The sequence below is a fragment of the Rhodococcus sp. NPDC127593 genome (assembly GCF_042671975.1).
Classification (GTDB): domain Bacteria; phylum Actinomycetota; class Actinomycetes; order Mycobacteriales; family Mycobacteriaceae; genus Rhodococcus_F.
Genome location: NZ_JBHXWI010000025.1, coordinates 1 through 112327, shown reverse-complemented (window position 1 = coordinate 112327; position 112327 = coordinate 1). Strand labels below are relative to the sequence as shown.

Sequence of the window (112327 nt, the reverse complement as noted above, 5' to 3'; positions counted from 1 at the left end):
ATCAAGCCGTAGTGCTCGAGGTAGTTGACCGTCTCGAGGAGAGAGAAACCGTAGACGGCCTGAATGATCAGGAACGGGATGACGACCGGACCGAATAGGGCGATGAGCGCACCGAACAGCACCACCGACATGAGCCAGGCATTGAGCACGTCGTTGTGAATGCTCCAGGTGCTCTTGCCGAGTCGCTGCATCCGCGTCTTCTCGAGCTCCCAGGAGGACTTCAGGCTTCCCCAGACGCTGCGGGGCAGGAACGTCCAGAAGCTTTCTCCGAACCGTGAACTCGCCGGGTCCTCCGGTGTGGCGACCCGGACGTGGTGGCCCCGGTTGTGCTCGATGTAGAAGTGGCCGTAGAAGGTCTGTGCGAGAGTGATCTTGGCCAGCCACCGTTCGAGTTCGGTCTTCTTGTGACCCATCTCGTGTGCGGTGTTGATGCCGATGCCGCCCATGACGGCGACGCTGAACGCGACGCCGATCTTCGACACCAGTCCGAGGCCGCCGTCGATGCCGAGCCAGGAGAGGTTGTCCGCCGACCAGAGGTAGCACGCGAAGACCAGGCTCGCCAGCTGGAACGGGATGAACACGTAGGTGCAGTACCGGTAGTACCTGTCGTTCTCGAGCTGCTCCATCACTTCCTCGGGAGGGTTCTGGCCGTCGGGCCCGAAGAACCGGTCGAGGAGCGGAAGCAGTCCGAACAACAGCAGGGCGCCGATCCACCACCACACCGGAGCTGCCGCCGACCATCCGAGTTGGTTGAAGGCCCACACGAGCCCCGCAGCGAGGAACAGTGCGGTCGGGGGAATCAATCCCATCAACCGCAGGTAGCGCTTGCGGTCACGCCACACTTCCGGTGGTGCCTCTCCTGCCATCCTGCCGATATTCGACGTCGTCACGATCCGAACCTCCTCGTCCAGTAGCCGTGCCGGTATGAACCAGCTCACTCTTATTTGGACAGTACACGCACTTGGATCCAGGGTCTAGACAAATATGAAGATTTGTAAATCCCACGACGTGCAGCGCTCTAACGCCGGGGTCTTCGCTGCCGATAGAGAGTTCGACACCGTTTCGCCGTGCTGAGGAGGCCCTCGATGTTCCGCGACCCTGGACTTCCCGACTGGCTCGAATTCGTCCTCGGCCTGCTCGGGTATCGCTGGTAGTCGTCTACTCCGGCGTCCGCGAGCGCGCCGCGAACGTTGCTGTCGCAACGACGGCGAAGACCAGCCCCCACCATGGGCGACCGGCGAGTGCGACGAGGACGCCGGTCCCCGCGAACAGCGCGGTCTGGGCGAACAGTCGAGCTGGGTTGCGTAGTCGCCGACGCGATTTCGGTGCCATGGCGACGCCCCAGAGCATGGCCGCAGCCACCGGGAGGAGCGTCGCGAGAACCACCTGAACGACCGTCGAGTTCGCGAGCGACCAACCCGCGACGGCGAGCAGGGCCAGCATCGCGATCTCACAGGCGAAGGCCACGACGTCGAGAACACCCACTCGCTGCGCGCCGGCTTCGCTCATCGCCCCAGCTTAGATGCGTGCGGTGGAAGCGAGGCTGGTGCAGATCGGGGCCCGTGAGTACTTATTTACCGCCCGTGGTTAATAAGTACTCACGGGCGAAGCATGGCGGCGACGTGGCGGGCGGACAGTACGTTGTCGGGGTGAAGGTCCGTGCACAGTAGCCGCGACTGAGTTGCCGTCCGCGGTAGTTCGCGGAACAGTTCCATGCCGGTTCGCGCGAGGCCCGGATCCAAGTGCGGTGCGCGTGTGAGTTTCTCCTCGAAACTCGTCGGCCCACACGTCACACATGCTGGTGAGTGGGCGGAACGGGCTGTCGGCGGCTGGTTCGATCCACAGCCTGCGCAGCAACCCGGCGATCACGACGTCCTGTTCCTCGGGTGGCCGGATGTCGGACAGCGGGGTGCCGGGTTCGCAGGCTTCGAGGAGCAGCGCCGTGGTGTGGTCGAGCACGTGGTGGGCGAGCAGTCGGACGGCGCCGTCGCCGTTCCACGCCGCGAGTCCGTCCGCCTCGTGCAGCGCCTCGTCGTGTCGCCAGCCGACCTTCAGCACTACGCGTTCACCGGCGGCGGTGCGTGCGGGTGCCGTCCAGGACGTCACGCCGCCGGGCTGGAACGGGCGACCGACCTCCAGCGACCACTCCCGACTCACCGTCTCGACGACGGCGGGGAGGTCGGCCAGCCACGTTCGGCGCGGCGCGTCGAGCTCGGTCATTTCTCGCACGAGGTTCGTCGGCAGTTCCAGATCCGGCACACCCGCATTGTGCCTCGCGAACTGTTCTGCAATCGCGCACCAGCGCAAACTAGAACCTGTTACATTCGCGGGAGGGGTACTACTTCTGGAACTCGGAGAGAACTCATGAGCTACCGCGTCGTCGAATGGTCCACCGGTACGGTCGGGCGTCACGCCATCGCAGGGATCGACGCCCGCGACGACCTCGAACTGGTCGGCGTGTGGGTGTCCAACCCGGAGAAGGTCGGGAAGGACGCCGGGGAGTTGGCGGGCCTCGGAAGAGAACTCGGTGTGAAGGCCTCCGACGACAAGGCGGTACTTCTCGCCCTGAAACCGGACTGCATCGTGCACACCGCGATGACGGACGACCGCATCTTCGACGCCATCGAGGACCTGATCTCGTTCCTCGAGGCCGGCATCAACGTCGTGTCCTCGGGACCCGTTCTGTTGCAGTACCCGATCGGGGTGGTCCCGGACGAACTCGTCGACCGCATCCGCGCCGCCGGCGAACAGGGAGGCGCGAGTCTTCACGTGAACGGCATCGACCCCGGGTTCGCGAACGACGTTCTCCCGCTGGCCATGACGAGCCTGTCACAGCGGATCGACGAGGTGCGATGCTCCGAGATCGCTGACTACTCCACCTACTACCAGCCGGTGGTGATGAGCGACATCTTCGGTTTCGGCAAACCAGTCGAGGAGACGCCGATGCTGTTCCAGCCGGGCGTGCTGTCGCTGGCGTGGGGGAGCGTCGTCCGCCAGATCGCCGCGGGACTGGGCCTGACGCTCGACGAACCGTTGGTGGAGAAGTTCGAACGCATCCCCGCCGAGGAGGACCTGGACATTCTGTCGTGCCACATCGCGAAGGGAACCGCGGCGGCGGTGCGGTTCGAAGTCGTTGGCACGGTCGACGGGGTGCCGCGCGTGGTCCTCGAGCACGTCACCCGCACCCACCCCGAACAGAAACCGGACTGGCCGAAACCCACTCGCGGCGACGGGTGCTACCGCATCGACATCACGGGCGAGCCCGTGATGACCGTCGAGTTCAACCACCATGGCGAGCACGGCGACCACAACGTGTCGGGGATGATCGTCACCGCGATGCGGCTGGTGAATTCGGTGCCCGCAGTGGTCGAGGCGAAGCCCGGGCTGGTGACCGCACTCGACCTGCCCCTCGTCACCGGCCGCGCTTCGCGCCCGTGAGTACTTATTAACCGCCCGTAGTTAATAAGTACTCACAGGCCGAAGGCACTGAGCGCATTACGGAGACCGTCGGGGCGCTCGGCGAGGGGAACGGGTTCGACGAGTGCGAACGCGCAGCCCACCTTTCGTGCCGCACCGTCGGCTTCCTCGCTGTCGCCGACCATCAGAGTCCGTTCGGGTGCGGAATCGAGTGCGGCGAGGGCGTGCTCGAAGATCTTCGGGTCCGGTTTGATCGCACCCACCTCGAACGACAGCACGAACTCGTCGACCAGATGCTCGACTCCCAGATCCGCGAACGCGGGTCGGATGTCGAATGGGATGTTGCTCAGCACCGCGACCTTGATTCCACGGTCCTTCAGTGACGCAAGCACTTCCGCGGTGTCGGGGTATGCGCTCCAGCATCCCGGGTCGATCAGCCGCTCGTACAGCCCGACCGCCTGGTCCTCGTGCGCGACCCCGGACTTGCGCAGAACGTCGAGGTACGCCTGCCGGTGGAACCGAGGGTCGAGGTCGCGGTTGGTCCACGCGTGGTGCTCGGCGGCGTCCATCTCGACGGTCTGACCGACCGGTGCCGTCATGCGCCGCATCAGCTCGGCCTGCTGGTGGAGGTCGAACGGTTCACCTTCGTGGTCGGTGAGGCCGGCCATCCAGCTGTCGTCCTCCTCCAGCCGGAACAGCGTGCCGGAGAAGTCGAAGATCACTGCGTCGAGTTCGGTGAAATCGGAAGCCACGTGTTCAGGCTAACGCGCGGTGCACGCGACTTCAGGGTGGAGCCGGACGGGGTCAGTCGACTTCGAGTTCACCCATCAGCGACCACTCGGTGCCGTCGATCTTGGTGTTGATGATCCGCGGTGTCTGCGCGAGGGCGGGCTTCAGCTCGCGCAGGGCGTTCTGGAAATGCTCGCTCTGCACGTGGGCGACGGCGGCGTCGTCGTCGCGGAACGCTTCGACGAGGACGTACAGGTTCGGATCCTCCACCGCGCGCGACCAGTAGAACCACAGGTTGCCCGGTTCGTTTCGGGTCGCCTCGGTGAACGGCTGCACCAGGTCGAGCCAGCCGTCTGCGTGGTCCGGTTTCACGGTGAAGTTGACGACGATGAAGATCACGGCTGCCTCACTTCTCGAGTTGACGCATTCCGTGACGAATCCTACGCGCGCGATTCCGTCGGATCCCCGACCGCGCGGCGGAGCCGGGTGAGGATGCGGGTGAAGCTGTCGGGGTCGTCCAGGGCGCGCGCCAGGACCAGTGCGCCCTGGATCCCGGCGACGACCTCCTCGGCGAGTGGACGCGACTGCCTGCCGTGGCCGGCGTCGGAGAGGGCGCCGGCGAGGGAATCGACCCAGTCGGTGAAGTAGGCGCGGACCCGGTGGGCGAAGCGGTCACGCTCGAGGCCGAGCGCGAACGCGCCGAACAGACAGATTCGGCGACCCGACCGGAAGTACGTCTCGACGTCGTCGAACATCCGCTCGAGACGGGCGGCGGCGGGCTCGGACCCATGCAGCGGCCGGTACACGGCGGTCTGGAACCAGGTGTCGACCTCGTCGAGGACGGCCTCGGCCATCTCGTCCTTGCCGCGGGGGAAGAAGTTGTACAGGCTGCCTTTGCCGAGCCCGGTGTGCTCGGTGATGACGGCCAGGCTCGCGCCGTCGAACCCGTGGGATCGGAACACCTCGGCCAGCACGGGGACGACGTCGCCGCGCTCGGCTACCGCTCGGGGCATGACTTCTCCTAGAGTCCGAGATCGCTCAGCCCGGAATGATCCGACGGTCGCACGCCGGACATGTCCCAGAAGAACTTGCGGTCGGATTCGTCGATCGGCAGGTCGTTGATGCTGGCGTGGCGCCACCGCATCAGACCGTTCTCGTCGAACTGCCAGTTCTCGTTTCCGTACGCGCGGAACCACTGCCCGTCCGTGTTGTGGAACTCGTACGCGAACCGGACTGCGATCCGATTCCCGTCGTGCGCCCACAGCTCCTTGATCAGACGGTATGCCAGCTCGCGGTCCCACTTCCCGGCGAGGAAGTCGACGATCTCGCGGCGTCCCTGCAGAAAGGTGGACCGATTGCGCCACCAACTGTCCTCGGTGTAAGCCTGCGCGACCTTCTCCGGACACGGGAATTCCAGCCGTCCTCGGCGGCGCGAACCTTCGCGATCGCGGTGTCGAGTGTGAACGGGGGGACGGGTGGGCGAACGGACATGGTGTGCGCTCCTTCGGGGAGGGTGTTGTACCTTTCAGTACAGACTGTACCGATAGGTACAAACACTGTCCAGGGTCGCGGCGGACACACCTCACGGACGGTGCCCCCGCCGTGAAGGCGAGGGCACCGGTCGAGCGTGAAACCTAGTGCTTCTCGGCGAGTTCCGCGCCTATACCGGTCTCGGCACGCACCAGCATCTCGGCGAACTTCTCGTCTCGATCCGCCGGCCGTCCGCGAAGGCGTTCGCCGGCGAGGGAGCCGATCACGGCGGCGGCCAGCCCGAGCGGCATCGTGATGATCACCGGCAACTGAATGGTGAGCGGCGCCGGACCACTACCCAGCCAGAGCGCCTCCGTGAACATCAGGCTGACCACGGTGGAGGTCAATCCCACCGAGATGCCCCACACGGCGCCCGTGCTGTTGAACCGGCGCCAGTTGAGACTGAGCAGCAGGCTGGGCAGGTGCGCACTGCCGGCGACCATGAAGGCCATTCCCATGAAGTAGGTGATGTTCGTGGTGTCGCCAATTGCCATCGTCAGTCCGATCGCGACGACGCTGAACGCGACCGCCGCGTACCGGGCGACCTTCGCCTCGCGGGCATCCGCCGTCTCCGTGCCGGCGTCGGCGGACTTCCGGCGGGTGAGGGTGGGCCACACGTCGTGGGCGAACGTTCCCGCAGCCGAGATCACGACGCCCGCGACGACGGCGACGATGCTGGCGAATGCGACGGCCGCCACCATGGCCAGCGCGATCGATCCACCGATGGTGCCGACGCCTCCGCCGAGCTCCGTGACCAGCGTGGGTGCCGCGAGATTGCCGCCGGCGCCGACACGATCCGCCCCGTCGGGACCGAGAAGTGCTGCGGTGCCGAAGCCCATGACGATGACGATCAGGTAGAAGATGCTGCACAGCGCGACGGTCCAGCCGAGCGACTTTCGCGCCGTCGCGGCCTCGGGGACGGTGAAGAAGCGGATCAGGATGTGTGCCATACCGGCCGTGCCGAGCGCGAACGCCAGCGAGTACGAGATCAGGTTGATCGCACCGGTCTGTCCGAAGATCAGGCCCGGCGAGAGGATCGCATCGCCGGCCGACGCGTTCGAGGTTGCCGCCCCGAGCATGCCGGGGACGCTGAAGCCGAACTTCGCGAGGATCCCGAGGCACACCACGATCGCCAGGATCGACAGAATGGACGACTTGATCACCTGAACCCACGTGGTCGCCAGCATTCCGCCGACGAAGACGTAGATGCCCATGAGCGAACCGGCCACCACGACGGACAGACCGAACGGGATCCCCGAGACGGACTCGAGCAGGACGCCCGCCGCCACGAGCTGGGCGAGCAGCACGAACGTGCCGGTGACGATGGTGGAGAGCGCAACCACCACCCGGACGCGCCGTGCGCCGGTCCGGAACACCAGAACATCCGCGAGAGTGAACTTTCCGACGTTTCGCATCTTCTCGGCGAGGAGGAAGAGAACCGGGAGGAAGGAGACCACGGACGTGCACAGGATGACGGCGCCGTCGACGCCCTTGTAGAAGATCAACCCCGTGGTGCCCAGGAAACTGCCGGCGGAGATGAATTCACCGGCGATCGCGAAACCGTTCTGCCAGCCGGTGATCGAGCGTCCCGCAGCGAAGAACCCGGTGGCGCTACGGCTTCGGCGCGACGCGGCGAACGTCACCCACAGCGTGAGCGAGATGACGGCGGCACAGATGCCGATGGCGAGGAAATCGGCGTCGCCGGTCATGAGGCATGCTCCTGATCACGTTGCGCGATGGCCAGGACGGCGGCATCGGCGGCGGGTTGGATGTAGGTGCGGGAGAGCCGGAAGTACGCGAATACGAGCACCCAGGTGCCGGCGAACTGGGAGAACACCACCCACAGCGACAGCGGAATGCCGAACGCCGTGTTGGCACCGAGGAATTCGGGGAAGTAGGCGAATCCGACGAGGAAGCCCGAGAACAATGCGATCGCGATCAGGCCGAGTCCGGTGGTGACGGCCCGGCGTCGTCGCCGCAGTTCGACGAACTCCGGCAACGCGAGAATCGGTGACCAGACGGCTGCGCTCGCCGCGGTGGTAGGAGAGTCGGTGGTCACGCGTTCACCGCCGCACGTCGCGCCGAGTCGAGGGCGAACTGGTTCTCGTCCCAGCCCTCCGCGAGCGGACCGAAGTAGTGGAAGCGCACTTGCTTGACGCGATAAAACCAGCGACCGTCGACTTTGACGGCCTCGTCCGTGTAGCGGCCGGCGGCGATGGAGGCATTGCCGTCGGATACGCAGGGTTGCCACAGGAACGAGCGGACGGTGGCGCGGTCGCCGTCGAGATGAATCTCCAGGTTGGTGATGAAGTGCCAGAACGCGGTGAGCCCACCGGGGGCGAGGCCGGCGAAGAACGCCCGCATCTCGCCCTTGCCCTTCGGGTTGGACAGCCCGTCGAATTCGCCGTCGTCGGTGAACAGATCCATCAGGGCGTCCCAGTTGCCGTCGTCGAGATGGCGGCAGTACTGCGCGTCGAGGTACCGGATGGCCTCCAGGTCTTCGAGGCGGCGGATTCGGTCTTCGAGGGTGCTCAAGGTGGCATACCTCCACGGTGTGATGAGCGGAATGTGCGAACCAGTCATTAACAACCGTTCACGTGATGTGGACCATAACGGACGTCATGCCGACGGTCAACACCGTGCACGGTTCACCTCGGTCGACGCGAGGGGAGGCTGGTGAACTGCATTTTCCGGTGGGTGTGTTGCCCGCGCCGCACGCGGCACCTACCCTCCGAGGGGTGAACACTCGGTCAAGTGGTGCGGTGATTGCCCCGGTTCGGCAGCGGATTCTGGACGCGGCGCTGGAGGAGTTCTACACGGCCGGGTTTCATGCGGCGACCATGCGCACCATCGCCAAGCGTGCGGGCTGCAGTGCCGCCAATGTGTACAACCATTTCGAGAACAAGGACGAACTCCTGGTCGAGATTCTGCGGTCGGCCAGTGACGAGCAGTTCACCGCCACCCGGACGGCCCTGCGGAGGGCGGGCTCCGCGCCGGCGGAGCAGTGGACGGCCGCGGTGGTCGCGCATTCGCTGTACACCGCACGCAATCAGCGCGCGTGCCTCGTGGCCAACACCGAACTGCGCTATCTCGACGAGGTCGATCGCAAACGGGTCGTGGGCTCGCGCGATGCGCAGGAGCACCTGTTCGTCACCATCGCGGAGGCGGGCGTGGCCGGCGGCGACTTCGACGTCCCCCATGTTCACCAGGCGGTGACCGCCGTGCTGACCATGTGCGCGGGAATCGCCCTGTGGTATCGGCCGGACGGGCCGCTGTCCGTGCAGGCGGTCGCGGACTCGTACGGCGTCTACGCGCTCAACCTGGTGGGATACCGTCCCGCCTGAATTGGGCGGATTCGGCATTGACGGTGTGATCCCGTCCGTGCTCTACTGGGTGAACAAGCGTTAATGTGATGCGAGGGCGGAACCGCGAGTTCTCCCGTGTCGCGCCCCGTAGTTCGAGTGGATGAGGAGTGTCCATGACTCACAGGCCGTCGCAGCCGCGTACCGATTCGCCGCGGTATCTGACCGAGGACCGAGTGGCGATCCGCGACCTGGCACGCGACTTCGCGATGACGCAGGTGCTCCCGGTCGCGAACGAACTCGACCCGGTGCGGGGCACCATCCCGGACACGTTGAAGAAGGCGATGGCCGAGGTCGGGTTCTTCGGGATCATGATCCCCGAGGAGCACGGCGGTCTCGGCCTCGGCGTGTTCGAGTACTGCCTGGTCGCGGAGGAGTTGTCCCGGGCGTGGATGAGCGTGTCGGGGCTGCTGGCCCGCGGCAACGGGATGGGCGGCGGGTTCACCCCGGAGCAGGAGGCGGCGTTGCTGCCGAAGGTCGCCCGCGGCGAGTACCTGGGTGCGTACGCGTTGTCGGAGGCCGAGGCCGGATCCGACGTCGCGAACATTTCGTGCCGTGCCACCCGGGACGGTGACGACTGGGTGATCAGCGGCACGAAGATGTGGTGCACGTACGCCGACGAGGCCGACTACCTGGTGCTGTTCGCGCGTACCGATCCGCACAAGGATCCGGCGAAGCCACACCGGGGGATCAGCGCGTTCCTGATCGACAAGCAGCGCGGCGGATTCCCCGAAGGGATCAGCGGAACGAAGATCCGCAAGATCGGGTATTTCGGGTGGAGCACGTGGGAGCTCTCGTTCGACAATTTCCGGGTACCGGCGACGGCGATGCTCGGTGAGGAGGGCAAGGGTTTCTATCTGGCGGTGTCCGGTCTGGAGGTGGGGCGGGCGCATACCGCGGCCCGGGCGATTGGTCTGGCGCGGGGCGCGTTGGAGGATTCGATCGCGTACCTGCATACCCGCCGTCAGTTCGGGCACGAGCTGGCGGACTTTCAGCATCTGCGGTTCAAAGTGGCGAAGATGGCCGCCGACATCGAGGCGGCGCGGCAGTTGATGTATTCGGTGGCCACCGATATCGATACCGGGCGGCGGTGTTCGTTGGAGGCGTCGATGTGCAAGTTGGTGGCGACGGAGATGGCCGAACGGGTGACCAGTGAGGCGGTGCAGATTCACGGCGGCGCCGGGTACACCACCGATTTTCAGGTGGAGCGGCACTGGCGGGATGCGCGGTTGACGAAGATCTTCGAGGGCACCAGCGAGATCCAGATGCGGATCATCTCCGACGAACTCCTGGGAAGGACTGCCGAATGAGCACACTCACCACAAGCATCGCCGTCGGCGATCGCACTGTGAGCGACGCCCGGCGAGTCTCCGAACTCGGACTGCCCCTGCCGGAAGCATCGTTGACGGGAATCGTCGTGGCAGGAGTACTCGCTCCGCCGACGACGTCCGGCGCCACACGCACAGGACTGCAATGGAATTCGCAGTCCGCGGTGACGGGCGACGATGTCGTCCACGTCGAGTCGGTCGTCACACGCGTCGAACAGTCCGAGGACGGAGCTGTGTTCGATCGCCACCTGCGGCTCGTCGACGAGGCCGGGTCGATACGCGAGGAGGGAATCGAGACGTGGCGTTCGCCCGAACCGTCCGATGTCCGATTCGATCCGGCTGTCGACTTCTGCACGCCCGCCTGGGGAGAGCGTCTGCGCGAATCCCTCTCCGCTGATCCGGCCTTCGCGTCCTCGTTGTCGACGTGGGACGGCACCGTGGGTCTGCGTTGCACCGACTCCTCGGGCCGGGCCCGCGAACTGCAACTGCGGATCTACCGCGGACGCATCATCGACGTCGCCCGCCGAGTCCCGGGCGGGGCCACGTTCACGCTCATCGCCCCGGCCGTCACCTGGGTCGACCTGGTGTTCGCCGAACGGAACGAATTCTTACGCCGCGCCATCAGTGGTGAATTCTCCTCCAGCGGTGACGGGTACGAGTACCTGCGACTCACCAAACCACTCGACATCATCATTGCCCATGCCCGCACCGCCGCACGTGAGTGGCAAAGCGTCGCGGGGCACACTTTGCCACTCACGTGCGGAAGGGAGGCCCGGCCATGATCGAGGCCCGATATCTGGAGATCGACGGAGCGCTCGGCTTCGTCGAGATCATCACCCCCGACAATCACCCCGACACCGGCGTGCCCACCGTTCTGTGCCTGCACACCGCAGGCCAGAGCGGAGTCCAGTGGCGGCACGTCGCGTCCGAACTGGCAGGCCGGGGCTACCGGGTGATCGTCCCCGACCTTCCGGGGCACGGACGTTCCGAGCCCGCGGTCGACGGACCCGTCACCAGTATCGTCACCTTCGGGGACTGGCTCGGGAAGGTCCTCGATGCGCTCGCAGTCGAACGGCCTTTCGTCATCGGGTGTTCCATCGGAGGCAAGCTGACACTCGAGCTCGCCACGCGGCCGTCGAGGCCGCTCGCCGGAGCGATCGCGATGGCAGCGGAGGCCGGTCCCGGCCGCGTCAACGTGAGTGGACTGCGCCGCGAACTCGAGGACGTCGCCGGACCCAGCCGCGCCGACCGCACCTACCTGGGCACGCTGGCCTCCGTCGGACATGCCGTGCCCGAGGCCAAGGCGCGCCTGATCGCCACGATGCACAAGCGTGAGGACCCGGAGATCTCGTCCTCCGACCTCATCGGCTGGGGCACCCACGACGTCCGCGACCGGATCGCCGAGATCACCTGCCCCCTCAGACTCGTCGCCGGGGCGCAGGACCCGTGGATCGACGCCGGACGCGTCGAGCAGACCGCGTCGACGCTCGACGCCGCCCGGCCGGGGCTTGCGTCGTTCACCCTGCTCGAGGGCATCGGCCACTACCCGATGGAGGAGATCGACGACTTCGCCTCGGTCGCGGACGAGTGGTTGACCGAACAGCGTGCGGCGGTGGTGCTCTCGTGACGGCGCACGACACGGCCACGCGCCGTGGCACACTCGCCTCGCTTCTCGACGAACTCGTGGCCGCCGCCCCGGATGCCGCTGCCACCCTCGACGTTGTCGACGGCGAGCCGATCGTCACCAGCCGAGCCGAACTCCGTGCCCGCGTCGACGCACTGAAGTCGGAGCTCCTGCGGGTAGGCGTCCTGCGCGGCCAGTGCGTGGCCGTCCTGCTGCCGAACTGGTCGGACGCGATCGTCTGGCAACTCGCCGCGTCCGCCGTGGGTGCACACGTCATCGGCGTCAACACCCGCTACAACACGCACGAGATCGCACACATCCTCACGTCGGCGCGTCCCGCGGTTGTGGCCGTCGCCGACCACTTCCACGGTCTCGACCTGTTCGGCCGACTCCAAGAGGCACAGCACTCCCTCGACCTCCCGGCTCCGGCTGTCGCCGTCGTGCGCGGTCCCGGAACGACGGGCGACGCTCCCGACCCGTCGCGATTCGACCTCGGCGGCGGCGCCTGGACCGCAGGCAGCGCGGACACCGGAACCGTCCAGGTGCCGGAGACACCCGACATGGCAACCACCACGGCGGCCGGCGAGCGGGCCGCCTCGGACGACGCGCTCGCAGTCGCGTTCACGACGTCCGGATCCACTGGTGTTCCCAAACTCGCGGCCCATCGCGAATCGGCGGTGGTTCGCCACGCGCGTGCCGACACTGTCGTCCTCGACATCGAACCCGGCGACGTCACACTGTGCGTGCTACCGGTCTCCGGGGTATTCGGATACAGCACCGCCTTGGCGACTCTCGCCGGCGGCGGCACCCTGCTGATGGAACCCGTCTTCGACGCCGCGGCCACGCTGGCCCGCATGGAGTCGATGAAGGTCACCCACGTGGTCGGCGGCGACGATCTCTTCACCCGGCTCTACGACACGTGGCACGGGGGCGAACGCGCCGACCTGTCGTCGTTGAAGCGCCTCGGGATCGCCGACTTCCTCGGTCGGTCGCACGAGGTGGCCGCGTGGGTGCGTGACGAGTTCGGCACCGTCACGACGGGCGTCTTCGGGTCGTCCGAGGTGTTCGCGCTGATGCTGCTGTGGGATGCCGCGGATCCGGAATCCCTGCGCTGGAACGGCGGTGGACGTCCGGTCGAACCCGGCATCGAGGTTCGCATCGCCGACCCGTTGGATGACACGGTCCTCCCGGAGGGTGAGCAGGGTGAGCTTCAGGTGCGCGGACCGAATGTCGTCGACGCCTACCTCGGCAATCCGGATGCCGCTGCACGCGCATTCACGAAGGACGGGTGGTTCCGCAGCGGCGACCTGGCCGTCGCGACCGGCGACGGAGGCTATACGTATGTATGCCGAATGGGGGACGTGCTCCGGCTACGCGGGTTCCTGGTGGACCCCGCCGAGATCGAGCACCGGCTCGCCGAACACGAGGCCGTCCACCTGACGAAGGTCGTGGGCATCACCGGCACCGGCGGATACACCGAGGCCGTGGCGTTCGTTGTTCCCGCCGAAGGCACGTCGGCCGATGCCGTCGAGCTCAAGGCTTGGTGCGCAGAGTCTTTGGCGGCGTTCAAGGTTCCGGCCGCGGTGCACGTGATCGAGGAGATGCCGACCACCGTGGGCGGTAACGGAGCCAAGATCCGAGCGGTCGAACTGCGAGAATGGGCGCAGCGCTGGACCGATCACGAAAGGGATTTCCGCACTGCGTGAGAAGCAGAGCTGACCGCTCAGCTGTCGAGAGCCCGAATCCAGTCGGTGAGCGCCCGCACAACCTGTGCGGGCGCTTCCGGCATCAGCGCGTGGCTCGCGTTCGGGACGACGGTCACGGTGACCAATTCGCCGAACCGGTCCCGCAATTCGTTCTCCGTCTCGCGTGGACGGAACGGATCGAGAGCGGACTGCAAGTCCAGGATCGGCTGGCGGGCGACCTCCCACCACTCGTCCTTGGGTGTGGCGGCCGAGGCGGCAAGCTGACGCTTCGACACCTCCGGATACCAGCCGGTCAGCCACTCGGTCGGATCGTTGCCGGGGGCGAAGAATCCGGCCTGCAGGTAGCCGATCCGCTCCGCTTCGGACAGTGAGGAATCGGAGCATTTGACGGCCAGCACTGTCAACGCGGCCGGGTAGTCGCGTGCACCCGCCGCAGCTACGACGACGCCGCGCACCAGGTCGGGCCGGTCGGCGGCCAGCATTCGTGCCACGTAGTGCCCGAAGGCATGACCGACCACGACGGCCGCGCCGTTGTCCTGTTCCTCGATCACCGCTCCGACGTCGGCGGCCAGGTCGTGCAACGTGACGTCCTCCAGCGGTCCCGTGCTCCGGCCGATGCCACGCGGCTGGGGACGGGAGACCCGGAACCCGTTCTGGGCGAGTCCAGTCGCCACGTCGTCGTAGTCGTATGACTCGCGCCCGAGCGAGGGCAGCAGGATCACCGAGGGGCCGCTGCCCTCGACCACGACCTCGATCGCGGCCGTCGTGGTGTGCACGAATTCCGTCGTCCGCGCGTGTGATGTGCTCGGCATGATAATTCCTCCACAGACGTTGAAACCCCGGGCGACACGATCTTTCGTGTCGCCCGGGGAATGATGAGTGTCTCAGTCCACGGCGGGATCGAGCGCGAAGTCGTAGCTGACAACCTTACGCCCGGTGCCGTCGAGCTGCGGATCGAGGAGGAGTTCGGGTTTCGTTGCGGTGGCGACGTCGTCGTCGATCCAGTCGCCACCCGCGAAGTACAGCTGCGTGATGATCGGCTCCTTGCCCGGGGACGTCACCCGCAGGTGCAGGTGCGCCGGACGCCACGGGTGCCAGCCGGCCCCCTCGATGAACTGTCCGGTCGGGCCGTCCGTCGGGATCTGGTACGGGGCAGGCTCGATGGTGGTGATCTCGTACCGTCCCTCCGGATCGGTGACGATGGTCCCGCGCAGGTTCCATTCCGGCAGGTGCGGAGCGAACTGCGAGTAGTAGCCCTCGTCGTCGGCGTGCCACAACTCGATGATCGCGCCGCCGAGTCCGGCACCGTCGAGGTCGGTCACCCGGCCCCGGAGGACGAGCGCGGGATGCGCCCGGTCCTCGTCGCGAATCGGCAGGGTGCACCGCGCGGGCAGTTCCGGTGCCCCGGGCACGTAGTACGGTCCCTCGATGCTGCCCTTGGTGCCCCGGAACCTGCGGGAGTTCACCTCCTCGATGTCGTGCTCGACGAACACGTCGAGCAGCAGCGGCCACTCGCCGCCCTCGCCCACGTCGATGAGCCACTGCTTGAGGACGCGGTACTCCGGGTAGGTGACGGCATGCTTGTGGATCAGCGCGCTCAACCCGGCAAGCGCCTCGGTGGCGATCGCGGACAGGCGTTGCGGGGACGTGTCGGCGGTGAATCGGGCGCCCTTGAACTTGTCGGTGGCGGCGTTGCCGGAGCCGACCGCGGTCGGGCTGTCGATGGTGGTCATGGCTTCTCCTGATCCTGGGGGCTAGCTGCGGCCGAAGTAGGACACGTCGTCGTTGCCGATCAGGTCGGGGACCGTCCACCCGTCGAGGTCGTACTCGGCCAGGCACTGCTCGGCCAACCCCTTCATGGAGCTGACCGTGCCCCGGTTCTCGGCGAACATCAGCAGTTCCGCCTTCACACCCTCGTGGTTGCCGGCGTAGTTGCGCTCGTACAGTTCGTGACGGCCACCGAACTCGCTGCCGATCGAATCCCACAGCGCCTTCATGATCTTCACCCGCTCGACCGCGGGCATCCCCTCCGAGCCGCGGACGTACTTGTCCAGGTACGGGCGGACGTCGGGGCTCTTGAAGTCGGCGGACGAGGACGGCAGGTAGATCAGCCCGGACGCGACGTCCTGCTCGATGATCTCCTTGATCCGCGGGTACCCCTGCTGCATGAACATCCGGTACGTCAGCCCGTACTCGAGCTTCGGGATGACGGTGTCGCCCACCCACGGCTCGGGGTCGCGCACCATCGATTCGGTCAACGACCAGAACAGGTTCCGCCAGCCGATGACCTCGCCGACGCGGGTCTGCACTCCGCGGAAGCCGCCCGCCCCGGTGGCGTCGAGGGCCTTCATCAGCAGGCCGGCGATGAAGTCCAGCTTCACCGCCAGGCGGGTGCAGCCCTGCAGGGTGAACCGGGGCAGGAACCCGGACTGCGGGAAGAACGCGTTGATCTTGTCGACGTCGCCGTACATGAACACGTTCTCCCACGGCACCAGCACCTTGTCGAAGACGAAGATGGTGTCGTTCTCGTCCATCCGGCTCGACAGCGGGTAGTCGAACGGGGAGCCCATTACCGCGGCCTGCTGGGTGTAGGACGTGCGGCAGATCAGCTTCACCCCAGGCGCGTCCATCGGGACGGTGCAGATCAGCGCGAATTGCTTCTTCTTGATCGGCAGCCCGTAGTGGGCGATGAAGTTGTAGTTGGTGATGGCCGAGCCGGTGGCCACCACCTTCGCGCCGGACACGATCAGGCCGGCGTCGGTCTCCTTCTCCACCTTCATGAACACGTCCCCGACCTCGTCCGGGGGCAGCTGACGGTCGACCGGCGGGTTGATGATCGCGTGGTTCCAGTACAGGACCTTCTCCTGCGATTCCTTGTACCAGCGTTCGGCGTTGGCCTGGAACGGCGAATACAGCTCCTTGTTCGCGTGCAGGGTGCCGAGGAACGAGGCCTTGTAGTCGGGGGAGCGGCCCATCCACCCGTACGTCATCCGCGCCCAGGTGGCGATCGCATCACGATCCTTCAGCAGATCGTCGGAGTTCTTCGATGCCCGGAAGAACGGCATCGTCACGCCGCCGTTGCCGGTGTCGGTGGGGGTGGTCAGGGTCTCGACATGCTCGCCGGTGTGCATCGCGTCGTAGAGGCGGGCGGTCATCCGGATCGGGTTGCGGAACGCCGGATGCGTGGTGACATCCTTGACACGTTCGCCGTGCAGGTAGATCTCCCGGTCGTCGCGCAGCGACTCTATGTACTCGTCACCGGTCATCGGGCGCGACGCGAAGTTCGCGGTGCGATTGGCCTCACAGTCTTCGGCGACGTTGACCTTGCTGCGGTCGACGGTGTTCTCGGGGGCAGCTTCTGTGGTGGTCATGGTGTTGTCCTTCCGTCAGGATTACGAGGCAGCCTGGGCGAGCTGCAAGTGGAGAGGAGTGAAGGATGCAGCGGCGTCGAACCATCCGCTGTGGGGGTCGTCGAGGCAGCCGTTCCACGCCGTGGCGCCCGATGCGGCGCCGAGATCATGAAAGGTACTGCGGTAGAACAGCAGTGGATCCTTCTTTGAGTCGACAGAGGCGTCGACGATCTCGCCGATGAAGATGACATGGTCACCACCGTCATAGGAAGCCCAGGGAGAACAGATCAGCGTCGCCGCGTTGCCGGACAGTGCGGGAGCGATTCCCGCGGAATCCCACAACGGTTCCGTCCGTTGCGGTTTGCCGGCGAAATGCATGGCCGTGTCGAGCTGATCGGCGGCCAGAATGTTCACCGCGAACGGCGCATCGCTGAGGTAGCTGCATGCCTTCGACTTCCGGGTCAACGTCACCTGGCACAGCCGCGGCTCGATCGAGACGGCGGTGAAGGCGGTGACGGTCGCGCCGTGCGGCTCGCCGGCAACATTGGCGCACGTGATCACGGTGACACCACTGGCGAACTGGCCGAAAATGTTACGCAGAGTGCGCTGGTCCATTTCTCCTGACCGCCTTTCTGCACGATTCGTGCGATAGCCCCTGCGATTGGGGACCTGCACAACGTATGACGGGCGTCACAGTCCGTCGATCCTCATTGCGAAGCCGCGATCCGGAACGCGAAACGGGTTTGCCGGACGTGGGTCGTCGGCACTTGCAGTGACGTGAGTCACAGGCGATGCTAGGGTCGGGAGTTGCTTATGCGCGGTCGTGGGGCGAGGTGAGAGGTCTGGACGTACGCATGCGAGGACAGCTGGAAGGTCCCGGGTTCACCGACTGGGACGAGGTTCACGAGGTGGTCGCGGACGCGTACTTCCCGCACGAGCTGCGTCCGCTGTCTCGGGACACCGCGGCGCGGTCGTCGCTGGAGTCCTCCGCGATGGGGGCGTCCAGGCTCGCCCGGATCGGTTTCGGGGCGCCCGTGTCGATCGAGTCCGACCATCCGGGTGCGTACGGCATCAACATCCCCCTGACCGGCCGTATCGTTTCCGTCACCGGTGGCACGGAAGTGACATCGACGCCGGGGCTGGCCACAATCTGCCCGCCCGACACTCGGACCGTCATCACCAACTGGAGCAGTTCCTGCGAGATAATCGGTTTCAAGGTGGACAGGGACTATCTGCAGCGCGAGATGGACCGGGTGCTCGCACGGCCCGGGCAGGAGTTGCCGCGGCAACTCGACTTGCGAACCGGCGCCGGCGCCGAGTGGCTCAGATTCGTCCGTTCCGTCGCCGACCAGGCGTTGCGCGACAGCGTTCTCCTGCACAGTGATCAGGTGTCGCAGCAATTGTGCGGAGCGTTGACCACCGCGCTGGTGCTCACTGCGATGCCGGACGACGACACGGGCGCCGCGGGTATCCGGCCGCGCATCGTCAAGCGGGTCATCGACGCGATCCAGCAGGACCCGGCCCGCCCGTGGAGCGCGGGGGAGATGGCCGAACTCGTCGGCGTGAGCGTCCGGCGGATGCAGCAGGGGTTCCGCGAATATGTGGGCATGACGCCGATGGAGTACCTCGTCGACGTGCGCCTCGAACGTGTCCATGCCGACCTCACCGGAAGCGGTTCCTGTGCAACCGTTTCCGAAGTCGCAACACGCTGGGGGATCATGCACACCGGCAGATTCGCCGCCGCCTACCGCCGCAAGTACGGCGTGACCCCATCCGAATCACTGCGAGATCGCCGGCGCTGATCGGTCCGGTGGAAGGTCGAGTTCGGAAGCGCGCCCAACTGGACTGCCGACGACAGCTACGCCACATCGTGGGCCCTGAATTCCAGCGCAAAGTTTCTCTTTATGCGTCTGGCTTGCAATGGTTCTGGCGACCGACTTTTGTTCTTCCTCGGCCGGGGCGTGTATGTCCCCGCGCCTGTCGGCTCTGAGCGGCTCATGTAGCTCGCCGGTGTCGACGCGATCGGCCGCCGGAGTTCGAGCTCCGAAACTTGTCGGACCCCCGCGATAGTATTCGCACATGAGTTCGACTGGGGGGTCGGTGGGTATCCGGGTGGCGGAGCATCTGTCGATGCTCGCTGCCGCGGTGGACGGGTTGCTCGATGCCGGGTTGGCCGAACTGTCGGACAGTGAGCTCATCGAGGTGATGTGCGGGGTGGAGCAGTCCCTTCGCCGCGCGGAAGCGGTCTCACACCGATTGGTGGTGGAGAGCGTGGAACGCTCGGTCTCGGCGAGCCTGGGATACTCGTCGCCGAAGAAGCTCCTGATCGAGGTGCTCCGGATCTCGGGCGCGGACGCGTCCGCCCGTGTCACCGCCGCCCGTGAACTGGGGGTGTGGCACACCCTGGCGGGCGATCCGATGCCACCCGTCTTTCCGGAAACCGCTGCGGCACAAGCCGACGGTGACATCGGCACGGATCATGTCCGGGCGATCGCGAAAGTGATGCGGAAGATTCCCCATGCCGTCGGCAACGACGCAGTGGCAGATGCAGAGGCCGTACTGGCCATGCTGGCGCGGAGCGGAACCCCGGAGGATGTGGAGCAGGCCGGACACCGGCTGCTGGCATATCTGAATCCGGACGGAAATCTCGGCGACGACCGCGACCGGAAACGCCGGCGTGGCATTTCGATCGGTCGACAGGACACCGAACTGATGTCGAGAATCTCCGGTGAACTCGACCCTGTCGCACGGGCGATGCTCGATCCGATCCTCGCCAAGTGGGCGCGACCCGGAATGAACAACCCGGACGATCCCGACTCGCCGGCCGGCGACGGCGAGAACCCGGCGATCGATCGTGACGTGCTGGCGGCCGCGGTCGCACGCGATACCCGCACCGCAGCGCAGCGCAATCACGACGCGTTCAGCGCGGTATTCCGGGCGCTGCTCGAGTCGGGGGTGCTCGGTCGGCACCGGGGCCTGCCGACGACGGTGATCGTCACGATGACCCTCGAGCAGTTGGAGAAGGCGGTCGGTGGCCTGGCCACGACGGCCACCGGAGGCCTGCTCCCGATCGAGGACGCACTGGCCCTGGCAGAGAATGCGCATCCGGTGCTCGTATTGTTCGACCATGCAGGTCGTCCGTTGCACCTGGGTCGACGGCGTCGTCTGGCCAGTGCCGACCAGCGGCTCGCCCTGATCGCCGCGGACGGGGGTTGCACCCGGCCGGGGTGTTCGGCGCCGGCGAGTCTGTGTGCGGTGCACCATGTCACGGACTGGCACAAGGGCGGAAATACCGACATCGAAGGTCTGACCCTGGTCTGCGACGCCTGCCACGCCCAGGTTAACGACGGACCGGCTGGCTGGGCGACGAGGTCCGCGCCAGCGCCTTCCACGCACGCGGGCCGGACCGAATGGATCCCACCGCCGCACATCGACCCCACCCGAGGACCGCGCATCAACCACCGGCATCACCCTGGTGAGTTGATCGGGCATGCGCGAGGAGAGGCCCGGGCGCCGTGACAACACGCTGTCAGCTACCCCGGACCCGATGCGACTGTGTTGGCTTCTCCTCGACGATCCGAGGCATCAAATCGAAATGCCTCGGATCGTCGAGGGAACCGGTCGGCGCACCGTCGCCCGGCCACCAATGACCGGCAGTAGCTGTTCGTTACAGCACACGTTCGGAACTGTGCTCGACACGAGCCGCCACATCGACGGCATTCTCGAGCAATTCTCGGGATGCCACTGTCACCCGCAGTCCACCAGCAGGTGCCGGGGGCCTCGCAGGACCGGGTTGGGCCGGTAGGCCGGCGGGTCCTCGACGAGGCGCGGATTGGGGAGGCGGCGGATGAGTTCGGCGAGCGCCATCTGCCCTTCGAGGCGGGCGAGGGGAGCGCCGAAGCAACTGTGGATGCCGCTGCCCAGACCCACATGCTGGTTGTCCGCGCGGTCGGGGACGAACTTGTCGGCGTCGACGAAGCGTTCGGGATCGCGATTCGCCGATGCCAATGCCAGGACGAGGGGCGAACCCTTCGGGACGGTGACACCGTCGATCTCGATGTCCACGATCGGCGTTCGCTGGCCCAGGAGATGCACGGGCGGTTCGAAGCGGAGCAGTTCCTCCACAGCCTGCGGCATCAACTCCGGTTCGGCGCGAAGTCGTTCGAGAACGTCGGGATTGCGCAGCAACGTCAGCATGCCGTTGGTGATGAGGTTGACGGTGGTCTCGTGCCCGGCGATGAACAGCAGGATGGAGTTGGTGACCAACTCGACGGTGTTCAACTGACCGTCGGGCCCCGAATCGTTGGCGAGCCCCGACAGCATGTCGTCCCCGGGATCGCGGCGACGGTCCTCGATGAGACCGGCCATGAACATGGCCATCTCCATCTGGGCCTTCTGCGCCACCTTGACCTGCTCGTTGTCGGCGCTGGTGCGCCGCGGGTCGATGGCTGCCACCAGCGCGTCGGCCCAGACGTGGAACCTGGGTTCCTCCTCGTGGGGCACCCCGAGCAGTCGGCAGATGACGGTGACGGGGAAGGGGTAGGCGAAGTCGTCGACGATGTCGATGCGCTCCTTGCCGTCCAGTCCGTCGACCAGTTTCGTGACGAGTGTGGAGAGTTCGCCACGCATGGAGTCGATGCGGTCGGGGCTGTGCGGCGGACCGAACTGTCGCGTCGTCAGTCTGCGCAACCGATCATGCTCGGGCGGATCGAGTTTGAGGAACGACTCCGGCCCGTCGCCGGCGCGATCCGCTCCGGGGAGTCCGGGCCCACGGTTGTGCAGGTCGGAGCTGATCCTCGGGTCGTGCAGGAGTGCCATCACGTCGTAATACCGTCCGACGAGGTAGGAACCGTTGTCCTGCGGCGCCACCCGCGTCTCACGAAGTTCCTCGTACAGCGGATACGGATTCGGCCGGCTCGCCTGGTCGGTGATCCGCTGGAACAGCTGCGCACGCGACATGGACACTCTCCCTGTTACTTCGGTAGCGAGACGAACTCGACACGACGTTCGGTGGGCAGATGGCCGGTCACCGCGACGGTGGGTCCGTGGCTGAGAACGGCCGGGTCCGGCAACTCCGACGAGCGCACCTCGAACGGTTCCGCCCGGTCCATGACGTCGAAGTCCGGGGGGAACGCGGCGGCCGACTCGATCAGTCCCCGGTAGAAATCGAGCCACTTACCCTGATTGAACGCCACGGCGGCCGTGACGCGTCCGCGGAAGCCGTACGCCGCCACGAATCGCCGGTCGGCGACGGAACCCTGCGTGATCACTACCTGATCGGAGTAGGTGGGGATACCCACGGACTTGATGTTGACGCCGAACTGGCTGGACCAGAACGCCGGAATCTCCAGGTGCGGCCGCCGACGGAGACCGTCGTGGATCATGTTGTGCGCCGCCACCTCGGCCTGACCGATCGCGTTGCCCCAGTGCTCCAGTGCCAGCAGTTGGTAGTCGTAGAGCGGATGAGGTTGTCGCGCAACGTCGCCGGCGACGAACACGTTGTCGGTGACGATGCCGTTGATGTCGAACGCCCGGCAACCGGCGTCGCACGTGACTCCCCGGGGTCCGGCGGCGAGACCGGAGCCGAACAGCCAGTCGGTGTTGCGGATACTGCCCTGCGCGACGATCGCCACGTCGACGTCGAGTGTGGTCCCGTCCGACAGATGCGCACGGCACAGCTGCCCGTTGCCGTCCCCGTCGAGGCCGGTCACCGTGACCCCGGTGCGCAGGTCGACACCGTGGTCGCGTTGCATGTCGGCCGCGACCGCCGCCACCACTCCGCCGAGCGCACCGACCAGGGGTGCCGGCCCACGCTCGGTGACCGTCACGGACAGCCCGCGCTCCCGGCACACCGACGCGATCTCCGAGCCGGTGAACCCGGCCCCGATCACCAGGACGTGACGCGGTCCGGCCGACAGTCGCTCGTTCAGCCGGCGCGAGTCGTCGCAGGTTCGGATGGTGAAGACGCCGTCGAGCGCGGCCTCGGACGAGTTCGACCACGGCCTGGCGCGGACGCCGGTCGCGATCAGTACCTTGTCGAACTCGACGGTGTCGCCGTCGCTCAGAACCACCCGGTTGTTCTCCAGGTCGAGACTGGTGGCCCGCACGCCGAGGCGCCACTCCGCGTCGAGGTCCGGGCGGTAGGGCAGCGCCGCGTGGTCGGGCGACATGATTCCGAGGAGCACGGCCTTCGACAGCGGGGGCCTGTCGTACGGCTCGTAGGGTTCGTCGCCGATCAGGGTCAGGGAGCCGTCGAAGCCCTGCCCCCGCAGTGCCTCCGCGGCGCGCACGCCCGCGAGCGACGCACCGACGATGACGATCCGCACCTCACTGCCCATCGTGTCGGTCGGGGATGTCCGTGGTGATGGCATGCACCGGGCACGCGGCGGCGGCTTGCGACACGTGGTCGCGTTCGTCGTCGGTGGGGCCCGCGTCGTAGAGAAGAGCCTCTTCTCCGTGCAGGGTGAAGACGTCGGGTGCGAGGAACACGCACTGTGCGTAACCCTGGCACCGATTGAGGTCGACGACGAGTTTCACGTCAATCATCCCGATTCTGAACAGTTCTGGTCACACGGGTCCACAGGGGCTGCGCGGCGCACGGCCGTCCGATCGCGTCGGGCGGAGACCTCCACCCGGAACCAGTATTCCGGAATGGCCGGTCTGTTCGGTTTCGATCCGCTGTTCTGGAGCCATTCAGAAATGCGTTACCCGGTCAACGGGAAGGCGTGCGACACGTGGATCTTCCAGCTGCCGCCCGGCTGGCGGCGGAACACGTCGACGCCCGATTCGCGGACACTCTCGAGAACGGTGCCCGAAGCGTCGGTGACGGTGAGCGGCCACACCAGGCGCACCGCGGCGAGGTCGCCGTCGACGAGTACGTCGGCGATCTCGGGCGCCGCATACGTGAAGGTCCGGTCGGGGGCGGTGAGTACGCGCTGAAACTGCGCGCACGTGGCGTCGTAGTCGCGGTCCTCGGCGCCGGGGTAGATCACGACGACGTCGGGGGCGAACAGCGAGCACACCGCAGCCACATCCTTGTTCGCGAAGTCGCGTGGCCACTGATTCAGGGCGTCCACGATCGACGCCTCGTCTCGGCTGGGGTCGGGCGCGACGGCCTGCTCGTCGGCGCAGCCCGCGGCCGCCGCGAGTGCGAGAACGGCGACGACCGGCAAAACCCGCGCGTCCATGCGGCCTCCGTTCGGTGGCGCCGCCCGTCTCCTACCGACGGGTAGAACCCCGAAGTAGTAACGAGAGTTACAAGTATCTTGCCGGAGTTCGTATCCTGCTGTCGAGAAACAACTTTCGGACACGGTCTCGATTCGGCAACACGGACGTCCGGATCGTGATGTGATGTGGTGACAAGAGACCGGCAACGCCCAGTGGCGACACCTCAGAGGCGGAATATTGACGATCGAAGCTCACCGCGACACCCGCGCGACACGGCACCTGTCCGCTTTGGACGCTGCAATTCAGATCCTGACCACCGCGCGCGGAAGCTCGTACAGCGCGGATCAGGCCTTCGACGAACTACTCGATTCCTCCATGCGGCATCAGGTCGATGTCGGGGATCTGGCGGAAGCCCTCGCCGACCTGGCCGATGGCGTGCACCCTGCCGCGGACGACCATCGACGGGCACGGGACGTGGCCACCCGGGAATGGGGAGCCCTCCTGCCCGGCGACACCGACTAACCGGCGCAGTCGATACAGGTCTGAGCGGCAGGTAGCGCGTCGAGTCGCACATCGGCGATCGGCAGGCCGCACCGAATGCAGAGGCCGTACGTCCCACTGTCGAGTCGCTGTTGCGCCGCCGCCAGATCCTCGACCTCGCGCCGGGCGTCGGCCAGTAGCGCCGACACCTGGGCCCGTTCGAACGCGATGGTCGAGCCCTCAGGGTCGTGTTCGTCGTCGTCCGTGGTGAATTCCGACCCTTCCACGATCGTGGTGAAACGGCCGGTCAGCGACGCGATGCGGCGTTCGGCGTCGGCGCGTTCCTCGGCGATTCGGGTGCGGTGTTCCGGGACGGTCATATGTGGATCAACGTCGGCGACGGCCCGGTGCTTCCCCCGGTAATCCGCTCGATCGATCCGGAACTTTCTGTCAGGCTTCCCGGCATGGCACGCACATTCGAGGAGTTGGTGGCCGAGGCGGAATCCGTGTCGGTGGACGGCTGGGATTTCTCCTGGCTGGACGGCCGGGCCACCGAACGGCGGCCGTCGTGGGGGTATCAGCGCCTGATGGGTGAACGGCTCGCGCGCGCGAACGCCGCTCTGGACATCCAGACCGGGGGAGGGGAGGTCCTCGCCGGCGCCGCGAAAATGCCTCGCGTGATGGTGGCGACGGAATCGTGGCCGCCGAACGTCGCGAAGGCCACGGCGCTGCTGCATCCGCTCGGAGCGGTGGTGGTGGCCGACGCGGACGAACCGCCGCTGCCCTTCGCGGGCGGCGCCTTCGACCTGGTGACGAGCAGGCACCCCGCCACGGTGTGGTGGGACGAGATCGCCCGCGTCCTGCAACCCGGAGGCACGTACTTCTCGCAGCACGTCGGGCATGCCAGTGTCTTCGAACTCGTCGAGTACTTCCTGGGGCCGCAACCCGAGAACGTGCGGCGTGGCCGCCACTACGAGGACGAGAGTGCGGACGCGCAGGCCGCCGGTCTCGAGATCGTCGATCTCCGTTTCGAATCTCTGCGGATCGAGTTCTTCGACATCGGCGCCGTCGTCTACTTCCTGCGCAAAGTGATCTGGATGGTGCCCGGCTTCACCGTCCCCCAGTACCGCGAGCGCCTGCAGGGACTTCACGACCTGATCGAGGCGGAGGGGCCGTTCGTGGCCCACTCGACCCGCTTCCTCATAGAGGCCCGTAAACGTGGCTGACTCAGCCCATCGTCTTCGACCCGTCGAGAGCCTCCCTGATGATGTCGGCGTGCCCGGCGTGCTGGGCGGTCTCACCGATGATGTGGAGCAGGACCCGGCGCGCGGACCAGCGTGATCCCGGTTCGAACCACGGCGCCTTCGGCAGCGGATGCGAGATGTCGAGGTCGGGTAGCGAGGCCACGATCTCATCGGTCCGGTGCGCCACCTTCGCGTACCGGTCGAGTACGTCGGCCAGCGTCTCGTCGTCGCGGAGGGTGAACTCCTTCTCGCGATTGCCGGTGCCGGTGCCGTCCGCGGGACCGCCGCGCACGGCGTCGGTGCCGCGCACGATGAAGTCGGCCCACACCCGTTCGACGTCCGACACGTGTTTGACGAGTCCCCCCAGACACAGTTCGCTCGCCGTCGTGCGCTGGGCCGCCTGTTCGTCGGTGAGGTCCCGGACGGTGTAGCGGAGGAAGTAGCGGTGTTTCGCCAGCGACTCCAGCAAGTCGGCACGCTCGCCGGTAGTCGACGTTTTCGCGGTAGAGGTCACGGTGATCACCTGCTCCAGCCGGTCCGATGATGGCGCATTCGACCGTAGCGGTCAGCCGCCGTGCGCGGTGACATAACCGGTCGCGCGGCCGCGGGTGTCCAGTTCCCACCCCATCCGCTTCCGGGACCGGAGTGTCACCGACGAGTCGATGATCTCGAGGCTGGGGGCCCGGCTCTCCAGCCACTCCTGCACCCGCAACAGGTCCGGCAGCGAAGGCACCCACATGCTGACGAGGAAGTTGGCAGGGCCGGTGAGCGACATGCACAACCTCAGTTCGGGCCGGGTGTTGACGACCTCCACGACGTCCCGGTGTGCACGCACGGGCAGGCGGCACCACCACGTGACGGTGATGGGCCACCGCGTCGCGTCCTGGGCCACGTCGCAGCGCAGCACCACGGCACGGGAGCGCAGCAACCCCGCGAGCTGCCTGCGGACCGACGACGCGGGCCGATCGATGACGGAGGCGATCTCGCGCGCGGACGCCCGGCCGTTCCGGGTGAGTTCGCGGACGAGCGCGCGGGCGACCTCGTCCGTCAGGCTTTCCGGCCGAGCCGATCCGGACTGCGGAGAAGTGCTCTCCAGTGCAGCGATCGCGGCGGACTGTGCCGTGTCCAGGGAATCGAGGCGCCAGCGACTGCCCTCCGCGTGGAGTGCGGTGCACGTGTGAGTCCGGGTCGAATTGACGCTCGGGTGGCCGGGCAACTCCTCGAGCACCAGGTCCGACAACTCGTGCAGGGATCCCGTCTGCACGGTCAGGATGAGGTCCCGCCCGCGCGCCGCATGTTCGATCGACGCCACCCGCGGGTCGCGAGTGAGTGCCTCGACCAGCGCCTTCGTGCCGCTGAGATCACACGTCACCTCGATCATGGCGGTGAATGCACCGCCGCCCGTCATCGGCGCGGGATACGCGGTGATCCAGGCCAGTCCGCGTTCGGTGATCGACTCCCACCGCCTCGCCAGCGTCGCGGATGTCGTCCGCAGGATCGGGGCGAGCTCGGACCACGTCGCCCGTGGACGGATCTGCAACGCGTGAATGAGCGAAAGTTCGGATTCGGTCAGCATTTCGCGCATAGAACACTTTCTGAGTCGGCACAGATGATCGTTTTCGACGCTCTCGGAGGTCCGTCGGTCCGCGGATCACAGCATATGACCACCGACGCATTCGGTCGAGAAAGTGACCACCGACATAAGGGAGAGCAATGAATCTCTTGGACGACGCCCGCGCCCTCCAGGGCGACCTCGTGCAACTGCGTCGCGTGCTGCACCGCGAACCGGAGGTCGGACTGGACCTGCCGCGCACGCAGGAACGTGTCCTCGAGGCGTTGGACGGCCTGCCGCTCGAGATCGCGACGGGAACGAACACGACGTCGGTAACCGCGGTGCTCCGCGGCGGCAAGCGTTCGGTCGACGCCGCGCAGACGGTGCTGCTGCGCGCCGACATGGACGGACTCCCGGTCACCGAACAGACCGGACTCGACTTCGCGGCGCGGAACGGCGCCATGCACGGATGCGGGCACGATCTGCACACCGCTGCGCTGGTCGGCGCCGCGCAACTGCTCAGCCGTCATCGCGACCAGTTGGCGGGCGACGTCGTCCTGATGTTCCAGCCCGGCGAGGAGGGGTGGGACGGCGCCAAGGTGATGGTGGACGAGGGGGTGCTCGACGCCGCCGGCCGCCGCGCCGACACCGCCTACGGCATGCACGTCTTCTCCTGCCAGAAGCCGCAGGGGCGGTTCTTCTCCAAGGCGGGCACGCTGCTCGCGGCGTCGTACAAGCTGACGGTCACGGTGCGCGGGGCGGGCGGACACGGATCGTCCCCGTCGACCGCCCGGGATCCGATCACCGCGATGGCCGAGATGATCACGTCGCTGCAGACCATGATCACCCGGACGTTCGACGTGTTCGATCCCGTCGTCGTGACGGTCGCGAACGTTCAGGCCGGGTCGCGGCACAACATCATTCCCGACGATGCGCGGTTCGAGGCGACGGTCCGGTGCTATTCGCCCGCCACGTACGAGAAGGTGCCGGCGGCGCTGCGCCGGGTGCTCGAGGGCGTGGCGTCCGCGCAACGGGTCGAGGTCGACGTCACCGTGGCTCCCGAGTTTCCGATGACGATCAACGACGTCGACGAGGTCGCGTTCGGTGCCGAAGTGGTCAGCGACCTCATGGGCGAGGACCGCTACGAGACGGTCACGCATCCGATGGCCGGGTCCGAGGACTTCTCCTACGTCCTGCAGGAAGTGCCCGGTGCGTTCATCGGACTGGGCGCGTGCATGCCCGGCGCCGATCCCGCTGCCGCTCCCATGAACCATTCGCCCCGAGCACAATTCGACGACGCGGTGCTCGCCGACGCCGCCACCATCTACGCCGGACTGGCCGTTCGACGGCTGGACAAGGCCCGCCTCGACAATGCCCGACTCGACAGTGCCGCTGTGGCGGCGGGGAGTGATGCACGATGACCGAGATCGTCACCGAGAGCGGGTCCGTGAACGCCGGCCCGGCCACTACCCAGAGGTCCGAGCGCTGGGAGAAGGCGCGTGCGATCGTCGGCGTGGGCACGGGCAATGGGATCGAGTACTTCGACTGGACCGTCTACGCGACGTTCGCCGCGTTCTTCGCCCCGCAGTTCTTCCACACCGGCTCCGCGGTCTCCGACCTGCTGGCGTCGTTCGGTGTCTTCGCCGTCGGATTCGTCGCCAGGCCGTTCGGCGGTCTGCTGTTCGGCTGGATGTCGGATCGACGGGGACGCAAGCTGTCGATGACGCTCGCCGTCGGACTGGCCGCGGTCGGCAGCCTGGTCATCGGTCTGACCCCGACTCATCAGACGATCGGCGTCGCGGCGGCGGTGGTCCTCGTCGTGGCGCGCCTCGCGCAGGGCGTCGCGCACGGCGGCGAGTTGCCGTCCGCGCAGACCTACATCGTCGAATTCGCGCCGACGGCCCGGCGTGGACTGTGGTCCAGCCTCATCTACATCTCCAACACCACCGGAGTCGTCGTCGGCACGCTTCTCGGCGCACTGCTCACGACGACGCTGAGTTCGGAGCAGATGGCCGACTGGGGCTGGCGGGTGCCGTTCCTGCTGGGCGGCGTGCTCGGTCTGTTCGTGTTGTGGATGCGGTCCCGGATGAGGGAGACCGAAGTCTACGAGGAGTCGGGCGACGAGACCGCGAAGCAGTCGATGTGGCAGCTGTTCCTGGCGCACCGGCGGCAGGTGTTCCAGATCCTGTTCTTCACGGTCGGCGGCACCGTCGTCTACTACGTGTGGGCCGTGTCGGCGCCGGCGTACGCGATCGCGGTCCGGGGCATCGATCCGGCCGGCGCACTGTGGGCGGGGGTCGGCGCAAACCTCGTACTGATTGCGTCGCTGCCGTTCTGGGGTGCGCTGTCGGACCGGATCGGACGCAAACCGGTGCTGTACATCGGCAACGTCGGCATCGCTGCCCTGCTGTTTCCGCTCAACGCCATGATCGGGCACAGCGCGGTCACGCTGTTCTTCGCGATGGCGATCGCCCTGTTCGTGATGGGCGCGATCCTGTCGGTCATGCCCGCGATGATGGCGGAACTGTTCCCCACCGGGTTGCGTGCGGCCGGTGTCGGAGTGCCGTACTCGATCGGTGTGGCGGCATTCGGCGGGACGGCCGCATATGTCCAGACATTCTTCGCGGACCGTGGTTCGCCGGAACTGTTCGAGTGGTACGCGCTCGCGCTGGTCGCGGTCTCGATCGCCGCACTGATCACGATTCCCGAGACCCGGGGACGGGATCTCGCGTCCCAGACGTAGTGCACGTGAGTGGCAAAGCGTGCTCCCGTGCGCTTTGCCACTCACGTGCGGGTGAGGCTCTATCTTGAAGCGGTGAAGACACACTCGGTACGAATGGCGCGAGCCGCGGCAAGCGTCGCGATCGCATCCCTGACGGTGGGCGGCACCTGCCTCGCCTCCCCGGCCGCGTTCGCCGACGAGGCCGAACGCGCGCCGGGGGGCGTTGTGAACGTCGAGCCGCTGCCGACCGGCCTCTGGATCCCCGGCACCGCCGACGCGCAGCGAATCACCTACTGGTCGATCGGGTCCGACGGGAGCCCCGCACTCAGCAGCGGCGCCGTGTACGTGCCACCGGGGGAGGCGCCCGACGGGGGCTGGCCGGTGGTCGCGTGGGCGCACGGCACGTCCGGGCTCGCGGACGACTGCGCGCCCTCCCTCGTCGGGCCCGCGCTCCCCGAGCGTGACTACCCGTATCTCGGACACTGGCTCGAGCAGGGATATGCCGTCGTCTCCACCGACTACGTCGGCCTCGGCACACCCGGTGTGATGCCGTACCTCGACGGAAAGGTCGAGGCGCACAGCGTCGTCGACTCGGTGAAGGCCGCCCGCGCCGTCGACGAGTCCCTGTCGGACAAGTGGGTGGTGGTCGGCCAGTCGCAGGGCGGCGGCGCCGCGATCACCACCGCCCGCTACGCCACCGAGTACGGCGGGGAGACGCTGGACTACCGCGGGGCAGTGGGAATGGGCGTACCCGCGAACATCGAGCTGACACTGCTGCCGCTGGGCCCGGGAGTGCCACCCACGGCGATCCCCGCCGGCCTCACGTCGTACCTGTTCTACATCCTCGCGGGACTGCGGTCGGCGCACCCCGAGATCGACCTCGACTCGTACCTCACCCCGCTCGGCGCCCAGTACGTGAACGCCGCCGAGCAGCTGTGCGTCAACGAACTGCACGACGTCGTGGAAGGTGTGGTGGTCGGCGACCTGTTCAGCAAACCGCTGAACCAGATCCCGAACTTCCACGGGCTGCTCGTGGACTACATGGGCGTCCCGACGAGTGGGTACGACCGTCCCCTGTTCATCGGGCAGGGGCTCACCGACATCGACGTGCCCGCACCGTCGGCGTTCTCGCTGGTCGCGGCCCTGACCGCCAACGGTGAGCCGGTCACGTTCAAGACCTATCCCACCGACCACAGCGGCACGCTCATCGATTCGCAGGCCGACACCATCCCGTTCGTGCGGGGGCTGTTCGACTGAGGGAACTCGGCACTGTCCGGATTCCGGACAGTTGCTCGCCGCGTCCGCAGGCACTATGGCGTGGGTCACACTGTGTGGGTACGTTCGGGTGTGAGTCGTGCGCCGATGCACGACCGGATTCGTGCGCGGCAAGGAGTCGAGGTTGGAGTTTGGCGGCATGACCGGGGACGCGGCGATGCGGCCGGAGATTGCGTTGTCCTGGAAGCGTTCGGCGCTCAGCGGCCTGGAACCGAGTTCGACGCCGACCGGTGACCCCTGCTCCGACCTGGACAAGTCCAGTCGCCTGCTGCAGGCGGCCCGACCCGTGCTCGACGAAATGGAACAGCAGATCCAGGGCACCGGATTCTGTGTCCTGCTCGCCGACCGCGACTGCCGCATCGTCGCCCGGCTCTTCGACGGCCCCAAACTCGAGCGCCTGATCGACGGCGCCGGGGCGGTGCTGGGGTCGAGGTTCGGCGAGGACTGCGTCGGGACCACCGCGCTGGGGACGCCGATGGAAGTCCGGCGTGGTGTCGTGATCCACGGCGAGGAGCACTACCTCGAGCGGTTCAAGGACCTCAGCTGCTACGGCCACCCGATCGTCCATCCGGTGACGCGCCGCGTCGAGGGCATCCTCGACATGACGGGCGTCGCGTCGCGCGCCAACCCGCTGTTCGCCCCGTTCCTGGCCCGCGCGGCCGGGGACATCGAACGACGGCTGCTCGAAGGGTCCCGGGTGTCTCAGCAGCGGCTCGTGGACGCGTTCCAGCGGGTGTCGCCGCAGAATCAGATGGCGGTCACCGCGATCGGCGAGGACATTCTGCTCAGCAACCGGGTGGCGCTCGACCTGCTCCAGGTGTCCGATCACGCGACCCTGCGGGGGCTTGCCGCGGACCTGCGCCCGGAGCAGTCGAAGACGGTGCGGATCCAATTGTCCTCGGGCGAACCGGCGTTGGTCCGCGCCGACCACGTGGCAGGCACGGACGGCGGGGCCGTTTTCGTCGTCCGCCCGGATCGCCGGACGAGCACCCCCATCCGACGCGGAAAGTCTCCGTCGAGTTCCGTCGTCGAACGCAGCAGGGCGGAGTTGTCGCGGCTGCGCGAGACCCGGGAGCCGGTGGTGATCAGCGGCGAACCGGGAACCGGCAGGACGACGGCGGTTCGTGATCTGGCCGGCGACCAGTCGCTCGTATGTATGGACACGGCCGCCATCGCTCTCGATGGCGCCGAGGCCTGGATCGACCGGCTTCTCACGCTGGCCACGGGACCCTCCGCGGTCCTGGCGATCGAGGAAGTGCAACTGCTGCCCGAGTCGATGCTGCCGCTGGTCGTGAAGATGCCGGCGGCCGACGCGGGGCCACGAATCGTGATGACGAGTTCTCCCCTCGGTGATCTGCCACCGGGCGTTGCGGGTCTGGTCGGCCGCTGCCCGGGACAGGTGGTGCTTCCGCCGCTGCGGCAACGCAGCCGCGAATTCGCGGACATCGCGCAGGGAATTCTCGATTCCGTCGATCCCGGTCTCCGGCTCACCGCGAGCGCGCTCGACGCTCTGATCGCCCGCGACTGGCCGGGGAACATCGCGGAACTGTCCGTCGTGCTGCAGGCGGCCGCGGGCAGGCGCACCAGCGCGAACATCGCCGTCGCGGATCTACCCGACCAGTATCGGACGCCGACGCGGGTGTCCCGGCTGGCCGGCCGCGAGCGCGCCGAACGCCAGGCCATCGTCGACGCACTGCAGGAATGCGGCGGCAACAAGGTGCACGCCGCGGCCGCGCTGGGCATCAGCCGCAGCACGCTCTACGTGCGGATCAGAGCCCTGGATATCACCGTCTAGCTGCAGTTTCATCCACCGATCCGCGACCGTCCGGAGGTGTCCGAAGTCAGGACAGTTAGTGATATGGCAACCAGTGCACTATGAGCCACGTCACATTCGCAACTTCGGAGGTTTTGATGACAGCGACGATCGAACCCAGCCAAGCGGAACTCTTGCCGTCGGTACGGAACTTTCTGTCCGGCACCAAGCGATTCCTCGTCGGAGGGCAGTGGGTGGAATCGGCGAGCGGCGAGACGTTCGAGACGATCGACCCGGCCAACGGGCAGGTGCTGACCACCGTCGCGCGCGGTGGCGCCGAAGACGTCGACCGGGCGGTCCGCGCCGCACGCACGGCATTCGACGAGGGCCCGTGGTCGACGATGAAGCCCAACGAGCGGGAACGGCTGATCTGGCGGGTCGGCGACATCCTCTCCGAGCGCGCCGAAGAATTCGGTCAGCTCGAGGCGCTGGACAACGGCAAGTCGGCGGGCATCGCCGCGGCTGTCGACGTCGCCTGGTCGGCCGACATCTTCCGCTACTTCGCGGGCTGGGCCACCAAGATCGAAGGCAGCACGGTCAACGTGAGCATGCCGTTCGTTCCCGGCGGCCAGTTCCACGCGTACACGCTGCGTGAACCCGTCGGCGTCTGCGGTCTGATCGTTCCCTGGAACTTCCCGCTGCTCATGGCCGCATTCAAGTTGGCCCCCGCGCTCGCCGCCGGAAACACGGTGATCCTCAAGCCCGCGGAGCAGACCCCGCTCACCGCGATCCTGCTCGGCGAGGTGTTCGAGGAGGCCGGCTTCCCGCCGGGCGTCGTCAACATCGTCACCGGCTACGGCGATGCCGGGGCGGCACTCTCGGCGCACGACGACGTCGACAAGATCGCGTTCACCGGCTCCACCGAGGTCGGGAAGAAGATCGTCGACGCCGCCCGGGGCAACCTCAAGAAAGTGTCGCTCGAACTCGGCGGCAAGAGCGCCAATGTCGTGTTCGCGGACGCGGACTTCGACGCCGCCGTCACCGGATCGCTCAACGCCTGGCTGTTCAACCACGGCCAGTGCTGCGTCGCAGGCACCCGGATGTTCGTCGAGGACAGCATCTTCGACGACTTCACCGCAGCGGTCGCCGAGGCCGCCGGCCAGGTCAAGATCGGCCCCGGACTCGACCCCACCACCCAGCTCGGACCGCTGGTGTCGCAGGAGCAGTTCGACAAGGTCACCGGTTACCTGGCCGCCGGACTCGCCGACGGCGCCCGCGCCCTCACCGGCGGAAAGCGCTGGGGCGACACCGGCTTCTACGTCGAGCCGACGGTGTTCGTGGACGTGAAGCCCGAGTTCAGCATCGTCGAGGAGGAGATCTTCGGCCCCGTCGTCGCAGCGCTCCCGTTCAACGCCGAGGAGGGAGTCGCGAAGGCGGCGAACAGCAGCATCTACGGCCTCGCCGCCGGAATCTGGACCAAGGACCTGTCCAAGGCGCACCTCACGGCCCGTCAGCTCAAGGCCGGTTCGGTGTGGATCAACCAGTACAACGGGTTCGACACCGCCATGCCGTTCGGCGGATACAAGCAGTCCGGTTGGGGACGTGAGCTCGGGGCGACCGCCATCGACCTCTACACCCAGACCAAAGCCGTCAACATCGCACTCTGACCGTCACTCAACGAGGAGAAGACATGAAGACCAAAGCAGCGGTTCTGTTCGAAACGCACAAGCCGTTCGAGATCGTGGAACTCGAGCTGGACGGTCCGGGTCCCGGAGAAGTGCTCATCAAGTATGTCGCGGCAGGCCTGTGCCATTCGGACCTGCACCTGACCGACGGCGATCTGCCGCCGCGGTTCCCGATCGTCGGCGGGCACGAAGGTTCCGGCATCATCGAGGAAGTCGGCCCCGGTGTCACCAAGGTGAAGCCCGGCGACCACGTGGTCTGCAGCTTCATCCCGAACTGCGGCACGTGTCGCTACTGCGCCACCGGCCGCCAGAACCTGTGTGACATGGGCGCCACCATCCTCGAGGGCTCGATGCCCGACGGCTCGTTCCGGTTCCACTCGGACAAGGAGGATTTCGGTGCCATGTGCATGCTCGGCACGTTCGCGGAGCGCGCCACGATCTCGCAGCACTCGGTGGTGAAGGTGGACGACTGGCTCCCGCTGGAGACCGCCGTCCTCGTCGGCTGCGGTGTGCCGTCCGGTTGGGGCACCGCGGTGTACGCCGGCGGAGTTCGCGCCGGTGACACCGTCGTCATCTACGGCATCGGCGGACTCGGCATCAACGCCGTGCAGGGCGCGGTCAGCTCCGGCGCCAAGTACGTCGTGGTGGTGGATCCGGTGGCGATGAAGCGGGAGGCCGCGCTGAAGTTCGGCGCCAGCCACGCGTTCGCGGACGCCGCGACCGCGGCGGAGAAGGTCAACGAACTGACCTGGGGTCAGGGCGCCGATCAGGCCCTCATCCTGGTGGGCACCGTCGACGAGGAGGTGGTGCAGAACGCGACCGCCGTCATCGGCAAGGGCGGCACCGTCGTCATCACCGGGCTCGCCGACCCTGCCAAGCTCACGGTGCACATCTCGGGAACCGACCTGACCCTGAACCAGAAGACGATCAAGGGTTCGCTGTTCGGCTCGGCCAACCCGCAGTACGACATCGTCCGCCTGCTGCGCCTGTACGACGCGGGCCAGCTCAAGCTCGACGAGCTGATCACCACCAAGTACACGCTCGAGCAGGTGAACGAGGGCTACCAGGATCTGCGGGACGGAAAGAACCTGCGTGGCGTGATCGTCCACCAGCAGTAGGCGGCTTCGCCGCCCGTGCGCCTTTCTGGTTGTGCTAGCTACCAGAAAGGCGCACGGGCGCTCCGCGCCACACATCGGCGAGCAGGTCGTACGTCTTCAGCCAGGACTCGGTGTTCTCGGCATGGGAGGCGACGATCAGCTCGTCGGCCTGCGCGTGCTCGGCGAACTCGTCGAGGTACGTCTTGACCTCGGTGGGGGTGCCGACGGCCGAGTAGCGCACCATCTGCGCGACCTGCTGACCCGCCGGGGACGTCATGATGAGGTCGACCTCGTCGGGGGTGAATTTCTGCCCGCGACCGACCATCTGCACCACCCGCCGCCGCAGGGACGCTTCGAACTGTCGATGCGCGTCCTCGGTGGTGTCCGCGGCGATGGCGTTGACGCCGGCGATCACGTACGGCTCGGACAGGTCCTCGGACGGCTCGAACCGCTCCCGGTACAGCGTGACGGCGTCGACGAGCGAGTCGGGGGAGAAGTGGGACGCGTTGGCGTACGGGAGGCCGAGCTTCGCGGCGAGCTGCGCGCCGAACAGTGAGGACCCGAGGATGTAGAGGGGAACGTTCGTGCCCTTGCCGGGGATCGCGTCGACGCCGGGAACCCGTGACACACCGCGGAGGTATGCCTGGAGTTCCAGGACATCCTGCGGGAACCGGTCCGCGGACGCCGGGTCGCGGCGCAGCGCGTACATCGTCTTCTGGTCGCTGCCGGGGGCGCGTCCGAGTCCGAGGTCGATGCGACCGGGGTGCAGCGTTGCGAGGGTGCCGAACTGCTCGGCGATCGTCAGCGGCGCGTGGTTGGGCAGCATGATGCCGCCGGCGCCGAGCCGGATGTTCTCGGTGTGCGCGGCGACGTGCGCGATGAGGACGCTCGTCGCGGACGAGCCGATCGACGGCATGTTGTGGTGCTCCGCGTACCAGATGCGGCGGTACCCGCGGGTCTCCGCGAGTTGCGCGAGCTTCACGCTCGCATCGAAACTGTCCCGCGCCGTGTCGCCCTCGCGGATGTAAGCCAGATCCAGAATCGACAGAACAGCGCTCACCGGATTCGTCACCTTTCGTCACCAAAAACAGGCGCGAGAGGTTAGCCTCGCGCACTACCTCTGGGTGTAACCGCAGAGGTAGTGCGCGTATTCCGGCCTGCCGGAACGGTCAGGCGTCGACCAAGGGACGCAGCGTGCGCCCGGTGAGTTCGACGATGCCGGGTTCGTGCCCGTTGGCGACGAGATTGAGGACGATGCCGTCGATTCCCGCGTCGAGGACACGGGTCTTCAGCTGCTCGGCCACCTCGTCGGGGGCACCGCAGAACTGCCGGTCGGTGGCGGCGGCGCGTTCCTCGTCCGACGCCTTCGACAGGTCGACGCCCCGCGTGAGCAGGAAGTCGTGCTGGAGCTGCCGGGCGCGGTCGCCGTCCTCGTCGATGATGACGAAGGCCAGGTAGCTGGTTTCCAGCGTGGACCGGTCGCGACCGATCTCCGAGCACCGGGCATCGAGGGCCTCGAGCTTGCGCGGCAGTTCACCGGCATTGCAGATGATGTTCAGATGGTCCGCGAACCGGGCGGCGAGACCGAACGTCTTCTTCTCACCACCACCGCCGAGCATGATCGGCAGGTTGTCGCGGATCCGCGGCTCGTTGATCGCGTTCTCGACGTGATACCACTTGCCGTCGAATGTCGGACGTTCGCCGTGCAGCATCGGCGCGATGATCTGCAGCGCCTCGTCGAGTCGTTCGAATCGGTCGGTGAACGTGCCGAACTCGTAGCCGTACTGGTTGTGCTCGAGTTCGAACCAGCCGGCGCCGATGCCGAGGACGGCGCGTCCGCCACTGGCGACGTCCAAGGTGGTCACCGACTTGGCGAGCATCGGCGGGTTGCGGTAGGTGTTGCCGGTGACCAGCGCGGACAGCTGGATGTTGTCGGTGGCCGTGGCGAGGGCGCCGAGGGCGGTGTATGCCTCGAGCATCGGTTCGTCGGGCGCGCCGAGGCCCGGCAGCTGATAGAAGTGGTCCATCACGAATGCGGTGTCGAAACCCGCGGATTCGGCCTCACGGGCCTGCGCGATAACGGTCGGGAACAGGTCCGCGACGGGGGTGGAGTAACTGAAATTCGGCATCTGGTATCCAAGGCGAATAGTCACCCGTTCGACGCTACTCGGATGGCGGCCCGGGCACCTCTCATAATTCGAGGGTAGGCAGATGCGCACCCTGGGGTGCCTGGTGGAGGCGGTGCGGGTCGACGAGGCTGATGGTGGGTGCCGTATACGGCGCCGATCCGATATCCGCGACGACTCTGCACAGTGGGGTGATGGAGTGCAGAGCACAGCCCGAGGGGGGACGATGAACTTCGATTTCGATTCGCAGCAGTCCGGCGGCACGGCGTGCGCCTGCCCGGACAGGCCCACGTATATGCGGCCTGAAGTCGCCATCGTGGAACGCCCGCTGGGGCACCCGACGCGATCGACCGTGGGCGCCTTTCCGCTGACCGCGGCACAACGATCCATCTGGTTCGCGCAACAGCTCACGCCGGAGATCCCGTACGTCATCGCCCACTACGTCGATCTGCACGGTCCGGTCGAACTTGCCGTTCTGTGTGACGCCACCCGTCGCGCGAATCTCGAATTCGGCTGGGGAGCGGTGCGCCTGGTGGACATCGACGGACAGCCGCATCAGATCGTGGACCCGACCGTCGACGAGCGGGTACCCACCACCGACCTTCGCGGCGAGGACGATCCCGTCGACGCTGCCCACCGCTGGATGCGGAACGACCGGAGCGCACGCACCGACATGTACGACGGACCGCTCCTCGTCTCGCACATTCTGCAGCTGGGCGACGATCACTACTACTGGTACTCCCGCGCCCACCACATCGTGTCGGACGGGTACGCCGCGATGATGCTGATGAGCCGCACGGCCGAACTGTATGTCGCTGCCCTCGAGGGCAGGGAACCGCCGGACAGCCGGATCGTGGGACCGGAACGTCTCGTGCGGGAAGACGCGACCTACCGTGCCTCCACCCGGTTCGCCCAGGACCGCGACTACTGGCGCGGGCAGGGCAGCGACCTGGCTTCGGTCCCCAGCCTCAGCGGTCGCACGGCGCGACCGGACACCGACGCCCGGACGGCGACCGGGCACACGAGTCCGAGCGGGAGCTCACGGAATTCGACGGCCGTGACGATCGCCGCCTTCGCCTCCTATCTCGCCAGGATGACCGGCGTCGACGACGTGGTCCTGTCGCTGCCGGTGTCGGCGAGGACGACGGCCCGGCTCAGGTATTCGGGCGGTTCGGTCTCCAATGTGATCCCGTTGCGGCTGAAGGGAATCGGCTCTGCCACCGTCCGTCACGCGGTCGGAACCGCCGAGACGGCGTTGACGGCGGCACTGCGTCATCAACGCTACCGCCGCGAAGACATCGGCCGGGACCTCGGCACGGGCGGTGTCGAACTCCTGCATTTCGGTCCGGTGGTCAACGTCATGATGTTCACGAAGGAGATCACGCTGGGCGCCGTGAACGGGACGGTCCGGGTACTCACCACCGGTCCCGTCGCCGACCTCGCCGTCAACATCTATCCCGGGGCCGAGGGCAGTGCCGCCCGGATCGATTTCGAGGGAAATCCGGCACTGTACGACCACGCCGAACTGACCGGACATCACGCGCGTTTCCTCGCCTACCTCGACAGGTTCACCGCATCGATCGAGTCGGAACGACCGGTCGCCGACCTCGACGTCTTCCTCGCCGGCGAACGCGAAGAATTCGCTCCCGCGCAGGGACTTCCGGATGCCGACCCGATCACACTCGACCGTCTCCTCGCGGGGACCGTCGCGGACCACCCGGAGGCGATCGCGATCCGCGACCGCGGGCGTGAACTGTCCTACGGCGACCTGGACCGGCTCGCCGGGCGGCTCGCCCGGCTCCTGACCGGCCGGGGCATCGGACCCGAGAGCATCGTCGCGGTCTCCATCCCGCGGTCGATGGAGTCGGTGCTGGCGTTGTGGGCGGTCGCGAAGGCCGGCGCGGCCTACGTTCCGATCGATCCCTCGCACCCGAGCGCTCGCATCGCGTACACCCTGGACGATTGCGGCGCGACGGTCGGGCTGACCGTCCGCTCGGAGCGCGCCCGACTGCCCGGCACCGTCGCATGGCTCACCACAGATATCGACGACCTCGAAAATCTCTGTGAGGAAACCCTCCCCGATGCGGAACGGACCCGTCCGCTGCTCGTGGACCATCCCGCGTATCTGATCTACACGTCCGGGTCGACGGGAGCGCCGAAGGGCGTCGTCGTCACCCATCGCGGCCTCGCCAACCTCGCGCAGGAGATTCGGGACAAGTACGCGGTGTCCGCGCGTTCTCGTGTCCTGCATTTCGCCTCGCCGAGCTTCGACACCGCGCTCGTCGAAGTGCTCGCGGCCTGTGTCGGCGGCGCGACGCTCGTCGTGACCCCGCCCGGAGTGTTCGGCGGCGAGGAACTGTCACGACTGTTGCGCGAGGAACACGTCACCCACCTCCTGACGACGCCGTCCGCCCTGGCCGCCATCGACTCCTGCGCGACGGACGAACTGGAGTTGGTGCTGGTCGGCGGGGAGGTGTGTCCGCAGGAGCTGGCGCGGCGGTGGGCCGGCGGCCGGACCATGCGGAACGCGTACGGTCCGACCGAGACGACGTGCAGCGTCACTCTCACGGATCCGGTGTCACCCGACGAGCGGATGACGATCGGCTCGCTCATGCGCGGCGTGGACGCGGTGGTTCTGGATCACCGCCTACGTCCGCTTCCGCCCGGCGCTGTCGGTGAGCTCTACCTCGCCACCCCGGCAGTCGCCCGTGGCTACCATCGGCGGCACGGGCTGACCGCTGCCCGGTTCGTCGCCGACCCGTTCGGCCGCAGTGGATCCCGGATGTTCCGCACCGGGGACGTGGTGCGGTGGACGGCGGCAGGAACGCTCGAGTTCCTGGACAGGGCGGACGACCAGATCAAGATCCGAGGATTCCGTGTCGAGCTGGGCGAGATCAACGCCACGCTGAACACGCATCCGGGCGTCGCCTTCGCCGCGACGGTGGTGCAACGGAATTCGGCAGGCGATCCGAACCTGGTGTCCTACATCATGGCCGAGGGGGACGCGTCGATCGATCGCGAGACGTTGAAGGCGCACCTGGCACGGTTCCTGCCGGACTACATGGTTCCGAAATCGATCATGCTCGTGAACTCGATCCCGTTGACACCGACGGGAAAGCTCGACCGGGCGGCTCTTCCGCTGCCGGAGTTCGGCTCGGATTCGGTGCCCCATCGTGACCCCGAGACCCCGGCCGAGCGCCGCGTCGCGCGGGTGTTCGCCCAGGTACTCGGTGTGGATTCGGTCGGCGCCGACGATTCCTTCTTCGATCTCAGCGGCGATTCGCTGTCGGCTATCCGGGTGGTCGCGACGATCAACGCCGAGCTGGGCACCACGTTGGGCGTGCGTGAGCTCTTCGATGCACCGACGGTCGCGGCACTCGCACGGACGATCGCGGAGGCCGGCGCACACCCGCAGAACGCGGGGCGCCCGCGCGGACCGGAGTTGGGCGCCGCACCGCTGCCGGACCTCGTGCCGCTGTCCCCGTCGCAGTACTTCATCGACCGCACCGTCGTGGAACCCGCTCTCCACAACATCCCCTTCACGGTGCGAGTACGCGGCGGATTCGACGTCGACGCCCTGCGTTCGGCGATGGCGGACGTCCTGGGCAGGCACCGCTCACTGCGGACGGTGTTTCCCGACTCGCCGTCGGGGCCGTACCAGCATGTGCTCGACGTGGCGGAGGCGTTGCCCGACCTGACGCCGGTGGAGACCGGCGCCGCGGACATGGCGGCGCAGACGTCGGAGTTGCTGTCCGCGGGATTCGACGTGCGCCGCGAGCCTCCGCTGCGCGCCCGGCTGTTCCGGCTCGGCGACGGCGACCACCTTCTGGCCTGCGTCCTCCACCACATCGCCGCCGACGGCTGGTCGCTCGCACCCTTGGCACGAGATCTCGCCGACTCCTACCGTTCCCGGGCGACGGGCAGTGAGCCCACGTGGGAGCCGCCGATCGTGCACTACGCCGATTACACGGTGTGGCGTCGGGCACTGCTCGGGGACGAGAACGACCCGGACAGTGTCGCGTCCCAGCAGATCGCCCACTGGACGAAGGAACTGTCGGGACTTCGGGGGGAGCTCGCGCTGCCCACCGATCGTCCCCGGCCGCGCCGGTGGACCTATCGAGCGGGACGACTTCCGTTCTCCCTCGACGAGCATGCGCATCGAGGCCTACTGGCCACCGCGCACGAGCACCACGCCAGCCTGTTCACGGCGCTCAGGTCGGCAGTGGCGGTACTGCTCGCCCGCGTCAGCGGCGATCCCGACATCGCGATCGGAACGCCGATCGCGGGTCGGGGAGACCCCGCGCTCGACGACGTGGTGGGAATGTTCGTCAACACGCTGGTTCTGCGCACCCGGGTCGACCCGACGATGACGCTGTGCGACATCGTCGATCGATCGCGCGGCGTGGAGCTTCGGGCTCTGGCGAATGCCGACGTGCAGTTCGAGCGGCTCGTCCAGGTGCTCGACCCGCCGAGGTCGCCGTCCCTGCATCCGCTGTTCCAGGTTGCGCTGTCGCTGAACAACTTCGCTCCCGCAGCCCTGAACGTGTCCGGGCTCGACTTCGAGGTCACACCCCGTCCACTCGACATCGCCAAATGCGATCTGCACTTCCACTTCACCGAACGTCACGACGTCGACGGGAGGCCCGACGGAATCGATGCCGAACTGGTGTATTCCGCCGATCTCTACGACGCGTCCACCGCAGAGGGTTTCGTCGACACGCTGCACACCATCGTCGACCCGATCGGTAGGTGACCCGGGCGAATCGACGTGGTAGAGATAGCTTCATGAGCGGCATCCGGAGATCTGGTCGGGCAGTGGCGCTCGTCGCGGTCGTCCTCGCCCTGGCCGCCTGTTCCGACCAGGCGGGCACCGCGGTGAGCGAGCCGTCGACAACGACGACCGCGTCTGCCGCGGACACGCCCACCACCGAGGCGACCACGTCGGCGAGCCTGCCCTACAACGAGACCGAACTGCAGGTCACGGGTTCCACCGGCCGCGTCCGCTACGACGTGCTCATCCCGCAGATCGAGGGCGGAAATCCGGCCGTCACCGGCGAGTTCAACGAATCGATGCGCGCCGCACTCCAGGACCAGATCGACGGCTGGGGCACCGACGCCTTCACGCTGAGCAGCCAGGAGCACAGCGTCGCGCACATCGGCGAGCACGTGATCAGCGGGCTGCTGGTGACGTCGTGGAACGCCGATCCACCCGGTGCGCATCCCACACCGATCGTCGCGACGGTGGTGGTGAATGCCGACACGGCCACGCCGATCACGCTCGGCGATCTCTTCCCCGACCTCCCGGCCGGACTGCAGGCGCTGTCGGACGAATCCGCGCGCCTGCTCCCCGCGACGGTCGCCGGACCGGACTTCGAGCGCAGCGGCATCGAGCCGACCGAGGCGAACTTCGCGAACTGGCTGGCCACCCCGGCAGGCATGGAGATCCATTTCAACGACTACCAGGTGGGACCGCACGCCGTCGGGCTCGTCACCGTCACCGTGCCGTGGGACGCCCTGGCCGACGTGATCGACCCCGCCCTGGCTCCCGTCGTGTCGAGTTAGACGCTGCCCGACCGCTCACCGGGAACGAACCTGTGGCTGCCCCGGTGCCGCGACCTACCGTCCCAGACAGGCCTTTGCTGCCGAATGTGTCTGTCGAATGGGAGAGGAGCGCGCCCGTGAGTGCACGCACCGAAGTTGATGCTCGTGCGAATCGGATCGGCGACGTGGACGCGGTTGTCGTCGGCGCGGGATTCGCGGGTCTGTACGCCGTCCACAGGTTGCGGAGCCTGGGTCTGACCGTCCAGGGTGTGGAGGCGGCGGGAGGCGTCGGCGGAACGTGGTTCTGGAACCGCTATCCCGGCGCCCGGTGCGACGTGGAGAGCGTCGACTATTCGTACTCGTTCTCGCGGGAACTCGAGCAGGAGTGGGATTGGAGCGAGAAGTACGCCACCCAGCCCGAGATCCTGGCGTACATCAATCACGTCGCGGACCGGTTCGGCCTCCGTGACCGTTTCCTGTTCGGTACCCGCGTGACCTCCGCGGAACTGGACGAGGAGTCGCTGCGGTGGGAGGTGCGCACCGACCGCGGCGACGTCCTGTCCGCCCGGTACTGCATCTTCGCGACCGGCGCGCTGTCCACCGCGAACATGCCGAACATCGCGGGCCGCGAATCGTTCACCGGCGACACGCATCACACGGGTCAGTGGCCGCACGAGGGTGTCGACTTCACCGGCAGGCGGGTCGGGATCATCGGTACCGGTTCCTCCGGTATTCAGTCGATTCCCCTCATCGCCGAGCAGGCCGAACACCTGTACGTGTTCCAGCGCAGTGCCAACTACAGCGTCCCGGCGGGTAACCAGACATGGGACGACGAGATGCGGCGAGCGATCAAGGCCGGATACGACGAGCGCCGGAGGCTGTCCCGGGAGAGCGGTGGCGGCTCGCCGTACAACGCGCACCCGAAGTCCGCGCTGGAGGTCTCCGACGAGGAACGTCGCGATGCCTACGAGACGCGATGGAAGCTCGGCGGGGTGCTGTTCGCGAAAACCTTTCCGGATCAGACGAAGACCGAGGCCGCGAACGCGACGGCACGCGAGTTCGCGGAGGAGAAGATCCGCCTGCTCGTCGACGACCCCGCCGTCGCGGACAAGCTGATCCCGAACGATCACCCCATCGGGACCAAGCGGATCGTCACCGACACCCACTATTTCGAAACGTACAACCGTCTGAACGTCACCCTGGTGGATCTGAAGGCGGCGCCGATCGAGTCGATCACCCCGTCGGGTGTCACCACCACCGACGCCGACTTCGCCCTCGACACGCTGGTGTTCGCCACCGGATTCGACGCCATGACCGGCGCCCTCGACCGAATGCGGATCGTCGGGCGCGGCGGTGTGCCGCTGTCCGAGTGCTGGAGTGAGGGTCCGAAAACCTATCTCGGTCTTGGTGTTCCGGGGTTCCCGAACCTGTTCGTCGTGACGGGGCCGGGAAGCCCGTCGGTGCTGGCGAACATGGTGCTCGGCGCCGAGCAGCACGTCGACTGGATCGCGGACTGCATCGAGCACCTGTGGGAGAAGGACTACGACGCGATCGAGGCGTCCGTCCCCGCCACCGAGCAGTGGGTGGAGCACTGCCGCGAGCTCGCCGCGCAGACCCTGTTCCCGTTGGCGAACTCCTGGTACATGGGCGCGAACATCCCGGGCAAGCCCCGCGTGTTCATGCCGTACCTCGGGGGCTTCGGCGCGTACGGGCGGATCTGCGCGGACGTCGCGGAGGAGGGGTTCCGCGGTTTCGAGTTCAGCCGGTCCCGGGCGAGGCTGGCCGACCCGGTGGGATAGTTTCACGGACATTGGTCAGCCGCGCAGGCAATTGCCTGCGCGGCTGACTAATTCGTGGGAGAACGAGTCGAGATCAGTCGGGCAGCGCGTACGTGGCCCACGCTCGGGCGAGCACGTCACCGCCCCGCGCGCAGGTGACGGTGACGTCCGCCATGCGTGCGCCGTCCTGGACGTACGTCTGCTGCAGCGACGCGGAGAACGCCGCACCGGACGGCACGGCCCGCCGGACGCGGGTACGGAACCTGCGGAGAGTGCCGGGAAACTGCTCGGCGCAGTAGCGCTCGAGCAGGTCTGCCGACTGATCGTCGGGCGTCGGGGTTCCGGTGAAGCTGTTCGTCCAGAACTCGAAGACCAGCTGCTCGTCGCGGTTGCGGAGGCGGACGAGGAGGTCGTGGTCGCCGACCCTCCGGACGTGCGCGGACAGGGCGTCGTCCGACGTCCGGTGCGGTCGCAGCAGGAGGAAGTCCTGCTCGACGGCCGCCCCCGGCTCGGGTGCGACGACCACCCCGCTCGGGACGGCGTCGGCGCAGAGCCGGCGAATCTCTGCCGTGTACAGCTGCGAAGAGATGAGTGCGGCCATCGTTCCTCCCAATTTCCGGGTATGTGATCCGCACGGTAGTCGCCGCGGCCTGTGAACGGGGGGTGTGGTCCCTGTGATCGGGACGCGGAAGTTCCGCCGCGATGGGTGGATGCGAAAGCCTCTCGCTGAGTGGGAGAGTCGGGTACCGCAGCCGACCGCGAGCGCCGACTATGAGCTACACCACACCCCGAGGGTGTTCTTGACGTACAGCGAGGCGGAGGTAGACATGGCGCGCAACAGTGCCGTTGACGGCGACGAAGTCCGGATGATCGAAGTGGGGTCGGCACCAACGCGTTTCGCGCGCGGGTGGCATTGCCTGGGTCTGGCGAAGACCTTCAGGGACGGCGCCCCGCATCAGATCGATGCGTTCGGCACGTCGCTGGTGGTGTTCGAGACGTCCGACGGGACCCTCAGCGTGCTCGACGCCTACTGCCGCCACATGGGTGGCAACCTGGCGCACGGCACCGTGAAGGGCGACTCCATCGCCTGCCCGTTCCACGACTGGCGCTGGGGCGGCAACGGCAAGTGCACGGGAATCCCGTATGCCCGGCGTGTCCCGCCGCTGGCGCGGACCCGGGGCTGGACGACCATCGAGCGCAACGGGCAGCTCTACGTCTGGAACGACCCGCAGGGCAACCCGCCGCCCGCCGACGTGACGATCCCCGAGATCGAGGGGTTCGGTTCTTCGGAATGGACCGACTGGACTTGGAATTCGCTGCTCGTCGAGGGTTCGCACTGCCGCGAGATCGTCGACAACGTGGTCGACATGGCGCACTTCTACTACGTCCACTTCTCGTTCCCGCGCTACTTCAAGAACGTCTTCGAAGGGCACGTCGCCACCCAGTACATGCAGTCGACGCCCCGCCACGACATCTCGGTGGGCACCAGCTACGACGACCCCAATTCGACGCTGCGCTCGGACGCGTCGTACTTCGGCCCGTCCTACATGATCGACAAGCTGTGGAGCGAAGCGAACGGCATGATGATCGAGACGGTGCTGATCAACTGCCACTACCCGGTCACCGCCGATTCGTTCGTCCTGCAGTGGGGCGCCATGGTGAAGAAGCCCGAGGGGCTGTCCGACGAGGTGGCGAACGGCATGGCGGCGCAGTTCGCCGAGGGCGTGGAACTCGGGTTCAAGCAGGACGTCGACATCTGGCTGAACAAGTCGCGCATCGACAACCCGCTGCTGTCGGAGGAGGACGGGCCGGTGTACCAGCTGCGTCGCTGGTACCAGCAGTTCTACGTGGACGTCGAGGACATCACCGACGACATGACCAAGCGCTTCGAATTCGAGATCGACACCACCAGGGCGGTGCAGAGCTGGGAGGCCGAGGTTGCCGACAACCTCGCCAACGGCGTCGTGCCGCTCGACACCAACGCCTGAGCCCGCTCGCAGAAGAAGGACACGACAGATGACCCACGAGGTTCTCGACAACATCATCTCTATCGCGGATCAGCTCCGCGATCAGGCGCCCGAGGCCGAGCGGATCGGCCGGCTGCCCGACGACACGGCAAAGAAGCTCCGCGAGGCCGGCCCGATCAAGCTCCTCCAGCCCGGCAAGTACGGCGGCTACGAGGCTCATCCGCGCGAGTTCGCGGAGACGGTGATGGCCGCGGCGTCCCTCGACCCGGCCACGGGCTGGGTGTGCGGCATCGTCGGCGTGCACCCCTGGCAGCTGGCGTTCGCCGATCCGAAGGTGCAGGACGAGGTGTGGGCGGCAGACTCCGACACCTGGATGGCCTCGCCGTACGCGCCGACCGGGATCGCGACCCCGGTCGACGGCGGCTACCTCTTCAGCGGACGCTGGCAGTTCTCGTCGGGAACCGATCACTGCGACTGGATCTTCCTCGGTGCGATGCTCGGCGACAAGGACGGCGCGATGGCCCTGCCGCCGAAGATGCTGCACATGATCCTGCCGCGCAGCGACTACGAGATCGTCGAGGACTCGTGGAACGTCGTCGGGCTCAAGGGCACCGGTTCCAAGGACATCATCGTCCGGAACGCCTTCGTCCCCGACTACCGGGTGATGGACGCCGACGAGGTCATGAACGGCACCGCGGTGCAGAAGTTCGGGCGCACCGAGACGCTGTACAACATGCCGTGGTCGACGATGTTCCCGCTCGGGATCTCCTCCGCCGTGGTGGGAATCGCCGAGGGCGCCCTCGCCGCGCACCTCGACTACCAGCGCGACCGCGTCGGCGCGCAGGGCACCGCGATCAAGGACGACCCCTACGTCCTGTTCGCCGTGGGCGAGGCCGCGGCCGACATCAACGCCGCCCGCCAGGAACTGCTCGCCAACGTCGACAGGATCTGGGGCCTCGTCGAGTCGGGCAGGGAGGTCACCTTCGAGGACCGCGCGGCGGGACGCCGGACACAGGTGCGGGCCGCATGGCGTGCGGTCACCGCCGTCGACCAGATCTTCGCGCGGTCGGGTGGCAATGCGCTGCGGATGGACAAGCCCCTGCAGCGGTACTGGCGGGACGCGCACGCCGGCCTGGCACACGCCATCCATGTGCCGAGCACCGTCTACCACGCGTCGGCGCTCAGCTCGCTCGGCCTCGACCCGGCCGACAACCTCAAGTCGATGATCTGACCGGCGTCGGATCTCGAAAACAGCAGAAGGACAACACATGACAGACATCAAGGGGCTTGGCTACGTCAAGATCCAGACCAACGACCTGGAGCGGTGGCGCACGTTCGCGTTCGACGTGCTCGGATTCGCCGAGGGTTCGGGCCCGGACGAGGACGCACTGTACCTCCGCATGGACGAGCGCGCGGCCCGCATCGTGGTCGTGCCGGGCGAGACGGACGAGGTCGTCACCATCGGGTGGGAGGTTCGCGACCATGCGGGCCTGGTCCGGGTTCAGGAGGCGGTCGAGGGCGCCGGGATCGCCGTCAAACCGCTCGCGGTGGAAGAGGCCGACGCCCGCCGCGTCGAGGAGGTCGTCACGTTCCAGGACCCGACCGGTGCGACGATCGAGATCTTCCACGGCGCCGTCCTCGACCACAGCCCGGTGGTCACCCCGTTCGGCGCGAAGTTCGTCACGGGGGCGCAGGGCCTCGGCCACGTCGTGCTGCCGGTGATGGACTTCAGTGGCGCGTTCGACTTCTACACCGAGGTGCTCGGCTTCCTTCCCCGCGGCGCCTTCCGCATCCCGGCTCCGCCGGAGTTCGGTCCGATGCGGGTGCGCTTCCTGGGCGTCAACGAGCGTCATCACAGCCTGGCTCTGTGCCCCGCGCCGCACGGCGGTGCGCCGGGACTGGTGCACATCATGGTGGAGGTCGACACGCTCGACGCCGTCGGGCAGGCGCTCGACCGCGTCGTCAAGGACGGGTTCTCCGTCTCCTCGACCCTCGGCCGCCACACCAACGACAAGATGGTGTCGTTCTACGTGCGTGCCCCCGGCGGCTGGGACATCGAGTTCGGCACCGAGGGCATGAAGGTGGACGAGAAGTACTACTCCGCGGAGGAGATCACCGCCGACAGCTACTGGGGCCACGACTGGTCGGGAAGCGAGCCGCTGGCGGCCATGTAAAGGGGTGTCCGGGCCCGGTGTGCGTATCCACTCGATGCGTGCGCCGGGCCTGTGGGCTGTTCGGGGTCGTTCAGCCAGCACTATTGCAAATAGGTATATGCCTATTTATAGTAAGTGTCGCCAGTCACACACCGCGTCGCCGCATCGAGCAGCGCCGCTACGGAGGTCCCCATGACGACGACACTCAGCCCCACCCCCACCGCCGGCCTCGATCGCGCCGCCCTTCTCCTCGACGCCTTCGACGGCCCGGGCAGGCTCACGCTCGCGCAGATCGTGCGCCGCACGGGGCTTCCGCGATCCTCCGCGCACCGGATGCTCGAACGTCTCGTCCAGCTGCGGTGGCTCCGCCGGGAAGGCCGCGACTACGAACTCGGCATGCGGCTGTTCGAACTCGGGTCGCTGGCCGTGCATCAGGACCGTCTGCACCGGGCCGCGCTGCCCTTCCTGCACGAACTTCACCGGCTCACCGGGCACGCCGTGCACCTCGCAGTGCTCGAAGGAATCGACGTCGTCTACCTGGAGAAGATCGCCGGACGGTTCGGCGTCGGGTTGCCGTCCCGCGTCGGCGGCCGCCAGCCCGCGCACTGTACGAGTGTCGGCAAGGTGCTGCTGGCGCACTCGACCGAGTCCGTGGTCGACCGCGTCGTCGAGGCGGGTCTGCCCCGCAGCACACGATTCAGCATCGACTCACCTGCCGCGTTCCGCGCGGAACTGCAGAAGACCCGTGAACGTGGGGCGGCATACGACCGGGAAGAGGATCTCGTGGGCGTCAGCTGCGTCGCCGTGCCGGTGGGCACCGAGGACAACGTGGTGGCGGCCATCTCCGTGTGCGGTCCGAGCAGCCAGATCAAGCTCGATCACCGTCTGACCGCACCGATTCGCATGTCCGCCAAGGGCACCTGGCGCAATTACATGTCGACCGCGACGCCGGGCGCCGGACGCGCCGACCGATACTCCGCCTGAGGCGGGACGAAGGAGCACGAATGCCGCTCGACGAGCAGGCCGAGACCATCCTCCGGGGACTGAACGAGAACTTTCCCCGGGTGGAGACCATGACGGGCGCGCAGGCGCGGGCGGCGACGAAGGCGGGACGTAAGCCCGTCGTCGACCCCGAGTCGGTCGGTAGTGTGCGCGACCGGGAGATCCCCGGCGGGGCCGGACCGATTGCGGCACGCATCTATTCGCCGGCAGGGCATCCCGCGGAGTTCCTGCCCGTCGTCGTCTTCTTCCACGGCGGCGGGTTCGTGATCTGCGACCTCGACAGCCACGACGGCTTCTGCCGCGCGATGTGCAACGGGATCGGCGCCGTCGTCGTCTCCGTCGGCTACCGACTCGCCCCGGAATCGCAGTGGCCCGCCGCAGCGGACGACGCCTACGCTGCGACGTGCTGGGTCGCGCAGCACGCCCGCGAGTTCGGCGGCGATCCGGACCGTCTTCTCGTCGCCGGCGACAGCAGCGGAGGCAACCTCGCGGCGGTCGCGGCGCTGATGGCCCGGGACCGGGAGGCCCCCGCCGTCACCGGACAGCTACTGATCTACCCCGTCATCGAACCGGTCTTCGACACCGAGTCCTACGAGGAGTTCGCGGAAGATCACTTCCTCACCCGCTCTGCGATGCAATGGTATTGGGATCAGTACCTGCCGACCCACCGCGAGACCGTACCCGCCTACGCCGCCCCGGTCCGGGCCGAGGACCTCGGCGGGCTCCCACCCGCGATCGTGATCACCGCCGAACGCGATCCCCTCCGGTACGAGGGGGAGAAATACGCCGGGGCGCTCGCCGACGCCGGTGTTCCCGTGCAATGCCGGCGGGTCGAGGGAATGTTCCACGGATTCTTGACGATCGACGCGATGACCGCGGCGCAGACCGCGCGGCGAGAGCTGTGGCCTCAGCTCCGGAATCTGCTGGCCGAACCGGTGCGGACTCCGTCCGGCTAGTCTTCGCGCTCCGCCTCGTCGTCCGCGTCCTGTGCCGCTTTCATTGCGGCCTGGTACTCCTGCTGCGCCTCGCGGGAGCGCCGGATCGAATGTGATGCGGCCGGTTTCGGCACACCGGGATGTTCCGGCGTCCCTTCGCCGTGCATCCGCTCGACGGCGTCGTCGATGTCGGCGAGCATCTGCTTCGCGAGCTCGCTCTCGGCTGCGTAGTAACGCTCGGACCACTTGTTGACCATGTGCGCGAACGCCCACGTGGGTTCGACGTCGGAATCGCGGGCGTCGAGTGCGGCCTGCCTGCTCATCCCCTCCACGTACGAGATGTGCTCCTTCAGGGCATCTTTGAGCTGTTCCGGCTCGGTGAGGTGACCGAGCCACATGCGCAGCATCACGCCGTGCTTGAGGACGGGCGGATCGATCGGCGCCTCCCGCGCCCAGCTGCGCATGACGGCCATGCCCGCGTCCGTGATCTTGTACAGGCGCTTGGGTTTCACCCGCGCCCCGTCGTCCACGACGGTCCGCGACGTCACGTATCTCAGGTCCTCGAGCTTCTTCAGCTCCGAGTACACCTGGCTGAAGGACGGGCTCCAGTAGAAGAAACGCACGCTGTACGACGCCCACTTCTTCAGGTCGTAGCCGGACAGTTCCTCGCCGAACGACAGGATGCCGAGTACCGGCCAGCTCGTCGATCGGAGGCCGGCGAACCCGGAGCTCTGTGTGGGGTCGGACGATGGCATTTCCCGAGCCTATCAACCGTGCGCCGCCGGCTGGACAGCCCGAAACCCTGCCGCTGGGCGGGACGGGGCATTCCCCGCCGGGAGGTGCCGCGGCCAGGCTGAACGCAACCCGTCGATCCGAGGAGACACGATGACCCGAACCGAAGAACCCGTGCCGCCGGTGGCACGACGCATCGACCCCGCCGAGCTCAAGGCGGTGCTCGGGCACTTCTGCACCGGCGTCACGGTGATCACCGCACACGACGGCGAGAGTCCGCACGGCTTCACGTGCCAGTCCTTCGTGTCGCTGTCGCTGGACCCGCCGTACGTGTCGTTCAGCCCCGCACGGACGTCGACCAGCTGGCCGCGGCTGCGGGCGAGCGAACACGTCTGCGTCAACGTCCTCGCCCACGACCAGCGGGACGTGTGCGGCACGTTCGCGACCAGCGGCGCCGACAAGTTCTCCGGCGTCGGGTGGTCGCACGCCGGAAACGGTGCCCCGGCGCTGGACGGTGTGCTCGCGCAGGTGCAGGCCACCGTCGAGTTCGAGCACGACGCCGGTGACCACACCATCGTCGTTGCGCGCGTCACCGGCCTGGACGTGCTCCGAGATGCGCCGCCGCTCCTGGTGTACCGCGGCGGGCTCGGCATCTTCACCGCGGCCACGTAGCCGCGCTTTCTCCCGCTCGGCGGCGGTGCCGCTGTCTCCCGCTCCGCGGGAAGGGCTGTGGGAAAAAGCAATTGACACCGGCAGGGTGTGATCGAGACCACTTCGGAAGGTGTGCACGATGAGCGTAGACGAGCAGAACTGGGACCGGGAGGTAGATCTCCTGGTGATCGGCAGCGGTGCGGGTGGAATGACCGCCGCCCTCGCCGGGGCCGAGCGAGGACTCGACACCCTCGTCGTCGAAAAGTCGGGGGTGTACGGCGGTTCGACGGCACTGTCCGGCGGCGCCCTGTGGATTCCCAACTCTCCGATCCTCGTCCGTGAAGGTCGCGCCGACGACCCCGGCGACGTCCGGAAGTACCTGGAGTCGATCGTCGGCGACAGCGTTCCGGCCGAACGTCTCGACGCGTACATCGAGCAGGGGCCGGCCATGATGAGGTTCTTCGAACAGAACTGCCCGCATCTCCGGTTCTCCTGGTGCGAGGACTATTCCGACTACCACCCCGAGAACGTGGGCGGACGGCCGAAGGGGCGGACGGTCGAACCGTTGCCGTTCGACATGAACCAGCTCGGCGCCGACGGCGACCTGCAGCGGCCGAACTCCCTCGCGATGCCGGGTGGGCTGTACATGACGTCCACCGAGTTCCGTCACCTCAACATGTTCTTCCGCACCTGGGCCGGACGCAGGACCGCGCTGGGTGTCGGCTGGCGTTCGGTCTTGGCGATGCTGCGGCGCAGGCGGATGGAGACTCTGGGGCAGGCCCTCGTCGGCCGGCTACGGCTCACGCTCCAGGAGGCAGGGGTTCCGCTGTGGCTGAACTCCCCACTGAAGGGTCTGGTCACGGACGAATCAGGAGCTGTCACGGGCGCGGTCGTCGAGTCCGGGGGACAGGAACTGCGGATCCGCGCCCGCCGCGGCGTCATGATGGCCACCGGCGGATTCGAGCAGAGCGAGGAGATGCGGAAGCGGTTCCTCCGGGAAGGCGGCAAGGACAACTACAGCGCCGGCTCACCCGACAACACCGGAGACGGAATCGTCGCGGGGGAGCAGGTCGGCGCCGCCGTCGATCTGATGGACGACGCCTGGTGGATGCCGTCGTTCCGGCGGCCGGACGGCATCATGCACGTCCTGGTGTCGGAGCGGTCGATCCCGCCGTCGCTGATCGTCGACCAGAACGGCAAGAGGTTCACCAACGAGGCGTCCCCGTACGTGTCGTTCGTCCACGACCAGATCGCCGGTGGTCACGACCCCGTGTGGTTCGTGTTCGACTCGAAGGCCAAGAGCCGTTACCAGTTCGGTGGTGTGATGCCCGGCCAGAAGTTCCCCGCGGAGTGGTTCGAGACTGGGCTGATGCAGCGCGCCGCATCCCTCGGCGAGCTCGCGCAGAAGATGGGCGTTCCCGAGGAGTCGCTGTCCGCGGAGATCGCCCGGTTCAATGGTTTCGCGCGTGCGGGGGTCGACGCCGACTTCGGTCGCGGCGACAGCGCCTACGACCGGTACTACGGCGACCCGCGACTGCCCAACCCGACCCTGGACGAGGTCGACAGGGCCCCGTACTACGCGGTGCGGATGGAAGCCGGCGACCTCGGCACCAAGGGCGGGCTCGTGTGCAACGAGCACAGCCAGGTGTGCCGTGGCAGCGGCGAACCGATCGCCGGGCTCTATGCCACGGGCAACACGTCGGCGTCCGTGATGGGCAACGACTACGCCGGTGCAGGCGCGACCATCGGTCCCGCGATGGTGTTCGGCTGGGTCGGCGCTCGGCATGCAGCCGGGGCGGGGCCCCGCAATGTCACCGGGGCGGTGAGCTGAGTGCTTCCCGTCGAATGCCGGCGCTGCGGTAATGCGGTGCTCGTGGAGAAATACAGCGAGGCGCACACGAGCGTGCAGTGGCTGGGCGACGCCGAGCAGACCTGCCCGGAGTTCGCCCAGCGTGCGCAGGAGGGGGAGCACTCGATGTTCGTCCCCACCTGCGGCGCGCTGCGCGGATCGATCGACGATGCGGTGGAGACCGGGCGGGTGGGGCTCTCCCTGCGCAGCTACCCGACTCCGGGCCGCCTGGACTAGAAGGGACAACCGATGTCACGGATGGCAGGCAAGGTCGCCTTCATCACCGGTGCCGGAAACGGCATGGGACGCAGTCACGCGGTCCGGCTCGCGGAGGAGGGCGCCGACGTCGTCGTCGTCGATCTGCCGTCGGCCGAATCGGATCTCACCGAAACGGGAAGGCTGGTCGGCGAACTCGGCCGGCGGGCGGTCGTCGCCCACGCCGATGTGCGTGACCCGTCGGCGTTGCGCGCGGCGGTCGACGCCGGAGTCGCGGAATTGGGCCCCCTCGACGTCGTCGTCGCGAATGCCGGTGTCTGCGACAACCCCGGACCGGCGTGGACGATCGACGATTCGGTCTGGCATCGATCGCTCGACGTCAACGTCACCGGCATCTGGAACACGGCGAAGGCTGCGGTTCCGGCGATGCGGGACGGCGGCGGTTCCGTCGTGATCGTCAGTTCGACCGCCGGCATCAAGGCAGTGGCCGGGGCCGCCCACTATTCGGCGTCCAAGACCGCCGTGGTCGGGTTGGCCCGGACCCTCGCCAACGAACTCGGACCGCAGTTCATCCGGGTGAACGTGCTGCACCCCGGTGCCGTCGGTACCCGCATGACCCTGAATTCCGAGACGATGGCACGGCTGCGGCCGGACCTCGAGAATCCGACCCGGGACGACGTCGTCCCCGTCCTCGCAGCGAACCACATGCTGCCCGTTCCGTGGCTGGACTCGCGGGACGTCAGCAATGCGCTGCTGTTCCTGGCCTCGGACGAATCGCGTTACATCACCGGCACACAACTCGTGGTCGACGCCGGACTGACCCAGAAGGTGTAGAGATGACAGGTCGAGTGAACGGAAGAGTCGTCCTGGTCACCGGTGCCGCACGCGGGATCGGCCGGGCGCAGGCGTTGCGGTTCGCACAGGAGGGCGCGGACGTCGTCGCCGTCGACCTGTGCGGCCCGGTCGGCACGGTGGTGACGCCACCGGCGAGTCCGGAGGACCTCGAGGAGACCGCGAAACTGGTCCGGGACACCGGCCGCCGGATCGTGACCGCGCAGGTGGACGTGCGTGACGGGACGGCGCTCGCCGAGGCGGTCACCGCGGCGGCCGGCGAGCTGGGCGGGCTGGACTTCGTGTGCGCGACGGCAGGCATCACGTCCTCGGGTGCCGCGCTGGAGCTCGACTCCGAGACGTGGCAGACGATGCTCGACGTCAATCTGACGGGGGTGTGGCAGACGTGCAAGGCGGCGGCCCCGCACCTGATCGAGCGGGGCGGCGGGGCGATGGTCCTGACGAGCTCCATCGCCGGTCTGCGCGGGCTCGTCGGCGTCGCCCACTACACCGCGGCCAAGCACGGGGTGGTGGGACTGATGCGGTCGCTGGCCAAGGAGCTCGCGCCGCACCGGGTGCGGGTCAACAGCGTGCATCCCACGAACGTGGACACGGACATGATCCAGAACGACATGGTGCGGCGGGCGTTCCGGCCCGACCTCGTGCACCCCACCCGCGAAGAGTTCGCGGCGGCCGCCGTGACGATGAACATGCTGTCGATTCCGTGGATCGAGCCGGTCGACGTGGCCAACGCCGCGCTGTTCCTGGCCTCGGACGAGGCGCGGTACATCACGTCCGTCGCCCTGCCGGTCGACGCGGGCAGCGTCAGTCGATAATCCCCTAGTCGGTCCGTGTGGTGTGCCATCCGTGGTATGTAGAACAGGTGTCAGTTTCCGATCTCGAGGACGTCGCCGCGATCAGCAGGCTCAAGTACGCGTACCTGCGCGCGCTGGACACGAAGAGCTGGGACGAGTTCGCCGACACCCTGCTGCCGGACGCCACCGCGAATTACGGTGAGCGCCTCACCTTCGACTCCCGCGACGCGCTCGTCGAATACATGAAGTCGACCCTCGGAGCGAACACCATCACCGAACACCACTGCGGTCACCCGGAGATCGACGTCGACGGCGACACGGCGACCGGACGCTGGTACCTCTCCGACACGGTGCTGATCCCGGAACACGGCATGCTGCTGCGCGGGGCGGCGTTCTACTCCGACCGCTACTTCCGCGGACCGGACGGCCGATGGCGGATCGCGCACACCGGATACGAGCGCACCTACGAGGCGGTGATGTCGCTGTCCGACATTCCCAGCTTCCGGCTGACGTCCAACCGGTGGGCAGCGGACACGGAACCCGGCAAAGGAGACTCGTGATGGGGACACTGGACGGCAAGGTCGCACTGATCACCGGCGCCGGTCAGGGAGTGGGCGCCGGCATGGCGTTCGCGCTGGCCAAGGAGGGCGCCCGGATCGCGGTGGTCGGGCGAACGGAGGCGAAACTCGTCGACACGTGCGCCGCCATCGCCGACTTCGGCGGCGTCGCCGAGCCGATCGTCTGCGACGTCAGCAAACGCGATCAGCTGGGCCCGATGGTCGACCGGGTCGTGGACGCGTTCGGTGGCATCGACATCCTCGTCAACAACGCCAACGCGAGCGCGCTCGGACCGCTCCTCGACATCACTCCGAAACTTCTCGACCGCGCCATGGCCGTCGGTCCGGTGGCCACCCTGTTCCTCATGCAGCTGTGCTACCCGCACCTGAAGGCGCGCGGCGGCGGCTCGATCATCAACCTCGTCAGCTCGTCGGCGGTGCGGTGGGACACCAGCGGCTACGGGCTCTACGCGGCCACGAAGGAGGCGATGCGCTCGCTCACCCGGACCGCGGCCAGCGAATGGGGACCCGACGGGATCCGTGTCAATGCGATTGCGCCGCATGCACTGTCCCCGGGCCTGAAATGGTGGACGGAGAACAATCCCGAGGAGGCCGCCGAGTTCGTGAAGTCGATCCCGCTCGGCCGGATCGGTGATTGCGAGCAGGACATCGGACGTGCCGTCGTCTTCCTCGTGGGCCCCGACGCCGGTTACCTGTCGGGCGCCACCATCCCGCTCGACGGCGGTCAGGCGCGCTGGAGCTGATCGCCGCCGATTGCCCCGAGCTTGCTCATTTCCCTCCCATCCGGTAGGAATTGCGTCGTGCATACGACTCACCTGGTGCGACGCCTCACCGTCGACCTGTGCCGTACGTGCGCCAACATCTGTTGTTGCTGATGGCCCGGCGCGCGTACCGCGTGCTGTCCAGTCCTCGGTAGCCTCCGGCATCCGGTAATTCCTCACGCATTCTCCGCGTTCGCAGGTCCGGGCCGGTGCGCCCGTCTCCAGGCTCGATCACCATCGCGGAAAGACATCATGAGTACTGCATTCGAAACCAGAACAGCGTCGCTGACGCTCGACAAGTTCGGCCCCCACTTCGGGGCCGAGATCATCGGCCTGGACGTCGGGGCCGCCACCGACGGCGAGGTGGCCGCGATCCGGTCGGCGTTGACCGAACACAAGGTGCTGGTCCTGCGGGGTCAGTCACTGGACGACGCGAGCCACATCGAGTTCGGTCGCCGTCTCGGGCAGCTGACCGCGGGGCACCCCGTCCACGACAGCGGCGACGTCGCGCAGGAGGTGTACGCGCTCGACAGCCAGGACAACGGTTTCGCCGACGTGTGGCACACCGACGTGACGTTCATGAAGCGACCGCCGCTGGGGTCGATCCTCCGCCCCGTCGTCCTCCCACCGCACGGAGGCGACACCAACTGGGCCGACAGCCAACTCGCGTACGAGTCTCTCTCGCTGCCGGTCCGGCAGATGATCGACCAGCTGACCGCGGTGCACGACGGCAACCGCGAGTTCGGGTACTACCTCGCGCAGAAGCGTGGCGGCAAGGGAAACGTCTGGGACGGTGAGGAAGTCACGGCGCTCGTGCCCGTCGAGCATCCCGTCGTGCGGGTTCACCCGGATTCGGGACGCAAGGGCATCTTCGTGAACCCGGGCTTCACGTCCCACATCGCCGGAGTGTCCGAGGCGGAGAGCCGGGGAATCCTCGACTTCCTCTACGCACACCTGACCAAACCCGAGCACATCGTGCGGCACCGCTGGCGCCTCGGCGACCTCGTGCTGTGGGACAACCGCAGCACCGTGCACTACGCCAACCGCGACTACGGCACCCAGCACCGTGTCATGCACCGCATCACGTTGGAAGGTGATGTGCCATTCGGCCCGCAGTAGGGCAACCTCCGCATTCGCCGGGCGGGCGGCGTCCGCAGCGACTACCGTCACGATCCGTGACCCCGGCATCGGACATCTCACGACGCAAGTTCCTCGCCTCCGCCGCAGCGGCCGGTGGCGCCGCCTTTCTCAGTTCGTGGGCGGGACCGGTGATCGACCGCGCCTACGCGCAGGACCCGGGCGGTAGCGGGTCGCTGAACGACATCGAGCACTTCGTCTACCTCATGCAGGAGAACCGCTCGTTCGACCACTACTACGGCACGCTGTCGGGGGTGCGCGGGTTCGACGACCCGTCACCGGCGTGGCAGCAGTACGGCTGGACGCCGGGTGCCGGGCCGACCCCGACCGGGTTTCTCAACCCGTTCCGGCTCGACACCACGCAGGGCACGCACCTCGACGGCGAGTGCATCAACGACCCCACCCATTCGTGGGGTCCTCAGCACGACGCGTGGAACGGCGGCGCGATGGACCGGTGGATGCCGGTGCACATCGCGCACGAGGGGCCGCTCAACGGTCCCGCGACGATGGGCTATTACACGCGAGCCGACATCCCGGTGCACTACGACCTCGCGGATGCCTTCACGATCTGCGACCACTACTTCTGCTCGGTACTCGGACCGACGGACCCGAACCGGCTGTACTGGATGACGGGCACTATCGACCCGGACGGGCTGGCAGGCGGGCCGCTGGTCGAGACGCCGACGGTGATCCCCAAATTCGTGTACTCGTGGCGCACCTATCCGGAGAACCTGCAGGAGGCCGGCGTCAGCTGGAAGGTGTACGCCAACAAGGACCTCGGCCCCGTGTCGAGTGTGGCGCTCGACGGGATGCTCGGCTGCTTCACGCAGTACAGCGACCCGAATTCGGAACTCGCTCGCCGCGGCCTCGATCCGACGTACCCGAACGACTTCCGGGCCGACGTCGCGAACGGCACCCTGCCCGCGGTGTCCTGGATCGTGCCCAACATCTTCACCTGCGAGCATCCGGCGCTTCCGCCGGCCGCGGGCGCGGTCGGGATCGTCGAGGTACTCGACATCCTCACGTCGAACCCGGCGATCTGGGAGAAGACGGCGCTGATCATCAGTTACGACGAGAACGGCGGCTTCTTCGACCACGTCACCCCGCCCACCCCGCCGCCGGGTACCCCGGGCGAATACCTCACGGTTCCGTTGAACACGGTGTCGGAGAGCGAGAACAACCCCGGTCCGATCGGCCTCGGTTTCCGGGTGCCGTCGCTGATCATCTCGCCGTACAGTCGCGGCGGCCTCGTCGCGTCCGACACGTTCGACCACACGTCGCAGCTCCGGCTGCTGGAGAAGCGGTTCGGCGTGCCCGTCCCCAACCTCACCGAGTGGCGCCGCGGCGCCGTCGGCGACATGACGTCCGCCTTCGACTTCTCGTCGGCACCGAACTCCGGTGTTCCCGTGATGACCGACCCCGGGCCACGCTTGCAGGCGGCGATCGCGCAGTGCGGGCCGAACGTGGCCGCTGGGACGCTCAACGCCGGTGCACCTTACCCCGTCCCGCCGAATTCGATGCCCGTGCAGGAACAGTCGCCGCTGCGGCGACGCCCCAGCGGGCTGATCATGTAGCGACCTCTCCTCAGGGACGCACCGCGCGGCCCTCCTCGATCGACTGCAGGACGGCCAGCGCGGCGGTCACCGAACGCAGTCCGTCGTGTCCGGTCGCCACGGGCCCACCGTCCCCGCGGACGGCGTCGACGAACGCCCGGATCCCCGGTGCGTACAGGTTGTCGACGGTTTCGAGCGGGACGGTCGTGTCCTGCCCGTCCGCGACGATCCGCAGCGTTCCGGTGGGATCGGGGCGCATGCAGTCGGTGGCGACGAGAGTGCCGGACGTTCCGTGGATCTCGAATCCGGTCACGGCGCCCGGGACCGTGTACGCGTCGTGGAGCGAGAACAGGGTGGAAGTGCCGAGCACGCCGCTCGTCATCACGGCGTCCGCCGGACCCTCGCTCAGTCCCTGGCACACGCCCACCGCCGTCACCGTGGTCGGTTCCATCCCGGTGACGAAGCGGAGCGTGTCGATGTCGTGCACCGCGAGGTCGAGGACGACTCCGCCGCCGACGCCGTCGAGGCGCCACCCACGCAGGGCCTGGCGCAGCAGGATGGCGTTGCTGACGCGCACTGACAGGATGTCGCCGATCGCACCCTCCGCCAGCATCTTTCGCGCTGCGCGGTGAACGGGATGGGTGCGGAGGTGATGGTTGGTCGCGAAGACGACCCCCGCGGCCGCGGCCGCGTCGACCATCTTCTGCGCCTGAGTGATGTCGAAGGAGAGCGGCTTCTCGCACAGCACGTGCAGGCCCGCGTCGATCGCGGCCATGGCGTGGTCGAAGTGCTTGTCGTTGGTCGACGAGATGTAGGCGGCCTGGACGTTCCCGCCCACCGCCTCGCGCAGGTCGCCGGTGGCGGACTCGATGTCGTGGGTCCGCCGGTAGTCCTCCGCGCGCGCCGCGTCACCGCTGAGCACGACTGCCGCGGTCTGCCCGCACTCGCGTAGCGCGGGGAGCACGCGTGTTGCAGCGATGTTGCTCGCGCCGAGAATCGCCCACCTCATGAGCTTCGGTCCTTCCTCGGGCCGGTGGGTCCGGCCTTCCCTCGGCGGGACTGTACGCCGAGTTCTGAGAGCGCACTACTGTTCGTTATGCGAACGGCGGTGGCCGGTCCGAGCTCAGGGGCGGAGGACGTCGACCGTTTCGCCGGAGGTCGAGGGATCCGGCGTCTCGTCGGTGGTACCGCGCGTGCGCTGACGATAGATCCCGATTCCGACCACAACGGCGGCGAGTCCCATCGAGACGTACATCTGGCTCCTGGTCTCCGGCAGCACGAGCATGCCGACGCAGAGCGCGATGATGGCGGCGATGGTGCACCACGTCAGGTACGGGAACAACCACATCTTCAGCGACAGGTCCTTGCCCTCCGCCTCGAGGCTGCGCCGCATGCGCAACTGCGACACCGAGATGGCCAGCCACACGAACAGGGCGATCGCGCCCGAGGAGTTGACGAGGAACAGGAACACGGTGTCCGGGTACAGGAAGTTGAGGCCCACGGTCAGGAATCCCACAACCGTCGAGACGAGCACGGCCTGGCGCGGAACGCCGGACGAGCCGATCTTCGACAGCGAGGCCGGGGCGTCGCCGCGGCGGGAGAGCGAGAAGATCATGCGGCTCGCCGTGTACAGGCCGGAGTTCAGGCAGGACAGCACCGAGGTGAGCACGACGACGTCCATGATGTTGCCGGCCGCAGGGATGCCGAACGAGTCCATGACGGCGACGTACGGGCTGAGCGCGACGGAGGCGTCGTCCCAGGGGAGCAGCGTCACGACGACGGTGATGGAGCCGATGTAGAAGATGAGGATGCGCCACACGACGGAACGCACCGCATTGCGCACTGCCGCCACGGGGTTCGCGGATTCACCTGCGGCGATGGTGGCGATCTCGGCACCGAAGAACGAGAACACGACCACGAGGACCGCCGCGAACACGGCACCTGCCCCGTTGGGGAAGAACCCGCCGTGGCCGGTGAGGTTGGTGAGTCCGGGCGCTTCGACGCCGGGCAGGGCTCCGCAGATCGCGAGGACACCGAGCACCAGGAAGATGACGATCGCTGCGACCTTGATCGACGCGAACCAGAACTCGAACTCGCCGAACGACTTCACGGACGCGATGTTCGTCAGCGTGAGCAACACCATCAGGATCAGTGCCCAACTCCACTGCGGGACGTCGGGAATCCAGCGGTTCATGATGACTGCGCCTGCCGTCGCCTCGATGCCGAGGACGATGATCCAGAACCACGCATAGAGCCAGCCGATGCTGAAGCCGGCCCAGCGGCCGATCGCGCGGTCGGCGTACGCCGAGAACGATCCTGTCTCGGGGTTGGCGGTCGACATTTCGCCGAGCATGCGCATCACCAGGATGACGACGATGCCCGCGAGTGCGTAGGCCACGAGAACGCCGGGGCCCGTCTCGCGGATCGCGACCCCGGAGCCCACGAAGAGGCCTGCGCCGATCACCCCCGCGATAGCGATCATCGAGAGGTGCCGCTTCTTCAGCGTGTGCTGAAGCTGCGGATCGGTGGTTCCTGACATGAAGAAATCCCTTCGGCGCTACTCCGGGTGTGATGTGCGTCGCTGATTCGGGAAAGTGTGTACGAGTCGCGGGGGCTCCGGAACCGCCGATTCGGTGAATTTCGTGCGGTCGAGATAGACGAAACGGCAGTACCACGCATCTGCCCAGTGGGTGCCGCGCATCTGCTTTGTCTTGACAACGCGGAAACGCTATGGCTACCGTCACATTATTCAATCAGCGGACATGCGTTCGATATGCGAACAGGGTTGTCCGGCACCAACCTAGACGGGACTTCGGAATGAGCGATCACGCCTTCACCCCGGCAGCCGAGAAGCAGGCGCGAAGAGCAGCGCTGAGCAGTTTCGTCGGCGCGGTCATCGACTGGTACGACTTCCTGCTCTACGGGTTGGTCGCCGCACTGGTCTTCAACTCGGAGTTCTTCCCGAACGTCAGCCCGGCGATCGGAACGCTCGCCGCGTTCGCGACGTTCGGCGTCGGGTTCCTGTTCCGACCGCTCGGAGGCGTGGTGTTCGGCCACTACGGCGACCGCATCGGACGCAAGCGGATGCTGATCCTCACCGTCCTGATCATGGGCACGAGCACCGGCCTGATCGGACTGCTGCCGTCGTTCGGGTCGATCGGCTGGTGGGCACCGGCCCTGCTCGTCACGCTGCGCGCCATCCAGGGCTTCGCCGTCGGCGGCGAATGGGGTGGGGCCGCGCTGATGGCCGTCGAGAGCGCGCCGCCGAAGAAGAAGGCGTTCTACAGCAGCGGAGTGCAGGTCGGCTACTCGGTCGGACTCATCCTCGCCACCGGATTCGTCATGCTCATGAGCAACCTGACCACCGAGGACGCGTTCAGTCAGTGGGGTTGGCGTGTCCCCTTCGTCGCCAGCGTCGTCCTGGTCGGTATCGGTCTGTGGATCCGCGCCGGAGTCCAGGAGAGCCCCGAGTTCGTCGAAAAGGTCGAGAAAGTCGAGGAGGAGCAGACCGCGCACGACAAGAAGCGGATTCCGCTCGTCGAGGCACTGCGCAACCACCCGAAGGCCTTCCTCCAGATCATCGGTCTGCGTTTCGCCGAACTGTTCTCCATGTACATCGTGACCACGTTCGCGCTGAGCTACTCCACTCAGGAACTGGGGATGGAGCGCAACTTCATGCTCAACGTCGGCCTGCTCGTCGGTGCCGTCGGTATCGGCACCATCCCGCTGTTCGCGTGGCTGTCCGACAAGCACGGCCGGCGGCGCGTCTACATCCTCGGCGCCCTGATCGGCGCGGTGTGCGCGTTCCCGTTCTTCCTCTTCCTCGAGAACGGGTCGATGGTCGGCACCGTCATCCTCGCCGTGCTTCTCGTCAACATCTCGCACGACATGGTCGTCAGCGTGCAGCAGCCCCTGTTCACCGAGATGTTCGGGGCCGAGTACCGGTACAGCGGCGCGGGCGTCGGATACCAGGTGGCCAGCGCGATCGGCGGCGGCTTCACCCCTTTCATCGCGGCAGCGCTGGTCACCGCCAGCGGCGGGTCCTGGCACCTCGTGGCCGTGTACCTGGCCGGCGGCTGCATCGTCAGCGCACTGATCGCGTGGCGACTCCAGCCCGATTCGAGTGCCGACGAGTCGGACGCCGCCACACAAGCCAAGCTCGAGAACGCGCATTGAACATGGCTGGACAGGCGAGGCGCGCCGCGTAGGTGGTCAGCCGAGGGACAGGTCGGAACCGATCCGCTCCGCGGTCGCGACGAGTTTCGGCACCACCGACGCCTCGACGTCGTTCCGCGTGTACTGGGTGCCCTGCAGCGAGGAGTTGAGGGCGGCGACCACGGCGCCCGTCCGATCCCGGATGGGAACGGCCGCGCCGCGGATACCGATCTCGAGTTCGTTCTCCGACATCGACCAGCCGTCCGCGGCGGCCTTCCGGACCTCGGCGCGCAATTGTTCGGCGTCGGAGATCGTGTGGGGTGTGAAGGACTGGAATTCGGTGGCTTTCAGGTAGCCGTCGAGCGCGTCGGCCGAAAGTCCCGCCAGCAGCACCCGTCCCGTCGACGTCGCGTACGCGGGGAACCGCATGCCCACCGTGATGGAGATACGGATGATCCTGGGCGAGCGGACCCGCGCCACGTACACCACGTCGGGACCGTCGAGGATGGTGACCGAGATGGTCTCGCCCAGCTCTTTCGCGAGAGCCTCGATGTGCGGATCGGCGACCTGCGGTAGTCGCAGCGCGGCGAGGTACGAGAAGCCGAACCGCAGCACGCGGGGCGTGAGCGAGAAGTTGCGTCCGTCGAGACGCAGGAAACCCTTGTCCACCAGGGTGAGCAGAATACGGCGCGCCGTGGACCGGGTGATCCCGACAGCCTGCGCCACCTCACTCAGTGTGCGTTCCCGGTGCTGGTCGTCGAAGCATTCGAGAACGCTCAGGCCACGGTCCAGGGACTCGAGGAAATACCGTTCCCCCGACGCCGGCTGCTCGGCCACCTCAGCAGCCACCTGTTTCGCGCACGCCGTCATGCTACCGGGCGACTACGTGTGCCGGAGCCGGCTGAACGCCGCATCCAGTGCGGGCAGTCCGCTCGTGTCGATGAGGAAATCGGTCTCGAGACTGTCCCGCAGTTCGTCGACGGTCGCCAGTTCGCGCCGCTCGGACGACCCGCCGAGGTGGTGCACCGTCAGTCGCGTTCCGGCCAGGGCGTAGCGGCGGTCTTCCGTGGCCCGCGCCGCCATGAGTCCGGTCACGAAATGCGATCCGGGCCAGGTCGACAGATACCAGTTGGGGGCCTCGTAGTCGACGGGGTACTGCCTGGTGAGGTCGAACCGGTAGAGGGTCCGCCACTCGTCACCGACGAGCGCCTGCATCGCGTAATCGCCCGCGACGTCGACCAGCCGGAACGGTTCCAGCGGGGTCTCCTGCACGGTGTCCAGTTCGAGGCGCAGCGTCGTGTTGAGGGTCATGCCGCCGAACCCGACGTCGATGAGCCGCCGCTCGCCGGCGACGTCGACGAGCAACAGCATGTGTGAGCGCGGAGTGACCGCATCGATCGGAGATCCCCACAGAACCCGCGCGGCCAGCGGCGTCACGTCGAATCCGAGCTCGAGCAGGACAGCCCGCAGCAGAAGATTCTGCTCGAAGCAGTAACCGCCTCTTCGTGATTCGACCAATTTCTGTTGAAGCGACGGCAAATCGAGCCGGTTCGGTGTGCCGAGGAACGGGTCGAGGTTCTCGAACGGGATCGACCGGGCGTGATGTGCGGCAACCTGGTTCAGCGTCGCCGTCGTCGCGGATCGGTCGCCGTCGTATCCGATCCGTTCGAAATACCGCTCCAGATTCAGATCGCCCGCAGTGGCCATGGAGCACAGTGTAAGCGCGGCGAATCACCGATCAGAGGTCGTCGGGAGCGGTTGCCGCGAGGTAGGCGGCGCCACGCGGCGAGATCCGGTACCCGACGTCGAGGCTGTGCGTCAGCCCCAGGTTCTTCAGCTTCCGGACGTCCCGCTTGAACGGCTGCGTCTCGCGGCCGAGGCTCTCCGCGAGATCGGGCGCGCGGCGGCCGGGGTTGTCGGCGACGAGCTGCAGGATCGTGCGCGTCCACGGGCCGTGACTGCTCCGCGCATCCAGGCGCTCCAGGTGCTGCGCGATATCCGCGATCGTGTCGTCCGAGAGGTCGTCGTCGCTGCTCAGTGCGATGCGGGGATCCTCGCCGACCCACTCGAGGCCGATCCGGTACACCGGCTGTCCGGGGGTGCCGCGCAGCGCGGCCAGCGCGTCGGCGACGGACGCGGCCCCGGCGCGGCGGGCGTCGGCCTCGGTGATTCCGTCCGGGTCGACGGTCGTGATCGAGCTGATCCGGACCATTCCGGAGACGGTGTGGAACTCCGAGCCCTCGAGCACCCGCGGTGCTGCCCAGCGGCGGAAGGCGACCGTGACGGCGCCGTCTGCCACCCCCTGCGCGATCTTCCGCGGAAGGATCACCCGCCGTCACCTCCTCATGTGAGTGGCGATGCGTGGTCGAGGATACTTTGCCACTCACCTGGGGGAGGATGAACAGGGTGCGGTCGCGTGACGGGAGGACACCCATGGGACGGCGACTTTTCGCGGCCACAGCGTTGCTGGTGGCCGTCACGTGCGCGGCATGCCAGTCGGAGGGGAGTTCCGCGGAGCCGTCGGCGACCACCGCAGTCGCCGCACCCGCAGGCAGCGAGCCCACGGTGATCGCCGCCGACCTCGACGTGCCATGGGGGATAGCGCTCCTGCCGGACGGAACGGCACTGATCGCGGAACGCGACAGCGGCGCGATCCGGCGCCTGCAGGCGAACGGCGACACGACCGTGATCGGCGAGGTGCCCGGCGTGGCGGCTCGGGGCGAATCGGGGCTGCTGGGCCTGGCCGTCTCGCCCTCCTACGCGTCGGATCAGACGATCTACGCGTATCTGACCACGGACGACGACAACCGGGTGGTCGCCCTGCGGTTCGACGGTCGCAGCCTCGGCGAGCCGGCCCCGATCCTGACGGGCATCCCCGCCGGATCCATCCACGACGGCGGGCGGATCGCATTCGGCCCGGACGGCAGGCTGTACGTCGCCACCGGTGAAGCCGGCGACCGGCCACGCGCCCAGGACCCGTCCTCCCTTGGCGGCAAGATCCTGCGGATCAACCCCGACGGGTCGATCCCGGCCGACAACCCCACCCCCGGTTCACCCGTCTGGTCGCTCGGGCACCGCAACGTGCAGGGCCTCGCGTGGGACGACGCCGGCCGGCTGTGGGCCACCGAGTTCGGGGCGAACACCTGGGACGAGGTGAACCTGATCCAACCGGGCGGCAACTACGGATGGCCGGAGGTCGAGGGGCGGTCGGACGAGGCAGGCTTCGTCGACCCGGTGGTCCAATGGTCCACCGGCGAGGCGTCCCCGTCCGGGCTCGCGTTCCAGGACGGCGCGCTGTGGGTCGCGGCGCTGCGCGGCGAACGACTGTGGCGGATCCCCGTGGGCGTTGACGGCTCGCTCGGCGAACCGCAGTCGCTGTTCGAAGGCGAGTACGGGCGACTACGTACCGTCGTCGCGACACCGGACGGTGCCGTCTGGTTCAGCACCAGCAACCGCGACGGGCGCGGCGATCCCGGGGACGGTGACGACCGCATTCTCATGCTGCGCCCGTGAGTACTTATTAACCACGGGCGGTTAATAAGTACTCACGGGCGCGGAGCGCACCGGACGGTACGTGACGGTCGGGTAGCCGGTGACGGGATCGACGGTGACCCCCGCCCGCACCCGGTACACCTGCTCGACGAGGGCCTCGGTGATCACCTCGGCGGGACAGCCGGCGGCGACGATGCGGCCGCCCTCCAACACCACTACGCGATCGCAGAACATCGCGGCGAGGTTGAGATCGTGCAGGGCGATGTAGCTGGTGAGAGGCAGTTCGGCGACCAGGGACAGGATGTCGAGCTGATGCTGGATGTCCAGGTGGTTGGTCGGCTCGTCCAGCAGCAGTTCGTCCGGCTCCTGCGCGAGGGCCCGCGCGATCTGGGCGCGTTGCCGTTCGCCGCCGGAGAGTGTGTGCCACAGCCGGTGCGACTTCGACGTCATGCCGGTGTGCTGGAGGGCGCGCTCGACGGCCGGGGCGTCAGCCGACTCGTCGCCGCCGAACATTCCGCGGTGCGGGATGCGGCCGAGCCGGACCACGTCGAGGACGGTGATGTCGACCTCCGTGTCGGAATGCTGATCGACCATCGCCACCCGGCGGGCGATCTGCCGTCGCCGGAGGGTCCTGATGTCGGTGTCGTCGAGGAGGACCCGGCCGGTGTCGGGCTCGGCGATCCCGCTGAGCAATCGCAGCAGTGAGGACTTGCCCGAACCGTTGGGGCCGAGAAGTCCGATGGTCTCGCCTGCTGCGGGGTCGACGGACACCCCGTCGAGCACGAGGTGTCCGCCGCGGCTCCAGCCGAGGTTCGCGGCGCGCAGGGTCATGGGCTCGTCCTCATGCGGAAGAGGATGACGGCGAAGGCCGGGACGCCGATCAGGGCGGTGACGACCCCGACGGGAACTTCCTGGGGTGCGAACACGGTGCGGGCGATCGCGTCCACCCACACCATGAAGATCGCGCCGACCACGGCGGTGGTGGGCAGCAGCCGGCTGTGCCGGGGGCCGACGAGGAACCGTGCGGCGTGCGGCAGGACCAGCCCCACGAACCCGATCGCGCCCGCCGCGCTGACGAGCGCCGCCGTGACCAGCGCGGTGACGGTGAGGAGCAGGAGGCGGATCCACCGCACGGACACTCCGAGGGATGCGGCCGCGGTGTTCCCGAATGTGAAGGCGTCCAGCGCGGAGGACGTGAGGAGGCAGACGCCGATGCCGATCGCGGTGACGGCCCCGCAGAGCGCCACGTCGGCCCAGTCGGCCCCGGACAGCGACCCGAGCAGCCAGAACAGCACCCCGCGGGTCTGCTCGGCGTCGGCGGACGAGATCACGATGAACGACGTCAACGCGGAGAAAAGTTGCGTACCGGCCACTCCCGCGAGCACCACCCGCGACGTGCCGCCGCCTGCACCGGTCGCCAGCAGCATCACCAGGGCGAACGAGATCACCGCACCCGCGAATGCGCCCGCCGACAACGACACCGCCCCGGCGCCGAGACCGAGGACGACGACGAGCACCGCCCCGGTGGACGCGCCCGACGAGATGCCGAGCACGAACGGGTCGGCGAGCGGATTGCGCAGCAGCGACTGCATGATCGCTCCGCACAACGCCAGACCCGCGCCGCACACCGCCGCGAGAAGGGTCCGCGGCAGGCGCAACTCCCACACGATGCCGTCCTTGATCCTGCTCACCCCCGAACTGCCCAGACCGAAGTGCTCGAGGACCACCGCGTACACGTCGCCCACCGACAGGCTCGCCGGACCGAGGGTGATGACGACCCCGATCGACGCCGCGAGCACCACCACACCGCCGAGGAGGAGCGCGGCGAGCAGCGGCCTGGAGTCGAACCGTGTTGCCGCCAAGGTCAGTTCGCCAGTCCCCACTGCTTCAGCGCGGCCGCCGTCTTCTCCACGCCGTCGACGGTGCGGATCGACGGGTTCATGTCGGCGCCGTTCACGACGATGTACCGCTTGTCCCGGACGGCGGTGAGCCGCTGCGTCACCGGGTTCGACTCGAGGAACGCGATCTTGCTGTCGAGCGCATCGCCGTCGATGCTCCGGCGGCTGAGGTCGGCGAGGACGAGGGCGGTGGGGTCGCGGTCGAGCACGCTCTCCCAGCTCACCTGCGGCCACTCGTTGGTGGTGTCGGAGAAGATGTTCTGCGCCCCGACCGAGTTGGTGATGATGCCCGAGGATCCGCAGCAACCCGCCATGTACGGGGTCTTGGTGTCGGCGAACCAGTACGCCAGCGACACCCCGGAGGCCTCGACCTCACGCGAGGCGGCGTCGAACCGCTGCTGCAATTCCGCGACGAACTGCTCACCGCGGTCGCGGACGTCGAAGATCGCGGCGAGTTCGCGGATCTCCTCGTAGACGGTGTCGATGCGCAGCGGCTCGGTGCGCGCCCCGTCGGCGTTGACGCTCTCGTCCGTCTTGCCTTCGCAATCGGTCGGCGACAGATAGCTGGGGACGCCCAGTTGGTCGAACTGGTCGCGATCGGCCACACCGCCCGGCCCGAGGGTGCCGCCGAACGACGCCGTCACGAAATCGGGTTCGGCGTCGAGTACTACCTCGAACGACGGCTTGTTGTCGGCGAGCCGCGGAACCCTCGCGTTGTCGGCGGTCAGATTGTCGCGGACGGGGTCGGTCCAGGTGGCGGTTCCCGCCAGGCGGTCCGCCAGACCGAGGGACAGCAGGATCTCGGTCGAACCCTGGTTCAGCGACACCGCCCGCTGAGGCGGCGCGTCCACGGTGACCGTGTGCCCGCAGTTCTCCAGGGTCATCGGGTAGCGGGAGGAATCCGCGGCGGCGGTCTCCTCGGTGGCGGGGGAGTCGCCGGCCGACGAACAACCGGAGACGAGCAGCGCGGATGCCGCGCAGAGAACGGCAGCAGCCTGCCGGAACGAGATGCGCATGGCGCGGGAACTCCTTCATCAGGGCCCAGTCGCGGAGCCGAGAATTCACCGAACGCGATCAGGAGTATTCGGGCTCCGGCCCTCGAAGGACCGTTACCGTTGCGCGTCAGCCCCGGATTCACACCGGGTTCCCTCGCCGATCGTGGCCGTACGGACGGCCTCGGACACCATATACCCGGCCTGCGGCTCCGCCGCCTGTGAGTACTTGTTAACCGCCCGCGGTTAACAAGTACTCACAGGTCAGTCGGTCCAGGGGACGATCGGCGGCTTCACCCACATGATCTTCTCGTCGCGGTGCGCCGGGGTGGCGGCGGGATGGTCGGGGTGGCGCTCCGCCCACGCCGACTTCTGGTCGAGCAACTCGACCACGGTCAGCCACGTCTCCATGGTGCTCGGCGGGTTCGACCCGGCCGCCCGGGCGAGTTTCCGCAGCGTGCTATCGGTGAGGTCGAGGAGTTCCTGACCGCTGATTCCGCGATCCCACACGTACCGCGCGAGTCCCATCGCCTTCTCGCGTCGTCGCTTCGCAGCGCCTTCGGTGTGCGCGAAGTCGACTTCCTGAGGTTCCATCGTCTTCCCTTCTCGTGCGCGTCACCACGGTAGGTCACCCGTGTCTCGTCCCGGTATCGTGGGAGGACGATTCTCGCAGCAGACGCGAGCGGGCGGCGCGAGCAGTAGGGAAGACGGGCGATGGGCAGGCAGCGCGGCGGTCGGGCTGCCCGGACAGCCGGCGGGGGTCCCGTCGCCGGCGTGTACCCGATCGACACGGGCACGTGCGAACTGGCGGAAGACCACCTCAACCCGCACGGCTGGGTGCTGAAGGTGAACGGGGTCGAGAGTTCCCACATCGACCTGTCGGATCCCGCACACCTCGATTTCGAGTACATGCGGTGGATCGCCGAATTGGTCGCTTCGCATTGGGGAACGGACCAGCGGGTGCGGGCCCTGCACCTCGGCGGCGGCGCCTGCTCGCTGGCCCGGCATCTCGCCGTCACGTATCCGGACGCCCGGCAGGTCGTGGTCGAACTCGACGGCAGGCTCGCCGAGTTGGTACGCGAATGGTTCGACCTGCCCCGGGCCCCACTGCTGCGACTGCGGGTGGGTGAGGCGCGCGCGGTCACCGAGACGCTGACGGAGTCCAGCCGCGACCTGATCGTGCGCGACGTGTTCGCCGGCAACACGACCCCGGCGCCGCTGACGACGGCGGAGTTCACCGGGCACGTGCGACGGGTGCTGGCGCCCGGCGGGATCTATGCGGTCAATTGCGGCGACACCCGCGACCTCGTCCTGGCGCGCCGGGAGGCGGCGACCATCGGCAGCGTGTTTCCGCACACCACGATCATCGCCGATCCGGCCATGCTCAAGGGCCGCCGCTACGGCAACATCGTGATCGCGGGCAGCGACGTGCCGATCGGCGACGACCCTGCACTCGTCCGCACACTGCTGGGCGGTGGTGTGCCTGCCCATGTCTGGGACGACCGGCAGGTGCGGACGTTCGCCGGTGCGGCGCGGGTGCTGCGCGACGCGGACTCCGGGAGCTAGACCAGCACCCAGATCAGCGAGGCCATCGCGAAGCCCACCACCGACAGGATGGTCTCGAGCACCGTCCACGTCTTCAGGGTGTCTTTCACCGACATGTTGAAATATCGTGACACGATCCAGAATCCGCCGTCGTTGACGTGGCTGGCGATGATGGATCCTGCCGACACGGCGATCACGATCAGGGCGATCTGCGCGGACGAGTAGTTTCCGGCCGCGACCGACGGTTCGATGACGCCTGCGGTGGTGACGATGGCGACGGTCGCCGAACCCTGGGCGATGCGGAGTGCGCAGCTGATCAGGTACGCGGACAGGATGACCGGGAGACCGAGTGCGTCCATCGAGTCGGCCAGGGCCTGACCGACTCCGGTGGCCCGCAGCACCGCGCCGAAGAACGCGCCGGCACCGACGACCAGCAGGATCATGCCGACCGGCCTCAACGCCGCCGCGGACATCGCACCGATCTCCTGCGCCGTGATTCCGCGCCGGGTACCGAGCAGGTACAGCGCCAGCAGGACGGCGATGGTCAGCGCGATCGTGGGCGTGCCGAGGAAGATGAGGACCGACAGCAGCGTCGAGCCTTCGTCGAGGACCACGTTGCCGACCGTCGCACCGAGGATCAGCACCATCGGCACGAGGATGATGAACGAGATCAGCCAGAGTGGCGGCGGGTTCTTGTCGGCGTCCTTCTCCTCCGGGATGAACTCGTCGGGGACCTCGATGATCACGCGCTTGCCGATCCAGCTACCCCAGACGACGCCACTGACGAACCAGGCGGGGATGCCGCAGGCGAGGCCCATGATGATGATCCAGCCCATGTCGACGTGCAGCAGACCGGCCGCGGCGACGGGGCCCGGGTGCGGCGGCAGGAACGCGTGGGTCATGGACAGGCCGGCGAGCATCGGCATCGCGTACAGCACCAGCGACTTGCCGCCGCGCTTCGCCGCCACGTACACGAGCGGGGCGAGGATGAAGATGCCGATGTCGAAGAAGACCGGGATGCCGAGAATAAGGCCGGTGACACCCATCGCGAGCGGAGCGCCCTTGGGCCCGAACAACTTCAGTAGTCGTTCGGTCAGGACGTCGGCACCGCCGGAGCGTTCCATCATCGCGCCGAGGACGGTGCCCAGGCCGATGATGGGGGTGATGTGCCCCAGGATGCCGCCGAACCCCTTCTCCAGAATCGAGTCGGCCGCCGACGTCGGTGTGCCGACCAGTTCGACCACCGACACTCCCGCGATGAGCGCGACGCCGACGCCGACGACGATCAGCGCGATGAACGGCTCGAGCTTCAGCTTGATGATGAGGACCAACAGCACGGCGATGGATACCGCTGCGAGAGTGAGTAGTCCGGCTGTGTCGTGCTGCAGCCAGTCGACGAACGACGTCATTGCGTCTCCAGGGGAGGTGGGTGGGGTCGGGCGAGAGTGGGTCTAGTTCGAGAGCGCGGCGACGAACGATCGTGCACGGTCGGTGATGTCGGTCCAGTTGCCTGCCGCGACGCTGGACGGTGGGACGACGCTGGTGCCCGCGCACACGGCAAGCGCGCCGGCGTCGAGGAACTGGCGGGCGTTGGAATCGTTGATCCCACCCGACGGCAGGAGTTCCACGCCGGGATACGGGCCGTGCAGGTCCGACAGGTAGTCGGGGCCGAGTCGCTTGGCGGGGAAGATCTTGACCGCGGCCGAGCCGAGATCGACGGCCATGGCCACCTCGGTGGGGGTGAACGCACCGAGGAAGACGGGAATCGAGCTTCCCGTCGCGACTTTCGCGACGTCGGGACGGATGCCGGGGGTGACGAGGAACCGGGCGCCGGCGTCGATCGCGGCGGCGGCCTGATCGCCGGTCATCACGGTTCCGACGCCGAGGATGCTGCCTGCCGCTGCGGCCGCGTCGGCGGCGCGGCCGAGATGATGGAGCACGTCGGGCGTGGTGAACGTCAGCTCGACCGTCCGGATTCCGCCCTCGGCGAGTGCGTGGCACAGGTCTGCGGCGTCGGGGATGGTCTCCGCTCGCACCACCGACAGTACCCGGTCGGCACGCAGAATGTCGATCTCGGTCATCGAACTGCTCCTCCTTCTTCGCGGCGTAACGATCTTCCGGCGGTCGCGCCGGTGAGGCGGCCGTCCTCGAGGGCGAGGCGGCCGCGGACGAATACGTGGGTGATACCGGCCGCCGCCTGGCGCGGCTGCGCGTAGGTCGCGGTGTCGCTGACCGTTTCCGGATCGAAGAGCACGAGGTCAGCGGCGTATCCGCGGCGGACGTACCCGCGATCGACAAGTCGCAGCCGGGTCGCGGCTCGGCCGCTGAGGTGACCGACGCACTCCTCGAGGGACATCAGGCCGAGGTCGCGGCTGTAGTGCCCGAGGTAGCGTGCGAACGTTCCCCACCCGCGCGGGTGCGGTTTCGCGCCGACCAGCAGTCCGTCGCTGCCGCCGGTGTGCCGGGGGTGCTGCATGATTGCGCGCACGTTCTCCTCGTGGCCGACGTGTTGCAGGATGCCGCTGCCGAGTTGGTCGCGGATCAGGATGTCGATGCAGACGTCGAAGGGGTCGCGATTCTCCGCGACGGCGATGTCCGCGACGGTCTTCCCGACGTAGTCGTCGAGTTCGGCGTTCTGCACGCCGCTGATCTCGAGTGTGTGCCACTCGGCGATCACCCCGTGGCAGCCGTCGGAGCCGGTGACCTCGAGATGCTCCCGGATGCGTTCGAGGGCAACCGGATCCCGGAGGCGATCGAGAGTCTGTTCCATGGTGCCCGCCGACGCCCAGCTGGGCAGGATCGCCGACAGCGTGGTGGCGCCGGGAAGGTACGGATAGGTGTCGAGGCTGATGTCCGCACCGGCGGATTCGGCCGTGTCGAGCAGGGCGAGCAGTTCCGGGGCGCGGCCCTTGTTGGGGCCGAAGTTCAGCGTGGCGTGGGCGAGATGCAGTGCGCACCCGGCCCGCGACGTCAGGTCGACCATCTCGGCGTAGGCCTCCATGGCACCGGCGCCGTAGGACCGGTGGTGCGGGGAGAAGTAGCCGCCGTACTCGGCGACGGTCCGGCACAGTGCCAGCAACTCCTCGTTGTCCGCATACATCCCCGGCGTGTAGGTCAGCCCCGCGGACAACCCGACGGCACCCTCCGCCATGGACTGCGCCACGATCCGCTGCATCTCCTCGATCTCCGAGGGCGTCGCCGCGCGGTCGTCCCAGCCGACCACCAGCGCCCGGACGACCCCGTGCGGGACGAGATATGCGACGTTGGTGGCGATACCGCGATCGAGTCGGTCGAGGTATTCGCCCACACTCCGCCAGGAGAAGTCGAAATCCTCGGGATCGGTGTTCCACCCCGCGATCTTGCGCCGGACCACCGCGAGCACGTCGTCGGTGACGGGTGCGTAGGACAGCCCGTCCTGACCGAGTACCTCGGTGGTGACGCCCTGGGTGATCCGCGACGGGTGCTCGGGGTTCAGCAGGATCTGCAGATCCGAGTGGGCGTGCATGTCGATGAAACCGGGCGCGAGCACCAGGCCGTCCGCGTCGATCACACGATCCGCGCGAGGGCGGGCGGTCTCGGAGTGGTCGGCCTCGGGCCAGATTTCGGCGATTCGGTCTCCGTCGACGAGCACGTCGGCGCGGTACCTCGGCGCCTCCGAACCGTCGACGACGGTGGCGGAACGGATCAGAGTGGTCATGATGTGAGTCCTCGGCCGGGGATCAGAAGAAAGTGCGGATCAGGTCGACGACGACCGGATCGTCGGAGTCGTCACCGACGACCGGAATCCAGCGCCACTTGTCGAACGCGGTGCACGGGTGGGAGAGACCGAGCCGGACGACGTCCCCGACGCGCAGATCGTGTTCGGGCCGTGCGGGATCGAGCCGGAGGAACGCGTGCTGGTCGTTGACGGCGGTCACTTCGGCGCCGACGAGGGGCCGCGGCGTCGCCCCGAGTTGGCCGGCGACGGCCTGCGCGGTGGGGAGTCCTTCGTCGAACGGGACGTCGCGCTTGCCGGCGTCGAGCAGGGCGAGGCCCGGCTCGGGGCGGGACACCACCCGGGCCCACGTGTGCATCGCCGACGTGAGACGACGCGCCTGGGTGTCTTCGCCGCGGCCGAACGGTGAGATCCCGGTGTAGAAGCCGTCGTCGTGGATGATGTATGCACCGGCGCGGACCACCACTTTGGTTCTGCCGCCGGCCAGTTCGGCGAGCACCTCGGCGACCACGTCGAAGTAGGCGCTGCCGCCCGCGGTCACGTACACGTCCTGACCCTCGGGGTAGCGGCCTTCGGCCTCGAGCCGGCGATGCAGTTCGGCCATCGACCGGAGGTACGTGCGGACCCGGGCGAGGGAATCCTCGGAGGCGTCGTGTGCGAGGGCGCCCTCGTAACCGGAGACGCCGGCCAACCGCAGTGCGGGGCTCTCCCCGATACGTGCGGCCACCGCCACAGCCTCGGCCACGGAGCGTGCGCCGGTGCGTCCTCCCTCTCCGCCGAGTTCGACGAGCACGGGCAGCGGACGGACCACCGTGACGTCCGTGAGCGCCGCTGTCATCGCGTCGACCGTCTGCGGGGAGTCGGCCCACATCAGTACTTCGAGTTCCGGGTTCGTGTCCATCTGCTCGGCCAGCCACCGCAGCGCGGTCGGGTCGACGAGCGAGTTCGCGATCTGCACCCGGCGCGCGCCGAATCGCACCGCCACCCGGAGCTGACCGAAGTTCGCCAGCGTGATGCCCCACGCGCCGCTTCGGATCTGCCGGTCCCACAGCACCGGAGACATCGTCGTCTTCCCGTGCGGAGCGAGATCGACCCCGTGCGCCTCACACCAGGCCGCCATGGTGTCGAGATTGCCGGCGATGGCCGTCTCGTCGAGGACCATCACGGGCGTGCTGAAGGCGGACAGCCTCGGCTGCGTTCCGAGGAACTCGGTCTTGGTCAGGCCGTTCGCCGCGGAGGGGAGGGCTTTGTCCACGTCGGACAAGCGCAGCTCGTCGAGCTCTGCCAAGGCGCCGGAATCGAGTGTGTCCGGTCCGCTGATCGTCATCGTCGATCCTGTCGTTCGGGTTCTGTGGGGCTGGTCTTCATCGGAGAAAGGCCGTGAAGTGCTACGTTGCACTCTATGCAACGGGGATTGCGTTTTTGAGTCACCTATGTCTAGCATTGGCCTGGGTCATCGTCAACGGTCCGGTGTGGCATGCATCGCCGGGGCGAGGGCTCTCGAAACGCAACTCCAGTGCCGGTCCGAGCAGTCGTAGAGGTAACAAGTGCAGGAATCGACCCCCACCCCCGAGTCCGGTGTCGCGTGCCTCGGTGAGGCGATGGTCCTGGTGGCCCCGGACTCGACACTCCACCTGGCCGGCGCCGAGGCGAACGTCGCCGCCGGGCTCGCCGCGCTGGGCGTTCCCGCCTCCTGGGTCGGCCGGCTCGGCGACGACGAGTTCGGCGCCCTCATCCGCGCCGAACTGCAGGCGCGGGGTGTCGACGTCCGCGCGATCGAGGTCGATCCCGACAGGCCCACCGGGCATTACTCGAAATCCACCGCCCTCGACGAGCACGGCGAGCCGCGAACCGACAGCCTGTATTCCCGGGCGGGTTCGGCGGCGTCGGCCATGGATCCCGCATTCCTCGACCGGCCGGCGGTCGCGGACCTGTTCGGCCGCGCCGCCGTGGTCCACTGCAGCGGAATCACACCGGCCCTGTCCGATTCGTGCCTCGCGCTGATGCGGAGACTTCTCCGCGACCGGCCGGGAATCTCCGGTGTGGTCAGCTTCGACGTCAATTGGCGTGAGCAGCTGTGGCCGGACGGCGACCCGCGGATGGTCGTGGAACTGGCGAATCTCGCCGATTTGGTTCTCCTCGGCGCGGACGAGGCCCTTCGTGTTCTCGGTACCGCGGATCCACACGAGTTGCGGCTCATCCTGCCCGCCCCGGCCACCGTCGTCGTCAAGGACGGAGCGCACCGGGCGCTGGCCGTCGACCGACGTGGCCGCAGTGTGGCGGTTCCCGCGCTCCGCGTCGACGTCGTCGAACCCGTCGGAGCAGGCGATGCTTTCGCCGCCGGATATCTCAGCGGTGTGGTGCGCGGCGAGGATCAGGCGCGGTGCCTGCGCCGCGGACACATCGGTGCCGCCGCCACCCTGACGGTGGCAGCGGACTCGGCGCCCCCGCCGCCCGCCGAACTGCTGGACGAGTTGCTCCGGTGCTCCGAATCGGATTGGGCGGCAACCAGCGTCACCGCCAACGGCTTCTCCCTCGAGAAAGTGGAGTGAACCGATGAGCCAGAGTGTCTCCCGCGCGCTGCACCTGCTGGTGCAACTCGGCAACGGTCCCGCCAATCTCGACCAGCTGGCCGAATCCACCGGGGTCCACAAGACCACCGTGCTCCGGCTGCTGCGCACGCTGTCCGACGAGCGGTTCACGTTCCGCGACAACAGCAACCAGTACCACCTCGGTTCCCGCATCTTCGAGCTCGCCGCGCAGGCCACCGATCAGCGGGAAGTCCGGCGCATCGCGTCACCGCACCTCGTCGCGTTCAACCGCGAATACGGGCGCACCACGCACCTCGCGGCGATGGAGGGAGGTGACGTGGTGTACATCGACAAGCTCGAATCGCACGATCAGATCAGGATGTACTCGCGAATCGGGCTGCGCGCCAACCTCAATTCCACCGCGGTCGCGAAAGTGATCCTCGCCGACCTGCCGGATTCGGAACTGCGGCCCATCGTCGACACGATGGACTTCTCCGCCCGCACCGCCAACACGATCACGACACCCGGACGCTACCTCGACGAGATCCGCATGGTCCGAGAGCAGGGCTGGGCGCACGATCAGGAGGAGAACGAGCCGTCCGTCAACTGCATCGGAGTGCCCATCCGCGGCGCGTCCGGCCGCGTCGTCGCCGCCGTCTCCGTCTCGGTGCCCGACGTCGTGCTCAGCTACGAACGCGTCCTCGACCTGCTCGAACCCCTTCAGGCCGTGGGGGCGCGGATCTCCCGCGACTGCGGATACCGCGCCCAGCCCTGACCGTCCCCCGTCCACCCGAAAAGTAACGACACACAGGAGAATCGACATGTCCGACACCACCGTCATCCGCACCGAAGGCGCCCCCGCCCCCGCGCACACGTTCAGCCAAGGCATTAAAAAGGGGAACATGCTCCAGGTGTCGGGGCAGGGCCCCATGGACCCCGTCACCAACAAGTACATCGCGGAGGGCGACGTGCGCGAGCAGACCCGTCGCACCCTCGAGAACGTCAAGGCGATCCTCGAAGCCGGCGGTGCGAGCGTCGAGGACGTGCTGATGTTCCGCGTCTACCTCACCACGCGCGACGACTTCGCCGCGATGAACGACGTGTACGGAGAGTTCATCGCGGCGAACGTGCCGAGCGGACAGCTGCCGTGCCGGACCACGGTCTTCGTCGACCTCCCGCATGAGGTCATGCTCGTCGAGATCGACGCGCTGGCAGTGACCGGCTAGGTCACTACGCGGTGACGAGGTGCCGGCAGCTCATCCGCGGCGACACGGGCAGCTCTGTGAACACGGGCTCGGACGATTCCGTCGTCGGCACCTCCAGGTAGAGGTGGCTGCCGTCTGCCACGACCCCCTGCGGTTGCAGGCCGATCAGCTTGGCCACCACGTAGGTGGCGCTCAGGCTGGTGACGTCGCGGATGATGCCGAGCCGCAGCAACGACCGCGTCTCCGCGATCGCCTCCTGCTCACCGGCCCGCAGGACCAGCCGCAGTCCGGGTGACAGGGCCTGCGCGGCCACGGACACCGCGATGTTGTCCAGGTCGTCGGAGCCGACGGCCGCCAGGGCCAGCGCGCGGCGCACACCCAGTCGCTCGAGGAGTTCACGGTCGCCGCCGTGCCCGACGACGGTCGGGATGTTCATCGACCGCACGAGCCTCAGGTTCTTGGCATGGGGGTCGCGCTCGACGCCCACCACCGCGACACCGAGAGCCTGCAGCTCCCGGCAGAGCCGGAGCCCGACCTGGCCGAGGCCCACGACGATGACGTGCCCGGAGCGGGGCAGGACGCGGCTGCCCACCAGGCCGACTAGCCGGGGGCCGAGCAGGCGCTCGATGATTCCGGCCGTGAACATGGCCGTGAAGACGACGGTGAACAGCATCGCCACCGACGCGAACACCGCGTAGGCGGGGCTGCCGTGGGTATCGGTTCCCGGGCCCACGGTGGTCACCACGCGCACTGCCTCGTTGAACGCGTCGAGCGGTGCCACGTGCTGGCCGAGCATCAGCCACAGCCAGTCGGCGAACAGGACGGCGAGAAGTCCGGCGAGCCCACCGAGCAGGATGCGCGTGCCGATGTCGTGCGACCGCAGCGGTCCGGTCGCGCCGGTCGCCGCGGTGCGCCACCAGTTCCGTCGGGGCAGGTCGACGTGTGCGCCTTCGGGGTGGCCGTCGATCATGCGGACCGTCAGCATGTGCTCGCCCGCGTGCCGGGCCGCGACGAGTTCGGGTTCCAGGCACGGACCGGCGAGTGTGGGCGAGGCGAGGTCGGCCGGTGACGTCACCTCGCACTGCGGAAGCAGCTGGGACAGCTGGTCCGCGACCGTGCGGTCGAAGATCGTCACCACCAACGGGATCGACGCCGAGATGTGTGCGGCGGCCAGCGCATACCGCAGCGCGACGACGTCGTCGCGCACCAGTACGGCCATACCGCGGGGTTCGTCCGCCATCGCCAGACGGAGTTCGTCGTCGTCGGGGGCGACGAGATGGCGTACGTGGAAGTCCCTTTCGCGGAGGGATGCACAGACCCGTCGGGCCACGGTGGTTTCGCCGATGACGAGATATGAGTCGTTCACGTGTGGTCCTTCCGGCTCGGGATCACGAGAGCGTACCCGAGAAAAACCACAGATCCCACACGAGAACGTCTACCGATGAGTAGCCGGAACACGTTATCGGCCAATGAGTTTGCGATGCATCCGCCCTACTCGTCGGTAGGAGCGCACCGGATCGCCAGGATGAGTCCGATCGCACCGATCCAGACCAGGCCGCCGAGGCCGCCGGGAACACCGCCTCGGTGACCGTGGTTGGGTGAGGTATGAGCCTCGATGCGAATGACGACCGGCGCCCCCTTCTCGACCTCGTCGCCGCACACAACCGTGCGGTCCTCGCGACGATCAAACGCGACGGGCGCCCACAATTGTCCAACGTGATCTATGCCTGGGACCCCGGCACGCAGACCGCGAGGGTGTCGGTGACGGCGGATCGGGCCAAGACCCGGAACGCCGCCCGCGACCCACGGGTGTCGCTGCACGTCAGCGCGACCGACTTCTGGAGCTACGCGGTCGTGGAGGGAGACGCGGAACTGAGCGCGGTCGCGGCGGATCCGCACGACTCGGCGGCGGACGAGCTCGTCGACGTGTTCCGGCTCGCGTCCGGAAAAGAGCACGACGACTGGGAAGAGTTCCGCCGCGCGATGGTGGCCGAGCACCGGCAGGTCCTCCGGGTCCGCGCGGCGAAGGTGTACGGCATGGCCCAGCTGCCCTGAGTGTGCGAAACGTAGCTGTGGCAGCCGGTCGGAGCCGGTGGGACGATTGAGTCATGCGCAGGAGACGGTGGCCGGCGGCACCGCCGCCTGCCACGGAGGGAATTGTGGTGCACGGGCCGGTGGAGCTCGTGACGAGCCGTGACCTGACCCTGCGCCTGGCCGAGGTCGTCGCGCACCCGACGGGCATGCTGCTGCGCGTCGAGTTGACGGCGAGAGGCAGATCCGCTGATCTCGCGCGGCACGAGACGCGTCCGCTGGACGATCCCGACGACCCCTCGTCGCGGTGGTCGTATCTCGCGGTGAACGTGCGGGTCGACGACATGGAGGGTGTCGCCGATCCACGCCACCCGCATTCGACGTCGAAGACGGACACCGTCGACGCGTCCGAATATCACTCCGCGCCGCACTACTGGATCAGCGACTACCCGGAGTCGGGAACGATCACGCTGACCGCGGGGTGGAAGGAAATAGGGCTACTGCCGAGAACCCGGACGATCACTCTCGGCCCGAATCCGAGTATGCGACCCGCCCGATAGTCATCGCGGGTAGATATACGAAGGTGCCCTTCGGCGCCGTGGGAGCGTCGAAGGGCACCTTCGCCCTGCGAGGGGAACGTAGATCAGGGCAGGGGAACCCAGGTGCCGAAGAACCAGAATCCGTGCGGGCTCGGCGCGGGGGCCTGCTGCTGCGGAGCGTGCTGCTGCTGCTGCTGCTGCTGCTGCGGTTGAGGCTGCGGTGCCTGCTGCTGCTGTGCGGGGGCGGGGTTGTGACCCACCGGGTCGGCGCTGGCAACGCCGGCTCCGATGCCGAGGGTTGCGAGGGCGATACCAGCGGTTGCGACGGCCTTGGTCACGATGGACTTCATGCGGTTCCTCCTGGAACGTATCGGATGCGGTGTCAGAACTTCCTGACACAATTCAGATTGCTCCCCGTCCCTGCCACAACTCTTCGCTCAGCCTGTCAATCTCCTGAGTGTCAGCGGGGCTGCTCCGCGAGCTTGGCGGCGATCACGCCGTTGAGCCGTTGCAGACCACTCGGGGTGATGCCGTGGATCTGACCCTCGATGCTGCGCACGACATGCGTGTCGCTGAGAACCTTCTCGCTCGACTGGATCAGAACCGTTCCGGCGCCGGTGAAGTCGAACTGCCGTTCCTCCCCGGAGTTGATTCCCATCATGTGGGCGCCCGCCGCGAGGAAGTTGCTGATCCACCCCTGATCGTAATGGTGGCTCGGGGACGGGCAGTCGGCCCACCCGACGAGTGCCTCGGGGTCGATCCGCAGCGGCGGCTCGGCGAACATCACCGGGCCGTTGGACGACGCCAGGAACTTGCCGGTCCCGATGAGCGTCAGGAAGCCGGGCACGATGGACTGGTTCAGGGCCAGACCCGGCTCGAACGCAAGGAGATTCGACGCCCGGATGGTGAGGTTGCCGTCGTCGAGATCGTACGAGTTGATGTCGTAACCGCGGTCGCCGATGATCAGCTTCCCGAATCCTTCGGCCACCGCATAGTCGCCCATGTACAGCGGCGCCGAGAACTGGTTGGCGACCATGTGCAGTGCGGCGCCGTGCAATCCGTGGGTCAGTGCCTGGAACTGCATCTGCCCGTAGTAGGCGATCATCGCACCCTTGCGGATGAACCAGGGCGCGGTGAGGTCGATGCAGAACGCGTAGCTGTTGTCGGGAATGTTGTCGCTGGCGCCGAGAGTCGACGGATTGTGGATGGCGGTCACAGTTTCTCCTCCGAAGCCTGAACGTAGACGATGCCCTGACCCGTGCACTGCAATTGCATCGCTTCCCCGACACCGCGGCCCATGGCCTCACGCCAGCCGACGGCGGATTTCAGTTCCACCTGGACGCTCCCGTACGTGCCGACGAATGCGTCAGGGTCGACGAAGACCGGATTCGGCCCGCCCACAGGCAATTCGATAAAGCCGCCGTGCGCGAGGAGTACCGCCGACCCGTACCCGGACAGCTGCGTCGTGAACATGCCGGTACCGGAGAGGGCGCCTGCCGCCGCGCCGCGCAGGGCACCGAGCATGCCGCGCCCGCCGCCACCGCCCTGACTCGTCACGGAGATCACCGAACTCTGCAGTCCCGCATTGTGAGCGAGCAACCGGGACGCCTCGACGCACAGCGCACCGCCCTGCGACATGTCGACGACATGCACCTCGAGCCCGGCGTGACCGTAGTGCACCTCGCCCTGCCCCTGCGCGAGCATCGTGCGTTCGTGCTCGCCCTGCATCATGCGTCCGGCCATCCGGGTGAATCCACCCATGCCCGCCATGGACTGGGAACCCGGAACCTGATGCGGCGTGAACTGGACCTGGCCCGTGTAGAACAGCATCGCGCCGGTGCGGGCCACCACACCGCCGGCGGCGCCGACGTCGACCTTGACGACCTTCGAGTTCACTTTCGAGAAGACCATGGGGCTCACCGCTCTGCCGGTTGAATGGAGACGACGCCGTGACCGTCCCACTTGAGGGAGAAGGCCTCACCGTTGCCCTGCCCGACGGCGTTGCGCCACGACACGTCGGTCACGAACGACTGCGTCACCTGTCCGCGCGCCGAGACGAACGCGTCGGGATCGACCACCAGCGGGTACTGCGGCGACACCTCGAGGTGGATGAGCGGCCCGCCGGCCGACAGCAGTGCCACCTGACCCTGCCCGGAGACGGTCGTGGTGAACAGGCCCTGACCGCCGACCCCGCCGCGCAGTCCGGTGAACGTGACGTTGGTGTTCAGGTTGCCGCTCAAGGCGAGCAGCTGCTGCGACTCCACCTGTAGGGTCTCGTTCGCCAGGTCGACGACGGAGACGTACTGACCGCCCACCGCGAGGTACACGACACCGTGGCCGGAGCATTCCATCAGCGACAGCGCCTCGCCCGTGGCACGCCTCTTCATTCCGGCGAGCACACCGTCACCGCCACCGAAACCTGCCGACTTGAAACTGACATTGCCCTCGTAGGCGATCATCGAACCCTGTATCGCCCGGATGGTGGTTCCGGCGAGCTGCGCCTCCACCACCTTCTTCGACTTGTCGAGCAGCCGCCCCATGGGTGCCCTTTCCAGTGTCGAGCGGCAGTGCCCGTGACCGAGTCACGAGCACTGCCGCTGGATGTGAGTACAGGCAGAACCTAGCCGACGGACACCGGTTTCTGCTCGTCCACGTCGTCTTCCGCTTCGCCGGCCGTCGCGACGGCCTTGCGATTGCGGACGATGCTGGAGATGAAGGCGGCACCGATGAGGGCGACGCCGACGAGTCCGGTGACGTTCTCGTTGACGTGGTAGCCGATGGACACCAGCAGGATCACGGCCAGTGCGCCGATGGCCCAGTGGGCGCCGTGCTCGAGGTACACGTAGTCCGACAGGGTGCCCTTGCGGACCAGGAACACCGTGATGGAACGGACGAACATCGCGCCGACGAACCCGAGGCCGAGGGCGATGATGATCGGGTCGGACGTGATCGCGAACGCGCCGATCACACCGTCGAAGGAGAACGACGCGTCGAGGACCTCGAGGTACATGAACAGGAAGAACCCGGCCTTACCGGTGGCCTTGGCCAGCTCGGTCGGTCCGCCCTTGGACCCTTCGACCGGTTCGCCGTCTTCGTCTTCCTCGGGAGTGTTGAACAGCTCACCGAGACCGTTGACGGCGATGTAGGTGACCATGCCGAGGACGCCGGCGATCATCACCGTGGAGACCGTGTCCTCGGGGGCGATGTACGCGGCGGTGATCAGCAGCAGGGCGCCGGCGATGATGACGGCCAGCTGGTCGAGCTTGCCCGCGCGGGCGAGGGGCTTCTCCAGCCAGGACAGCCAGGTGATCTCACGCTCTTCCAGGATGAAGCCGAGGAACAGCATCAGCAGGAACATGCCGCCGAACGCCGCGATCTGCGGGTGCGCGTCGGTGAGCAGGGTTTCGTAGCTGGCGCTGCCGTCGGGGAAGTACGCGGCGCCGTCGGCAGGCGGGTTGAGGGCCAGGTCGAGGGCGGCGACGGGGCCGAGGCCGGACGCGAGCCACACGATGACGAGGGGGAAGACCAGGCGCATGCCGAACACCGCGATGACGATGCCGACGGTGAGGAAGATCTTCTGCCAGAACTCGCTCATCCGGCGCAGCACGGTGGCGTTGATGACGGCGTTGTCGAAGGACAGCGAGATCTCGAGGATCGACAGGATCACCACGAGGAGGACGGCCTGGGGGCCTCCGTAGATCGCCGCGACGATGAGGGAAATCACCGTCACCGCGAAGGAGAGACCGAATATTCGCAGAACCACGAAGCGTGGCCTTTCTCTAGTGGGCATGCAGGGTGGCTACTGCAGGTGGACGAACACCGGGGGAGGGTTTCACGTCAGGGCCGTGAAAACCCTCCCCCGGCTGGAGAACGTGACGACTGTCAGACGTTGACGCCGTAGTCGCGGGCGATCCCGGCCAGCCCGGACGCATAGCCCTGGCCGATGGCGCGGAACTTCCACTCCGCGCCGTTGCGGTACAGCTCGCCGAAGACCATAGCGGTCTCCGTCGACGCGTCCTCGGACAGGTCGTAGCGGGCGAGCTCGTTGCCGTTGGCCTGGTCGACGACGCGGATGTAGGCGTTGCGCACCTGACCGAACGACTGCGAACGCGTCTCCGCATCGTAGATCGAGACGGGGAACAGGATGCTCTCGATGTTCGCGGGGACCGCCGCCAGGTTGACGTTGATCACCTCGTCGTCGCCCTCGCCCTCACCGGTGGTGTTGTCGCCGATGTGCTCGATCGAGCCGTCGGGGGAGCGCAGGTTGTTGAAGAACACGAAGTGCTGGTCCGACACGACCTTCTTGTCGGCACCTGCACCGATGGCGCTGGCGTCGAGGTCGAAATCGGTGCCGGTGGTCGAGCGGGCATCCCATCCGAGTCCGACAGCCACCGCGGTCAGGTTCGGGGCCTCCTTCGTGAGAGAAACATTGCCGCCCTTGGTCAAGCTGACGCCCATTCAGGGGTCCTTTCGAGAGGAGGTGGGTGGACCCTCGACAACTGTCGAAGTTCCGGGTTCGTCGTGCACCACCACGATAATGAATTTGTCCGACTTGTCCCATCCCGCGAACTGTCCACAGGTTTGTCCACAGGCAATTCCGGACCACTCGGGGTTGTCGGCCCGACCAGTACGATTCAGGACGTGACGAGCGGATGGGCGGGACGCTTCCGAGGAAGAGCCCGGGGCGACGACTCGGCTCGTCGCGCCCACGACACGATGGTCGCAGCGTTTCTCGATATGGACAACCGGCAGAGCATCGCCGCCGCGGCCGTGGACGCCTCCGGACAGCTGACTCCGGAACGCGGAATCCGGCGGGCCTGGGAACCGGTTCGTAACGGGTGCTACCAGGCCGCGACGGCATATCTGGCGGCGGAAGATCAGTTCGAGAACGTGCAGTCACCCGCAGCGGCCGCCGCGTACGAGCAGGTGACGCGGCAGTTGGTGGCTGCGACGCAGTCCCTCGACGAGTTCTATCGCACACATCGAGGCCATCTCGAGGAGTCGACCGCGATGCTGGCGGCCGTTCCCCAGGTCGCCCAGCAGGCGCTTCAGGTCGCCTCCGCGGCGCAGCAGCGGGTGCAGACCGAGGGCGCTGCGTACGCCGGCTACCCGTCGGTGCGCGACCGGGGAGCGGCACTCGACGCGGCCGTCGTGGCGCTGCAGGGCGCCCGTGGGGCCAACCCGATCCGCGAAGCGGCGGCGCGCGTGCGGGAGGAGTCGGCGACGCTCGAGAAGGCACTGGCCGCGGCCCCGTCCAAGGAGCTGGACGCCGCTCACGCCGTGTCGTCGGTGACGACGAGGATCGCCGCGGTGCAGACTCGGGCGGAACGGCTCGCGCCCGCCTACTCCGCTCTGCTGCGCGAGTTCAACGCGGCCAGTTCGGCGGATCTCGTCCACAACGACCGCGAGAGCCGCAGGCACATCGAGCAGGCGCAGACCGATCTGCAGCAGGCGCAGAAGGCTCTGACCGCGGGTAATCCGGAAGGGGCGCTGGATCTGACCGCCGCGGCGCGGACCCATCTGGTCGACGCCGAGGCGAACGTCGACGGCGTCACCGATCGTCTGCTGTTGCTGCGGCAGGTCCGCGAGAACCCGCGGGCGAAGGAAAACGAGATCAGATTTCGCCTGCGCGACGCCCAGATGTTGGCTGTCAATCGTGGGCTCGTGCGGGAATGGGGGTCGGTCCTCGACGCTCAGCTCGAGCGGATAGACCGAATTGCAGGGACACTGACCGGGAGGCATCCCGACTACTGGGCGTACGTCGCCCAGCTCGATGCCGTGTCGGCGTTCATTGCCGAGGTGGTTCAGAAGATGAGAGGACACATAGGGCAGCGATGACACGGGGGGACGATGAGCATTAGCGAAAATATGACGGCTGTGCGGCATGTACGGCACTTCCACCACCTCGATCCCGAGACGCACGGCCGGCTGTTCCTGCACGCTCCGCAGGCGCTCGGGCCGGACGAGGATCGAACGGTGCTTGCCGTCGCGCTGGGCGCGACGCTGTACGTGCCTGCGACGAGGTCCGATCTCGCGGACACCATCCTTCGCCGGTCCGGTGACGGTGTCTGCTCGATGGTCCTCGACCTCGAGGACGCGGTGGCCGACGACCAGGTGGAAGCGGCGCTACTCAACGCCGTCGACGCACTCGATCGGCTCGCGGTCCACGGTGGTGCGCGGATGCAGCTGTTCGTCCGGGTGCGGGCCGCCGAGGACCTTCGGCGGATCGCCGACCTGCTGACCACCGGCGTCGAGGTGCTGTCCGGGTTCGTGATTCCGAAGTTCGGAAGTGCGACGGGTGGTGCATTCCTCGACGAGCTGGCCGCAGCGTCGAAGCGGCTCGGCAAGCACCTGTACGCGATGCCGGTGCTCGAATCACCGGCGCTGGTGCACCGCGAGACCCGCGACGACGAACTCGCGAACATCGGTGAACTGCTCGTCGAACACCGCGAGCGGATCCTCGCCGTGCGCATCGGCGCCACCGACATGTGTGCCACGTTCGGTATCCGCCGCGACCGCGACCTGACGATCTACGACGTGCGGGTGGTCGCGGACGCGATTGCCGGCATCGTCAACTTCCTGGGCCGTGCCGACGACACCGGACACGTCATCACCGGTCCCGTGTGGGAGTACTTCGCCGACCACGAGCGAATGTTTCGGCCGACCCTGCGCGCCACGCCGTTCGAGGAGCACAACGAGGTGCGGTTCCGTCAGCAGCTGGTAAGCCGGGATCTGGACGGTCTGCTGCGGGAGATCGCCCTCGACCGCGCGAACGGCATCCAGGGCAAGACGGTCATCCACCCGACCCACGTCGCGGCCGTGCACGCCCTGTCCGCGGTGACGCACGAGGAGTACCACGATGCGCTCGACATTCTCGGCGCCGAGAGCGTCGGCGGCGTCCAGGCGTCGGGATATCGCAACAAGATGAACGAAATGCGCCCGCACCGCAGCTGGGCCGAGAAGACACTTGTCCGGGCGAAGGTGTTCGGCGTGACAAACGAGGGAATCACGTTCGTGGATCTACTGACCGCACTGGCCGTCCGATGAGCTCACCCACTGCCGTGCGCGCAGTGCCCTGGGCCACGGAACATCTGGGGCTGACGCTCGCCCACGTGGGTTCGGGCGCGGGGCTGACCATCCCCGAACTCGTCGAGCCCGGCCTGCGGCGCAACCCGCGACGTGCCCACCTGCTCGTCTCGACGGTCCTCGGCAAGCACGTGCCCACCGACCCGGGTGCCGTGATCGGCGCAGGCGACCGCCTCGGCGATCTGGTCGCCGACGTTCTCGGACCGGATGCAGATCCCGTCGTGCTCGGATTCGCGGAGACCGCAACAGGTCTGGGGCATTGTGTCGCGGCCCGGCTGCGCGCCCGCTGTTACCTGCACTCCACGCGCCGGGACGTCCCCGAGATCGGGACGTCCGCCGGGTTCGAGGAGGGGCACTCGCACGCGACCAGTCACCAGCTGCAGCCGACGTCCGTCGAGTTGTTCACGGGCGATCGCCCGCTCGTCCTCGTGGACGACGAGATTTCCACCGGCGCCACCGCCGTCGACGCAATCCGCGCGCTGCACCGGCAGAACCCCCGCAGCCGTTACGTCGTGGCGTCGCTCGTCGACATGCGCGAGCAGGGCCACCGGGACGCCGTCGACGCCGCAGCCGCCGAACTGGGGGTGCGGATCGACAGCGTGAGTCTGGCGGTGGGACGCACCGAGCTTCCCGACGGCCTGATCGACTCGGTCGGTGCCCTCCCGGATCCGGTGCTCAACCCCGTCGGTGAGCGAACCGGGACCGTCGAGCGCGCCGACATACCGTGGCCCGCAGCAGTTCCGGAAGGTGGTCGTCACGGGTTCCTGCGGGAGGACACCGAGGAGTTCGACGCCGCCGTCGCGTCGGGGGCCGCGGTGCTCCGGGACCGGCTCGACCCGCAGCGTCCGGTGATCGTCGTCGGACACGAAGAGCTGATGTACCTGCCGTTGCGACTCGCGGACGCGCTGTCCGCGTCCGGTTTCCGGGTACGATTCCAGACGACGACGCGGTCACCCGCCTACGTGCTCGACCGGCCGGGATACCCGCTGCGCCGCGGATTCCGCTTCGCGGCGCCCGAGATCGGGGAAGAGCAGCCGCGTTTCGTCTACAACGCGCAGTGGCCGGACGAGGACGCCGTCGTGGTCGCGGTGATCGACGCCGCGGCCGACACCGAGCGGCTCACGGTAGCCGGCGGACTCCTCGACGTCCTCACGGCGTCGGGGACGGATGTGCTCCTGGCCGTCGTGTCCGGCGCCGACCCGCTGTCGCTGCGGGCCGCACGTGCGGGAGCGTCGACATGACGGCGCCGCTGACCGGTCCGGCGTTCGGTTCGTACGCCGCCGATGAGGTGGGCTGGCTGCTCACAGACCTGTCGCACGTGGACCTCGAAGCCGAAGTCGCCGAGCGGGAGCGCCGCATCCAGTCGGGTGAAGCCCACTACGCGGAGACGCTGCCCATCGAGTACCAGCCCGACGCGGAGTACCGCGAGCTGTTCGAGAAGGTGCTGCAGGACAGCTCCATCCGGCTGGCGCGGGCGGTGGGGACGGTCACCGACCTCGTGCTGGCCGAGCGGGGCCGCGACGTCACGCTCGTGTCGCTGGCGCGTGCGGGAACCCCGGTGGGTGTGCTCATGCGCCGCTGGGCGCGGGACGTCCACGGGTTGACGCTGCCGCACTACGCCGTCTCCATCGTCCGGGACCGGGGGATCGACGCCGTCGCGCTCGACTACCTTGCGCGGCATCACGACTCGAAGAACGTGGTGTTCGTCGACGGCTGGACGGGCAAGGGCGCCATCGCCCGCGAGTTGTCGCAGGCGCTTGCCGAGTACCGCGAAGCCGGTGGCGCCGAATTCGACGACGACCTCGCCGTCCTCGCCGATCCCGGGCACTGCGTCCGCACGTTCGGCACCCGCGACGACTTCCTGATCGCCTCCGCGTGCCTGAACTCCACCGTGTCGGGTCTGGTGTCGCGGACCGTCCTCAACGACACGCTGATCGGCCCCGGCGACTTCCACGGCGCCAAGTTCTACGCGCACCTCGCGGGCGAGGACGTGTCCAATCACCTCCTCGATTCCGTCAGCGCGTCCTTCGGGGACGTACGCGAGCACGTTCCCGGCGACGTCGAAGGCTTGCTGCGGTCGGACCGGACCCCCACCTGGGACGGCTGGAAGTCCGTCGAAGCGGTCCGGGAGCAGTACGGGATCTCGAGTGTGAACTTCGTGAAGCCCGGCGTCGGCGAGACCACCCGGGTGCTGCTGCGCCGCGTGCCGTGGCGGGTGCTCGTCCGCGACCTCGACGCCCCGGAGCACGCGCACATCCGGCTACTCGCCGCCGCGCGTTCGGTCCCCGTCGAAGAGGTTCCCGGCCTGGCGTATTCGTGTATGGGCCTGATCAAGGATGTGACATGACCGCGCTGATCGCGACCGACCTCGACCGCACCATGATCTACTCGCGCGGGGCCATGGAACTCGCCGTCACCGAGAGCGACGTGGCCGAGCGGCCCGGCGACCAGGACCTGCTGTGCGTCGAGGTGTACGACGGCAAACCGCTGTCCTACGTCACGTCGGCCGCCGAGGCCATGCTGCGGAAGCTCACCGCGTCCGCCGTCGTCGTGCCCACCACCACGCGCACCGTCGCACAGTTCCAGCGCATCGATCTGCCGGGGGCGCCGTGGCGGTACGCGATCACGACCAACGGCGGCAACATCCTCGTCGACGGGGTGCCCGATGCGCGGTGGCGGTCGGGTGTCGACGTCGCGATGGCCGACGGTGGAGCCTCGCTGGTGGAGGTCGGCGCCGAGCTGAGCCGCCGGATCGACGACCGCTGGGTGCGTTCGTCCCGGGTGGCCGACGAGTTGTTCTCCTACCTGGTCGTGGACCTCGACGCGATGCCGGCCGGCTTCGTGGAGGAGTGGAACGCCTGGTGCGTAGATCGGGGATGGGGAGCGTCCCGGCAGGGCCGCAAGATCTACACAATGCCCGATGCGGTGTGCAAGAGCCGTGCGGTCGCGGAGGTCCGTTCGAGGCTCGTCGACGACGGTGTGCTCGAGCCGGAAGCGCCCGTGCTGGCGGCCGGGGACGGGGCACTCGACGCCAATATGCTCCGTGCCGCCGACGCCGCCATCCGCCCCCGGCACGGCGAACTCGAAACCATCGACTGGCAGCATCCGACCCTGTCGGTCACCGGAAGCAGCGGTATCGCCGCTGGTGAGGAGATCCTGCGCTGGTTCGCGGACCGTCTCGGGCGGGGTGCGGGGACGACGGCCGTCGGCTCTCTTTTGTAGGTTGTAGGCAAACAGGCCAAACGGGACAAACCCGACGCTCCCACAGTGAAGGAACCACCGCAGTGTCCACTCCGCTAGCCAAGGGTCAGAACGGCCCGCTGAGCGTCGACGACGTCATCGTCTCCCTCGAACTGACGGCCGCCGCCGACCTGTCCGCGCTGCTCGTCGCGGACTCGGGGAAGGTCCGCTCGGACGCCGACTTCGTCTTCTTCAACCAGCCGACCGGTCCCGGCGTGCAGCTCGTCCCCGGAGCCACCGGACAGGCAGCGTCGCTGAAGGTGTCTCTCGGCGCGGTGCCGGCCGACATCGCCCAGGTGCGGGCGGTCATCACCCTCGACGACGCCACCAGTAACTTCGGGCGCTCCGCGCCGCCGACCGCCCGGGTGTCCGACGGCGCCGGAAACTCGCTGTACGAATACAAGATCGAGGGACTGAACTCCGAATCGATCGTCATCGCGCTCGAGCTGTACCGACGCCAGGGCGCCTGGAAGGTGCGGGCCGTCGGGCAGGGCTACGCCGGCGGGTTCGCCGCGCTCGTCACCGATCACGGCGTGTCCGTCGACGACGCTCCCGCACCCGCCGCCGCTCCCGTTCAGCAGCCGCCCGCGCCCACACCGGCACCGCAGGCCGCCTACCCGCCGCCGGCCGCGCCCGTCGCGCCCGCTGCACCGCCGGCTCCCGCTGCACCTGCCGCGCCCGCCGCTCCGGCCGAGGTCAGTCTCACCAAGTCGCGACCGGTCAGCCTGTCCAAGGGCCAGAAGGTCACGCTCCGCAAGGACGGTGGCGTCGCGCTGACGTACATCCAGATGGGACTCGGCTGGGACCCGATCGAGAAGCGCGGCATGTTCGGGAACCGTTCCGCCAACGTCGACCTCGACGCGTCGGCGGTTCTGTTCGCGGACAACAACATGGTCGACGTCGCCTACTACGGCCAGCTGACGTCGAAGGACGGGTCGATCCGGCATCAGGGCGACAACCTCACCGGCGAGGGCGCCGGCGACGACGAGGTGATCCTCGTGGATCTCACCCGCATTCCGCCGCACGTCTCGACCATCGTGTTCATCGTCACGTCGTACCGCGGGCACACGTTCGAGCAGGTGAAGAACGCCTTCTGCCGCTTGGTGGACACCACGTCGTCGGCCGAACTCGCCCGGTTCACGCTGCAGGGCGGGATGCCGTTCACCGGAATGGTGATGGCCAAGGTGTACCGGGTGGGCGGCGAATGGAAGCTGCAGGCCATCGGTGAAGGCATTCAGGCCAAGCACGCCGGTGAGGCCGCGCCTCAACTCGCCCGCTTCCTCGGCGTCTAGGGGCGGCGGTGACGGTCCACCTCGTTCCGGGCCAGAACGCCCCGCTGCCGTCGCGCGCACTGCGTTTCCGCGCGGTCGATGCGACGCCGATCGACGTCTCGGCGTTGATCGTGGACGGCGATCTCCGCACGCTGTCGTCGGACCATTTCGTGTTCTACAACCAGCGGCGGGCCGCCGGGGTAGAACTCGACGCGGACGGAACGGTCCGGCTGCAGTTGGACGAGGTGGACGCCGCTGCGGCCGGCGTGCTCTGCGTGGTCAGTGTCGATCCGGCATCCCCGAACGGTCCGTCGACGCTGGCCAGGGAGGGGCTGTCGGCCACCCTCACCGACGAAAATGAACGTCCCCTGGTCGTTTTCGACGTCCCGCTGGTCGGTTCCGAAGCAGCCGCGATCTGCCTCGAGATCTATCGGCGCGGTACCGACTGGAAGGTACGGGCCGTCGGGCAGGGATGCGACGGCGGCCTCGCCGAACTCGTCACCCGGCACGGCGTCGAGGTGGACGAACCCGCACACCCTGTCGCCGAGGAGATTCCGGCGATGCCCGGTCCGGCGGGCATACCGCTCGACCCGGCCCACTCGTTCGAGAGGGCGTGGATGATCTTCGAGGACGCTGCCCGGTCGGCGGCCTCGTTCCGATCCTCTCGCGACTACGCGCAGGCGCGGCTGGACGACGAACTGTCCGAGTCGGTGGCCGACCCGTCCACGCGCAACAGTCCCGTGGTCGTGCAATCACAGGCCAGGGCGCAGGAGCGGTGCGATGCCCTCGTCGCCGAGGCGCAGCGCAAATTCGACGGCGAGACTTCGCAACTGGCCGACGAACTCCGCGTCATCGACCCGCTGCTGCCCCGGTCGCTGGCCACCTTCGAATCCGCCGCCTGGACGAACCCGGTCACGAGCAGGGCAGTGACGGACGGACTGCGGCTCGGCGAGTTGTCCGCACCCGACCTCGGTGAGCTGCGGGTGCCGTTCTGCGTCCATCACCCGTTGGGGCGTCCGCTCTGGATCGTCGGCGAACCGGCCGAGGCCGCACCGGTGGTCGCGGCGCTGGCGGCGCGCATGCTGGTGGCGTCACCTGCGGCGGCACAGCGGTTGGAGGTGGTCGACCTCAGCGGAACCTTGCGCACGTTCACCGAACCCCTCGGTGCTCTGCTGGCCTCGCCCGTCGTGTCCTCGGCGTCGGACATCACCGCCCGACTCACCGCGCTGTCCGAGAGCGTCGACCTCGCAGAAATGGCGGCCCGCAGCGGAATCCGCGACACGGTGCCGGAGCCGCGGCTGGTGATCCTGGGCGACTTCCCGCACGGGTACGGCGCCGAGGACGCCGCCCGCATCGTGCACCTCGCCGATCACGGTCCCGCGGTCGGGACGTCGCTGATCATCGTCGGCGACAGTGCCTCCGCGGATTCGGATCCGGGCGTCGCGGTGCTCGAACGTATCGCGCAACAGGTTCCGACGTCGGGGGTCCTCACCGTCTCCGACCCGTGGACGGGCAACGACTGGATCCTCACACCCGACCGGCTCCCGGACCACCCCCTCCATCGAGCCTCGGTGCTGGACTCCTTGACCGGGCAATAAATCCCCCGCCGTCACTCGTCCGGCAGTTCGACCCCGAGTTCGAGGGCCTTCGCGGCGACGGCGTCCGGGAAGACGTTGCGGAACAGGAACAGGTCCTGCCCGATCACCCAGCCGGGTGCGAGTTCCGTGGCGTACCGCTCGAAGTAGCCGAGTTGCTTCCCGAACAGGACGAGTTCCTCGGGGCTGGCGACGCCCCATTTCTTGCCGATGCCGATGAGCGCCATGATGAGTTCGCTGAGTCGCAGCTCGCCGAGGTCCCGGCCCAGCAGCGGTGCCAGGGCGGCGGCCACCTGGAGTCCGATCTCGTCGTCGGTGGCGTCGTTGTCCGTCGCGTAGCCGAGGCTCCGGATTCCGCGGGCCATGCGGGAGAAGTCGCCGTCGATCAGGGTCGCGTAGAACATGTCGCGCAGGATCTGCCGCCACGACTCGGGAAGCTCACCGACGATGCCGAAGTCGAGCATCGCGATGCGTCCGTCGTCGAGGACCCATAGGTTGCCGGCGTGCACGTCGCCGTGAAACGGGCCGTGGAGGACGACGGACTCGATCCACACCTTGACGCCGCGGCGGATCAGCATGCGGGTGTCCATGTGGACGAGGTCGGGGAACCGGTCGAGCGGCAGTCCGTACATGCGTTCCATGCAGATGACGTGCGGACCGCAGTAGTCCCAGTACACCTCGGGGGTGGTGACGCCCTTGTTGTCGCCGAACGCCCCGATGTTCGTCCTGAACCGGGCCTGCCGGTCGGCCTCCACCGCACTGTTGAGTTCGGTCATCGTGGCCGCGTGGAGGTCGCGGATGATGGCGGTGGCGTTGGCGATGCGGAAGAACTCGAACAGCTTCTCGAGCATCCGCGCACCCCAGTACGCGGTGCGCAGGTCCACCACCATGCGGCGGAAGATGTCGGGGCGTTGCACCTTGATGACGGCTTCCCTGCCGTCGGGGAGTACGCAGCCGTGCACCTGCGCGACCGAGGCGGCGGCGAGGGGGACGTCGCCGAAAGACGCGAACAGCGCGTCGACGGGATGCCCCAGGTCGGCTTCGATGACCCGGCGGGCCTCCTCGGCGGGCACCGGCGGCACGTCGTCGAGACATCGCAGACAGGCGTTGGCCAGCGGGGCGGGGAACACACCGGAGGACGACGCCATCAGCTGCCCGACCTTGACGAACGTCGGGCCCAGCACCTCGAAACCGTTGACCAGGCCCTCCGACGCCGCGTCCGCGAGGGTGCGGCCGCGACGTCGGACAGGCCAGGTGACCAGCGCGAACAGTGTGTAGGCGACGACGACCACGCCGATGACCAGCGCCCGCCACAACTCCGCGGCGCGGAAACGATCGAGGCTCGCGGAGTGCACGGTCAGGGCTGCCGGTGGCGGCCCCGCAGCGTACGGGCCGACCGGACGTGCCGTTGGCTCTTGCACAGTTCCTACCTTGCGTTCAGTCCTGCCTGCCGTTCAGAAGGGGACCATACCCCGACCGTTTCGGCGAACCCCTTCCAGTATGAGGTACCCACCATCACACCATTTCGTTAGCAGAACTCAGAGTCCCAGCGCGCCTGCGAGTTCCCGCAGGGCGGGCACCGGATCGTCGCCTGCGGGCAGTACCTGGATGGCGACGTGATCGGCGCCCGCGTCCAGGTGTTCCCGGAGGCGGCCGGCGACGTACTGCGTGTCGCCGTGGGCGGCGAGCGCGTCGATCAGGTCGTCGCTGCCGCCGTTCTCGATCTGCTCGTCGGTGTACCCGAGCCGTTTCAGGTTGTTCACGTAATTGCGCAGGTGCAGGTACGGATTCTCGACGGCCGAACGTCCGATGGGGCGAGCGCGTTCCGGATCGGTGTCCAGCACGACCTTCTGCTCCGGCGCGATCACCGGGCCCGGGCCCAGCAGCTCACGCGCTTCGCGGGTGTGCTGCGGAGTGGTCAGGTACGGATGGGCGCCGGCGGCGCGGGCTGCGGAGAGTTCGAGAACCTTCGGACCGAGCGCGGCGAGGACGCGTCGTCCCGCCGGGACACCGGCAGCATCGAGGGCATCGAGATACTCCACGAGCGCGGCGTACGGCTTGCTGTAGTTCAGGCCGGGCTGTTCGGGGTGGCCGACGCCGATGCCGAGGAGGAAGCGTCCCGGATGGCGGGCCTCGATCCGGTGGAACGAGGTCGCGATCTCGTCGGCGGGGGCGGTCCAGATGTTCACGATTCCGGTCGCGACAGTGATGGTGGATGTCGCGTCGAGCAGGCGTTCGGCGACTTCGAGGTCGGCCGGCGGAGAGCCGCCGATCCAGATCGCGCCGTAGCCTGCCGATTCGATTGCCGCACCCACCTCGGGGGCCAATCCGCCGGCGTGACGCCAGACGCCGAACTGTCCGAGCTGCGGGGTTTCTGCTGTGGTCTCCGTCATGTGGCGTGCAACCTTCCCTCGTGGTCATTCATTCCGGTGTTTCGGATTCGCGGCTCTCAGGCCTGATGCAGCCAGGCGCGGAACAGGAGCGCGCTCGGGTCGGTGGCAGCGAGTTGCCACCGCGCGGCCCAGCGGTACCGTCCGGTTGCCGCGGCGCCGAGCGAGACGAGGCCGGCGGGAAACGCCCTCGACGCGAACAGGGCACGGCGAGCGGACTCGGTAGTGAACGTGTTCACCGACGTCGAGTTTGCCTGGTCAGTCGACATGGCTCGACGCTATCGACCGATTCCGCCGCCGCACATCATCCTGCAGAACGATATTCGCTACCGCAGGGCCGGGAGGCCGGTCAGCTGCCGGGCGCCCGGTACTCGGCGTCCCGGCGCACAGCGTCGTCCACCTGCTCCGGCGTCAGCAGCACCACCGATTCGGACCTCGCCGCACCGGAGGCGGTGGTGCGGATGCCGAGCGCGGCGGCCGCGACTTCGTCCGGCACGTCACCGATCACGAACAGATCCCGGCCACCCAGTGCGAAGTAGCAGGATTCGACTGTGCCCCCGACGCTTTCGACCATCTGTGTGATCGCGTCGCGTCGTGTGGTGCCGCCTTCGGCGAGTAGTCCCTTCGCGCCTTCGGGTGAGTACGTGACCTGCCAGAGATATCTCGGCATCAGTGCCTCCTCGATTGTGGGGTCCTCTCATGGTTCTCCCGGGACGGGCCACATGCAATAGGTTCCGGCGCTAGGGTCGTGAGATGGCTGAGGCCCGCGTCGGTATCTCCGGCTGGACGTATCCCGGTTGGCGCGGTGACTTCTACCCGGACGGTCTGGCGCATCGCAAGGAGTTGGCCTATGCCGCGGGGCGATTGACGTCCATCGAGATCAACGGGTCCTTCTATTCGCTGCAGCGACCGACGAGTTACGCGAAGTGGCGCGACGAGACACCGGAGAGTTTCGTGTACGCCGTCAAGGGCGGTCGCTACATCACGCACATGAAGAGGCTGGTCGGTGCCGAGACGGCGCTGGCGAACTTCTTCGCATCCGGGGTGCTCGCGTTGGGCCCCAAGCTCGGACCGCTGCTGTGGCAACTGCCCCCGACGCTCACGTTCGATTCGACGAGTCTCGCAGCGTTCTTCGACCAACTGCCGCGGACGACCACCGACGCCGCGACGCTCGCGTCACGACACGACGACAAGCTCACCGACGACAGGGCGTGGACAGAAACGGACGCCGAGCGCCCCGTCCGCCACGCGCTCGAGGTTCGGCACCCCAGTTTCGACACGGAGGAGGCGAGGGAGTTGCTCCGCGCGCACGACGTCGCGTTCGTCGTCGCCGACACGGCCGGCCGGTACCCGTACGTAGAGACGGTGACGAGCGATTTCGTCTACGCCCGCTTGCACGGGGACAAGGAGCTGTATGCCAGCGGCTACACCGACGAGGCGCTGGACGAATGGGCGCGCAAGTTCGAGAGGTGGCTCGGGCAGGGCCTCGACTGTTTTGCCTACTTCGACAACGACATGAAGGGGTACGCGCCGTTCGACGCGCTGCGGCTGATCGAGCGGCTGTGCTGACTGTCGGTGCCCCGTGGCGCCGTGCGCCGACTGTCGGTGCCCCATGGCACAGTGAGCTTCGGTTCGACGAAGACGAGAAGAGGATCTACCGGATGTGGCCCACTCATTGGCCTGCTGTCGCGCGTGACATCGCCGAAGCGCTCGATGCCGCCATCGTCGCGGCGCGTGCGTCGGACGCGGCGGCTCTGACCGAGGCGACGGAGGATCTCGCGGCCCTGCCCGTGGAGCAGGTCGGTGCGGTGCTGGCGGGGGTGGTCCGGGAACTACTCGAGACGCTGCACCCGGACGGTCTGACGGGGGAGGACGTCCAGGACGTTCTCACCCGCTGCGCGCGGGCGGCGGCACTCTGGTTTCCGGCCGTCGACGTCGACTCGCTGGTCACCGTGCTGACCGGTGCACTCGGTGTGGCCGACGTCGAGGAGAACCCGCGCAGACCGGAGCGTGCCGTGGAGGCCGCGATCCTGGTGATCGCCGATCTGCTGCGTGCGGCGGAGGTACCCGCCGACGGTTACGTCCGCCGGGCGCTCGACGAGATCGCGCGCGCCGAAACCGTGGAGATGCCCTGATTCGTTCAGAGTTCGGTGCGGATGTGATCGGCCAGCCTGGCGATCCGGTCTTCGTTGCGGCGGTAGTGGGTCCACTGGCCGATCCGATGGCTGGTGACCAGGCCCGCGCTCTGTAGGGCGGCCATGTACTGCGAGGCCGTCGACTGGGAGACCTCGGCCCTCGCCTGAATGTGCTTCAGGCACACGCCCACCTCTTCGGCGGGTTCGAGCTGCGGGGGAAAGCTGTCCGGCTCCTTCAGCCACTGCAGGATGCGCACGCGGGTCGGGTTCGACAGCGCTTTGAAGACCAGGGCCAGGTCGGTCGGGTCCGGAAGTTCACTCACACGATCCATCGTACCGCTATATCGCGATTTTCCGATATATGTGCTTCACTCGGTATATCGCAACTTCGCGATATACCGATAGGAGTGAGTGATGGCGAAGCGCAGAGTGGCAGTGGTCGTCGGTGCGCGCGGCGTGATCGGCGGCAATCTGATCGACCACCTCGAGGCGACCGGAGAGTGGGAGATTGTCGGACTGTCGCGCCGAGGCGGACCCGACACCGACCGGGTGCGGCACATCGCGGTCGATCTGCTCGACGAGCGCGACGCCGCCGAGAAGCTGGCCGAACTGCGCGACGCGACCCACATCTTCTACGCCGCCTACCAGGACCGGCCGTCGTGGGCGGAGCTCGTCGCGCCCAACGTCGCGATGCTCGTCAACACGGTGAACGCGATAGAACCCGTGGCTGCGAGGCTCGAGCACATCAGCCTGATGCAGGGCTACAAGGTCTACGGCGCCCACCTCGGACCGTTCAAGACGCCGGCGCGCGAGAGCGATCCGCCGCACATGCCGCCCGAGTTCAACGTGGACCAGCAGCAGTTCCTCGAAGACCGTCAGCGCGGCAAGAGCTGGACGTGGTCCGCGATCCGCCCCTCGGTCGTGTGCGGATTCGCTCTCGGCAATCCGATGAATCTCGCGCTGGTGATTGCCGTCTACGCCACGATGTCGAAGGAACTCGGAGTGCCGCTGCGGTTTCCGGGGAAGCCCGGCGCGTACACGAGCCTGATCGAGATGACCGACGCCGGATTGCTGGCGGAGGCGACCGTCTGGGCCGCGACCACGCCCGAGTGTGCCAACCAGGCGTTCAACATCAATAACGGGGATCTGTTCCGCTGGGACGAGATGCTGCCGAAGATCGCGGATTTCTTCGAACTGGACGTCGCGCCGCCGCTGCCGATGTCGATGGACGTCGTGATGGCCGACAAGGAGCCGGTGTGGAACCGCCTCGTCGCGAAGCACGGACTGGAGCCCACGCCGTACTCGGACGTCTCGTCGTGGGCGTTCGGCGACTTCGTCTTCGGCTGGGACTACGACGTCATCGCCGACGGTTCCAAGGCGCGCCGGCTGGGTTTCCACCGTCACGTCGAGACCGAGCAGATGTTCCTCGACATCTTCCGCGACCTTCGGGCCCGGAAGATCATTCCGTGAGGGGCGGGGAACTACCGGCGAATCCCGGATTCGACGTTGGCGGCGATCCGCCGGAGCAGCCCGGCCAGGACGGCGCATTCGTCCTCGTCGAGTCCGGTGAGGAATTGCCGGTCGCGTTCGACGCGCTGCGGGAACTCGGTGTCGACGAGTTCCCGCCCGGACTCGGTCAGGTGGAGCAGCACGACGCGCCCGTCGCGTTCGAAGGGCAGTCGTTCCACGAGGCCCAGCCGGGCCAGGCGGTCGACGTGCTTGGTCGTGGATGCGCCGCTGAGCATCGTCACGGCGGTGACCTCGCTGGCCCGCAGTGGCCGATCGCTGCGGGCGAGTACACACAGGACGTCGAACTCGGCGCGCGAGACGCCGCTCGCGTCCAGGGCGCGGTCGAGTTGCTGCAGGGCCTGGGATCCGATCCGGGTGATGCGGCCCATCACTTCGATCGGTGACGTGTCCACTTCGGGATGGGTCTCGGCCCATTCGCGTCGAACGCGATCGGTGAAGTCCTCATCCGGACGTGGGGCAGTGCTCATGAAAACCATCGTAGCGACCAACTTCACACTAATTCATAACTATTTTACTAGTGAAGTATACGGTACGCTGTAGCCATGCAGGCTTCCCCTCGATACGCACCCGACCTCAGCCGGCTCCATCACTCCCGTGGGGCGCTGGCCTACTCGGTGGCGCCGTCGACGTGGCGTCGCGCGTTCGAGGTCCGGAACGCCGATGCCACCATCGCCCCCGCGCTGCGGGTGGGCGCGGCGACGGCTCTGGTGCTGGTGATCGGCGGTCTTCTCGGGCACGGCAACCTCGCGGGCTTCGCGGCACTCGGTGCGCTGACCGCCGCGTTCGGTCGATACGAGCCGTACCCGCGGCTCGCCCGCAAGACGGGGCTCGTCGGTGTCGCGCTCATCGTATTCGTCGCCGGGGGAGCGCTCCTCGGTGCGGCGGGGCTGCCGCTCTGGCTGCAGATCGCGGTCATGTCCGTGGCGTCGGGAGTCGCCGCCTGGCTGCTGGCGGCGTTCCGTATCGCCGGTCCCGGGCCCGTCATCCTGATCTTCGCGGCCACCGCCGCGGTCGGGCACGCGACCCAGCTCTCCGGTCTCGGACCGGCCGTCGTGGCCGTGACGATCGGTGTCGTCGTGGGCTGGCTCGCCGCCATGACGCCCTGCCTGTTCGTTCCCCTCGGTCCCGCCCGGCTCGCGGTGGCGCGCGCACTCGCCGCGGCCGCGGAACTGGAGCGTGCACACGACGCCTCCGCGATCACGTCCGCACGCAAGGCCATCGACAACGCGCGTGACGTGATCGCACACAGTGGGCGGGGCCGGGACGGGCACTCCCACCAATTGTTCGCACTTCTCGCCGAAGCGGACACGGTGGTCGATCGGTGGGCGCACGAGCGCGACCACGACACCCTGCGTGCGCTCGTCGATCACGAGTCCGAGCTTCGTAAGGTGAAGCGCCGCAGCGACCTTTCGGCGTTCGCCGCGGAGACCGCGGTGCTGCCGCAGCCCGCAGGCTTCTTCGCGGACGGTCTCCGGGCGCTGCGGTCGCGAGAGGGGATCGTCAACGCGGCCCGCATCGCCGCTGCCGCCGCGCTGGCCGGGTGGGTCTGTGTGGCACTGGGATTGGAGCATCCGCTGTGGGCGTCGATGGGTGCGATGGCCGCGATGCAGGGGTTCAACTTCAGTCAGACCGTGCAGCGGGGAATTCAACGGCTCGTCGGCAATGTGGCGGGCGCCGTTCTCGCCGCCGGGCTGATCGCCGCGGCGATGGGGTACTGGCAGGCCGTCGTGGTCATCGTGGTGCTGCAGACCGTGACCGAACTGGTCGTCATCAAGAACTACGCGTTCGCGTCCGTCGCCATCACACCGATGGCGCTGCTGCTCACGGGCCTCGGCTCGGCGGTCGCACCGGACATCGCGGTGAGCCGCGTCGTGGACACGCTCGTCGGTGTGGTGGTCGGGGTGATCGTCTCGGCTGTCGCGATCAGCCGGACCGACCACCATCACGCGGACTGAGGCGGCTCAGATCCCCGTCGCGGAGACGTAACCGGCGAATCCGATCGCGCACGCGCCCGCGCAGAGGATCAGGGTTCCGCACGCCACCGGCCACGCGATCGTGCGCCGCGCGATGCGCGCGATCGTGACCACGCCGCCGATCACGGTCACGAGTGCGGCGACCGCGAGCGCCACGCACACCGCGATCCACGCGTTCTCGGCGCTGCACGTCTCGGGCGGGCAGTAGTCCAGGAACAGCAGCCAGAACAGCCCCGCGACCGCGGAGATGCTGGCGACGGCGACCGCGACGACGAGCGCGGCCGCCGACACCGCCACGTCCCAGCCGTTCAGCGGCGGCTGATCGTCACCCGCACGCGGGTGATTCCATGGATGTGGCAGAGGCCCCCCTGGCTGCATGTTCGTCACAGTACAACGGACTCCGGGGGGATCGGCGGCGGTAACGGAGCGCCGTCCGGGCGCAATCCGGCGAGGAACACCGTGATCAGCCGCGGAACGAGATTCGCCGTCGTGTCCTCGAACATCAGCACGTGAGGCCGGGTGAGCATGGCGATCCCCATGATGATCTCGAGCGGCACGACGTCCTCGCGCACCAGTCCGACGTCCTGCAGCCTGCGGATGAGGTCGGTGACCGTCGCCTTCGTCAGCTCCCTCGATTCGCGGACGTCGGGTGGCAGCTCGTCGAGGCTGTTGACCAGTGCGGGAACCAACGCTCCCATGCGCAGTTCGACCACAGCGTCGACGAATCGCCGCCACGCTCCCTCCGGGTCGTCCCGGCATTCGTCCAGTCCCCGGACGGCGAGTTCGCGGACCTCGGCGAGCGTCGTGCGGGCAACGGCGTGGGCGAGTTCGTCCCGGCTCGGAAAGTTCCGGTAGAGGGTGGCGATCCCGACGCCCGCTTCTGCGGCGATGGCGTCGAGCGGCGCATCGTGCCCGCGGTCGGCGAACACCGCGCGGGCGGCCTTGATCAGGATGTTGCGTCGTTCCAGCGCATCTGCCCGCACGATTCCACCTCTTCCGTTGACAACCCAGCATAACCGGAGGAATATTCTCCACAAGTACCGGAGGAAATTCCTCCACTTAGTGAAAGGGAGTCCGATGAGCACTTCGGATACCGGGACACTCGAGCCGCGCACGGAGCCCGCCGGGCCGTCTGCGCACCGCCCGGCGGATCCCGTGAAACTGACCGCTGTCGTGCTGGGACTCACCGCGGTGATCGCGCTGATGCTGCTGGCGTTCGCGCTGCCCGCCGTCAACAGCGGCCCGCACGACCTCCGACTGGGCGTCGCCGGACCCGACGCGGCCGTCACCCGGATCGACAGCGCGCTCGCCGCGGGACACCCGGGCGCGTTCGTCACCGAGCGCTTCCCCGACTCCGATGCGGTCCGGACGGCGATCGAACACCGGGAGGTGGTCGGCGGAATCGTCGCGACACCGGACGGTATGACGGTCCTGTCTGCCGGCGCCGGTGGGGCGCCCGTCGCGCAGACGATGAACGGTCTCGCGGCGGGAATGAGCAAGACTGCGGGACGACCCGTTCCGGTCGAGGACGTCGTTCCGTTGACGGCCGATGATCCCGCCGGTGTCGGTCTGGGTGCTTTGGCGCTTCCCCTCGTCTTCGGCGGAATGGTCCCCGCGCTTGCGCTCGTGCGGCTGTTTCCGCGCAGTGTCGGTCGGCGGGTGGTCGGGGCGGTGCTGTTCGCTGTGAGTGCCGGGGTGGTGCTGACGGCAATTCTGCAGTTCGGTCTCGGAAGCGTCGACGGCAACTACTGGACGACCACCGGCGCCGTCGTGCTCGGCATCGCCGCCATCTCGCTGACCGTTCTCGGGCTCGAATCCGTGCTGGGCACAGCGGGGTTCGCGCTCGGCGCGGTGACCATGATCTTCCTCGCCAACCCGTTGTCCGGCCTGGCGACCTCCGCGGCGTGGCTGCCGTCGGGGTGGGGCGCATTCGGTCAGCTGCTGCCGCCCGGAGCGGCGGGAACCATGGTGCGGTCGACGGCGTTCTTCGACGGACACGGAGCCGGTGCGGCAGTGCTCGTGCTGACCTGCTGGGTCCTGTTCGGGCTCGGCCTGTGCCTGGTATCCGGACTGCGTGAGCGGCGCGCCGGGGAAGAACCGGTCGTCGCCTGAGCCTGTGGTTTGATGACGGCATGGGGGAACGACGGATCGTCCGCCGACTGGTCGGCATCGGAGCGGGCCTCGGCGCGCTCGCGGTCCTCGTCGTCGCGGCCTCGACGGTGTGGATATCACGCGAGTCCTCCGGCCACGTCTACGACGTCGACGACGCACCCGAAGCGCCGGTGGTCATCGTCCTCGGTGCGCAGGTGCGCGACGGCAAACCCCGGGAGTACCTGGCCGGGCGCCTCGACGTCGCCGTCCGCCTCGTAGAGGACGGCCGGGCCCGGGCGGTGCTCGTCTCGGGCGACGGCGCAGGCAGATCCGGCGACGAGATCGCGGCAATGACGGAATACCTGGTCGAGAAGGGCATCGACCGCAACAAGATCGTCGGCGACCGATACGGGCTCGACACCTACGACACGTGTGCGCGGGCCGTCCACACGTATGGAGTGACCAAGGCGCTGATCGTCACGCAGGGTTTCCACGTCCCCCGCGCGGTCGCGCTGTGTCGCGGTGCCGGGATCGACGTCGCCGGAGTCAACGCCGGCTGCGAATGCCGCATGATCACGATGGTCAGGAACACCGTGCGCGAATCGCTGGCCCGGCCGAAGGCCGTCCTCGACATCCTGTCCGGACGCGATCCCGTGGTGGTCTCCGAACCCGAGGACTCACTCGGGAAGGCTCTCGCCGCCGAGGACTGACCTCGAACCGCCGCGCTGGGGAGAGACTCGTCGGTAGGCTTCTCCCCGACGATCGGGAGGTTGACGGTGGTTGGTGCAAGACCGGATCCCGGTCCGCGTGAAGTCCGGAAGTGGCGCCGCTACCTCGCCGACGAACGTGCCGAGGCGGCCGTCTACCGCGACCTCGCGAAACGCCGGACCGGTGAGGAACGCGAGATTCTGCTGGCGCTCGCCGACGCCGAGGGACGGCACGAGGCGCACTGGCGCGAGTTGCTCGGCGAACACGTCGGCAAGCCCGTGCGCGGTGACGTCCGCACACGCATCCTCGGTGTGCTGGCCCGGCGGTTCGGATCGGTGTTCGTGCTCGCACTCGCGCAGCGTGCGGAGACCCGGTCGCCGTATCCGACGGACGTCGACGCCACCGACGCCATGGGCGCGGACGAGCGCATCCACGAAGAGGTGGTGCGGGCGCTGGCGGCGCGCGGGCGAAATCGTCTGTCCGGCACGTTCCGTGCCGCCGTGTTCGGTGCCAACGACGGCCTGGTCAGCAACCTCGCCCTTGTGCTCGGCATCAGCGGTAGCGGCGTCGACAATCACATCGTCCTGCTGACCGGGCTCGCCGGTCTGCTCGCGGGGGCGTTGTCGATGGGCGCGGGCGAGTACGTGTCCGTGCGGTCACAGCGTGAACTGCTCGAGGCTTCGGCACCGGGGCAGGGCGCCCGTGAGGCGGTGCCGCTCCTCGACGTCGACGCGAACGAACTCGCACTCGTGTACCGGGCGCGGGGCATGCCCGCGGAGGACGCCGAGAAACGCGCGGCCGACGTGCTGCGGAGAGCCGTTCAGCCCGAGCCCGTTTCGGGTACGGAGGCCGTCGACGAGCACGAGGCCATCGGCACCGGGCTCGGTGCGGCCGCCGCGAGTTTCTGCTTCTTCGCGTCCGGTGCGGTGATCCCCGTGCTTCCGTACCTCCTCGGCATGGAAGGCACCGCCGCACTCATCGTCGCGGCGGCGCTGGTCGGCGTCGCGCTGCTCGGGACCGGTCTGGTGGTGGGATTGCTGTCGGGTGGACCCCCGGTCAAACGGGCGCTACGCCAGCTGGCAATCGGGTACGGCGCAGCCGCCGCCACCTACCTGCTGGGCATGCTGTTCGGGACAGGCGCGTAGCACCCGTGCGCCTTTCTGGTTGCCGGAACTACCAGAAAGGCGCACGAGCGGCGGAGCCCGCGCGATGTCGGATCTCCGCAGCTGGGCCATCCGGGAAATGCCGCGGTCGACCTGCAGTCGCAGGGGATCGGCGAGAGCGGCCAGGACGGAGACAAATTCGAAGCGCCTACCGCCGGATCGGGACGAAAATGTTACCGCCAGGTATGGCGTGTGGGAACCGGCGAGCGTACAAGGGCGATGTTATGTTCCCCCCGCCGGGAGTGGCCGGAGTTGACGGAGGGGTCGGGGATGTCGAAGAGGTGGGTCGCGTCGGTCGCGGCAGTGGCGATCGGCTCGGGCATGATCGCCTATTCGAACCAGAGCGCTGCCGTCGCGGAACCCGAGCCGGTGTCCAACGGCATTCCCGGCAGCGGTTCCTGCGCGAGCGAGGTGTCGAACGAGACGCACTCGCTGATTCCGGAGAAGCTCGAGATTCCGATCCCGTACCCGAAGATCACGACGGTGCCGTATCCCGCTCCCGTCACGGATCCTGTCCGCGTCTCGCAGGCGTTGCCCGCCGACACGTGCACCGATCCGTGCCCCGACCTCACGGACGAGACCGACAAGGCCCCGGGCAACCTGTCGAGCGTGCTGAACATTCCGGACGTCAGCGTGAAGTTCACGCCCTTCCACTTCGGCATTCCCGTCCCGGGCGCCGACATCCAGTTGCCCCCGCGGCCGCCCCTCGTGCACCCGGCGACCGAGGAGGCGCCGCGCAGCGCGGCCCCGGCAACCCCGAAGATCGGCGACGTGACCCGCGTGGCCAAGGTGACCGGGTCCGGTTCCGTCAGTCGCACCGACAAGCGTTACCAGGTCAACGGCACCGACCTCGGCATCATGTGGGAGAGCGCCCCCGACCAGATCGCCGTCGCGTTCGGCGACACCGTCGGCAAGGGATTTCAGCCGCCCGGTGGTCAGGGCGACGACTGGCGCAGCAACGTCCTCGGTTTCAGCTCCGACCGCAACCTGTCCGACGGCATGAGCCTCGACAGCATGGTGCAGGACAGCCGGTGCCACGCGGCGGAACTGCTCGACAGCCGCAAGCTCGACAACGTGGAGATCACCACCATCCCGACCTCCGGTTTCGCCGTCGGGAACCGGCAGTACATGAGCTACATGTCGATCCGCACCTGGAACAGCATCCCCGCGACGTGGTGGACGAACTACGGCGGCATCGCCTACTCGGACGACGGTGGCTCGACGTGGACCAAGGATCCGTATGCGAAGTGGGACAACATCTTCGGGGTCACCAAGTTCCAGGTCGCGTCGATGGTCCCGGCGGGCGACTTCGTGTATATGTTCGGCACCCCCAACACGAGGCTCGGAGCCATCGGCCTGGCCCGTGTCCCGGCCGCCGACGTGCTGAACACGTCCGCGTATCAGTACTGGCAGAACGGCAACTGGACGCCGGTCGGTGGCTACACGGAGGCGACGCCGATCGTGGACGCGCCCGCCGCCGAATTGTCCGTGCGCTACGAGGAGGCCACCGGCAAGTGGCAGATGGCGTACCTCGACACGTCCCAGGCGGCGATCGTTCTCCGTGAGTCCGACTCGCCGCAGGGCGTCTGGTCCGGCGGGGCACCGATGGTCAGCGCTGTCGAGTACCCGGAACTGTACGGCGGTTTCATCCACCCGTGGTCGAGCGGCGACGATCTGTACTTCACCATGTCGACGTGGTCCGACTACAACGTCTTCCTCATGAAGGCGGATCTAGGCGCGTAGCGCCCCGTGCGCCTTTTTGGTAGCTCCGGCAACCAGAAAGGCGCACAGGCCCGGAGGGCCCTACAGCAGGCCGTGGCGGGGCGGGACGGTGCCCGACAGTGTCCACCTGCCGATGTGCTGGATCTTCCACCGCGTGGGGTCGTGCAAGGTGTGGGTGCGGGCGTCGCGCCAGTACCGCGACAGGTTGGACGTTTCCGACGCACTGCGGGTGCCGCCCAGTTCGAACAGCACGCTCGACGCCTCGAGGGACGCACGGGCGGCGGCAACCTTGGCTGCGGCGGCATCGATCGAGGCGACCGCGGCGCTCTGCTGGGTGAGGTCGCGCCGCGCTGCGTCGATGCTGCGCGCACCCTCCCGGAGGAGTGCCGTTGCGGACCGGACGGTGACCGCCGCCTCTCCGGCCAGCTGGATCAGCAGGGGATCGTCGACGGCGTCGGTGACGCCCGCCTCGAAATAGGGCCTTGCCTGACGCGCGGATCGCACGCCTTCGTTCAGCGCTGCTGTGGCGATCCCGGCGTCGATGGCGGCGTGCAGGATCTGGGCTTGCGACCCGTACGTGGTGGGTGTGTCGAAGATGGGGGAGAACGGCACGACGTGGAATGCGGGCACCCGGGCGGCGTCCAGGGTGACGGTTCCGCTCGCCGTGGTCTTCTGCCCCATGCCGTCCCAGTCGTCGACGATCGACAGCCCGGCGGCGGTGCTCGGCAGGTAGGCGACGGCCTTGGCGGGCTTCCCAGTCGGCGTCGTCGTCCCCGGAAGGGTGGCCCGTACCGCGATCCAGTCGGCGAACAGTGCGCCCGTGCTGTAGTACTTGCGACCGTCGACGACGAAGTCGCCACCCTGCTCGGTGAGCGTCGTGGCGTCGATGTCGATCGTCTTCGTTCCGCGCTCGCTCTGGGCGTTGGCGAACCGGCGCCCCGCGAGTACCTCGGAATAGAAGAATTCCTGCTGCGCCGGCGTGCCCTGGTGACGTAGCACCTCGAGGAACGTGTAGTGGCTGTGCGGGATCTGCGCGATGCTCGGATCGCCCTCGGCCAGAAGGCGGAACACTTCGGCGAGGGTTTCGGTCCGCGCGTCGATGCCACCGTGCTCTCGGGGAACACCGAGTGCGAGCAGCCCGGACGCGGCGAGAGCGCCTACCTGTTCGTAAGGGAGTTGCCGTCCGGCATCGCGAGCCGCCGCCTCCTCTGCGAATTCTGTGGCGAGATCGGCAGCGACGGCGAGGGCTTCCGCCTCGTCACTGATGCGGTGGGCGCTCTGAACGGCGGTCATGCCTGATCTCCCTGTACTGCGGTCATGCCGTCGAACCTCACACGGACCCGCGAGCCGGGTGAAGGGTTGTACGCGCGCTGATCGGAAGGGTGGGCGTGCGCTGCATGGGCGGGTTGCATGCTGGGTATGTCAACCGAACACATCGCTGAGCAGATCAAGTTCGCCTACTGGGTGCCCAACGTCAGTGGCGGGCTCGTCACGTCCGACATCGAACAGCGGACCAGCTGGGATTACGAGTACAACAAGAAGCTCGCCCAGACCGCCGAGAACAACGGTTTCGAGTACGCGCTCAGCCAGGTCCGGTACGAGGCCAGCTATGGGGCCGAGTACCAGCACGAGTCGACCAGCTTCAGCCTCGCACTGCTGCTGGCCACCGAACGGTTGAAGGTGATCGCTGCCGTCCACCCAGGTCTGTGGCAGCCCGCGGTGCTGGCGAAGCTGGGCGCCACGGCCGACCACCTGTCGAACGGCCGGTTCGCCGTCAACGTCGTGAGCGGCTGGTTCAAGGATGAATTCACCCACCTCGGGGAGCCGTGGCTCGAGCACGACGAGCGGTACCGGCGCAGCGCCGAGTTCCTGCAGGTGCTCCGCAAGATCTGGACGGAGGACGACGTCGACTTCCGTGGCGACTTCTACCGCATCCACGACTTCACCCTCAAGCCGAAGCCGCTGAACACGCCCGACCGTCCGAACCCCGAACTGTTCCAGGGCGGCAACTCCGCCGCCGCGAGGCAGAACGCGGGCCGGTACTCCGACTGGTACTTCAGCAACGGCAAGGACTACGACGGCGTCACCGAACAGATCGTCGACGTGCGACGGGTGGCGCGCGAGCACAACCGGGAAGTGAAGTTCGGGCTCAACGGGTTCATCATCGCCCGCGACACCGAGAAGGAAGCGCGCGACACCCTCCGCGAAATCATCGAGAAGGCGAACAAGCCCGCGGTCGAGGGATTCAGGTCCGCCGTCCAGCAGGCCGGCGCGTCCACCGCCGACAAGTCGGGGATGTGGGCCGACTCCACGTTCGAGGATCTCGTCCAGTACAACGACGGATTCCGCTCCCAGCTGATCGGTACGCCGGAGCAGATCGCCGAGCGCATCGTCGAATACCGTCGTCGCGGAGTCGACCTCATCCTGGGCGGTTTCCTGCACTTCCAGGAGGAGATCGAGTACTTCGGCGCCAACGTTCTGCCGCTGGTCCGCGAACTCGAGGCGTCCGAGAGGCTTGCACCCGTGAGCGGTTAGCGAGTCCAGGGACTCGTCAACCGCGCACGGGTGGCGGAGCCGCCTAGTACTACAGCCGTAAGTTGATCATGGCGTGTGGCCCCGTCTCTTGTGGTGGCAAATTCGGGCGCGGGCCTGGTGCTGTCGTCTCCACTGCGAG

The 112327-nt window shown here is 67.7% G+C and carries 110 protein-coding genes, 1 pseudogene and 1 riboswitch (1 of these 112 cut by a window edge); of the genes and pseudogenes, 57 read left to right on the top strand and 54 right to left on the bottom strand.

Annotated features, from left to right (window positions below; genetic code table 11):
* From ACFVJ3_RS23715 to ACFVJ3_RS23705, 3 genes are all read right to left on the bottom strand, one after another.
* Positions 1-890: the 5' portion of an alkane 1-monooxygenase gene (locus tag ACFVJ3_RS23715; protein WP_378454361.1), read on the bottom strand. It extends 343 nt beyond the left edge of the window; only the first 890 of its 1233 coding nucleotides appear in the window; it begins with the start codon at positions 888-890; its stop codon lies beyond the left edge, outside the window.
* 268 nt (positions 891-1158) lie between these two features.
* Positions 1159-1509: a YrdB family protein gene (locus ACFVJ3_RS23710; protein ID WP_378454360.1), complete on the bottom strand. Its 351-nt coding sequence runs from the start codon at positions 1507-1509 to the stop codon at positions 1159-1161.
* Between the two features lie 78 nt (positions 1510-1587).
* Positions 1588-2259: an aminoglycoside phosphotransferase family protein gene (locus tag ACFVJ3_RS23705; protein WP_378454359.1), complete on the bottom strand. Its 672-nt coding sequence runs from the start codon at positions 2257-2259 to the stop codon at positions 1588-1590.
* 105 nt (positions 2260-2364) lie between these two features.
* On the opposite strand from ACFVJ3_RS23705, the gene ACFVJ3_RS23700 reads away from it, so the two are divergent.
* Entirely contained in the window at positions 2365-3438 is a 1074-nt protein-coding gene (locus tag ACFVJ3_RS23700) for a diacylglycerol kinase (protein WP_378454358.1), read from the top strand.
* A 32-nt stretch (positions 3439-3470) separates the two neighbouring features.
* On the opposite strand, the gene ACFVJ3_RS23695 is transcribed toward ACFVJ3_RS23700, so the two are convergent.
* The 7 genes and pseudogenes from ACFVJ3_RS23695 to ACFVJ3_RS23665 form a co-directional block, all read right to left on the bottom strand.
* Positions 3471-4169: an HAD family hydrolase gene (locus ACFVJ3_RS23695; RefSeq protein WP_378454357.1), complete on the bottom strand. Its 699-nt coding sequence runs from the start codon at positions 4167-4169 to the stop codon at positions 3471-3473.
* Between the two features lie 52 nt (positions 4170-4221).
* Positions 4222-4545, bottom strand: coding sequence for a putative quinol monooxygenase (locus tag ACFVJ3_RS23690; protein ID WP_378454356.1), 324 nt, complete (start codon positions 4543-4545; stop codon positions 4222-4224).
* Positions 4546-4586: 41 nt separating this feature from the next.
* On the bottom strand, positions 4587-5159 hold the full coding sequence (locus ACFVJ3_RS23685) for a TetR family transcriptional regulator (protein ID WP_378454355.1): 573 nt from the start codon (positions 5157-5159) through the stop codon (positions 4587-4589).
* A gap of 8 nt (positions 5160-5167) precedes the next feature.
* Positions 5168-5637 (bottom strand): annotated as a pseudogene (locus tag ACFVJ3_RS23680) (DUF1348 family protein).
* Positions 5638-5780: 143 nt separating this feature from the next.
* Positions 5781-7385: a cation acetate symporter gene (locus tag ACFVJ3_RS23675; RefSeq protein ID WP_378454354.1), complete on the bottom strand. Its 1605-nt coding sequence runs from the start codon at positions 7383-7385 to the stop codon at positions 5781-5783.
* The gene (locus ACFVJ3_RS23670; RefSeq protein ID WP_378454353.1) at positions 7382-7735 is read right to left on the bottom strand and encodes a DUF485 domain-containing protein; all 354 of its coding nucleotides are present in this window, start codon (positions 7733-7735) and stop codon (positions 7382-7384) included. Before ACFVJ3_RS23670 ends, ACFVJ3_RS23675 begins: the two co-directional genes overlap by 4 nt.
* On the bottom strand, positions 7732-8211 hold the full coding sequence (locus ACFVJ3_RS23665; RefSeq protein WP_378454352.1) for a nuclear transport factor 2 family protein: 480 nt from the start codon (positions 8209-8211) through the stop codon (positions 7732-7734). The genes ACFVJ3_RS23670 and ACFVJ3_RS23665 overlap by 4 nt, the downstream gene beginning before the upstream one ends.
* Before the next feature lie 227 nt (positions 8212-8438).
* Between ACFVJ3_RS23665 and ACFVJ3_RS23660 the strand changes: the two genes are divergently transcribed.
* The 5 genes from ACFVJ3_RS23660 to ACFVJ3_RS23640 all read left to right on the top strand — a co-directional run bounded on the left by ACFVJ3_RS23660 (position 8439) and on the right by ACFVJ3_RS23640 (position 13696).
* The gene (locus tag ACFVJ3_RS23660) at positions 8439-9020 is read left to right on the top strand and encodes a TetR/AcrR family transcriptional regulator (protein WP_378454394.1); all 582 of its coding nucleotides are present in this window, start codon (positions 8439-8441) and stop codon (positions 9018-9020) included.
* A gap of 134 nt (positions 9021-9154) precedes the next feature.
* Entirely contained in the window at positions 9155-10348 is a 1194-nt protein-coding gene (locus ACFVJ3_RS23655; protein WP_378454351.1) for an acyl-CoA dehydrogenase family protein, read from the top strand.
* A complete protein-coding gene (locus ACFVJ3_RS23650) occupies positions 10345-11148 on the top strand; it encodes a hypothetical protein (RefSeq protein WP_378454350.1) in 804 nt (267 codons plus the stop codon). Before ACFVJ3_RS23655 ends, ACFVJ3_RS23650 begins: the two co-directional genes overlap by 4 nt.
* Positions 11145-11993: an alpha/beta fold hydrolase gene (locus ACFVJ3_RS23645; protein ID WP_378454349.1), complete on the top strand. Its 849-nt coding sequence runs from the start codon at positions 11145-11147 to the stop codon at positions 11991-11993. Before ACFVJ3_RS23650 ends, ACFVJ3_RS23645 begins: the two co-directional genes overlap by 4 nt.
* Positions 11990-13696 carry an AMP-binding protein gene (locus tag ACFVJ3_RS23640; RefSeq protein WP_378454348.1) on the top strand — a complete coding sequence of 569 codons (1707 nt, stop codon included), beginning with the start codon at positions 11990-11992 and terminating at the stop codon, positions 13694-13696. The genes ACFVJ3_RS23645 and ACFVJ3_RS23640 overlap by 4 nt, the downstream gene beginning before the upstream one ends.
* A 17-nt stretch (positions 13697-13713) precedes the next feature.
* Here ACFVJ3_RS23640 and ACFVJ3_RS23635 read toward each other — a convergent pair whose 3' ends face one another.
* The 4 genes from ACFVJ3_RS23635 to ACFVJ3_RS23620 form a co-directional block, all read right to left on the bottom strand.
* Complete coding sequence (locus tag ACFVJ3_RS23635) at positions 13714-14508, bottom strand: alpha/beta fold hydrolase (RefSeq protein WP_378454347.1); 795 nt, start codon at positions 14506-14508, stop codon at positions 13714-13716.
* A 72-nt stretch (positions 14509-14580) separates the two neighbouring features.
* Positions 14581-15429 carry a catechol 1,2-dioxygenase gene (gene catA / locus ACFVJ3_RS23630; RefSeq protein ID WP_378454346.1) on the bottom strand — a complete coding sequence of 283 codons (849 nt, stop codon included), beginning with the start codon at positions 15427-15429 and terminating at the stop codon, positions 14581-14583.
* A 21-nt stretch (positions 15430-15450) separates the two neighbouring features.
* Positions 15451-17067 (bottom strand): 4-hydroxyphenylacetate 3-hydroxylase family protein, encoded by a 1617-nt coding sequence (locus ACFVJ3_RS23625; protein WP_378454345.1) that lies wholly within the window; start codon positions 17065-17067, stop codon positions 15451-15453.
* 21 nt (positions 17068-17088) lie between these two features.
* On the bottom strand, positions 17089-17661 hold the full coding sequence (locus ACFVJ3_RS23620) for a flavin reductase family protein (RefSeq protein ID WP_378454344.1): 573 nt from the start codon (positions 17659-17661) through the stop codon (positions 17089-17091).
* Positions 17662-17900: 239 nt separating this feature from the next.
* Here ACFVJ3_RS23620 and ACFVJ3_RS23615 point away from each other — a divergent pair, with 239 nt between their 5' ends.
* Both ACFVJ3_RS23615 and ACFVJ3_RS23610 read left to right on the top strand, forming a co-directional pair.
* The gene (locus ACFVJ3_RS23615; RefSeq protein ID WP_378454343.1) at positions 17901-18848 is read left to right on the top strand and encodes an AraC family transcriptional regulator; all 948 of its coding nucleotides are present in this window, start codon (positions 17901-17903) and stop codon (positions 18846-18848) included.
* A 277-nt stretch (positions 18849-19125) separates the two neighbouring features.
* Positions 19126-20565, top strand: a complete 1440-nt coding sequence (locus ACFVJ3_RS23610) for a DUF222 domain-containing protein (protein WP_378454342.1) — start codon at positions 19126-19128, stop codon at positions 20563-20565.
* A gap of 228 nt (positions 20566-20793) precedes the next feature.
* On the opposite strand, the gene ACFVJ3_RS23605 is transcribed toward ACFVJ3_RS23610, so the two are convergent.
* The 4 genes from ACFVJ3_RS23605 to ACFVJ3_RS23590 form a co-directional block, all read right to left on the bottom strand.
* Positions 20794-22005 carry a cytochrome P450 gene (locus ACFVJ3_RS23605; RefSeq protein WP_378454341.1) on the bottom strand — a complete coding sequence of 404 codons (1212 nt, stop codon included), beginning with the start codon at positions 22003-22005 and terminating at the stop codon, positions 20794-20796.
* 14 nt (positions 22006-22019) lie between these two features.
* Complete coding sequence (locus ACFVJ3_RS23600; protein WP_378454340.1) at positions 22020-23384, bottom strand: NAD(P)/FAD-dependent oxidoreductase; 1365 nt, start codon at positions 23382-23384, stop codon at positions 22020-22022.
* The gene (locus ACFVJ3_RS23595) at positions 23374-23592 is read right to left on the bottom strand and encodes a ferredoxin (RefSeq protein WP_378454339.1); all 219 of its coding nucleotides are present in this window, start codon (positions 23590-23592) and stop codon (positions 23374-23376) included. Before ACFVJ3_RS23595 ends, ACFVJ3_RS23600 begins: the two co-directional genes overlap by 11 nt.
* A 158-nt stretch (positions 23593-23750) precedes the next feature.
* Positions 23751-24233, bottom strand: coding sequence for a YybH family protein (locus tag ACFVJ3_RS23590; protein WP_378454338.1), 483 nt, complete (start codon positions 24231-24233; stop codon positions 23751-23753).
* 217 nt (positions 24234-24450) lie between these two features.
* Here ACFVJ3_RS23590 and ACFVJ3_RS23585 point away from each other — a divergent pair, with 217 nt between their 5' ends.
* On the top strand, positions 24451-24735 hold the full coding sequence (locus ACFVJ3_RS23585; protein ID WP_378454337.1) for an ANTAR domain-containing protein: 285 nt from the start codon (positions 24451-24453) through the stop codon (positions 24733-24735).
* Here ACFVJ3_RS23585 and ACFVJ3_RS23580 read toward each other — a convergent pair.
* Positions 24732-25073 carry a TraR/DksA family transcriptional regulator gene (locus ACFVJ3_RS23580; protein ID WP_378454336.1) on the bottom strand — a complete coding sequence of 114 codons (342 nt, stop codon included), beginning with the start codon at positions 25071-25073 and terminating at the stop codon, positions 24732-24734. The genes ACFVJ3_RS23585 and ACFVJ3_RS23580 overlap by 4 nt on opposite strands.
* Positions 25074-25157: 84 nt before the next feature.
* Here ACFVJ3_RS23580 and ACFVJ3_RS23575 point away from each other — a divergent pair, with 84 nt between their 5' ends.
* Entirely contained in the window at positions 25158-25919 is a 762-nt protein-coding gene (locus ACFVJ3_RS23575; protein WP_378454335.1) for a class I SAM-dependent methyltransferase, read from the top strand.
* A gap of 1 nt (position 25920) precedes the next feature.
* Here ACFVJ3_RS23575 and ACFVJ3_RS23570 read toward each other — a convergent pair whose 3' ends face one another.
* Both ACFVJ3_RS23570 and ACFVJ3_RS23565 read right to left on the bottom strand, forming a co-directional pair.
* Positions 25921-26460: a DinB family protein gene (locus ACFVJ3_RS23570; RefSeq protein WP_378454334.1), complete on the bottom strand. Its 540-nt coding sequence runs from the start codon at positions 26458-26460 to the stop codon at positions 25921-25923.
* Between the two features lie 42 nt (positions 26461-26502).
* Positions 26503-27522, bottom strand: coding sequence for an Lrp/AsnC family transcriptional regulator (locus ACFVJ3_RS23565; RefSeq protein WP_378454333.1), 1020 nt, complete (start codon positions 27520-27522; stop codon positions 26503-26505).
* Between the two features lie 128 nt (positions 27523-27650).
* On the opposite strand from ACFVJ3_RS23565, the gene ACFVJ3_RS23560 reads away from it, so the two are divergent.
* The 6 genes from ACFVJ3_RS23560 (at position 27651) to ACFVJ3_RS23535 (ending at position 36042) form a co-directional block, all read left to right on the top strand.
* The gene (locus ACFVJ3_RS23560) at positions 27651-28910 is read left to right on the top strand and encodes a M20 family metallopeptidase (RefSeq protein ID WP_378454332.1); all 1260 of its coding nucleotides are present in this window, start codon (positions 27651-27653) and stop codon (positions 28908-28910) included.
* Positions 28907-30232 (top strand): MFS transporter, encoded by a 1326-nt coding sequence (locus ACFVJ3_RS23555; protein ID WP_378454331.1) that lies wholly within the window; start codon positions 28907-28909, stop codon positions 30230-30232. Before ACFVJ3_RS23560 ends, ACFVJ3_RS23555 begins: the two co-directional genes overlap by 4 nt.
* A gap of 93 nt (positions 30233-30325) precedes the next feature.
* Positions 30326-31468, top strand: a complete 1143-nt coding sequence (locus tag ACFVJ3_RS23550; RefSeq protein ID WP_378454393.1) for a lipase family protein — start codon at positions 30326-30328, stop codon at positions 31466-31468.
* Positions 31469-31625: 157 nt separating this feature from the next.
* Positions 31626-33281 (top strand): sigma-54-dependent Fis family transcriptional regulator, encoded by a 1656-nt coding sequence (locus tag ACFVJ3_RS23545; protein WP_378454330.1) that lies wholly within the window; start codon positions 31626-31628, stop codon positions 33279-33281.
* Between the two features lie 116 nt (positions 33282-33397).
* Positions 33398-34906: an aldehyde dehydrogenase family protein gene (locus ACFVJ3_RS23540; RefSeq protein WP_378454329.1), complete on the top strand. Its 1509-nt coding sequence runs from the start codon at positions 33398-33400 to the stop codon at positions 34904-34906.
* A 23-nt stretch (positions 34907-34929) separates the two neighbouring features.
* The gene (locus tag ACFVJ3_RS23535) at positions 34930-36042 is read left to right on the top strand and encodes an NDMA-dependent alcohol dehydrogenase (protein ID WP_378454328.1); all 1113 of its coding nucleotides are present in this window, start codon (positions 34930-34932) and stop codon (positions 36040-36042) included.
* Between the two features lie 34 nt (positions 36043-36076).
* Here the strand turns inward: ACFVJ3_RS23535 and ACFVJ3_RS23530 are convergent, their stop codons facing one another.
* Entirely contained in the window at positions 36077-37081 is a 1005-nt protein-coding gene (locus ACFVJ3_RS23530) for an LLM class flavin-dependent oxidoreductase (protein ID WP_378454327.1), read from the bottom strand.
* A 109-nt stretch (positions 37082-37190) separates the two neighbouring features.
* Positions 37191-38174, bottom strand: coding sequence for an LLM class F420-dependent oxidoreductase (locus tag ACFVJ3_RS23525; protein ID WP_378454326.1), 984 nt, complete (start codon positions 38172-38174; stop codon positions 37191-37193).
* Between the two features lie 199 nt (positions 38175-38373).
* Between ACFVJ3_RS23525 and ACFVJ3_RS23520 the strand changes: the two genes are divergently transcribed.
* The 3 genes from ACFVJ3_RS23520 to ACFVJ3_RS23510 all read left to right on the top strand — a co-directional run bounded on the left by ACFVJ3_RS23520 (position 38374) and on the right by ACFVJ3_RS23510 (position 45487).
* Positions 38374-42900 carry an amino acid adenylation domain-containing protein gene (locus tag ACFVJ3_RS23520; RefSeq protein WP_378454325.1) on the top strand — a complete coding sequence of 1509 codons (4527 nt, stop codon included), beginning with the start codon at positions 38374-38376 and terminating at the stop codon, positions 42898-42900.
* Positions 42901-42932: 32 nt separating this feature from the next.
* On the top strand, positions 42933-43709 hold the full coding sequence (locus ACFVJ3_RS23515; protein ID WP_378454324.1) for an RsiV family protein: 777 nt from the start codon (positions 42933-42935) through the stop codon (positions 43707-43709).
* A gap of 155 nt (positions 43710-43864) precedes the next feature.
* Entirely contained in the window at positions 43865-45487 is a 1623-nt protein-coding gene (locus tag ACFVJ3_RS23510) for a flavin-containing monooxygenase (RefSeq protein WP_378454392.1), read from the top strand.
* A gap of 73 nt (positions 45488-45560) precedes the next feature.
* Here the strand turns inward: ACFVJ3_RS23510 and ACFVJ3_RS23505 are convergent, their stop codons facing one another.
* Entirely contained in the window at positions 45561-46067 is a 507-nt protein-coding gene (locus ACFVJ3_RS23505) for a hypothetical protein (protein WP_378454323.1), read from the bottom strand.
* A gap of 226 nt (positions 46068-46293) precedes the next feature.
* On the opposite strand from ACFVJ3_RS23505, the gene ACFVJ3_RS23500 reads away from it, so the two are divergent.
* From ACFVJ3_RS23500 to ACFVJ3_RS23480, 5 genes are all read left to right on the top strand, one after another.
* The gene (locus ACFVJ3_RS23500) at positions 46294-47454 is read left to right on the top strand and encodes a Rieske 2Fe-2S domain-containing protein (protein ID WP_378454322.1); all 1161 of its coding nucleotides are present in this window, start codon (positions 46294-46296) and stop codon (positions 47452-47454) included.
* Between the two features lie 28 nt (positions 47455-47482).
* Positions 47483-48664, top strand: coding sequence for an acyl-CoA dehydrogenase family protein (locus ACFVJ3_RS23495; RefSeq protein WP_378454321.1), 1182 nt, complete (start codon positions 47483-47485; stop codon positions 48662-48664).
* 37 nt (positions 48665-48701) lie between these two features.
* Positions 48702-49607, top strand: coding sequence for a biphenyl-2,3-diol 1,2-dioxygenase (bphC, locus tag ACFVJ3_RS23490; protein ID WP_378454320.1), 906 nt, complete (start codon positions 48702-48704; stop codon positions 49605-49607).
* A 171-nt stretch (positions 49608-49778) separates the two neighbouring features.
* Positions 49779-50570: an IclR family transcriptional regulator gene (locus tag ACFVJ3_RS23485; protein ID WP_378454319.1), complete on the top strand. Its 792-nt coding sequence runs from the start codon at positions 49779-49781 to the stop codon at positions 50568-50570.
* A 20-nt stretch (positions 50571-50590) separates the two neighbouring features.
* Positions 50591-51544, top strand: a complete 954-nt coding sequence (locus ACFVJ3_RS23480; protein ID WP_378454318.1) for an alpha/beta hydrolase — start codon at positions 50591-50593, stop codon at positions 51542-51544.
* Here ACFVJ3_RS23480 and ACFVJ3_RS23475 read toward each other — a convergent pair.
* Positions 51541-52278 carry a PadR family transcriptional regulator gene (locus ACFVJ3_RS23475; RefSeq protein ID WP_378454317.1) on the bottom strand — a complete coding sequence of 246 codons (738 nt, stop codon included), beginning with the start codon at positions 52276-52278 and terminating at the stop codon, positions 51541-51543. The two genes, ACFVJ3_RS23480 and ACFVJ3_RS23475, sit on opposite strands and share 4 nt — an antisense overlap.
* A 130-nt stretch (positions 52279-52408) precedes the next feature.
* Here ACFVJ3_RS23475 and ACFVJ3_RS23470 point away from each other — a divergent pair, with 130 nt between their 5' ends.
* The 9 genes from ACFVJ3_RS23470 (at position 52409) to ACFVJ3_RS23430 (ending at position 60667) form a co-directional block, all read left to right on the top strand.
* Positions 52409-52927 (top strand): flavin reductase family protein, encoded by a 519-nt coding sequence (locus ACFVJ3_RS23470; RefSeq protein WP_378454316.1) that lies wholly within the window; start codon positions 52409-52411, stop codon positions 52925-52927.
* Between the two features lie 118 nt (positions 52928-53045).
* Positions 53046-54737 (top strand): FAD-binding protein, encoded by a 1692-nt coding sequence (locus ACFVJ3_RS23465; RefSeq protein WP_378454315.1) that lies wholly within the window; start codon positions 53046-53048, stop codon positions 54735-54737.
* A complete protein-coding gene (locus ACFVJ3_RS23460; protein WP_378454314.1) occupies positions 54738-54992 on the top strand; it encodes a hypothetical protein in 255 nt (84 codons plus the stop codon).
* 12 nt (positions 54993-55004) lie between these two features.
* Positions 55005-55805: a mycofactocin-coupled SDR family oxidoreductase gene (locus tag ACFVJ3_RS23455; RefSeq protein WP_378454313.1), complete on the top strand. Its 801-nt coding sequence runs from the start codon at positions 55005-55007 to the stop codon at positions 55803-55805.
* A 2-nt stretch (positions 55806-55807) separates the two neighbouring features.
* Positions 55808-56638, top strand: coding sequence for a mycofactocin-coupled SDR family oxidoreductase (locus ACFVJ3_RS23450; RefSeq protein ID WP_378454312.1), 831 nt, complete (start codon positions 55808-55810; stop codon positions 56636-56638).
* Positions 56639-56685: 47 nt separating this feature from the next.
* Positions 56686-57177 carry a nuclear transport factor 2 family protein gene (locus ACFVJ3_RS23445; RefSeq protein WP_378454311.1) on the top strand — a complete coding sequence of 164 codons (492 nt, stop codon included), beginning with the start codon at positions 56686-56688 and terminating at the stop codon, positions 57175-57177.
* On the top strand, positions 57177-57938 hold the full coding sequence (locus ACFVJ3_RS23440; protein WP_378454310.1) for an SDR family NAD(P)-dependent oxidoreductase: 762 nt from the start codon (positions 57177-57179) through the stop codon (positions 57936-57938). The genes ACFVJ3_RS23445 and ACFVJ3_RS23440 overlap by 1 nt, the downstream gene beginning before the upstream one ends.
* A gap of 270 nt (positions 57939-58208) precedes the next feature.
* The gene (locus ACFVJ3_RS23435; protein ID WP_378454309.1) at positions 58209-59075 is read left to right on the top strand and encodes a TauD/TfdA dioxygenase family protein; all 867 of its coding nucleotides are present in this window, start codon (positions 58209-58211) and stop codon (positions 59073-59075) included.
* Positions 59076-59131: 56 nt separating this feature from the next.
* Positions 59132-60667: a phospholipase C gene (locus ACFVJ3_RS23430; protein WP_378454308.1), complete on the top strand. Its 1536-nt coding sequence runs from the start codon at positions 59132-59134 to the stop codon at positions 60665-60667.
* A 10-nt stretch (positions 60668-60677) separates the two neighbouring features.
* Here ACFVJ3_RS23430 and ACFVJ3_RS23425 read toward each other — a convergent pair whose 3' ends face one another.
* Both ACFVJ3_RS23425 and ACFVJ3_RS23420 read right to left on the bottom strand, forming a co-directional pair.
* A complete protein-coding gene (locus ACFVJ3_RS23425) occupies positions 60678-61655 on the bottom strand; it encodes a Gfo/Idh/MocA family protein (protein ID WP_378454307.1) in 978 nt (325 codons plus the stop codon).
* 114 nt (positions 61656-61769) lie between these two features.
* Positions 61770-63185, bottom strand: a complete 1416-nt coding sequence (locus tag ACFVJ3_RS23420) for an amino acid permease (protein ID WP_378454306.1) — start codon at positions 63183-63185, stop codon at positions 61770-61772.
* Positions 63186-63463: 278 nt separating this feature from the next.
* Between ACFVJ3_RS23420 and shiA the strand changes: the two genes are divergently transcribed.
* Complete coding sequence (gene shiA, locus ACFVJ3_RS23415) at positions 63464-64822, top strand: shikimate transporter (protein ID WP_378454305.1); 1359 nt, start codon at positions 63464-63466, stop codon at positions 64820-64822.
* 36 nt (positions 64823-64858) lie between these two features.
* On the opposite strand, the gene ACFVJ3_RS23410 is transcribed toward shiA, so the two are convergent.
* Genes ACFVJ3_RS23410 through ACFVJ3_RS23400 form a run of 3 tightly spaced genes read right to left on the bottom strand, consistent with a single transcriptional unit; the run spans position 64859 to position 67130 of the window.
* Positions 64859-65638 carry an IclR family transcriptional regulator C-terminal domain-containing protein gene (locus ACFVJ3_RS23410; RefSeq protein ID WP_378454304.1) on the bottom strand — a complete coding sequence of 260 codons (780 nt, stop codon included), beginning with the start codon at positions 65636-65638 and terminating at the stop codon, positions 64859-64861.
* Between the two features lie 45 nt (positions 65639-65683).
* A complete protein-coding gene (locus ACFVJ3_RS23405; protein WP_378454303.1) occupies positions 65684-66508 on the bottom strand; it encodes an arylamine N-acetyltransferase in 825 nt (274 codons plus the stop codon).
* Positions 66509-66539: 31 nt separating this feature from the next.
* Positions 66540-67130: a hypothetical protein gene (locus ACFVJ3_RS23400; protein WP_378454302.1), complete on the bottom strand. Its 591-nt coding sequence runs from the start codon at positions 67128-67130 to the stop codon at positions 66540-66542.
* Between the two features lie 104 nt (positions 67131-67234).
* On the opposite strand from ACFVJ3_RS23400, the gene ACFVJ3_RS23395 reads away from it, so the two are divergent.
* A complete protein-coding gene (locus ACFVJ3_RS23395; RefSeq protein WP_378454301.1) occupies positions 67235-68314 on the top strand; it encodes a PQQ-dependent sugar dehydrogenase in 1080 nt (359 codons plus the stop codon).
* Between the two features lie 21 nt (positions 68315-68335).
* On the opposite strand, the gene ACFVJ3_RS23390 is transcribed toward ACFVJ3_RS23395, so the two are convergent.
* The 4 genes from ACFVJ3_RS23390 to ACFVJ3_RS23375 form a co-directional block, all read right to left on the bottom strand.
* Positions 68336-69124 carry an ABC transporter ATP-binding protein gene (locus ACFVJ3_RS23390; protein WP_378454300.1) on the bottom strand — a complete coding sequence of 263 codons (789 nt, stop codon included), beginning with the start codon at positions 69122-69124 and terminating at the stop codon, positions 68336-68338.
* Positions 69121-70176, bottom strand: a complete 1056-nt coding sequence (locus tag ACFVJ3_RS23385; protein ID WP_378454299.1) for a FecCD family ABC transporter permease — start codon at positions 70174-70176, stop codon at positions 69121-69123. The genes ACFVJ3_RS23390 and ACFVJ3_RS23385 overlap by 4 nt, the downstream gene beginning before the upstream one ends.
* The gene (locus tag ACFVJ3_RS23380) at positions 70158-71207 is read right to left on the bottom strand and encodes an ABC transporter substrate-binding protein (RefSeq protein ID WP_378454298.1); all 1050 of its coding nucleotides are present in this window, start codon (positions 71205-71207) and stop codon (positions 70158-70160) included. The genes ACFVJ3_RS23385 and ACFVJ3_RS23380 overlap by 19 nt, the downstream gene beginning before the upstream one ends.
* 64 nt (positions 71208-71271) lie before the next feature.
* Positions 71272-71339: riboswitch (cobalamin riboswitch) on the bottom strand.
* 108 nt (positions 71340-71447) lie between these two features.
* Positions 71448-71777, bottom strand: a complete 330-nt coding sequence (locus ACFVJ3_RS23375; RefSeq protein ID WP_378454297.1) for a hypothetical protein — start codon at positions 71775-71777, stop codon at positions 71448-71450.
* Positions 71778-71897: 120 nt separating this feature from the next.
* Here ACFVJ3_RS23375 and ACFVJ3_RS23370 point away from each other — a divergent pair, with 120 nt between their 5' ends.
* Positions 71898-72749, top strand: a complete 852-nt coding sequence (locus ACFVJ3_RS23370) for a spermidine synthase (RefSeq protein WP_378454296.1) — start codon at positions 71898-71900, stop codon at positions 72747-72749.
* On the opposite strand, the gene ACFVJ3_RS23365 is transcribed toward ACFVJ3_RS23370, so the two are convergent.
* The 4 genes from ACFVJ3_RS23365 to ACFVJ3_RS23350 are packed head-to-tail and all read right to left on the bottom strand — an operon-like array spanning position 72746 to position 77770.
* Positions 72746-74137, bottom strand: coding sequence for a GntP family permease (locus tag ACFVJ3_RS23365; RefSeq protein ID WP_378454295.1), 1392 nt, complete (start codon positions 74135-74137; stop codon positions 72746-72748). The genes ACFVJ3_RS23370 and ACFVJ3_RS23365 overlap by 4 nt on opposite strands.
* Positions 74138-74179: 42 nt before the next feature.
* Positions 74180-74809, bottom strand: coding sequence for a bifunctional 4-hydroxy-2-oxoglutarate aldolase/2-dehydro-3-deoxy-phosphogluconate aldolase (locus ACFVJ3_RS23360; protein WP_378454294.1), 630 nt, complete (start codon positions 74807-74809; stop codon positions 74180-74182).
* Complete coding sequence (locus tag ACFVJ3_RS23355; protein ID WP_378454293.1) at positions 74806-76425, bottom strand: amidohydrolase family protein; 1620 nt, start codon at positions 76423-76425, stop codon at positions 74806-74808. The genes ACFVJ3_RS23360 and ACFVJ3_RS23355 overlap by 4 nt, the downstream gene beginning before the upstream one ends.
* A gap of 22 nt (positions 76426-76447) precedes the next feature.
* A complete protein-coding gene (locus ACFVJ3_RS23350) occupies positions 76448-77770 on the bottom strand; it encodes an amino acid deaminase (RefSeq protein WP_378454292.1) in 1323 nt (440 codons plus the stop codon).
* A 220-nt stretch (positions 77771-77990) separates the two neighbouring features.
* Between ACFVJ3_RS23350 and ACFVJ3_RS23345 the strand changes: the two genes are divergently transcribed.
* Genes ACFVJ3_RS23345 through ACFVJ3_RS23335 form a run of 3 tightly spaced genes read left to right on the top strand, consistent with a single transcriptional unit; the run spans position 77991 to position 80200 of the window.
* Positions 77991-78995 (top strand): sugar kinase, encoded by a 1005-nt coding sequence (locus ACFVJ3_RS23345; RefSeq protein ID WP_378454291.1) that lies wholly within the window; start codon positions 77991-77993, stop codon positions 78993-78995.
* A gap of 4 nt (positions 78996-78999) precedes the next feature.
* Positions 79000-79749 carry an IclR family transcriptional regulator gene (locus ACFVJ3_RS23340; protein WP_378454290.1) on the top strand — a complete coding sequence of 250 codons (750 nt, stop codon included), beginning with the start codon at positions 79000-79002 and terminating at the stop codon, positions 79747-79749.
* A 46-nt stretch (positions 79750-79795) separates the two neighbouring features.
* Positions 79796-80200, top strand: a complete 405-nt coding sequence (locus ACFVJ3_RS23335) for a RidA family protein (protein ID WP_009475147.1) — start codon at positions 79796-79798, stop codon at positions 80198-80200.
* Between the two features lie 4 nt (positions 80201-80204).
* Here ACFVJ3_RS23335 and ACFVJ3_RS23330 read toward each other — a convergent pair whose 3' ends face one another.
* Positions 80205-81545, bottom strand: coding sequence for a potassium channel family protein (locus tag ACFVJ3_RS23330; protein ID WP_378454289.1), 1341 nt, complete (start codon positions 81543-81545; stop codon positions 80205-80207).
* 239 nt (positions 81546-81784) lie between these two features.
* Between ACFVJ3_RS23330 and ACFVJ3_RS23325 the strand changes: the two genes are divergently transcribed.
* A complete protein-coding gene (locus tag ACFVJ3_RS23325) occupies positions 81785-82234 on the top strand; it encodes a PPOX class F420-dependent oxidoreductase (RefSeq protein WP_378454288.1) in 450 nt (149 codons plus the stop codon).
* Between the two features lie 53 nt (positions 82235-82287).
* Positions 82288-82770 (top strand): hypothetical protein, encoded by a 483-nt coding sequence (locus tag ACFVJ3_RS23320; protein WP_378454287.1) that lies wholly within the window; start codon positions 82288-82290, stop codon positions 82768-82770.
* 83 nt (positions 82771-82853) lie between these two features.
* Here ACFVJ3_RS23320 and ACFVJ3_RS23315 read toward each other — a convergent pair whose 3' ends face one another.
* The 6 genes from ACFVJ3_RS23315 to ACFVJ3_RS23290 form a co-directional block, all read right to left on the bottom strand.
* Entirely contained in the window at positions 82854-83099 is a 246-nt protein-coding gene (locus ACFVJ3_RS23315; RefSeq protein WP_378454286.1) for a hypothetical protein, read from the bottom strand.
* A gap of 110 nt (positions 83100-83209) precedes the next feature.
* Complete coding sequence (locus tag ACFVJ3_RS23310) at positions 83210-83965, bottom strand: AIM24 family protein (protein ID WP_011595185.1); 756 nt, start codon at positions 83963-83965, stop codon at positions 83210-83212.
* Positions 83962-84660 carry an AIM24 family protein gene (locus ACFVJ3_RS23305; RefSeq protein WP_378454285.1) on the bottom strand — a complete coding sequence of 233 codons (699 nt, stop codon included), beginning with the start codon at positions 84658-84660 and terminating at the stop codon, positions 83962-83964. The genes ACFVJ3_RS23310 and ACFVJ3_RS23305 overlap by 4 nt, the downstream gene beginning before the upstream one ends.
* Positions 84661-84665: 5 nt before the next feature.
* A complete protein-coding gene (locus ACFVJ3_RS23300) occupies positions 84666-85289 on the bottom strand; it encodes an AIM24 family protein (protein ID WP_009475139.1) in 624 nt (207 codons plus the stop codon).
* An 80-nt stretch (positions 85290-85369) separates the two neighbouring features.
* Complete coding sequence (locus ACFVJ3_RS23295) at positions 85370-86512, bottom strand: DUF475 domain-containing protein (protein WP_378454391.1); 1143 nt, start codon at positions 86510-86512, stop codon at positions 85370-85372.
* A 119-nt stretch (positions 86513-86631) separates the two neighbouring features.
* Entirely contained in the window at positions 86632-87207 is a 576-nt protein-coding gene (locus ACFVJ3_RS23290; protein ID WP_255971481.1) for a TerD family protein, read from the bottom strand.
* Positions 87208-87465: 258 nt separating this feature from the next.
* Here ACFVJ3_RS23290 and ACFVJ3_RS23285 point away from each other — a divergent pair, with 258 nt between their 5' ends.
* The 7 genes from ACFVJ3_RS23285 (at position 87466) to ACFVJ3_RS23255 (ending at position 95944) form a co-directional block, all read left to right on the top strand.
* Positions 87466-88587: a hypothetical protein gene (locus ACFVJ3_RS23285; protein ID WP_378454390.1), complete on the top strand. Its 1122-nt coding sequence runs from the start codon at positions 87466-87468 to the stop codon at positions 88585-88587.
* Between the two features lie 12 nt (positions 88588-88599).
* Complete coding sequence (locus tag ACFVJ3_RS23280; RefSeq protein WP_378454284.1) at positions 88600-89796, top strand: HpcH/HpaI aldolase/citrate lyase family protein; 1197 nt, start codon at positions 88600-88602, stop codon at positions 89794-89796.
* Complete coding sequence (locus ACFVJ3_RS23275) at positions 89793-91076, top strand: phosphoribosyltransferase family protein (protein WP_378454283.1); 1284 nt, start codon at positions 89793-89795, stop codon at positions 91074-91076. Before ACFVJ3_RS23280 ends, ACFVJ3_RS23275 begins: the two co-directional genes overlap by 4 nt.
* Positions 91073-92182 (top strand): cysteine protease StiP family protein, encoded by a 1110-nt coding sequence (locus ACFVJ3_RS23270; protein WP_378454282.1) that lies wholly within the window; start codon positions 91073-91075, stop codon positions 92180-92182. Before ACFVJ3_RS23275 ends, ACFVJ3_RS23270 begins: the two co-directional genes overlap by 4 nt.
* Positions 92179-93057 carry an HAD family hydrolase gene (locus ACFVJ3_RS23265; protein ID WP_378454281.1) on the top strand — a complete coding sequence of 293 codons (879 nt, stop codon included), beginning with the start codon at positions 92179-92181 and terminating at the stop codon, positions 93055-93057. Before ACFVJ3_RS23270 ends, ACFVJ3_RS23265 begins: the two co-directional genes overlap by 4 nt.
* Before the next feature lie 62 nt (positions 93058-93119).
* Positions 93120-94367: a TerD family protein gene (locus tag ACFVJ3_RS23260; protein ID WP_378454280.1), complete on the top strand. Its 1248-nt coding sequence runs from the start codon at positions 93120-93122 to the stop codon at positions 94365-94367.
* 8 nt (positions 94368-94375) lie between these two features.
* Entirely contained in the window at positions 94376-95944 is a 1569-nt protein-coding gene (locus ACFVJ3_RS23255) for a TerD family protein (protein WP_378454279.1), read from the top strand.
* An 11-nt stretch (positions 95945-95955) separates the two neighbouring features.
* On the opposite strand, the gene ACFVJ3_RS23250 is transcribed toward ACFVJ3_RS23255, so the two are convergent.
* The 4 genes from ACFVJ3_RS23250 to ACFVJ3_RS23235 form a co-directional block, all read right to left on the bottom strand.
* Positions 95956-97362 (bottom strand): ABC1 kinase family protein, encoded by a 1407-nt coding sequence (locus ACFVJ3_RS23250; protein ID WP_378454278.1) that lies wholly within the window; start codon positions 97360-97362, stop codon positions 95956-95958.
* 117 nt (positions 97363-97479) lie between these two features.
* Positions 97480-98334 (bottom strand): LLM class F420-dependent oxidoreductase, encoded by an 855-nt coding sequence (locus ACFVJ3_RS23245; RefSeq protein WP_378454277.1) that lies wholly within the window; start codon positions 98332-98334, stop codon positions 97480-97482.
* A 56-nt stretch (positions 98335-98390) separates the two neighbouring features.
* A complete protein-coding gene (locus ACFVJ3_RS23240; protein ID WP_378454276.1) occupies positions 98391-98600 on the bottom strand; it encodes a hypothetical protein in 210 nt (69 codons plus the stop codon).
* 80 nt (positions 98601-98680) lie between these two features.
* A complete protein-coding gene (locus ACFVJ3_RS23235; protein ID WP_378454275.1) occupies positions 98681-99001 on the bottom strand; it encodes a GYD domain-containing protein in 321 nt (106 codons plus the stop codon).
* Positions 99002-99084: 83 nt separating this feature from the next.
* Here ACFVJ3_RS23235 and ACFVJ3_RS23230 point away from each other — a divergent pair, with 83 nt between their 5' ends.
* Positions 99085-99900 carry a DUF72 domain-containing protein gene (locus ACFVJ3_RS23230; protein ID WP_378454274.1) on the top strand — a complete coding sequence of 272 codons (816 nt, stop codon included), beginning with the start codon at positions 99085-99087 and terminating at the stop codon, positions 99898-99900.
* A 92-nt stretch (positions 99901-99992) separates the two neighbouring features.
* A complete protein-coding gene (locus ACFVJ3_RS23225) occupies positions 99993-100466 on the top strand; it encodes a hypothetical protein (protein ID WP_378454273.1) in 474 nt (157 codons plus the stop codon).
* A 5-nt stretch (positions 100467-100471) separates the two neighbouring features.
* Here ACFVJ3_RS23225 and ACFVJ3_RS23220 read toward each other — a convergent pair whose 3' ends face one another.
* Positions 100472-100789, bottom strand: coding sequence for a helix-turn-helix transcriptional regulator (locus ACFVJ3_RS23220; RefSeq protein WP_095862339.1), 318 nt, complete (start codon positions 100787-100789; stop codon positions 100472-100474).
* A 91-nt stretch (positions 100790-100880) separates the two neighbouring features.
* On the opposite strand from ACFVJ3_RS23220, the gene ACFVJ3_RS23215 reads away from it, so the two are divergent.
* Positions 100881-101936, top strand: coding sequence for an SDR family oxidoreductase (locus tag ACFVJ3_RS23215; protein WP_378454272.1), 1056 nt, complete (start codon positions 100881-100883; stop codon positions 101934-101936).
* Positions 101937-101947: 11 nt separating this feature from the next.
* Here the strand turns inward: ACFVJ3_RS23215 and ACFVJ3_RS23210 are convergent, their stop codons facing one another.
* Positions 101948-102472: a MarR family winged helix-turn-helix transcriptional regulator gene (locus ACFVJ3_RS23210; protein ID WP_378454389.1), complete on the bottom strand. Its 525-nt coding sequence runs from the start codon at positions 102470-102472 to the stop codon at positions 101948-101950.
* Positions 102473-102538: 66 nt separating this feature from the next.
* On the opposite strand from ACFVJ3_RS23210, the gene ACFVJ3_RS23205 reads away from it, so the two are divergent.
* The gene (locus tag ACFVJ3_RS23205) at positions 102539-103951 is read left to right on the top strand and encodes an FUSC family protein (protein WP_378454271.1); all 1413 of its coding nucleotides are present in this window, start codon (positions 102539-102541) and stop codon (positions 103949-103951) included.
* Positions 103952-103957: 6 nt separating this feature from the next.
* On the opposite strand, the gene ACFVJ3_RS23200 is transcribed toward ACFVJ3_RS23205, so the two are convergent.
* Both ACFVJ3_RS23200 and ACFVJ3_RS23195 read right to left on the bottom strand, forming a co-directional pair.
* Positions 103958-104347: a hypothetical protein gene (locus tag ACFVJ3_RS23200; RefSeq protein ID WP_378454270.1), complete on the bottom strand. Its 390-nt coding sequence runs from the start codon at positions 104345-104347 to the stop codon at positions 103958-103960.
* 5 nt (positions 104348-104352) lie between these two features.
* On the bottom strand, positions 104353-104952 hold the full coding sequence (locus tag ACFVJ3_RS23195; protein WP_378454269.1) for a TetR/AcrR family transcriptional regulator: 600 nt from the start codon (positions 104950-104952) through the stop codon (positions 104353-104355).
* 94 nt (positions 104953-105046) lie between these two features.
* Here ACFVJ3_RS23195 and ACFVJ3_RS23190 point away from each other — a divergent pair, with 94 nt between their 5' ends.
* From ACFVJ3_RS23190 to ACFVJ3_RS23175, 4 genes are all read left to right on the top strand, one after another.
* On the top strand, positions 105047-106081 hold the full coding sequence (locus ACFVJ3_RS23190) for an ABC transporter permease (protein WP_378454268.1): 1035 nt from the start codon (positions 105047-105049) through the stop codon (positions 106079-106081).
* 20 nt (positions 106082-106101) lie between these two features.
* Positions 106102-106770, top strand: coding sequence for a vancomycin high temperature exclusion protein (locus ACFVJ3_RS23185; protein WP_378454267.1), 669 nt, complete (start codon positions 106102-106104; stop codon positions 106768-106770).
* A 66-nt stretch (positions 106771-106836) separates the two neighbouring features.
* Entirely contained in the window at positions 106837-107913 is a 1077-nt protein-coding gene (locus ACFVJ3_RS23180; protein ID WP_378454266.1) for a VIT1/CCC1 family protein, read from the top strand.
* A gap of 288 nt (positions 107914-108201) precedes the next feature.
* The gene (locus tag ACFVJ3_RS23175) at positions 108202-109674 is read left to right on the top strand and encodes a DUF4185 domain-containing protein (protein WP_378454265.1); all 1473 of its coding nucleotides are present in this window, start codon (positions 108202-108204) and stop codon (positions 109672-109674) included.
* Between the two features lie 60 nt (positions 109675-109734).
* On the opposite strand, the gene ACFVJ3_RS23170 is transcribed toward ACFVJ3_RS23175, so the two are convergent.
* Positions 109735-110946: an SfnB family sulfur acquisition oxidoreductase gene (locus tag ACFVJ3_RS23170; protein ID WP_378454264.1), complete on the bottom strand. Its 1212-nt coding sequence runs from the start codon at positions 110944-110946 to the stop codon at positions 109735-109737.
* A 126-nt stretch (positions 110947-111072) separates the two neighbouring features.
* Between ACFVJ3_RS23170 and sfnG the strand changes: the two genes are divergently transcribed.
* Positions 111073-112188 carry a dimethylsulfone monooxygenase SfnG gene (gene sfnG / locus ACFVJ3_RS23165; RefSeq protein ID WP_378454263.1) on the top strand — a complete coding sequence of 372 codons (1116 nt, stop codon included), beginning with the start codon at positions 111073-111075 and terminating at the stop codon, positions 112186-112188.
* The last annotated feature ends 139 nt before the right edge of the window (positions 112189-112327 follow it).

Bases quoted from the DNA above. Each gene is read 5' to 3' on its own strand.
- ACFVJ3_RS23480 (WP_378454318.1), top strand. From the start codon at position 50,591: ATGCCGCTCGACGAGCAGGCCGAGACCATCCTCCGGGGACTGAACGAG.
- ACFVJ3_RS23535 (WP_378454328.1), top strand. From the start codon at position 34,930: ATGAAGACCAAAGCAGCGGTTCTGTTCGAAACGCACAAGCCGTTCGAG.
- ACFVJ3_RS23340 (WP_378454290.1), top strand. From the start codon at position 79,000: ATGAGCCAGAGTGTCTCCCGCGCGCTGCACCTGCTGGTGCAACTCGGC.
- ACFVJ3_RS23655 (WP_378454351.1), top strand. From the start codon at position 9,155: ATGACTCACAGGCCGTCGCAGCCGCGTACCGATTCGCCGCGGTATCTG.
- ACFVJ3_RS23315 (WP_378454286.1), bottom strand. From the start codon at position 83,099: ATGAAGTCCATCGTGACCAAGGCCGTCGCAACCGCTGGTATCGCCCTC.
- ACFVJ3_RS23170 (WP_378454264.1), bottom strand. From the start codon at position 110,946: ATGACCGCCGTTCAGAGCGCCCACCGCATCAGTGACGAGGCGGAAGCC.
- ACFVJ3_RS23650 (WP_378454350.1), top strand. From the start codon at position 10,345: ATGAGCACACTCACCACAAGCATCGCCGTCGGCGATCGCACTGTGAGC.
- ACFVJ3_RS23615 (WP_378454343.1), top strand. From the start codon at position 17,901: ATGCGAGGACAGCTGGAAGGTCCCGGGTTCACCGACTGGGACGAGGTT.
- ACFVJ3_RS23300 (WP_009475139.1), bottom strand. From the start codon at position 85,289: ATGGGGCGGCTGCTCGACAAGTCGAAGAAGGTGGTGGAGGCGCAGCTC.
- ACFVJ3_RS23350 (WP_378454292.1), bottom strand. From the start codon at position 77,770: ATGACGATCAGCGGACCGGACACACTCGATTCCGGCGCCTTGGCAGAG.
- ACFVJ3_RS23495 (WP_378454321.1), top strand. From the start codon at position 47,483: ATGACCCACGAGGTTCTCGACAACATCATCTCTATCGCGGATCAGCTC.
- ACFVJ3_RS23610 (WP_378454342.1), top strand. From the start codon at position 19,126: ATGAGTTCGACTGGGGGGTCGGTGGGTATCCGGGTGGCGGAGCATCTG.
- ACFVJ3_RS23465 (WP_378454315.1), top strand. From the start codon at position 53,046: ATGAGCGTAGACGAGCAGAACTGGGACCGGGAGGTAGATCTCCTGGTG.
- ACFVJ3_RS23245 (WP_378454277.1), bottom strand. From the start codon at position 98,334: ATGACGGAGACCACAGCAGAAACCCCGCAGCTCGGACAGTTCGGCGTC.
- ACFVJ3_RS23565 (WP_378454333.1), bottom strand. From the start codon at position 27,522: ATGCGCGAAATGCTGACCGAATCCGAACTTTCGCTCATTCACGCGTTG.
- ACFVJ3_RS23645 (WP_378454349.1), top strand. From the start codon at position 11,145: ATGATCGAGGCCCGATATCTGGAGATCGACGGAGCGCTCGGCTTCGTC.
- ACFVJ3_RS23435 (WP_378454309.1), top strand. From the start codon at position 58,209: ATGAGTACTGCATTCGAAACCAGAACAGCGTCGCTGACGCTCGACAAG.
- ACFVJ3_RS23325 (WP_378454288.1), top strand. From the start codon at position 81,785: ATGAGCCTCGATGCGAATGACGACCGGCGCCCCCTTCTCGACCTCGTC.
- ACFVJ3_RS23175 (WP_378454265.1), top strand. From the start codon at position 108,202: ATGTCGAAGAGGTGGGTCGCGTCGGTCGCGGCAGTGGCGATCGGCTCG.
- ACFVJ3_RS23620 (WP_378454344.1), bottom strand. From the start codon at position 17,661: ATGGACCAGCGCACTCTGCGTAACATTTTCGGCCAGTTCGCCAGTGGT.
- ACFVJ3_RS23485 (WP_378454319.1), top strand. From the start codon at position 49,779: ATGACGACGACACTCAGCCCCACCCCCACCGCCGGCCTCGATCGCGCC.
- ACFVJ3_RS23190 (WP_378454268.1), top strand. From the start codon at position 105,047: ATGAGCACTTCGGATACCGGGACACTCGAGCCGCGCACGGAGCCCGCC.
- ACFVJ3_RS23285 (WP_378454390.1), top strand. From the start codon at position 87,466: ATGGTCGCAGCGTTTCTCGATATGGACAACCGGCAGAGCATCGCCGCC.
- ACFVJ3_RS23500 (WP_378454322.1), top strand. From the start codon at position 46,294: ATGGCGCGCAACAGTGCCGTTGACGGCGACGAAGTCCGGATGATCGAA.
- ACFVJ3_RS23520 (WP_378454325.1), top strand. From the start codon at position 38,374: ATGAACTTCGATTTCGATTCGCAGCAGTCCGGCGGCACGGCGTGCGCC.
- ACFVJ3_RS23390 (WP_378454300.1), bottom strand. From the start codon at position 69,124: ATGACCCTGCGCGCCGCGAACCTCGGCTGGAGCCGCGGCGGACACCTC.
- ACFVJ3_RS23370 (WP_378454296.1), top strand. From the start codon at position 71,898: ATGGGCAGGCAGCGCGGCGGTCGGGCTGCCCGGACAGCCGGCGGGGGT.
- ACFVJ3_RS23205 (WP_378454271.1), top strand. From the start codon at position 102,539: ATGCAGGCTTCCCCTCGATACGCACCCGACCTCAGCCGGCTCCATCAC.
- ACFVJ3_RS23185 (WP_378454267.1), top strand. From the start codon at position 106,102: ATGGGGGAACGACGGATCGTCCGCCGACTGGTCGGCATCGGAGCGGGC.
- ACFVJ3_RS23275 (WP_378454283.1), top strand. From the start codon at position 89,793: ATGAGCTCACCCACTGCCGTGCGCGCAGTGCCCTGGGCCACGGAACAT.
- ACFVJ3_RS23450 (WP_378454312.1), top strand. From the start codon at position 55,808: ATGACAGGTCGAGTGAACGGAAGAGTCGTCCTGGTCACCGGTGCCGCA.
- ACFVJ3_RS23595 (WP_378454339.1), bottom strand. From the start codon at position 23,592: ATGATTGACGTGAAACTCGTCGTCGACCTCAATCGGTGCCAGGGTTAC.
- ACFVJ3_RS23625 (WP_378454345.1), bottom strand. From the start codon at position 17,067: ATGACCACCACAGAAGCTGCCCCCGAGAACACCGTCGACCGCAGCAAG.
- ACFVJ3_RS23320 (WP_378454287.1), top strand. From the start codon at position 82,288: ATGCGCAGGAGACGGTGGCCGGCGGCACCGCCGCCTGCCACGGAGGGA.
- ACFVJ3_RS23405 (WP_378454303.1), bottom strand. From the start codon at position 66,508: ATGGCCACTGCGGGCGATCTGAATCTGGAGCGGTATTTCGAACGGATC.
- ACFVJ3_RS23700 (WP_378454358.1), top strand. From the start codon at position 2,365: ATGAGCTACCGCGTCGTCGAATGGTCCACCGGTACGGTCGGGCGTCAC.
- ACFVJ3_RS23200 (WP_378454270.1), bottom strand. From the start codon at position 104,347: ATGCAGCCAGGGGGGCCTCTGCCACATCCATGGAATCACCCGCGTGCG.
- ACFVJ3_RS23425 (WP_378454307.1), bottom strand. From the start codon at position 61,655: ATGAGGTGGGCGATTCTCGGCGCGAGCAACATCGCTGCAACACGCGTG.
- ACFVJ3_RS23540 (WP_378454329.1), top strand. From the start codon at position 33,398: ATGACAGCGACGATCGAACCCAGCCAAGCGGAACTCTTGCCGTCGGTA.
- ACFVJ3_RS23290 (WP_255971481.1), bottom strand. From the start codon at position 87,207: ATGGGCGTCAGCTTGACCAAGGGCGGCAATGTTTCTCTCACGAAGGAG.
- ACFVJ3_RS23395 (WP_378454301.1), top strand. From the start codon at position 67,235: ATGGGACGGCGACTTTTCGCGGCCACAGCGTTGCTGGTGGCCGTCACG.
- ACFVJ3_RS23470 (WP_378454316.1), top strand. From the start codon at position 52,409: ATGACCCGAACCGAAGAACCCGTGCCGCCGGTGGCACGACGCATCGAC.
- ACFVJ3_RS23475 (WP_378454317.1), bottom strand. From the start codon at position 52,278: ATGCCATCGTCCGACCCCACACAGAGCTCCGGGTTCGCCGGCCTCCGA.
- sfnG (WP_378454263.1), top strand. From the start codon at position 111,073: ATGTCAACCGAACACATCGCTGAGCAGATCAAGTTCGCCTACTGGGTG.
- ACFVJ3_RS23455 (WP_378454313.1), top strand. From the start codon at position 55,005: ATGTCACGGATGGCAGGCAAGGTCGCCTTCATCACCGGTGCCGGAAAC.
- ACFVJ3_RS23365 (WP_378454295.1), bottom strand. From the start codon at position 74,137: ATGACGTCGTTCGTCGACTGGCTGCAGCACGACACAGCCGGACTACTC.
- ACFVJ3_RS23280 (WP_378454284.1), top strand. From the start codon at position 88,600: ATGAGCATTAGCGAAAATATGACGGCTGTGCGGCATGTACGGCACTTC.
- ACFVJ3_RS23550 (WP_378454393.1), top strand. From the start codon at position 30,326: ATGGCGCGAGCCGCGGCAAGCGTCGCGATCGCATCCCTGACGGTGGGC.
- ACFVJ3_RS23380 (WP_378454298.1), bottom strand. From the start codon at position 71,207: ATGCGCATCTCGTTCCGGCAGGCTGCTGCCGTTCTCTGCGCGGCATCC.
- ACFVJ3_RS23240 (WP_378454276.1), bottom strand. From the start codon at position 98,600: ATGTCGACTGACCAGGCAAACTCGACGTCGGTGAACACGTTCACTACC.
- ACFVJ3_RS23210 (WP_378454389.1), bottom strand. From the start codon at position 102,472: ATGGTTTTCATGAGCACTGCCCCACGTCCGGATGAGGACTTCACCGAT.
- ACFVJ3_RS23420 (WP_378454306.1), bottom strand. From the start codon at position 63,185: ATGTCAGGAACCACCGATCCGCAGCTTCAGCACACGCTGAAGAAGCGG.
- ACFVJ3_RS23235 (WP_378454275.1), bottom strand. From the start codon at position 99,001: ATGCCGAGATATCTCTGGCAGGTCACGTACTCACCCGAAGGCGCGAAG.
- ACFVJ3_RS23215 (WP_378454272.1), top strand. From the start codon at position 100,881: ATGGCGAAGCGCAGAGTGGCAGTGGTCGTCGGTGCGCGCGGCGTGATC.
- ACFVJ3_RS23605 (WP_378454341.1), bottom strand. From the start codon at position 22,005: ATGTCGCGTGCGCAGCTGTTCCAGCGGATCACCGACCAGGCGAGCCGG.
- ACFVJ3_RS23685 (WP_378454355.1), bottom strand. From the start codon at position 5,159: ATGCCCCGAGCGGTAGCCGAGCGCGGCGACGTCGTCCCCGTGCTGGCC.
- ACFVJ3_RS23515 (WP_378454324.1), top strand. From the start codon at position 42,933: ATGAGCGGCATCCGGAGATCTGGTCGGGCAGTGGCGCTCGTCGCGGTC.
- shiA (WP_378454305.1), top strand. From the start codon at position 63,464: ATGAGCGATCACGCCTTCACCCCGGCAGCCGAGAAGCAGGCGCGAAGA.
- catA (WP_378454346.1), bottom strand. From the start codon at position 15,429: ATGACCACCATCGACAGCCCGACCGCGGTCGGCTCCGGCAACGCCGCC.
- ACFVJ3_RS23265 (WP_378454281.1), top strand. From the start codon at position 92,179: ATGACCGCGCTGATCGCGACCGACCTCGACCGCACCATGATCTACTCG.
- ACFVJ3_RS23545 (WP_378454330.1), top strand. From the start codon at position 31,626: ATGACCGGGGACGCGGCGATGCGGCCGGAGATTGCGTTGTCCTGGAAG.
- bphC (WP_378454320.1), top strand. From the start codon at position 48,702: ATGACAGACATCAAGGGGCTTGGCTACGTCAAGATCCAGACCAACGAC.
- ACFVJ3_RS23600 (WP_378454340.1), bottom strand. From the start codon at position 23,384: ATGGGCAGTGAGGTGCGGATCGTCATCGTCGGTGCGTCGCTCGCGGGC.
- ACFVJ3_RS23590 (WP_378454338.1), bottom strand. From the start codon at position 24,233: ATGGACGCGCGGGTTTTGCCGGTCGTCGCCGTTCTCGCACTCGCGGCG.
- ACFVJ3_RS23225 (WP_378454273.1), top strand. From the start codon at position 99,993: ATGTGGCCCACTCATTGGCCTGCTGTCGCGCGTGACATCGCCGAAGCG.
- ACFVJ3_RS23335 (WP_009475147.1), top strand. From the start codon at position 79,796: ATGTCCGACACCACCGTCATCCGCACCGAAGGCGCCCCCGCCCCCGCG.
- ACFVJ3_RS23355 (WP_378454293.1), bottom strand. From the start codon at position 76,425: ATGACCACTCTGATCCGTTCCGCCACCGTCGTCGACGGTTCGGAGGCG.
- ACFVJ3_RS23375 (WP_378454297.1), bottom strand. From the start codon at position 71,777: ATGGAACCTCAGGAAGTCGACTTCGCGCACACCGAAGGCGCTGCGAAG.
- ACFVJ3_RS23675 (WP_378454354.1), bottom strand. From the start codon at position 7,385: ATGACCGGCGACGCCGATTTCCTCGCCATCGGCATCTGTGCCGCCGTC.
- ACFVJ3_RS23555 (WP_378454331.1), top strand. From the start codon at position 28,907: ATGACCGAGATCGTCACCGAGAGCGGGTCCGTGAACGCCGGCCCGGCC.
- ACFVJ3_RS23505 (WP_378454323.1), bottom strand. From the start codon at position 46,067: ATGGCCGCACTCATCTCTTCGCAGCTGTACACGGCAGAGATTCGCCGG.
- ACFVJ3_RS23580 (WP_378454336.1), bottom strand. From the start codon at position 25,073: ATGACCGTCCCGGAACACCGCACCCGAATCGCCGAGGAACGCGCCGAC.
- ACFVJ3_RS23635 (WP_378454347.1), bottom strand. From the start codon at position 14,508: ATGCCGAGCACATCACACGCGCGGACGACGGAATTCGTGCACACCACG.
- ACFVJ3_RS23305 (WP_378454285.1), bottom strand. From the start codon at position 84,660: ATGGTCTTCTCGAAAGTGAACTCGAAGGTCGTCAAGGTCGACGTCGGC.
- ACFVJ3_RS23710 (WP_378454360.1), bottom strand. From the start codon at position 1,509: ATGAGCGAAGCCGGCGCGCAGCGAGTGGGTGTTCTCGACGTCGTGGCC.
- ACFVJ3_RS23230 (WP_378454274.1), top strand. From the start codon at position 99,085: ATGGCTGAGGCCCGCGTCGGTATCTCCGGCTGGACGTATCCCGGTTGG.
- ACFVJ3_RS23440 (WP_378454310.1), top strand. From the start codon at position 57,177: ATGGGGACACTGGACGGCAAGGTCGCACTGATCACCGGCGCCGGTCAG.
- ACFVJ3_RS23270 (WP_378454282.1), top strand. From the start codon at position 91,073: ATGACGGCGCCGCTGACCGGTCCGGCGTTCGGTTCGTACGCCGCCGAT.
- ACFVJ3_RS23575 (WP_378454335.1), top strand. From the start codon at position 25,158: ATGGCACGCACATTCGAGGAGTTGGTGGCCGAGGCGGAATCCGTGTCG.
- ACFVJ3_RS23360 (WP_378454294.1), bottom strand. From the start codon at position 74,809: ATGACCGAGATCGACATTCTGCGTGCCGACCGGGTACTGTCGGTGGTG.
- ACFVJ3_RS23560 (WP_378454332.1), top strand. From the start codon at position 27,651: ATGAATCTCTTGGACGACGCCCGCGCCCTCCAGGGCGACCTCGTGCAA.